The organism is Streptomyces sp. NPDC015171, assembly GCF_043079545.1.
Classification (GTDB): domain Bacteria; phylum Actinomycetota; class Actinomycetes; order Streptomycetales; family Streptomycetaceae; genus Streptomyces.
The window spans coordinates 501,197-616,146 of the sequence record NZ_JBIBUO010000003.1; the positions used below are offsets into that span (position 1 = coordinate 501,197).

Annotated in this window: 96 protein-coding genes and 6 pseudogenes (2 of these 102 running past the window's edge); 52 read left to right on the forward strand and 50 right to left on the reverse strand. The window is 73.5% G+C overall.

What is annotated here, in order from left to right; all coding sequences use genetic code 11:
* Positions 1–451 (reverse strand): annotated as a pseudogene (locus ACF073_RS10400) (SDR family NAD(P)-dependent oxidoreductase); it reaches 438 nt to the left of the window's first position.
* A 145-nt stretch (positions 452–596) separates the two neighbouring features.
* Between ACF073_RS10400 and ACF073_RS10405 the strand changes: the two are divergent.
* Entirely contained in the window at positions 597–1,724 is a 1,128-nt protein-coding gene (locus tag ACF073_RS10405) for a GNAT family N-acetyltransferase (protein WP_392068303.1), read from the forward strand.
* A gap of 52 nt (positions 1,725–1,776) precedes the next feature.
* On the opposite strand, the gene ACF073_RS10410 is transcribed toward ACF073_RS10405, so the two are convergent.
* Positions 1,777–3,093 (reverse strand): MFS transporter, encoded by a 1,317-nt coding sequence (locus ACF073_RS10410; RefSeq protein WP_392068305.1) that lies wholly within the window; start codon positions 3,091–3,093, stop codon positions 1,777–1,779.
* Complete coding sequence (locus ACF073_RS10415) at positions 3,090–3,683, reverse strand: helix-turn-helix domain-containing protein (protein ID WP_392068307.1); 594 nt, start codon at positions 3,681–3,683, stop codon at positions 3,090–3,092. Before ACF073_RS10415 ends, ACF073_RS10410 begins: the two co-directional genes overlap by 4 nt.
* Here ACF073_RS10415 and ACF073_RS10420 point away from each other — a divergent pair.
* Both ACF073_RS10420 and ACF073_RS10425 read left to right on the forward strand, forming a co-directional pair.
* Positions 3,682–4,209 carry a GNAT family N-acetyltransferase gene (locus tag ACF073_RS10420; protein ID WP_392068309.1) on the forward strand — a complete coding sequence of 176 codons (528 nt, stop codon included), beginning with the start codon at positions 3,682–3,684 and terminating at the stop codon, positions 4,207–4,209. The two genes, ACF073_RS10415 and ACF073_RS10420, sit on opposite strands and share 2 nt — an antisense overlap.
* Positions 4,210–4,730: 521 nt before the next feature.
* Complete coding sequence (locus ACF073_RS10425) at positions 4,731–5,510, forward strand: VOC family protein (protein WP_392068311.1); 780 nt, start codon at positions 4,731–4,733, stop codon at positions 5,508–5,510.
* Between the two features lie 162 nt (positions 5,511–5,672).
* Here the strand turns inward: ACF073_RS10425 and ACF073_RS10430 are convergent.
* Positions 5,673–6,104 (reverse strand): annotated as a pseudogene (locus tag ACF073_RS10430) (amidohydrolase family protein); the annotation flags it as partial.
* 121 nt (positions 6,105–6,225) lie between these two features.
* The gene (locus ACF073_RS10435; RefSeq protein ID WP_392068313.1) at positions 6,226–7,236 is read right to left on the reverse strand and encodes a Ppx/GppA family phosphatase; all 1,011 of its coding nucleotides are present in this window, start codon (positions 7,234–7,236) and stop codon (positions 6,226–6,228) included.
* Positions 7,237–7,566: 330 nt separating this feature from the next.
* Here ACF073_RS10435 and ACF073_RS10440 point away from each other — a divergent pair, with 330 nt between their 5' ends.
* From ACF073_RS10440 to ACF073_RS10465, 6 genes are all read left to right on the forward strand, one after another.
* Entirely contained in the window at positions 7,567–8,739 is a 1,173-nt protein-coding gene (locus ACF073_RS10440) for an FAD-dependent oxidoreductase (RefSeq protein ID WP_392068315.1), read from the forward strand.
* Between the two features lie 153 nt (positions 8,740–8,892).
* Positions 8,893–10,680 (forward strand): RICIN domain-containing protein, encoded by a 1,788-nt coding sequence (locus ACF073_RS10445; RefSeq protein ID WP_392068317.1) that lies wholly within the window; start codon positions 8,893–8,895, stop codon positions 10,678–10,680.
* Between the two features lie 95 nt (positions 10,681–10,775).
* Complete coding sequence (locus ACF073_RS10450; protein WP_392068319.1) at positions 10,776–11,639, forward strand: inositol monophosphatase family protein; 864 nt, start codon at positions 10,776–10,778, stop codon at positions 11,637–11,639.
* Positions 11,640–11,651: 12 nt separating this feature from the next.
* Positions 11,652–13,007, forward strand: coding sequence for an FAD-binding protein (locus ACF073_RS10455; RefSeq protein WP_392068321.1), 1,356 nt, complete (start codon positions 11,652–11,654; stop codon positions 13,005–13,007).
* A 156-nt stretch (positions 13,008–13,163) separates the two neighbouring features.
* Positions 13,164–15,704: a discoidin domain-containing protein gene (locus tag ACF073_RS10460; RefSeq protein ID WP_392068323.1), complete on the forward strand. Its 2,541-nt coding sequence runs from the start codon at positions 13,164–13,166 to the stop codon at positions 15,702–15,704.
* A 456-nt stretch (positions 15,705–16,160) separates the two neighbouring features.
* The gene (locus ACF073_RS10465; RefSeq protein WP_392068324.1) at positions 16,161–16,403 is read left to right on the forward strand and encodes a chaplin; all 243 of its coding nucleotides are present in this window, start codon (positions 16,161–16,163) and stop codon (positions 16,401–16,403) included.
* A 92-nt stretch (positions 16,404–16,495) separates the two neighbouring features.
* Here ACF073_RS10465 and ACF073_RS10470 read toward each other — a convergent pair whose 3' ends face one another.
* Both ACF073_RS10470 and ACF073_RS10475 read right to left on the reverse strand, forming a co-directional pair.
* Complete coding sequence (locus tag ACF073_RS10470; protein WP_392068326.1) at positions 16,496–17,635, reverse strand: acyltransferase family protein; 1,140 nt, start codon at positions 17,633–17,635, stop codon at positions 16,496–16,498.
* A 925-nt stretch (positions 17,636–18,560) separates the two neighbouring features.
* Positions 18,561–19,628, reverse strand: a complete 1,068-nt coding sequence (locus ACF073_RS10475) for a hypothetical protein (RefSeq protein ID WP_392068328.1) — start codon at positions 19,626–19,628, stop codon at positions 18,561–18,563.
* Positions 19,629–19,860: 232 nt separating this feature from the next.
* Here ACF073_RS10475 and ACF073_RS10480 point away from each other — a divergent pair, with 232 nt between their 5' ends.
* The 3 genes from ACF073_RS10480 to katG all read left to right on the forward strand — a co-directional run bounded on the left by ACF073_RS10480 (position 19,861) and on the right by katG (position 24,066).
* The gene (locus ACF073_RS10480; RefSeq protein WP_392068329.1) at positions 19,861–20,991 is read left to right on the forward strand and encodes an abortive phage infection protein; all 1,131 of its coding nucleotides are present in this window, start codon (positions 19,861–19,863) and stop codon (positions 20,989–20,991) included.
* A gap of 387 nt (positions 20,992–21,378) precedes the next feature.
* Positions 21,379–21,816: a Fur family transcriptional regulator gene (locus ACF073_RS10485; RefSeq protein ID WP_392068331.1), complete on the forward strand. Its 438-nt coding sequence runs from the start codon at positions 21,379–21,381 to the stop codon at positions 21,814–21,816.
* A gap of 33 nt (positions 21,817–21,849) precedes the next feature.
* Positions 21,850–24,066, forward strand: coding sequence for a catalase/peroxidase HPI (gene katG, locus ACF073_RS10490; RefSeq protein WP_392068332.1), 2,217 nt, complete (start codon positions 21,850–21,852; stop codon positions 24,064–24,066).
* 189 nt (positions 24,067–24,255) lie between these two features.
* On the opposite strand, the gene ACF073_RS10495 is transcribed toward katG, so the two are convergent.
* Complete coding sequence (locus tag ACF073_RS10495; protein WP_392068334.1) at positions 24,256–24,822, reverse strand: heme-binding protein; 567 nt, start codon at positions 24,820–24,822, stop codon at positions 24,256–24,258.
* A gap of 187 nt (positions 24,823–25,009) precedes the next feature.
* Here ACF073_RS10495 and ACF073_RS10500 point away from each other — a divergent pair, with 187 nt between their 5' ends.
* Positions 25,010–26,215, forward strand: a complete 1,206-nt coding sequence (locus ACF073_RS10500) for a sensor histidine kinase (RefSeq protein WP_392068926.1) — start codon at positions 25,010–25,012, stop codon at positions 26,213–26,215.
* Positions 26,212–26,865, forward strand: coding sequence for a response regulator (locus ACF073_RS10505; protein ID WP_392068336.1), 654 nt, complete (start codon positions 26,212–26,214; stop codon positions 26,863–26,865). Before ACF073_RS10500 ends, ACF073_RS10505 begins: the two co-directional genes overlap by 4 nt.
* A gap of 45 nt (positions 26,866–26,910) precedes the next feature.
* Here the strand turns inward: ACF073_RS10505 and ACF073_RS10510 are convergent, their stop codons facing one another.
* Together ACF073_RS10510 and ACF073_RS10515 are read right to left on the reverse strand one after the other, a co-directional pair.
* Complete coding sequence (locus ACF073_RS10510) at positions 26,911–27,849, reverse strand: serine hydrolase (RefSeq protein ID WP_392068337.1); 939 nt, start codon at positions 27,847–27,849, stop codon at positions 26,911–26,913.
* On the reverse strand, positions 27,846–28,823 hold the full coding sequence (locus tag ACF073_RS10515) for a LysR family transcriptional regulator (protein WP_392068339.1): 978 nt from the start codon (positions 28,821–28,823) through the stop codon (positions 27,846–27,848). The genes ACF073_RS10510 and ACF073_RS10515 overlap by 4 nt, the downstream gene beginning before the upstream one ends.
* 213 nt (positions 28,824–29,036) lie before the next feature.
* On the opposite strand from ACF073_RS10515, the gene ACF073_RS10520 reads away from it, so the two are divergent.
* From ACF073_RS10520 to ACF073_RS10530, 3 genes and pseudogenes are all read left to right on the forward strand, one after another.
* Entirely contained in the window at positions 29,037–29,759 is a 723-nt protein-coding gene (locus tag ACF073_RS10520) for a peptidylprolyl isomerase (protein WP_392068341.1), read from the forward strand.
* Positions 29,760–30,019: 260 nt separating this feature from the next.
* The gene (gene bla / locus ACF073_RS10525; protein WP_392068343.1) at positions 30,020–30,958 is read left to right on the forward strand and encodes a class A beta-lactamase; all 939 of its coding nucleotides are present in this window, start codon (positions 30,020–30,022) and stop codon (positions 30,956–30,958) included.
* Positions 30,959–31,033: 75 nt separating this feature from the next.
* A pseudogene (locus ACF073_RS10530) lies at positions 31,034–31,258 on the forward strand (MBL fold metallo-hydrolase); the annotation flags it as partial.
* 137 nt (positions 31,259–31,395) lie between these two features.
* Here ACF073_RS10530 and ACF073_RS10535 read toward each other — a convergent pair.
* From ACF073_RS10535 to ACF073_RS10550, 4 genes and pseudogenes are all read right to left on the reverse strand, one after another.
* The gene (locus tag ACF073_RS10535) at positions 31,396–32,124 is read right to left on the reverse strand and encodes a hypothetical protein (protein ID WP_392068344.1); all 729 of its coding nucleotides are present in this window, start codon (positions 32,122–32,124) and stop codon (positions 31,396–31,398) included.
* Positions 32,125–32,210: 86 nt separating this feature from the next.
* A complete protein-coding gene (locus tag ACF073_RS10540; RefSeq protein ID WP_392068346.1) occupies positions 32,211–32,606 on the reverse strand; it encodes a VOC family protein in 396 nt (131 codons plus the stop codon).
* Positions 32,607–32,721: 115 nt separating this feature from the next.
* On the reverse strand, positions 32,722–34,296 hold the full coding sequence (locus ACF073_RS10545; protein ID WP_392068347.1) for an amidohydrolase: 1,575 nt from the start codon (positions 34,294–34,296) through the stop codon (positions 32,722–32,724).
* A gap of 26 nt (positions 34,297–34,322) precedes the next feature.
* A pseudogene (locus ACF073_RS10550) lies at positions 34,323–35,782 on the reverse strand (APC family permease).
* 220 nt (positions 35,783–36,002) lie between these two features.
* On the opposite strand from ACF073_RS10550, the gene ACF073_RS10555 reads away from it, so the two are divergent.
* Positions 36,003–36,617 carry a TetR/AcrR family transcriptional regulator gene (locus ACF073_RS10555; protein WP_392068349.1) on the forward strand — a complete coding sequence of 205 codons (615 nt, stop codon included), beginning with the start codon at positions 36,003–36,005 and terminating at the stop codon, positions 36,615–36,617.
* A gap of 344 nt (positions 36,618–36,961) precedes the next feature.
* On the opposite strand, the gene ACF073_RS10560 is transcribed toward ACF073_RS10555, so the two are convergent.
* Positions 36,962–37,951 carry a DUF3566 domain-containing protein gene (locus tag ACF073_RS10560; protein WP_392068351.1) on the reverse strand — a complete coding sequence of 330 codons (990 nt, stop codon included), beginning with the start codon at positions 37,949–37,951 and terminating at the stop codon, positions 36,962–36,964.
* 292 nt (positions 37,952–38,243) lie between these two features.
* Here ACF073_RS10560 and ACF073_RS10565 point away from each other — a divergent pair, with 292 nt between their 5' ends.
* Positions 38,244–38,426, forward strand: coding sequence for a hypothetical protein (locus tag ACF073_RS10565; protein ID WP_392068352.1), 183 nt, complete (start codon positions 38,244–38,246; stop codon positions 38,424–38,426).
* 30 nt (positions 38,427–38,456) lie between these two features.
* Here the strand turns inward: ACF073_RS10565 and ACF073_RS10570 are convergent, their stop codons facing one another.
* The gene (locus ACF073_RS10570; protein WP_392068353.1) at positions 38,457–39,473 is read right to left on the reverse strand and encodes a phosphotransferase; all 1,017 of its coding nucleotides are present in this window, start codon (positions 39,471–39,473) and stop codon (positions 38,457–38,459) included.
* A gap of 209 nt (positions 39,474–39,682) precedes the next feature.
* On the opposite strand from ACF073_RS10570, the gene ACF073_RS10575 reads away from it, so the two are divergent.
* Positions 39,683–42,694, forward strand: a complete 3,012-nt coding sequence (locus ACF073_RS10575; protein ID WP_392068355.1) for an FG-GAP-like repeat-containing protein — start codon at positions 39,683–39,685, stop codon at positions 42,692–42,694.
* 105 nt (positions 42,695–42,799) lie between these two features.
* On the opposite strand, the gene ACF073_RS10580 is transcribed toward ACF073_RS10575, so the two are convergent.
* The 7 genes from ACF073_RS10580 to ACF073_RS10610 form a co-directional block, all read right to left on the reverse strand.
* Positions 42,800–43,669, reverse strand: coding sequence for a carbohydrate ABC transporter permease (locus ACF073_RS10580; protein ID WP_392068357.1), 870 nt, complete (start codon positions 43,667–43,669; stop codon positions 42,800–42,802).
* The gene (locus ACF073_RS10585) at positions 43,666–44,628 is read right to left on the reverse strand and encodes a carbohydrate ABC transporter permease (RefSeq protein WP_392068359.1); all 963 of its coding nucleotides are present in this window, start codon (positions 44,626–44,628) and stop codon (positions 43,666–43,668) included. The genes ACF073_RS10580 and ACF073_RS10585 overlap by 4 nt, the downstream gene beginning before the upstream one ends.
* Positions 44,622–45,992, reverse strand: a complete 1,371-nt coding sequence (locus ACF073_RS10590) for an ABC transporter substrate-binding protein (protein WP_392068361.1) — start codon at positions 45,990–45,992, stop codon at positions 44,622–44,624. Before ACF073_RS10590 ends, ACF073_RS10585 begins: the two co-directional genes overlap by 7 nt.
* Positions 45,989–46,969, reverse strand: a complete 981-nt coding sequence (locus ACF073_RS10595) for a GNAT family N-acetyltransferase (protein WP_392068363.1) — start codon at positions 46,967–46,969, stop codon at positions 45,989–45,991. Before ACF073_RS10595 ends, ACF073_RS10590 begins: the two co-directional genes overlap by 4 nt.
* 79 nt (positions 46,970–47,048) lie before the next feature.
* The gene (locus ACF073_RS10600) at positions 47,049–48,245 is read right to left on the reverse strand and encodes an exo-beta-N-acetylmuramidase NamZ domain-containing protein (RefSeq protein ID WP_392068364.1); all 1,197 of its coding nucleotides are present in this window, start codon (positions 48,243–48,245) and stop codon (positions 47,049–47,051) included.
* Positions 48,246–48,376: 131 nt separating this feature from the next.
* Positions 48,377–48,976 (reverse strand): 2'-5' RNA ligase family protein, encoded by a 600-nt coding sequence (locus ACF073_RS10605; RefSeq protein ID WP_392068366.1) that lies wholly within the window; start codon positions 48,974–48,976, stop codon positions 48,377–48,379.
* A gap of 46 nt (positions 48,977–49,022) precedes the next feature.
* A complete protein-coding gene (locus ACF073_RS10610; protein ID WP_392068368.1) occupies positions 49,023–49,430 on the reverse strand; it encodes a RidA family protein in 408 nt (135 codons plus the stop codon).
* Positions 49,431–49,527: 97 nt separating this feature from the next.
* Between ACF073_RS10610 and ACF073_RS10615 the strand changes: the two genes are divergently transcribed.
* Entirely contained in the window at positions 49,528–49,911 is a 384-nt protein-coding gene (locus ACF073_RS10615; RefSeq protein ID WP_392068370.1) for a winged helix-turn-helix transcriptional regulator, read from the forward strand.
* Between the two features lie 67 nt (positions 49,912–49,978).
* Here ACF073_RS10615 and ACF073_RS10620 read toward each other — a convergent pair whose 3' ends face one another.
* The 4 genes from ACF073_RS10620 to ACF073_RS10635 form a co-directional block, all read right to left on the reverse strand.
* A complete protein-coding gene (locus tag ACF073_RS10620) occupies positions 49,979–50,824 on the reverse strand; it encodes a carbohydrate ABC transporter permease (RefSeq protein ID WP_392068371.1) in 846 nt (281 codons plus the stop codon).
* Positions 50,821–51,849, reverse strand: a complete 1,029-nt coding sequence (locus ACF073_RS10625; RefSeq protein WP_392068373.1) for a carbohydrate ABC transporter permease — start codon at positions 51,847–51,849, stop codon at positions 50,821–50,823. The genes ACF073_RS10620 and ACF073_RS10625 overlap by 4 nt, the downstream gene beginning before the upstream one ends.
* A 5-nt stretch (positions 51,850–51,854) precedes the next feature.
* Positions 51,855–53,153, reverse strand: a complete 1,299-nt coding sequence (locus ACF073_RS10630; protein WP_392068375.1) for an extracellular solute-binding protein — start codon at positions 53,151–53,153, stop codon at positions 51,855–51,857.
* Between the two features lie 210 nt (positions 53,154–53,363).
* Complete coding sequence (locus tag ACF073_RS10635) at positions 53,364–54,134, reverse strand: polysaccharide deacetylase family protein (protein WP_392068377.1); 771 nt, start codon at positions 54,132–54,134, stop codon at positions 53,364–53,366.
* A gap of 345 nt (positions 54,135–54,479) precedes the next feature.
* Between ACF073_RS10635 and ACF073_RS10640 the strand changes: the two genes are divergently transcribed.
* Entirely contained in the window at positions 54,480–57,212 is a 2,733-nt protein-coding gene (locus tag ACF073_RS10640) for a M4 family metallopeptidase (protein ID WP_392068378.1), read from the forward strand.
* A gap of 189 nt (positions 57,213–57,401) precedes the next feature.
* Here ACF073_RS10640 and ACF073_RS10645 read toward each other — a convergent pair whose 3' ends face one another.
* On the reverse strand, positions 57,402–57,557 hold the full coding sequence (locus tag ACF073_RS10645; RefSeq protein ID WP_173456762.1) for a DUF6131 family protein: 156 nt from the start codon (positions 57,555–57,557) through the stop codon (positions 57,402–57,404).
* Between the two features lie 616 nt (positions 57,558–58,173).
* On the opposite strand from ACF073_RS10645, the gene ACF073_RS10650 reads away from it, so the two are divergent.
* Positions 58,174–59,046: an SGNH/GDSL hydrolase family protein gene (locus ACF073_RS10650; RefSeq protein ID WP_392068380.1), complete on the forward strand. Its 873-nt coding sequence runs from the start codon at positions 58,174–58,176 to the stop codon at positions 59,044–59,046.
* A gap of 22 nt (positions 59,047–59,068) precedes the next feature.
* Here ACF073_RS10650 and ACF073_RS10655 read toward each other — a convergent pair whose 3' ends face one another.
* On the reverse strand, positions 59,069–60,580 hold the full coding sequence (locus ACF073_RS10655; RefSeq protein WP_392068382.1) for an oxygenase MpaB family protein: 1,512 nt from the start codon (positions 60,578–60,580) through the stop codon (positions 59,069–59,071).
* Positions 60,577–61,266 (reverse strand): polyprenyl diphosphate synthase, encoded by a 690-nt coding sequence (uppS, locus tag ACF073_RS10660; RefSeq protein WP_392068928.1) that lies wholly within the window; start codon positions 61,264–61,266, stop codon positions 60,577–60,579. Before uppS ends, ACF073_RS10655 begins: the two co-directional genes overlap by 4 nt.
* Before the next feature lie 416 nt (positions 61,267–61,682).
* On the opposite strand from uppS, the gene ACF073_RS10665 reads away from it, so the two are divergent.
* Genes ACF073_RS10665 through ACF073_RS10675 form a run of 3 tightly spaced genes read left to right on the forward strand, consistent with a single transcriptional unit; the run spans position 61,683 to position 64,997 of the window.
* Positions 61,683–62,888, forward strand: a complete 1,206-nt coding sequence (locus ACF073_RS10665) for a serine hydrolase domain-containing protein (protein WP_392068383.1) — start codon at positions 61,683–61,685, stop codon at positions 62,886–62,888.
* On the forward strand, positions 62,885–64,471 hold the full coding sequence (locus ACF073_RS10670) for an alpha/beta hydrolase (protein ID WP_392068385.1): 1,587 nt from the start codon (positions 62,885–62,887) through the stop codon (positions 64,469–64,471). Before ACF073_RS10665 ends, ACF073_RS10670 begins: the two co-directional genes overlap by 4 nt.
* A gap of 7 nt (positions 64,472–64,478) precedes the next feature.
* The gene (locus ACF073_RS10675) at positions 64,479–64,997 is read left to right on the forward strand and encodes a carboxymuconolactone decarboxylase family protein (protein ID WP_392068387.1); all 519 of its coding nucleotides are present in this window, start codon (positions 64,479–64,481) and stop codon (positions 64,995–64,997) included.
* A gap of 751 nt (positions 64,998–65,748) precedes the next feature.
* Here the strand turns inward: ACF073_RS10675 and ACF073_RS10680 are convergent.
* The 3 genes from ACF073_RS10680 to ACF073_RS10690 form a co-directional block, all read right to left on the reverse strand.
* Positions 65,749–66,621 (reverse strand): DMT family transporter, encoded by an 873-nt coding sequence (locus tag ACF073_RS10680; protein ID WP_392068388.1) that lies wholly within the window; start codon positions 66,619–66,621, stop codon positions 65,749–65,751.
* 111 nt (positions 66,622–66,732) lie between these two features.
* Positions 66,733–67,014 (reverse strand): hypothetical protein, encoded by a 282-nt coding sequence (locus ACF073_RS10685; protein ID WP_392068390.1) that lies wholly within the window; start codon positions 67,012–67,014, stop codon positions 66,733–66,735.
* A gap of 226 nt (positions 67,015–67,240) precedes the next feature.
* Entirely contained in the window at positions 67,241–67,891 is a 651-nt protein-coding gene (locus ACF073_RS10690; protein WP_392068392.1) for an FMN-dependent NADH-azoreductase, read from the reverse strand.
* A gap of 129 nt (positions 67,892–68,020) precedes the next feature.
* On the opposite strand from ACF073_RS10690, the gene ACF073_RS10695 reads away from it, so the two are divergent.
* Entirely contained in the window at positions 68,021–68,413 is a 393-nt protein-coding gene (locus ACF073_RS10695) for a winged helix-turn-helix transcriptional regulator (RefSeq protein ID WP_392068394.1), read from the forward strand.
* 97 nt (positions 68,414–68,510) lie between these two features.
* Positions 68,511–69,884 carry a S41 family peptidase gene (locus ACF073_RS10700; RefSeq protein ID WP_392068396.1) on the forward strand — a complete coding sequence of 458 codons (1,374 nt, stop codon included), beginning with the start codon at positions 68,511–68,513 and terminating at the stop codon, positions 69,882–69,884.
* A gap of 57 nt (positions 69,885–69,941) precedes the next feature.
* On the opposite strand, the gene ACF073_RS10705 is transcribed toward ACF073_RS10700, so the two are convergent.
* Complete coding sequence (locus ACF073_RS10705) at positions 69,942–71,420, reverse strand: glutamate--cysteine ligase (RefSeq protein WP_392068397.1); 1,479 nt, start codon at positions 71,418–71,420, stop codon at positions 69,942–69,944.
* 143 nt (positions 71,421–71,563) lie between these two features.
* Between ACF073_RS10705 and ACF073_RS10710 the strand changes: the two genes are divergently transcribed.
* Positions 71,564–72,631, forward strand: a complete 1,068-nt coding sequence (locus tag ACF073_RS10710) for a LacI family DNA-binding transcriptional regulator (protein WP_392068399.1) — start codon at positions 71,564–71,566, stop codon at positions 72,629–72,631.
* Between the two features lie 238 nt (positions 72,632–72,869).
* Here ACF073_RS10710 and ACF073_RS10715 read toward each other — a convergent pair whose 3' ends face one another.
* From ACF073_RS10715 to ACF073_RS10730, 4 genes are all read right to left on the reverse strand, one after another.
* Positions 72,870–73,580: a sulfite exporter TauE/SafE family protein gene (locus tag ACF073_RS10715; RefSeq protein ID WP_392068401.1), complete on the reverse strand. Its 711-nt coding sequence runs from the start codon at positions 73,578–73,580 to the stop codon at positions 72,870–72,872.
* Positions 73,577–75,067 carry an amidohydrolase family protein gene (locus ACF073_RS10720; RefSeq protein ID WP_392068402.1) on the reverse strand — a complete coding sequence of 497 codons (1,491 nt, stop codon included), beginning with the start codon at positions 75,065–75,067 and terminating at the stop codon, positions 73,577–73,579. The genes ACF073_RS10715 and ACF073_RS10720 overlap by 4 nt, the downstream gene beginning before the upstream one ends.
* 41 nt (positions 75,068–75,108) lie before the next feature.
* Positions 75,109–76,596 carry a uracil-xanthine permease family protein gene (locus tag ACF073_RS10725; protein WP_392068404.1) on the reverse strand — a complete coding sequence of 496 codons (1,488 nt, stop codon included), beginning with the start codon at positions 76,594–76,596 and terminating at the stop codon, positions 75,109–75,111.
* Between the two features lie 228 nt (positions 76,597–76,824).
* The gene (locus tag ACF073_RS10730) at positions 76,825–77,622 is read right to left on the reverse strand and encodes an SAM-dependent methyltransferase (protein WP_392068406.1); all 798 of its coding nucleotides are present in this window, start codon (positions 77,620–77,622) and stop codon (positions 76,825–76,827) included.
* A 707-nt stretch (positions 77,623–78,329) separates the two neighbouring features.
* Here ACF073_RS10730 and ACF073_RS10735 point away from each other — a divergent pair.
* The gene (locus tag ACF073_RS10735; RefSeq protein ID WP_392068408.1) at positions 78,330–79,034 is read left to right on the forward strand and encodes an SDR family oxidoreductase; all 705 of its coding nucleotides are present in this window, start codon (positions 78,330–78,332) and stop codon (positions 79,032–79,034) included.
* 97 nt (positions 79,035–79,131) lie between these two features.
* Here ACF073_RS10735 and ACF073_RS10740 read toward each other — a convergent pair whose 3' ends face one another.
* Positions 79,132–79,917 (reverse strand): SDR family NAD(P)-dependent oxidoreductase, encoded by a 786-nt coding sequence (locus ACF073_RS10740; protein WP_392068410.1) that lies wholly within the window; start codon positions 79,915–79,917, stop codon positions 79,132–79,134.
* Positions 79,918–80,077: 160 nt separating this feature from the next.
* Here ACF073_RS10740 and ACF073_RS10745 point away from each other — a divergent pair, with 160 nt between their 5' ends.
* Positions 80,078–80,728 carry a TetR family transcriptional regulator gene (locus ACF073_RS10745; protein ID WP_392068411.1) on the forward strand — a complete coding sequence of 217 codons (651 nt, stop codon included), beginning with the start codon at positions 80,078–80,080 and terminating at the stop codon, positions 80,726–80,728.
* 166 nt (positions 80,729–80,894) lie between these two features.
* On the forward strand, positions 80,895–82,346 hold the full coding sequence (locus ACF073_RS10750; RefSeq protein WP_392068412.1) for a WGR domain-containing protein: 1,452 nt from the start codon (positions 80,895–80,897) through the stop codon (positions 82,344–82,346).
* 43 nt (positions 82,347–82,389) lie between these two features.
* Here ACF073_RS10750 and ACF073_RS10755 read toward each other — a convergent pair.
* The 3 genes and pseudogenes from ACF073_RS10755 to ACF073_RS10765 all read right to left on the reverse strand — a co-directional run.
* A pseudogene (locus ACF073_RS10755) lies at positions 82,390–82,734 on the reverse strand (Type 1 glutamine amidotransferase-like domain-containing protein); the annotation flags it as partial.
* A 21-nt stretch (positions 82,735–82,755) separates the two neighbouring features.
* A complete protein-coding gene (locus tag ACF073_RS10760; protein ID WP_392068414.1) occupies positions 82,756–84,339 on the reverse strand; it encodes a glycerol-3-phosphate dehydrogenase/oxidase in 1,584 nt (527 codons plus the stop codon).
* The gene (locus ACF073_RS10765) at positions 84,336–84,935 is read right to left on the reverse strand and encodes a TetR/AcrR family transcriptional regulator (protein WP_392068417.1); all 600 of its coding nucleotides are present in this window, start codon (positions 84,933–84,935) and stop codon (positions 84,336–84,338) included. The genes ACF073_RS10760 and ACF073_RS10765 overlap by 4 nt, the downstream gene beginning before the upstream one ends.
* A gap of 106 nt (positions 84,936–85,041) precedes the next feature.
* On the opposite strand from ACF073_RS10765, the gene ACF073_RS10770 reads away from it, so the two are divergent.
* The 4 genes from ACF073_RS10770 (at position 85,042) to ACF073_RS10785 (ending at position 88,665) form a co-directional block, all read left to right on the forward strand.
* Positions 85,042–86,634 carry an FAD-binding oxidoreductase gene (locus tag ACF073_RS10770; protein ID WP_392068419.1) on the forward strand — a complete coding sequence of 531 codons (1,593 nt, stop codon included), beginning with the start codon at positions 85,042–85,044 and terminating at the stop codon, positions 86,632–86,634.
* Between the two features lie 65 nt (positions 86,635–86,699).
* On the forward strand, positions 86,700–87,581 hold the full coding sequence (locus tag ACF073_RS10775; RefSeq protein WP_392068421.1) for a diacylglycerol kinase family protein: 882 nt from the start codon (positions 86,700–86,702) through the stop codon (positions 87,579–87,581).
* Positions 87,582–87,633: 52 nt separating this feature from the next.
* Entirely contained in the window at positions 87,634–88,218 is a 585-nt protein-coding gene (locus tag ACF073_RS10780; protein WP_392068424.1) for a thioredoxin domain-containing protein, read from the forward strand.
* Between the two features lie 69 nt (positions 88,219–88,287).
* Entirely contained in the window at positions 88,288–88,665 is a 378-nt protein-coding gene (locus tag ACF073_RS10785; RefSeq protein ID WP_392068426.1) for an NUDIX domain-containing protein, read from the forward strand.
* A 23-nt stretch (positions 88,666–88,688) separates the two neighbouring features.
* Here ACF073_RS10785 and ACF073_RS10790 read toward each other — a convergent pair whose 3' ends face one another.
* Positions 88,689–89,060: a thioesterase family protein gene (locus ACF073_RS10790; protein WP_392068428.1), complete on the reverse strand. Its 372-nt coding sequence runs from the start codon at positions 89,058–89,060 to the stop codon at positions 88,689–88,691.
* 655 nt (positions 89,061–89,715) lie between these two features.
* Between ACF073_RS10790 and ACF073_RS10795 the strand changes: the two genes are divergently transcribed.
* The 3 genes from ACF073_RS10795 to ACF073_RS10805 all read left to right on the forward strand — a co-directional run bounded on the left by ACF073_RS10795 (position 89,716) and on the right by ACF073_RS10805 (position 93,754).
* Positions 89,716–90,678 carry a Dyp-type peroxidase gene (locus ACF073_RS10795; protein WP_392068429.1) on the forward strand — a complete coding sequence of 321 codons (963 nt, stop codon included), beginning with the start codon at positions 89,716–89,718 and terminating at the stop codon, positions 90,676–90,678.
* A 205-nt stretch (positions 90,679–90,883) separates the two neighbouring features.
* Positions 90,884–93,448, forward strand: a complete 2,565-nt coding sequence (locus ACF073_RS10800; protein WP_392068431.1) for an ATP-dependent Clp protease ATP-binding subunit — start codon at positions 90,884–90,886, stop codon at positions 93,446–93,448.
* An 18-nt stretch (positions 93,449–93,466) separates the two neighbouring features.
* Positions 93,467–93,754 carry a hypothetical protein gene (locus ACF073_RS10805; RefSeq protein ID WP_392068946.1) on the forward strand — a complete coding sequence of 96 codons (288 nt, stop codon included), beginning with the start codon at positions 93,467–93,469 and terminating at the stop codon, positions 93,752–93,754.
* Between the two features lie 62 nt (positions 93,755–93,816).
* On the opposite strand, the gene ACF073_RS10810 is transcribed toward ACF073_RS10805, so the two are convergent.
* Positions 93,817–94,293, reverse strand: a complete 477-nt coding sequence (locus tag ACF073_RS10810) for a GreA/GreB family elongation factor (RefSeq protein ID WP_392068433.1) — start codon at positions 94,291–94,293, stop codon at positions 93,817–93,819.
* A 295-nt stretch (positions 94,294–94,588) separates the two neighbouring features.
* Between ACF073_RS10810 and ACF073_RS10815 the strand changes: the two genes are divergently transcribed.
* From ACF073_RS10815 to ACF073_RS10840, 6 genes are all read left to right on the forward strand, one after another.
* A complete protein-coding gene (locus ACF073_RS10815; protein WP_373287922.1) occupies positions 94,589–94,666 on the forward strand; it encodes a 50S ribosomal protein bL37 in 78 nt (25 codons plus the stop codon).
* Between the two features lie 213 nt (positions 94,667–94,879).
* The gene (locus ACF073_RS10820; RefSeq protein ID WP_392068929.1) at positions 94,880–97,162 is read left to right on the forward strand and encodes an FdhF/YdeP family oxidoreductase; all 2,283 of its coding nucleotides are present in this window, start codon (positions 94,880–94,882) and stop codon (positions 97,160–97,162) included.
* A 154-nt stretch (positions 97,163–97,316) separates the two neighbouring features.
* Positions 97,317–98,633 (forward strand): hypothetical protein, encoded by a 1,317-nt coding sequence (locus tag ACF073_RS10825; protein ID WP_392068434.1) that lies wholly within the window; start codon positions 97,317–97,319, stop codon positions 98,631–98,633.
* Positions 98,634–98,811: 178 nt separating this feature from the next.
* The gene (locus tag ACF073_RS10830; RefSeq protein WP_392068436.1) at positions 98,812–99,831 is read left to right on the forward strand and encodes an urea transporter; all 1,020 of its coding nucleotides are present in this window, start codon (positions 98,812–98,814) and stop codon (positions 99,829–99,831) included.
* Positions 99,832–99,971: 140 nt separating this feature from the next.
* Positions 99,972–100,325: an ArsR/SmtB family transcription factor gene (locus ACF073_RS10835; RefSeq protein WP_392068438.1), complete on the forward strand. Its 354-nt coding sequence runs from the start codon at positions 99,972–99,974 to the stop codon at positions 100,323–100,325.
* A 214-nt stretch (positions 100,326–100,539) separates the two neighbouring features.
* Positions 100,540–102,255 carry an LCP family protein gene (locus ACF073_RS10840; protein ID WP_392068440.1) on the forward strand — a complete coding sequence of 572 codons (1,716 nt, stop codon included), beginning with the start codon at positions 100,540–100,542 and terminating at the stop codon, positions 102,253–102,255.
* Positions 102,256–102,332: 77 nt separating this feature from the next.
* Here the strand turns inward: ACF073_RS10840 and ACF073_RS10845 are convergent, their stop codons facing one another.
* Together ACF073_RS10845 and ACF073_RS10850 are read right to left on the reverse strand one after the other, a co-directional pair.
* The gene (locus tag ACF073_RS10845) at positions 102,333–102,740 is read right to left on the reverse strand and encodes an SgcJ/EcaC family oxidoreductase (protein ID WP_392068442.1); all 408 of its coding nucleotides are present in this window, start codon (positions 102,738–102,740) and stop codon (positions 102,333–102,335) included.
* A gap of 84 nt (positions 102,741–102,824) precedes the next feature.
* Positions 102,825–104,060: an MFS transporter gene (locus tag ACF073_RS10850; RefSeq protein ID WP_392068444.1), complete on the reverse strand. Its 1,236-nt coding sequence runs from the start codon at positions 104,058–104,060 to the stop codon at positions 102,825–102,827.
* 939 nt (positions 104,061–104,999) lie between these two features.
* Between ACF073_RS10850 and ACF073_RS10855 the strand changes: the two genes are divergently transcribed.
* From ACF073_RS10855 to ACF073_RS10870, 4 genes are all read left to right on the forward strand, one after another.
* Positions 105,000–105,743: an SRPBCC domain-containing protein gene (locus ACF073_RS10855; RefSeq protein ID WP_392068446.1), complete on the forward strand. Its 744-nt coding sequence runs from the start codon at positions 105,000–105,002 to the stop codon at positions 105,741–105,743.
* A 19-nt stretch (positions 105,744–105,762) separates the two neighbouring features.
* Positions 105,763–105,945 carry a hypothetical protein gene (locus ACF073_RS10860; RefSeq protein WP_392068448.1) on the forward strand — a complete coding sequence of 61 codons (183 nt, stop codon included), beginning with the start codon at positions 105,763–105,765 and terminating at the stop codon, positions 105,943–105,945.
* Between the two features lie 18 nt (positions 105,946–105,963).
* Positions 105,964–106,767, forward strand: coding sequence for a thioesterase II family protein (locus ACF073_RS10865; RefSeq protein ID WP_392068449.1), 804 nt, complete (start codon positions 105,964–105,966; stop codon positions 106,765–106,767).
* 163 nt (positions 106,768–106,930) lie between these two features.
* A complete protein-coding gene (locus tag ACF073_RS10870) occupies positions 106,931–107,593 on the forward strand; it encodes a ScbR family autoregulator-binding transcription factor (protein WP_392068451.1) in 663 nt (220 codons plus the stop codon).
* A gap of 186 nt (positions 107,594–107,779) precedes the next feature.
* On the opposite strand, the gene ACF073_RS10875 is transcribed toward ACF073_RS10870, so the two are convergent.
* A complete protein-coding gene (locus ACF073_RS10875; protein WP_392068453.1) occupies positions 107,780–108,628 on the reverse strand; it encodes an alpha/beta fold hydrolase in 849 nt (282 codons plus the stop codon).
* A 104-nt stretch (positions 108,629–108,732) separates the two neighbouring features.
* Positions 108,733–109,554, reverse strand: a complete 822-nt coding sequence (locus tag ACF073_RS10880) for a DUF1684 domain-containing protein (protein ID WP_392068455.1) — start codon at positions 109,552–109,554, stop codon at positions 108,733–108,735.
* Between the two features lie 388 nt (positions 109,555–109,942).
* Here ACF073_RS10880 and ACF073_RS10885 point away from each other — a divergent pair, with 388 nt between their 5' ends.
* Positions 109,943–112,138, forward strand: a complete 2,196-nt coding sequence (locus ACF073_RS10885) for an MMPL family transporter (RefSeq protein ID WP_392068457.1) — start codon at positions 109,943–109,945, stop codon at positions 112,136–112,138.
* Positions 112,139–112,258: 120 nt separating this feature from the next.
* Here the strand turns inward: ACF073_RS10885 and ACF073_RS10890 are convergent, their stop codons facing one another.
* Entirely contained in the window at positions 112,259–113,182 is a 924-nt protein-coding gene (locus tag ACF073_RS10890; protein ID WP_392068459.1) for an SDR family oxidoreductase, read from the reverse strand.
* A gap of 122 nt (positions 113,183–113,304) precedes the next feature.
* Between ACF073_RS10890 and ACF073_RS10895 the strand changes: the two genes are divergently transcribed.
* Complete coding sequence (locus tag ACF073_RS10895) at positions 113,305–113,871, forward strand: TetR/AcrR family transcriptional regulator (RefSeq protein WP_392068462.1); 567 nt, start codon at positions 113,305–113,307, stop codon at positions 113,869–113,871.
* A gap of 228 nt (positions 113,872–114,099) precedes the next feature.
* Here ACF073_RS10895 and ACF073_RS10900 read toward each other — a convergent pair.
* A pseudogene (locus ACF073_RS10900) lies at positions 114,100–114,477 on the reverse strand (arsenite S-adenosylmethyltransferase); the annotation flags it as partial.
* Between the two features lie 104 nt (positions 114,478–114,581).
* Between ACF073_RS10900 and ACF073_RS10905 the strand changes: the two are divergent.
* Positions 114,582–114,950: the 5' portion of an ArsR/SmtB family transcription factor gene (locus ACF073_RS10905; protein ID WP_392068464.1), read on the forward strand. Its footprint extends 21 nt past the window's final position; 369 of the gene's 390 nt are visible here — the first part of the coding sequence; it begins with the start codon at positions 114,582–114,584; the stop codon falls past the right edge of the window.

The following is a 114,950-nucleotide window of genomic DNA, read 5'->3' on the forward strand; positions in this document are numbered from 1 at the left end:
GAACGGGCGGGCAGCCGCCCCGGGTGCTGGAGCTGCCGATCCACACCGGCGGGCCCTTGCCCCGTTCCCGCAGGTGGGGCAGCGCGGCCCGGTTCACCCGCTGGGCCCCGAGCACATTGACGTCGTACAGGTCCGCCAGCTGTGCGGGGGCGAAGGCCCCGGCGGGTCCCGTGACCGTGTGGCCCGCGTTGCGGACCACCACGTCCAGGCGGCCCTCGGCGGCCAGCACCCGGGCGACGGCCGCGCCGGCGGAGTCCTGGCCGAGCACGTCGAGTTCGACCGCGTGCGGCGACACGCGGTGCACGGCCGCGTACCGGTCCAGGTCGGCCACGGCGGGCGCGTTGCGCGTCGCGGGCTGCCGGATGCCCGCGTAGACGGTGTGGCCGGCGTCGGCGAGGGCGCGCACGGTCAGCGCGCCGAAGCGATGTCCTCGGGATCTGTCGTGCGGTATCTGTCCGCACGCGTCACGGGAATCCGCATACCCGTGGCGAACGCAAGTCGCCTGAGGCACCCTTGACAGTGTGCGGGCTGATTCGCCAGGTTTGGCCCTTGTCCTACGGTTCGGGACGCGCCCGGCGCGTCGTGGGGGGAGCTGAATGGAGATCACCGTCCACAGACCCGGTGAGCTGACGGACGAGGTGCGCGGGGCCTGGCACCGCGCGATGGACGAGTCGCCCGAGTACGCCAACCCCTTCCTGGCACCGGAGTTCGCCATCGGGGTGGACCGGTTCCGCGGCGGGGTGCGCGTGGCGGTCCTCAGGGAGGGCGGGCAGCCGGTCGGCTTCCTCCCGTACGAGCGGGGCGCGTTCGGCACCGGCCGGGCCGTCGGGCTCGGTCTCTCCGACTGCCAGGCCCTCGTGCACCGGCCCGGGGTCGGCTGGAACGCGCGGGAACTGCTGCGGGCCTGCGGGCTCAGCAGCTACGAGTTCGACCATCTCGTCCGGGAACAGCGGCCGTTCGAGCCCCATGTCACCGGCACCTTCGCCTCACCGGTGATCGATGTGAAACCGGGCGACGGCACGTACGCGGAGTGGCTGCGCGGCGCCTATCCGGGGCTGGCCAAGACGACCCTGAAGAAGGAGCGCCGGCTCGGCCGGGACGTCGGCGAGGTGCGGTTCGAGTTCGACGAGCGGGACCCCCGGGTGCTGCGCACGCTCATGCGGTGGAAGTCCGCCCAGTACCGCAGGACCGGCCGCATGGACCGGTTCGCCCGGCCGTGGATCGTCGGCCTGGTCGACCACCTGTCCGGTGTGCGCGAGGAGCACTTCACCGGAGTGCTGTCCGTGCTCTACGCGGGGGACCGTCCGGTCGCCGCCCACTTCGGCCCCCGGTCGAGCACCGTCCTCGCGGCCTGGTTCACCGCCTACGATCCCGAACTGCCCGCCTATTCACCCGGGTTGATGATGCATCTGCGGACGGCCGAGGCGGCGGCCCGGCACGGGGTGACCCTGGTGGACCTCGGCCGCGGCGACAAGGAGTACAAGAACTGGCTGAAGACCCGGGAGCTGCGGGTCGGCGAGGGATTCGCCGTCCGCCCGCACCCGGTGGCCCTGGCCCGCCGCCTCTGGCGCCGTCCGGTCCGCGGCCTGCGGAACACGGTGCTGGCCCACCCCGGGCTGCGCGAGCCGGCCGACCGGCTGCTGAGGTCGGTGGGCGCCCTGCGGACCCGGGGCCGCGAGTCCGCCGCGGCCACCGACACCCGGCCGCCGCCGCGCTCGGGTTGAGGAGCGGCGGGCCGGGTTGGGGTGAGCGGGCGGCGCTCCGATCCGGGTGCGGTCACGGTTTGCCAGTCGTCTGCTGTCTGCTGGCCGCCGCCTGTTGCCGGTTGTCCGTTGTCCGCTGCCGGGTGGCGGCGCTCAGCGCGGTGCGGGCGGTACGGGAGAGCGGTCGGCCACCTGGAGAGCGGTCGGCCACCTGGGGCGGCTCGCCGGGCGTCGGCCGCCGTCCGGTCGGTGCCAGGAAGGCGGCGAGGAGAAGCGCGGCCAGGGCGGTGAGAGTGGTGCCGCGCCAGCCCAGGGCGCCGAGCAGTGGTGCGGCGAGGGCGGTGCCGATGGCACCGATCGTGAAGTACAGGACGAGATAGACACTGGTGAGGCTGCCGGAGCGAGCCGGGTCGAGGGCGATGACGCGGCTCATGTTGGCCGCCTGGGCCGCGAAGCAGCCGGCGTCGAAGAGGGCGAGGCCGAGGACGACGGCGGGCGGGGTGTCCGGACCTGCGGCCAGCAGGGCCGTGCCCGCCGCGGCGGCCAGCACGCAGCCGGTGATCACGGCGGCCGGGGTGTGCCGGTCGGTGAGGCGGCCGGTGAACGGCAGGACCGCCAGACCGAGGGCTCCGGCCAGGCTGTACAGGCCGATCGCGGTGGGATCGAGGGAGTACGGCGGTCCGGCCAGGGCGAGCGCGAGCGCGACCCATATGAGGTTGAAGGCGAAGTACCACAGCCCGCCGACGACCACCGCGCGTCGCAGGAGCGGGAACGCGCGCAGCAGCGGGGGCAGCGAGGCGAGAGCGGCACGGTAGCCGTGGTCGGGGCGTGGGCGCCGCCGGGGCAGGAGCGCGCCGGCGGCGATCGCGCCGAGCAGGGCGAGGGCGGCGAAGACGAGGAGCATCCGCCGCCAGCCGAGGAGATCGGTGAGGGCGCCGCCCGCCAGCCGGCTGAGCAGGATGCCGGCCGACATGCCGGCGGCCACCGTGGCGACGGCGGCCCCGCGCCGCTCCGGGCGGGCGTGCCGGCCCGCGATGCCGCTGGCCTGTGCCGCGACGCTGGTGGCCGCGCCGATGAGCAGATAGGCGATCAGGAGCGTCGCCGGACCCGTGGCGGTCGCGGCGAGGGCGAGGGCGGCGGCCAGCGCGGTGAGCTGGGCGGCGACCAGGCGGTGCGGCGCGAGATGGTCGGTGAGCGGCAGCAGCAGGGCGAATCCGCCCAGCGAACCGGCGAGCGCGGCGGTGGGCACGAGGCCGCTCACCGGGACCGGGACGCCGAGGTCGGCGGCGACCCTGGTGAGCGCGGGCTGGATGGCGTAGTTGTTGGCGATGGCCGTCCCGGCGACACAGGCCGGCAGCAGCGCACCCGTGCGGTGCCGCGGGCGGGTCACGGCTGTGTGCCGCGGGCGAGGATGACGGCGTAGCGGCACTCCGCGTCGGTGGTGTTGGCGAAGACGCGCTCGGTGGGCTCGCCCAGCTCGATGGTGTCGCCCGCGCCGAGTTCGTGCACCGTGTCGCCGTCATGGAAGGTCAGGCGGCCGTCGAGGACCCAGACCACCTGGCGTACGAAGGCGAAGGCGGCCGCCGGATACGGCACCCGGGCGCCGGCGGGCAGGCGGATCTCTGCGACCTCGGCGGGGAAGCGCGGGCCCGTGATCTGGCGGCGCCGGTAGCCGGTGCCGGGATCCCGCCACCACTCGGCCGTACCGGCCGGGCGATGCCCGGCGGCCACCGGCTCCGCGCTGTCCTGTGCCCCTTCGGCGCGGCTGAGCAGCGAGGCGATGCTGAGCTGGAACGCGGCCGACAGCTTGCCGAGGACGACGGCGGTCGGGCTGCTCTCCCCCCGCTCGATCCTGCTGATCATGGCCTGGGACACCCCGGAGGCCTCCGCGAGCCGGGCCAGCGTCCAGCGACGGCGCTCCCGTTCGGCGCGGACGCGCTCGGCGATCTGCTCCACCAGGGGATCTACTATGTTGGACATGAATCCAATATACGAGAGGCACTCGGCTGCCGTGACCGTGACCGTGCGGCGCGCACGGCCGGGCGACAGCGAGGCCGTCCGTGCGATCCGCAACCGGGCGATCGAGGAGTCGACGGCACTGTGGACGCGGACGACGCTGTCCCCGGCGGAGGGGGCCGCCTGGCTGGCTGCCCACCTGGAGCGCGGGTCGGCCCTCGTGGCCGAGGCGGACGGCGAGGTGGCCGGGTTCGCTGTCTACGGCCCGTGGCGGGAGCTGGACGGATACCGTCACACGGTGGAGGACTCGGTCTACGTCGACGAGGGCCGGCACGGGCTGGGCATCGGCTCCGCGCTGCTCGGTGCCCTGATCGGCGCGGCGCGCGAGGCAGGCCACCACGTCATGATCGCCGGCATCGAGGCCGAGAACACCGCCTCGATCCGGCTGCACGAGCGGTTCGGGTTCGACCGGGCGGGCACGGTGCGCGAGGTCGGAACCAAGTTCGGCCGCTGGCTGGACCTGACGATCATGCGGCTGCCGCTCGCCTGAGCCAGCGGGACCTGCGGCCGACGGCGGCGCCCCCGCACGGGCGGACAGGCAGGACGGTGCGGACGGGCACCGCGACGGCGGGTTCAGCGCGCTTCCGGCACCGGGCCCGGCTTCGACGCCCTCCCCTCGGCCGTCGACGCGGCCGGCACGGTGATGACCGGAGCGCCGGGCACGCCCAGGGCGAGCGGACCCTGCCGGGGCCCCGGACCGTGACGGTGCCTCGGACCGTGGCGGCGACCCGGACCGCGCCGCGAACCCCGGCCCGGGGGCGGCGCGTTCGCGTCGCCAGCGCCCGGTGCGGCGGGCAGCCAGGCCCCGAGGGCGCCGCGAGCGGTGTCCATTCCCCTGGATCCGGGCAGGGTGGCGGCCCGTGTGACGCCGCCCGACATGGGATCCCCGCCCGCGCCGGGCGGCATCGGGGGCGGCGTGTCGGGCGGCGTCGGCGGGCGGCGTGTCGGGTGGCGGATTCCGGTCGGTGACGGGAGGGTGACTGACGGGGGCCTCACCAGAAAGAGCCAGAGATGCCCGAAGTCACCACTCCCTATGCGACCGGCACTCCCTGCTGGGTCGATCTCATGGCGAAGGACCAGCAGGCCGCACTGGACTTCTACCGCGACCTGTTCGGCTGGCAGGGCCGGCCGGGCCCGGCCGAGTTCGGCGGGTACGCGGTCTGCGACCTCCACGGCAAGGCCGTGGCCGGCATCGGCCCGGCGATGACCGCCGAGGGCGCTCCGGAGCCCCCGAGCCTCTGGACCACCTACCTGGCCAGCACCGATGCCGAGGCCACCCAGGAGGCGATCGTCGGCGCCGGCGGAACGCTGCTCGCCCCGGTGATGGACGTCGGCGTGCTCGGCCGGATGCTGATCGCCGCCGACCCGCAGGGCGCGGTGTTCGGGGTCTGGCAGCCCGGCGAGTTCTCCGGCGCGCGGGTGGTCAACGAGGCCGGCGCGCTGATCTGGAACGAGCTGCACACCAGCGACGTGGGCGCCGCCACCGCCTTCTACGGCGAGGCGCTCGGCATCGGGATCCAGCCACTGGAGGGCGCTGACTCCTACTGGGAGCTGCAGGTCGGCGGGCGGACCGTCGGCGGTGCCACGCGGCTCGCCGAGGATCCGCCGGGCACCCCGCCGCACTGGCTGACCTACTTCGCGGTCGACGACGTGGACTCCACCGCGGACGCCCTGATCAGGGGCGGTGGCAATGTGCTGGTCCCGCCGTTCGACATGATGGCCGGGCGGATGACCGTGGTCACCGACCCGCAGGGCGCCCCGTTCGCGATGATCACGCCGAGCCCCCTGTAGGGCGCGGGCCGTGCGCGGGCGACGAGACTCCCGGCCGCACGGAACGGCGGGGCGGCCCCGCGGACCTGAAGGCGCCGCTCAGGCAGCCGAGGCGCCGAGCACATGGGCGCGCGAGGCATGGACCTGCTCGCGCAGGGCGGACAGGTCGACGTCGAGCACCCCCCGGGCCAGGTAGCCGGGCCACTGCCGGTCCCCGTCGCCGAAGTGCGGGCCCATGGAGGCGTGCACGCCGCGGATCCCGGTGTCGCGGAGGGCCTCCACCGCGGCGTCGGTGTGCTCGCGGGTGCGGGAGTTGCGGGAGAAGTCGAGCAGGGTGGTGATGCCGCTGTCCAGCGCGGTCAGGGCGGCAAGTCTGGTGCCGACGTACATGTCCTCGGGCCGGTAGACCGGGGCGTACCGGCCCGGGGTGGCGCTGATGTAGCCGCCGAGGTCGTCCACGTCCGGCATGATCCGGCGCAGCTGGGCCTGCCAGGCGTGCCGGTGGGTGTCCACGAAGCCGGGGGTGAGGATCGTGCCGGCGGCGACCACGACCACGGCGTCGCCGGCGTCGAGGCGAGGCCCGACGGCGGCGATCGTGTCGCCCGCGACGAGGATGCCCGCCGTCGGACTGCGCATCCCGCGCACCCGGGCCTGGACCGAGCCCGCCGTCACGGTGCGAAGCCCGCAGAGCGGCCCGCCGCGGCCTGTGCGCCCCGGCCCCGGACCGCGCCCTCCGTCACGCCGGCGGGCCGGCGATGCGCAGGGCCGCCGCGGGGGCCGGTGTCACGGCGGTCGCCGTTTCGCCGGTGGCGTCCGTCCACCAGTCCGCGCCGTCCTCGACATAGCGCAGCAGCACACCCTCGCGGATCGCCCAGGGGCACACGACGGCCCGGCGCAGGCCCATGAGTTTCAGCGCCGTGTGCGCGACGACCGCCCCGGCCAGGCTCTGCTCGGCGCGCGGGGCGGAGATCCCGGGCAACTGGGCGCGGTGGGCCGCGGGCAGCGCGGAGAGCGCCCGCACCGCCTCGCGCAGATCCCGGCAGGCCAGCTCCCGGTCCGCGAACGGCCCGTACCTGCCGGGCGCGGACCCGCACAGCCGGGCCAGCTGCTGGAACGTACGGGAGGTGACGGCCGCGGTGCGCGGACTCTCCCAGCGGATCCGCGAGGCCACGTCCCGCAGTTCGTGCCGGACACGGCGGCGCAGCTCCTTCAACTCGCCCGGCCCTGGCGGGTCCTGGACACCCAGGTACTCCCGGGTCAGCCGTCTCGCACCGAGCGGCAGGGACGCGGCGAAGGCGGGCAGCCGGCCCCGGCCGAAGGCCACCTCCAGCGAGCCGCCGCCGATGTCGAGCAGGGCGAGGGGGCCCGCCTTCCACCCCAGCCAGCGGCGGGCCGCCAGGAAGGTCAGCTCGGCCTCCGTCTCGCCGGGCAGGGTGCACATACGGATGCCGGTGCCGGAGGCGACCCGCTGTAACACCTCATGGCGATTGGGGGCGTTGCGCACCACGGTGGTGGCGAAGGCGAGCGGCCCCGCCGCATGCCACCGCCGTGCCGTGGCGCCCGCCGCGGCCACCGCCTCGATCAGCCACTGCACCGCCTCGTCGGCGATCGTCCCGTCCGGACCGACCTGTTCGGACAGGCGCAGCTTCCACTTGACGGTGTGCACCGGCAGCGGAACGCCTCCCTCCACGTCTGCGATCACCAGTCGGACCGTGTGCGACCCCGCATCCACCACACTCACCCGCATGGCCGGGACGTACCCAATTCAACGGAGTCGACCCGTCACACGAGGGGCGTGCCGGTGCACAGCGCCGTCGGCACGCGACCCGGCAGCGGTTCACGCGGCACCGCGCCGCCGGCCGGTCGCCCGCGGCGCACGGGCCCGGGACCTGCGGCCGCACGCCCCCGCGAGCGTTCGCACGCACCCCCGCACACCCCATGAGCCCCCGCCGGGCGGCGGTGACCGGGTGCCCTGTCCGGAACTCGGCCCCGAGGGGGCCGTCGTGGCCGCCGCTGCCGTTAGATGGGCACGGCCCCCGCGGGCACGCGGAGGCGGGACGGGACCGGAGCGGGTGCGATGAAGGTACTGGTGATCGGCGGGGGCATCGCGGGGACCGCGACCGCCCTGGGGCTGCACAAGGCGGGCTTCGACGTCAGCGTGTTCGAGGCACACCCCGACACGGCCGAGGACATCGGCGCCTTCCTGACCCTGGCGAGCGACGGCATGCGCGCGCTGGCCCAGCTGGGCGCCATCGACGCGGTCACGCCCGTCGGTTTTCCGCTGACTTCGCTGCGGCTGCTCGACAGCGAGGGCACCGAGGTGGCCCGCAGACCGCTCGGCGAGGCGGACGACCCTGCCCTGCGCTACCGCTGCCTGCTCCGCGGCGCCCTCAACGCGGCCCTGCAGGGCGAGACGCTCCGGCGCGGCATCCCGCTGCGCCACGGCGTCCGGCTGGAGTCCGTGACGGACGGCCCGGACGGCATCACCGCCCGCTTCGCCGACGGCACCACGGCCACCGGCGACCTGCTCATCGGCGCCGACGGCCTGCACTCCACCGTGCGCCGGCTGCTCCAGCCGGGGATCCGGCCCCAGTACGCGGGCCAGCGGGTCTACTACGGCTACACCGGCGCCGCAGCAGGACCGGGACCCGGGCCTGCCGGGGCCATCACCATGGTGCGGGGCAGCGCGACCGCGTTCGGGTACGCGGTGTCCCCGGCCGGGGAGACGTACTGGTTCGCCCGCGTCGGCGGCGACCCGCTGCCCGCCGGAGCGCCCGCCGCGCCGCCCGCCGTGCTGCGCGAGCAACTGCTGCCGCTGCTGCGCAAGGACAGCACGCCCGCCGCGGGACTGGTCGAGGCCTGCGACGAGGCGATCATGGTCACCAACGCCACGGAAGTGCCGCTCGGCATCCCCTGGCACACCGGACGCGCCCTGCTCATCGGCGACGCGGCCCACGCCGCCTCCCCGGCGACCGGCCAGGGCGCCTCGATGGCCCTGGAGGACGCCGTCGTCCTGGCGAAGGCCCTGCGCGACCTGCCCGAACCGGAGACCGCGTCGGCCGCGTACGAACGGCACCGCCGGCCGCGCGTGGAGCACAACACCACCGTCAGCGGCGGCCTCTCCCGCGGCACCGGTACCCCGTCTCGCCCGGCACCCGGCAAGGACCGCGCCGCCGGGCCCGACGAGCGGCTGATCCGCCAACTGGCCTGGGACACCCCGCTGTCCGCCGTCCCGCCCGAGCCGTACTGACCCGCGAGCCGTGCGCGAAGCCGGTGGCTCCAGTCGGTATTCGCGCACGAAAGTGCAAGTGGCCACGCACGGGAGTCCATTGCCGGAGCGGCGCCGGGGCCGGATCGTTCCGGGCAACCGGTCCTTCGGCAACAAGGAGCACCCGTGCGACTGTTGAGCAGAACTGGCGGCGCCGTGGCCGCGGCCGTCGCCCTCGTCCTGGGCGGCGGCACCGCGTCCCCCGCCCAGGCCACGTCCCCCGGCGCCGCCGGCTACACGGTGACCGTGGGCACCCCGGTACCGTTCGGCCACCCCACGGACACCCCCGCCACCCCGTACGTCGACCGGGACGGCACCTTCCACTACCAGCAGTCCGCCGCGCTCTACGGCGCCGACGACCCGCGGGTCTGGGACTTCTACACCGGCAAGGACTTCGACACCGCCGCCTTCGACCGGACGCTCAGCACGGCGGTGAACCCGGCCAACCCGGCCGACCGCAACGACGACACCACCTGGCGGTGCAACAACAGCCCCACCGGCCGGGAGTCGACGTACGCGCCGAGCGGCTCGGGGTACGCGCAGAAGAACTACTGCGACCTTTCCGGGGTGTGGATCGACCCCGACACCGGTGACTGGTACGGCCTGGTGCACAACGAGTTCACCCCGCAGCCCTTCGGCGACGGGCTCCACTACGACGCCATCGACTACGCCGTCTCCGCCGACCGGGGCCGCACCTGGACCGTCAAGGACCATGTGATCACCTCGCCGTACAGCACGAAGCGCGGGGACACCACGGCCTTCCCGCACCAGACGTACTCCTACGGCGACGGCGACCAGCGCCTGTTCGTCGACACCGCCTCCGGCTACTTCTACGTCTATTACGGCTCCCGGATCGTCGACAAGAGCGGTGGCTGGAAGGCGTTCTACGAGCATGTGGCCCGCGCCCCGATCGCCGCGAAGATGGCGCCCGGCTCCTGGCGCAAGTGGTACGACGGCTCCTGGTCCCAGCCCGGCACCGGCGGCCGGGAGAGCAACATGGTCCCGGTCGACGCCGGCCACCCCACCGGCTACACCCCGGCCGCCGCCGAGTACGACCCGGGCAGCACCGGTACCGCCGCCGAGCAGATCGCGGCCGGTAAAATGCCCCCGACCTCCCCGCTGTTCGTGCTGAACATCGCCTACGACGCCTATCTAGGCCGCTACATCGGCACACCGCAGGGCGTCGACCAGAGCGGTGACGCACCCCAGTACCTGTACGCCACCGACGATCTGGCCACCCAGAAATGGGAACTCATCGGTGACACCGGCGACTACACCACCGCCTCCTGGTACCGCTGGTTCCTGGACAGTGCCAGCCGCACCGGCTCCGCCGTGGTCGGCAGGAGCTTCCGCGCCTACTGCTCCTTCGGCTGCTCCCACGACGCCTCCGGCGAGTACGTCGACCTCACCGTCGACTCCGCCGCCCCGGCCGCCCCGCCGGTGCACACCGGCCGCGGCTACCGCGTCGCCGGCGGCACCGGCCGGGTCCTCGCCCAGGCGTCCGGCGGCTCCGCCGTCACCTCGCTGTCCCGCTCCACCGGCTCCGCCCGCGCGGTGTGGACCTTCGCACCGACCGGCGACGGCGCCTACACCCTCACCAACAAGGCGACCGGCCGGCTGCTGGGCGTCGACTCGACGCGGACGGCCGGCCGCGCCTGGGGCGCCAAGCCCACGGCCACCGCGGCCCGGACCGGCGGACCGGCCGTCGGACAGCAGTGGTTCGTGATTCCCGGCGCCTCGGGCGCGGGCGCCTACCGCCTGGTCAACCGCTACAGCGGGCTGGTGCTCGGCCTCTCCGCGACGTCCGGCCGGCTCGCCGAGACCACTCCGCCGCGCACCTGGACGGACACCGCCCGCACCTCCGTGGGCGGCGGCCGCACCGCGGCCGAACAGACCCTCTCCTTCACCCCGGCCGGAACCTGACCACCCGGCCCGGGCCCCGCGCCGGCACCCCCGCCGGCACGGCGCCCGGGCCGACTCCCGTGCCATCTCGCCGACTTCCCTCCTATGCTGCGACCATGCAGATGATCAACGGGGAGTCCGACGCCCTGCTGGCCGTGACCGCGGCCGAGGCGGGCGCGGCGGTGGTGCGCGAGCTGTACGGCCGGCGGCTGGCCCGCCACGAGAAGTCCGCCGGCGACTTCGCCACGGAGGCGGACCTCGCGGCGGAACGGGCCGTCCTCGACGTCCTGCGCGCCGCCCGGCCCGAGGACGCGGTCACGGCCGAGGAGAGCGGCCACACCGGCACGGCGGCGGCGCACCGCCGCTGGCTGGTCGACCCGCTGTGCGGCACCCTCAACTACGCCGTCCGCACCCCGCTCGCCTGCGTGAACGTCGCGCTGCGAGCGGGCTCGGAGGTGACCGCGGCGGCGACGGCCGACCCGTTCGGCGGCGAGGTGTTCTGGACCGACGGCGAGCGGGCCCTGGTCCGCCGGGACGGCGCCGACACGGAACTGGCGCCCGCGGCCGGGTCCGCGCTGGTGGACGTCAACCTCGACCCGCCGTTCCCGAACGCGCCCGGCTTCCACCCGGCCCGCCTGCTCGCCGAGCCGGGCTTCGCCGCCCGCTTCCGGCCCCGGGTGATCTCCAGCACCCTCGCGGTGGCCTGGGTGGCCGCCGGGCGCCGGGCCGCCTACGTCACCGACGGCCACCTGGCCGACAGCGTGCACTTCGCCGCGGGCATCGCGCTGTGCCGGGCCGCGGGCTGCACGGTGACCGGACTGCACGGCGAGCCGGTGCACACCGGCGCGGGCGGGCTGATCGCCGCGGCCGACGCCGAGACGCACGCCGCCCTGCTGGAACTCGTCGAGCGACAGCGGGCGCACCCGGCGGACGCCCCCGCCCGGGCCGAGGCGGTCTCGACGGAACGCGCCCCCGTCTGATGTGATGCCCGCATGCCCCTGGCCGACGACCTCGCCGCCCGCTTCGACCAGGCCCTCGACACCCGCCCAAAGACCCTGCGGGCAGCCGCCGAGGACTTCGGGCACCTCGTGCGCGCGACACCGCTGGCCGTGCTGCGCCCCCGGTCCGCCGACCAGGTCCGGGAACTGCTGGAGTTCGCCGGGCCGCGGCACATCCCGGTCGGGGTGCGGGCCGGCGGCCACGCCCTGTTCGGCCAGAGCCAGGCGGCCGACGGGATCGTCCTCGACCTGCGCGCCATGAACCGCGTCGGCCCGGTCATGGACGATCAGGTCACCGTGCAGGCGGGCGCGTTGTGGCGGGAGGTGCTCGCCGCGACCCTGCCGCACGGCCGTACGCCCCCGGTCCTCACCGACTACCTGGGCTCGGGCGTCGGCGGTGTCCTGTCCGCCGGCGGCCTCGGCGGCGCCACCCACCGGCACGGCCTGGTCGCGGACCAGGTGCTGGAGCTGGAGGTGGTGACCGGGGCGGGGGAGCACCGCGTCTGCTCGCCCGGCCGGGACCCGGCGCTGTTCCACGCCGTCCTCGCCGGACTCGGCCAGTGCGCCGTCGTCCTCGCGGCCACCCTCCGCCTCGTCCCCGCCCCCGAACGCGTCCGCCGCTACTGCCTCTTCCACGACGACCTCCCCCGCTACCTCGCCGACCAGCGACGGCTCGCCGAGGAAGGACGCTTCCTCCATCTGGAGGGCCAGGCAAGGCCGGTGGGCGAGCACGGCTGGCAGTACATGATCGAGGCGGTGGCCCCGTACGACGGCGCCCGCCCGCCCGACGACGGCCCGCTGCTCGACGGGCTCTGCCACGACCCCGGCACCGTGGAGGCGGCCGACCTCGGGTACGCCGAGTTCGCCCACCGCGTCGACACCGACGAGGAGGCCCTGCGGGCGACGGGGGAGTGGCTGCATCCGCACCCGTGGCTCAACCTGCTGCTTGCGCACGACAGCGCCGAGTCCGTCGTCCGCTCCGTGCTCGCCGACCCCGCCTTCGCCGATCTGCGCGCCACCGGCCTCGTCCTGCTGTACCCGCTGCTCGCCGGCCGGTTGCGCGCGCCGCTCCTGCGCCGCCCGTCCGGTGACATCCTGTGGCTGTTCGCCCTGCTGCGCACGGCACCGGCCGGCCGTCCCGAGACGGCGGCGCGGATGGTCGCGGCCAACCGCACCGCCTATGACCTGGCCCGGGCAGCGGGCGCCGTCGCCTACCCCGTCAACGCCCTCCCGCTCTCCGCCGACGACTGGCGGGACCATTACGGCGGTGGATGGCAGTCCTTCGCGGACGCCAAACGGCGCCACGATCCGCATCGCGTCCTGGGCCGCGGGCAGCGGCTGCGGTTCTGAGCCTGCCGTCACCGGCGGGCACGGCCGCTCCCGTTTCCCGTTCCAGCTCATTGCTTCCCAAGGCTTGTGGACGGCTTGGTTCATCACTTAAATCAAAACATGAACTAAGCCTTGGGGCCGGTTCGTCGACCCCTGATCCCCTTCTGGAGCCGCTGCATGAGACTGAGAGCCCTGGGCATCGCGCTGGCCGCCACGGCCGCGTTGATCGCCCTGCCCACCGCGCACCCCTCGGCCACCGCGGCCGAAACCCCCCTGTCCCAGGGGAAGACGGCCACCGCGTCGTCGGAGGAGAACTACGGCACCGCGGCCGCCCGGGCCGTCGACGGCGACACCGGCACCCGCTGGTCCTCCGCCGCCACCGACGACCAGTGGGTCCAGGTCGACCTGGGCGCCAGTTCCTCGGTCACCCAGGTGGTCCTCGACTGGGAGACCGCCTACGGCAAGGACTACAAGGTCCAGATCTCCCCGGACGGGACCGCCTGGACCGACCTGAAGTCGGTCACCGGCTCCGACGGCGGCGTCGACACCCTCGACGTGTCCGGCACCGGCCGCTACGTCCGCGTGCAGGGCGTGCACCGCGCCACCGCATGGGGCTACTCCCTCTGGGAGTTCCAGGTGTTCGGGACCGCGAGCGGCACCCAGCCCCGCTGCGACACCGCGAACGCCGCCCAGGGCAGGCCCGCGACCGCCTCCTCCACCGAGAACGCCGGCACCCCCGCCTCCGCCGCCTTCGACGGCAGCACCGCGACCCGCTGGTCGAGCCAGGCCGCCGACCCCCAGTGGCTCCAGGTGGACCTCGGCGCCGTCAAGGACCTGTGCGGGGTCGACCTGAACTGGGAGGCCGCCTACGGCAAGGACTTCCAGCTCCAGGCCTCCTCGGACGGCCAGAACTGGAGCACGCTGAAGAGCGTCACCGGAGCGGGCGGCGGTACCGCCTCCTACGACGTCAGCGGCAAGGGCCGCTACGTCCGCGTCCACGGCACCGCACGCGGCACGGGCTACGGCTACTCGCTGTGGGAGTTCGCCGTGCACACCGGCTCCACCGGCGTCCCGCCGGTCCAGGGCGGCGGCGACCTCGGCCCGAACGTCATCGTCGTGGACCCCTCGACCCCGAACCTCCAGCAGAAGTTCGACGACGTCTTCGCCCGGCAGGAATCAGCCCAGTTCGGCACCGGCCGCTACCAGTTCCTGCTCAAGCCCGGCACCTACAACGGCATCAACGCCCAGATCGGCTTCTACACCTCGATCTCCGGGCTCGGCCTGAACCCCGACGACACCCAGATCAACGGTGACGTCACGGTCGACGCGGGCTGGTTCAACGGCAACGCCACCCAGAACTTCTGGCGCTCGGCGGAGAACCTCGCCATCAAGCCGTCCAACGGCACCGACCGCTGGGCCGTCGCCCAGGCCGCCCCGTTCCGCCGCATCCACCTGCAGGGCGGCCTCAACCTCGCCCCCAACGGCTACGGCTGGGCCTCCGGCGGCTACATCGCGGACTCCAAGATCGACGGCACCGTCGGCCCGTACTCCCAGCAGCAGTGGTACACCCGCGACAGCTCGGTCGGCGGCTGGACCAACGGCGTCTGGAACATGACGTTCTCCGGCGTCCAGGGCGCACCGGCGACCGACTTCGACAGCGGCCCGTACACCACCCTGGACACCACCCCGGTCTCCCGCGAGAAGCCGTTCCTCTACCTGGACGGCGGCGACTACAAGGTCTTCGTCCCCGCCAGGCGCACCGCCGCCCGGGGCGTCTCCTGGCCGGCCGACGCGGGCACGTCCCTCCCGCTCGACCAGTTCTACGTCGTCAAGCCAGGCGCCACGGCAGCCACCATCAACGCCGCCCTCGACCAGGGCCTCAACCTCCTGTTCACGCCCGGCGTCTACCACCTCGACCAGACCATCGACGTCACCCGCGCCAACACCGTCGTCCTCGGTCTCGGCCTCGCCACCCTCGTCCCCGACAACGGCGTCGACGCCCTGCACGTCGCCGACGTCGACGGGGTGAAGCTCGCCGGATTCCTGATCGACGCGGGCGCGGTCGCCTCCGACACCCTGCTGCGCATCGGCACCCCCGGCGCAGGCGCCGACCACGCGGCCAACCCCACCACCATGCAGGACGTGTTCGTCCGCATCGGCGGCGCGGGAGCGGGCCTCGCCACCAATTCCGTGGTCGTCGACAGCGACGACGTCATCATCGACCACACCTGGATCTGGCGGGCCGACCACGGCAGCGGAGTCGGCTGGGACACCAACCGCGCCGACTACGGCCTGCGGGTGAACGGCGACGACGTCCTCGCCACCGGCCTGTTCGTCGAGCACTTCAACAAGTACGACGTCTACTGGAACGGCGAACGCGGCCGGACGATCTTCTTCCAGAACGAGAAGGCGTACGACGCCCCGAACGCCGCCGCCGTCACCCACGACGGCATCGTCGGCTACGCGGCCTACAAGGTCGCCGACTCCGTCACCACCCATGAGGCCTGGGGCCTGGGCAGCTACTGCAACTACACGGCCGATCCGTCGATCGTGCAGGCACACGGCTTCCAGGTACCGCAGACCGGCGGCATCAAGATGCACGACCTCCTGGTGATCTCCCTCGGCGGCAACGGCCAGTACGCGCACGTCGTGAACAGCACCGGCGCGGCCACCTCGGGCACCAGCACCGTCCCGTCCAAGGTGACCTCCTTCCCGTAGCACCCGCCCTGTTCCACGGGCCGGCGGTCACCCGAACGGACTTGCCGCGGCACGCTTCGCCCTGGCCGCCCCGACCTGCGCCGAGCGGTTTCCGTGCCTAGGGTGGCCGCTGCGGGCGGCCGAGTGTCCGCCCGCTCCGGGCCGGGAGACCGGCCCCGCCGACGAACACGTTCCCGGCGGGGCCGCCCGGCCCGGCCGGCGGTTCCCCGGGTCCGGACAGCGCGTCCGACGGGCCTGTCGTCCGAGCAACCCGACGGTTGACGACCCGACTTCACCCCTGCCGGGCATCCCCGTGACGCCCGGTCCCGGCCGCGCCCGGCCCGGGGGCCGCCGGTACCGCACCCCGCAGCGAGGGTGCCGGTACGGCGCCCGTCCCGAACGGCGTACCCGGAGAGGCGGACCGCGCACGCCCCCGGTGTGATGGAAGCGTCCCAACGCCAACCAGTGAGGCAGAACATGCGTCTTCGCAGCTACGCCACCACCGCCGTACTCACCGGGGTCCTTGCGCTGGCCGGCGCGGGCGGTGCCGCCGCCGCCGACCCTGGCCCGACGACCGGAACCGCGGCCAACAGCCCCGGCGTCCTCTCGGGCAACGTCATCCAGATCCCCCTGAACATCCCGATCAACCTGTGCGGCAACACCATCGACATCGTCGCCCTGCTCAACGCGGCCGCCGGCAACGTCTGCGTCCAGCAGTGACGCCCACCGTGCGCCGGCCCCCCCCGTGCCCAGGGGCCGGCGCACGGCCGTCCCGGCGACACCCCGACCCGGACGGCGGTGCGCCGCACCGCTCAGTCAGGTGCCGCAGCCGGGGCAGGCCGGCGGCGGCGCAGGAGAAGGCGGCGCGCAGGGCGCTCCACCGCCTCGTACAGCACCCAGGACAGAGCGAGCGACACGGCGAACGCGACCGCGGTGACCGCGGTCCCGGCCAGGACACCGAAGTGCGGCCGGGTGCCCAGCACGGTTGTCCCGGCGCGCAGCACCAGCAGATGGATCATGTAGAAGGCGAACGACAGCTCGCCCAGGCGCACCATCCGCCGGCGCCGCCACAGGGACGGCAGCCCGTGCAGGTCGGCGACCGCCGCCGCGGGGATGAGCAGGGCGAACCCGACGATGGTGCACACGGTCGCGGAGAAGCCGGTCGTGACCTGCGGGACCAGGAAGTAGCCGATGACGGCCAGCGCGAGCGACGCCTCCAGGCCCGGTCCGCGCCAGCGGCCGAGCAGCACGAGCCGCGCGGCGACCGCGCCGAGCACGAACTCGGGCAGCCGTGCCGCCGGGAACGAATAGATCGACTGGGTCCACCAGTGGTGGGCCTCCGCCCGGCCGAGCACCAGGACCGCCGCCACCACGAGAGCGCCCAGCGCGGTGCAGCCGCGCGCGCCGAGCCGGCGCAGCAGCAGGATCAGCAGCGGGAAGGCGGCGTAGAAGAACGCCTCGCAGGCCAGGGACCAGCTCACCGGGTTCAGCGTCTGCCACCACGGGTGCCACCACGAGTGGAGCAGCAGCGCGTTCGCCACGGCCTGCTTCGGCGTCGGCGGCGCCTGGTGGGTCAGCGTGCGCGCCAGGACGAACGCGACCGCGAGGGTGACCAGGTGCACGGGGTACACCCGGGCGACGCGCCGCCGCCAGAAGGCGAGCGCGCGGTCCCGGGGCCGCGCCGACCAGGTCAGTACGAATCCGGACAGCACGAAGAAGAACGACACTCCGGTGGCGCCGGCACCGAAGCCCCAGCCCATCAGGCGGCCCCCTCTGCCGCCGAAGTAGCCGAAGTTGTGCACGTGCAGTCCGAACACCAGCAGCGCCGCCATCCAGCGCAGGCCAGTGAGGGACGGCAGGGCGGGCAGGGCGGACGGCGGGGAGCCCCCGGCGGTCGCCGCCCCGGTTCGGGCGGGCGGCGTCCGGAGCGCCCGGGTCGTCGCCGTGGTCATCACATCACCTGCCGCAGAAGGTTCGCGTGGGGCATGACGGGGAAAGTTGCCCGTCCACCCACGGTCCATCACGTCGCGCAGCAAACATCACACTGCTGCCGAACGACGGACCGCTGTCCATGCCACGGACGGCGGGACTGGGTGCACCCGCACGAGTGATCACGCGGAGCGCGACGGCGACGGGACGCTCGCCCTGCGGCAGCGGGGCCTCGCGCGGGGTGCGACGCACGCGCGCCCGTCCCCGGCGAGCCGGCCGCAGGACGGCCCGCCGGCTGCCCGAACGACCTCCCCGACACCCGCCCACCGGTCCGCTCCCTCGGCGGTCCGTGCCGCGGCTGCCTGCTGGCCCTGCCGTTTGAGGGTCCGGGCCGTGGCCGTCCGCTGGCCCTGCCCCTTGGCGGGCCGGACCGCAGCCGTTCGCCGAACCTATCCCTGGGCGTTCCCGCCAGCCGCCAGCCGCCAGCCGCCAGCCGCCAGCCGCCAGCTCCGCCTGCCCGGAGCCTGTCCCGGCGCGGCGCCGGGCGTCCCGGACGGCCCCGTCGGGCTCGTCCCCGGCGAGCCGGCCGCAGGACCACCCGCCGGCTGCCCCAGCGGCCTCCCCGACACCCGCCCGTCGGTCCGCCCCTCGGCGGTCCGGGCCTCAGCCGCCTGCTGGCCCTGCCCTATGGGGGGCCGGCCGGCAGCCGTCTGCCGGTCCTCTCCCTTGGTGGTCCGGCCGGCAGCCGTCTGCCGGTCCTCTCCCTTGGTGGTCCGGCCGTGGCCGTCTCTTGGCCCTGTGCCTTGGTGGTCCGGCCGTGGCCGTCTCTTGGCCCTGTGCCTTGGTGGGCCGGCCGCAGCCGTCTGCCGGTCCGCTCCCTTGGCAGGCCCGCCCTCAGCCGTCCGCCGACCTACCCCTCGGCTGTCCAGCTCGCAGCAGTCCGCGGACCTACCCCTCGGCGTTTCCGCCCGCCGCCCGCTCCGCCTGCCCGGCGGCTGTCCCGGCGCGGCGCCGGGCGTCCCGGACGGCCCGGTCGGCCTGCCGTACCCCTTCCCGCGCCTCCCGCTCGCCGGCCCGCGCCCGGCGCTGTGCCTCCTCGGCTTCCCGCAACCGCTCCCGCAGGCCATGGACCCGCGCTTCCGCCTCCGTCACCCGGGCGCCTGCCCGCTCCGCCGCCCGCCCGGCCGCCTCGGCCTCCGCCTCCCGCGACCGAAGCTCCCGCTCAGCCGCGCGCGCCTGCTCCCGGGCCGCGGTGCGGCGCCGGCGCTCCCCGGTCTCCCGTGCCTGTCGCTCGCGCTCGGCGGCCCGGGCCTTCTCCCGGTCCTCGGCGGGGCCCCGGTGCCCCTCCGTCCTCCGCGCCCGAGACCCCCGCTCAGTCCCGCGCGCCGTCTCCGGTGCCCCGGCGGAGCGCCGACGCCGTTCCTGCCCCCGGCTCTGCCCCTGATCCGGACCCTGACCCTCCTCGCGGTCCTCGTCCCGCGCGGGCTCCGCCGACTCGGACGGCGGTGGCGTCGGTCGACGGCCGAGGAGGGCCTCGTCGGCCGCAGGGAACCCGACAGCGGAGCCGAGCGGTTTCACCAGTCGGCCCGCCGCCCACTCGCGCGCCGCGTCCGGATCGGCGAGTACGGCGTGCAGGGTCTCCGTGACCTCCCGCCGGACGTCCTCGCCCACCGGACGCCCGGCCTCGGCGGCCAGCTCCGCTGCCTGCCGGCCGAGCGCGCCGATCACTTCGTTCCGCCGCCGGGCCAGGGCGCGCAGCCGTGCCCCGTCCAGTTCCCGGTGCGCGCGGCGCAGCTCCTCGCCGAGCACGAGCAGCGGCCGGACCTCCTCCGGCCGGCGGCGCACCAGCAGATTGCCGACCCAGGCGGCCAGACTCGGCCGGCGCAACGCACCGATCCCTTTGGCCAGGGCCTGGTCACCGGCCTCGCGGGCGGCCAGGGCACGGCGGTCGCGGGCGGCCACGAACTCGTCCGGCCGCAGCCCGTACAGCTCGTCGGCGACGGCGTCCAGGTCCACCGGCGTCCCTCTCCACGTCGTCCAAGGCCACCTCGATGACAGAGTCCGAGTCTCTCACCCTAAGGGCGTTATGTTCCTTTTCAGGTGATCTGAATTCCTGCCAGGGTGGGTGCACACCGCGACTTTCGGCGGCCGGGCAGCGCCTTTCGGCGGCCAAGTCCCGCCCATCGGCCGCGCTCCCTAGACCGTCGGCGGGCGGCGCCGCCGCGGCCGGGCCCGGCAGGGTGACCGTATGCAGAGGAACCAGGGGATCAAGCGTGCGCAGTTCCTGGCCGGTATGGCGTCCGCGGGCCTTGCCGCGGCCGTGCTGCCGGCGGGCCGGGCCGGGGCGGCGCCGCCCGGACCGCGTCACCACGGAGTCGTGTACACCGTCGGCGCCGGAGAGACACCGGGTACGGCCTTCAGTACGGCCCGGATGCGGGAGGACATCCGGGTCATCCGCGACGAGTTGTACGCCGACACCGTCGACGTGACGGGCGACGGCGTGGAACGCCTCACGGCCACCGCCGGCGAGGCGGCCGAGCGCGGACTGCGGGTCTGGCTCCAGCCGACCCTCGGCGACGCCCCGGAGCGGGACATCCTGGAACACCTTGCCGAGACCGGCCGGTTCGCGGAACGGCTGCGCCGGCACGGCGCGGCCGTGGACCTCAGCGTGGGCTGCGAGTTCTGGCTCTTTGTGCCCGGGATCGTCCCGGGCGACGACGTCTTCGAGCGCATCCGGAACCTGCTCGACGGCACGGTGGACCCCGTCGCCATGCAGCGCCGCCTCGACCGCTTCACCGCGAAGGCCGCCGCGGTGGGCCGGTCCGTCTTCCGGGGCAGGCTGAGCTACGCCGCCGCACAGGACGACGAGGTCGACTGGGGCCTGTTCGACATCGTGGGCATCGACTACTACTCGTACTTCCCGCACAAGGCCGACTACGTACGGGAGTTGAGCCGCTATCTGCGCTGGGGCAAGCCGCTGGCCGTCACCGAGTTCGGTACCTGCGCCTATGTCGGGGCGCCCCGGACGGCCGGCATGGGCTGGGACATCGTCGACAACACGAAGGAGCCCCCGGAGATCAAGGGCGACCTGGTCCGCAGCGAGCGCACCCAGGCGGCGTACCTCCTGCAACTCCTCGACGCCTTCGCCGCGGTGGACGTGTACGCGGCGATGGCGTTCGAGTTCGTGACCCCCGACGCCCCGCACCGCCCGGGGGACCCGCGCCACGACCTCGACATGGCGAGCTACTCCCTCACGAAGACCCTCAAGGACCGCCCGGACGACCCCGCCTCCGGCTGGCACTGGGAGCCCAAGCAGGCATTCCACGCCCTGGCCCGCCGCTACCGGTCCGCACGGACCGGCCGCCCGCGCACCCGCTGAACCCGGCGTGCCCGCTGAACCCGGCGTGCCCGCTGAACCCGGCGTGCCCGCCGAATCCCCGTGCCGTCCGCGCGCCGGGGTCGGCGGGCACGCGTCCGTGCGCCCCGTCACCCCTTCGGAGGACCGTCCGGCTCGCCGCGCGACCGTCGCCGGGACCGGGGCACATGATGCGAGCATGCCCCGCCCCGCCCTAAGGGCCGCCCCTCGCCCCGCCGTGCCACACCGAGCGCGAGTGTGCGATGGCAAATTCACGCGCAAACAATCGGTCCGGCGTGCCGACGGGGCCGGGCGGCCGGGCGGAGGCGGTCGGCGGGCGACGCCGCGCGACCAAAATTGGATGGTTAGTTTTCTTGAACCCTTCGTGTTTCTGAGGGTAGGTTCGGCCCTATGACCGCCTCCCCGACACCGACCACCGCCGAGGAGCTCCGCGGTGCCGGTCTGCGCGTGACGGCGGCCCGCGTCGCGCTGCTGGAGACCGTCCGGGACGGCGACCACCTCGGCGTCGAGGCGATCGCCTCCGGAGTCCGCGATCGCGTAGGCCACATCTCCGTACAAGCTGTCTACGAGGCCCTTCACGCGCTGACCGCCGCAGGGCTCGTCCGCCGGATCGAGCCGGCCGGTCACCCGGCCCGGTTCGAGGGGCGCGTGGGCGACAACCACCATCACATCGTGTGCCGGTCATGCGGTGCCGTAGCCGACGTCGACTGCGCCGTCGGCGACGCGCCGTGCCTGACCGCCTCCGACGACCGCGGCTTCGTCATCGAGGAAGCCGAGGTCGTCTACTGGGGTCTTTGCCCCCACTGTTCCAACGGCCGCAGTTCCTGAGCACCGAGTTCCGCACAGTTCGGAAGGATTGCCATGACTGAGAACCACGACGCGATCATCGCAGACGCGAAGACGGAGGGAGCGGGCGGCTGCCCCGTCGCCCATGGCCGTGCCGCGCACCCCACCCAGGGCGGTGGCAACCGCCAGTGGTGGCCGGAGCGGCTCAACCTGAAGATCCTTGCCAAGAACCCGGTGGTGGCCAATCCGCTCGGCGAGGACTTCGACTATCGCGAGGCCTTCAATTCCCTGGACCTCGCCGCGGTGAAGCGTGACATCGCCGAGGTACTGACCACATCGAAGGACTGGTGGCCCGCCGACTTCGGCAACTACGGCCCGCTCATGATCCGGATGGCCTGGCACAGCGCCGGTACGTACCGCATCAGCGACGGCCGCGGCGGCGCCGGCAGCGGCCAGCAGCGCTTCGCGCCGCTCAACAGCTGGCCGGACAACGTGAGCCTGGACAAGGCCCGCCGGCTGCTCTGGCCGGTGAAGAAGAAGTACGGCAAGAACATCTCCTGGGCCGACCTGATGGTGCTCACGGGCAACGTCGCGCTGGAGACGATGGGCTTCGAGACCTTCGGCTTCGCCGGCGGCCGGGTCGACGAGTGGGAGCCCGACGAGGACGTCTACTGGGGCCCCGAGACCGAGTGGCTCGGCGACGCGCGCTACACCGGCGACCGCGAGCTGGAGAACCCGCTGGCCGCGGTCCAGATGGGCCTCATCTACGTCAACCCCGAGGGCCCCAACGGCAACCCGGACCCGATCGCCGCGGCCCGCGACATCCGCGAGACCTTCCGCCGGATGGCGATGAACGACGAGGAGACCGTCGCCCTCATCGCCGGCGGCCACACCTTCGGCAAGACCCACGGCGCGGGCCCGGCGGACAGCGTCGGCGTCGACCCCGAGGACGCCCCGCTGGAGCAGATGGGCCTTGGCTGGCGCAGCAGCTACGGCACGGGCGTCGGCAAGGACGCCATCACCAGTGGTCTCGAGGTCATCTGGACCTCGACGCCGACCCAGTGGGGCAACGGCTTCTTCAAGAACCTCTTCGAGTACGAGTACGAGCTGACCCAGAGCCCGGCCGGCGCGAACCAGTGGGTGGCCAAGGACGCCCCGGAGAGCATCCCGGACGCGTTCGACCCGGAGAAGAAGCACCGCCCGCGGATGCTCACCACCGACCTCTCCCTGCGCTACGACCCGATCTACGAGCCGATCGCCCGGCGCTTCTACGAGAACCCCGCGGAGTTCGCGGACGCCTTCGCCCGCGCCTGGTACAAGCTGACGCACCGCGACATGGGCCCGGTCGTCCGCTACCTCGGCCCGGAGGTCCCCGCCGAGGAGCTGCTCTGGCAGGACCCGCTGCCGCAGCCCACCGGTGAGCCGGTCGACGCCGCGGACATCGCCGCCCTCAAGACGGAGATCCTCGGCTCGGGCCTCACCGTCCCGCAGCTCGTCTCCGCCGCATGGGCCGCCGCCTCCTCCTTCCGCGGCAGCGACAAGCGGGGCGGCGCCAACGGCGGCCGGATCCGCCTGGAGCCGCAGCGGAACTGGGAGGTCAACAACCCGGACGAGCTGGCCCACGTGCTGCGCACCCTGGAGGGCGTCCAGCAGTCCTTCAACGCCAAGGGCGCCAAGCAGGTCTCGCTGGCCGACCTGATCGTGCTCGCGGGCTCCGCGGCCGTCGAGAAGGCGGCCAAGGACGGCGGCGTCGAGGTCGAGGTGCCGTTCGCGCCGGGCCGGGTCGACGCCTCGCAGGAGCAGACCGACGTCGAGTCGTTCGCCGCGATCGAGCCGGTCGCCGACGGCTTCCGCAACTACGTCGGCAAGGGCAACCGGCTGCCGGCCGAGTTCCTGCTGGTCGACAAGGCGAATCTGCTCACGCTGAGCGCCCCCGAGATGACCGTCCTCGTCGGTGGTCTGCGCGTCCTCGGCGCCAACCACAACGGCTCCAAGCACGGCGTCCTCACCGAGCGGCCGGGCACGCTGACGAACGACTTCTTCGTCAACCTGCTCGACCTGGACACGGAGTGGAAGTCGACGTCCTCCGCGCAGGACGAGTTCGAGGCCCGCGACGCCTCCGGCGCGGTCAAGTGGACCGGCACCCGTGCGGACCTGGTCTTCGGCTCGAACTCCGAACTGCGTGCCGTCGCCGAGGTGTACGCCTCTGACGACGCGAAGGAGAAGTTCGTGAAGGACTTCGTCGCCGCCTGGGTGAAGGTCATGAACGCGGACCGGTTCGACCTCGTCTGATCCGGCCCGCCACGGCCACCGCTGAGGACGTCCGGACCCGCCCGGTGGGGCGGGTCCGGACGTCCCGTTTCGGGGCCGGCCGACCGTTTCGGGGCCGGCCGGCCGACCGTCTCGGGGCCGGCCGACCGTTTCGGGGTCAGCCGGCCGACCGTTTCCGGGCCGGCCGGGGTCACCGGCCCGGACGGACGGTCAGTGGCCGAGCGCCGCGGCGCCCGCCTTCGCGTACTGCTCGTCCAGGTCGCCCGACGGGGCGCCCGCGACACCGATGCCCGCGACCGGGGCGCCCTTGGCGGTCACCGGCGTGCCGCCCGCGAGGAACAGCGTGCCCGGGATGTCCTTCAGGTTCGGCGCCTGCGCCAGCCGCTTGGCCAGCTCCGAGGTCGGCGCGTTCCAGGACACCGCGGTGAACGCCTTGCGCTCGGCGGACTCGTACGACTGCGGACCGGCACCGTCCCCGCGCAGGGTGACCACGGTGTTGCCGTTGCGGTCGACGACGGCCACGGACACCTGCCGGCCGTCCTTCTCGGCGGCCTCCACCGCGGCCCGCGCCGCCTTCGTGGCGGCATCCAGGGTCAGATGCGTGCTCTGGGTCAGTTCGCCGCCTCGGGCCGCCACCGGTGCGGCGGCCGGGGCCGCGGCCGTGGAGTCGGCGGCGTTGGCGGCGACCGTGCCGATCACACCGGCGCCGACGACGGCCAGGGCGGCACCGCCCGCGAGGACACGGGTACGGCCGGACGACTTCTTGCGGCTGGGCATGCTGAGAACCTCCAGGAGAGCCGGTGCGGGGGCGGAATCGCTCCCTGCACCGATCCTCGGCCCGGAAAGGGCAGCACCCCGTCGGCGGACCGGTCGTCCCCGGGGTCATCCGATCGGATGACCCAGCACACCCCGGACCTGGGCACAATGGAGGGTGTTTGCCCAGTTCAGCGCGGAACCGAGGGAGGTGAAGGCCGTGGCCGTACCCGAGCGCGACGACGCCCGTGCCCTCACCGTCGTCATGCACACCGCCTTCTTCGTGCTGCTGTCCGCGTCCCTCGCCCGCTACCTGGCCCGGCACGCCGACGGACCGCACACCCCCTGGGTGATCGCCCTGTCCGTGCTGCTGGCCGTGCTCTACGTCCTCGGCCCCGCCCTCGGCACCCGGCCCACCCCGCGCCGCCTGACCTGGCTCGGCCTGGTCGTGGACGGCTGGGCGCTGCTCGTCGTCCTCGCCCCGAGCTTCGCCTGGTGCGCGGTCCCGCTCTTCTACACCGGCCTGCGCACCCTCCCGGCGCGCGCCGCGATCCCGCTGGTCGCCCTGCTGACCGCGCTCGCCGTGGCCGCCCAGCTCAGCCTGGCCGGCTGGCCGGACCCGAACCTGCTGCTGGCGCCGCCCGCGGTGGCCGCCGTGGCCACCACCGTCTTCGTCGTCATGCAGCGCCAGGCCGGCCGCCAGGACGCCCTGATCGACGACCTGGTCCGCACCCGGCGCACCCTCGCCGCCACCGAGCGCCGCGAAGGCACCCTCGCCGAACGCGAACGGCTCGCCCGGGAGATCCACGACACCCTCGCCCAGGGCCTGTCCAGCCAGCGGATGCTGCTCCAGGCGGCCGACCGGCTGTGGGAGACCGCGCCCGGCACGGCCCGGGACCACGTCCGCACCGCCGCGGCGATCGCCGAGCGCAGCCTCGCCGAGGCCCGCCGCTTCGTCCACGACCTGACCCCGGCCGACCTGGCCGAGGGCGGCGGCCTGCTCCAGGCCCTGCACGCCGTCGCCGAGCGCGAGACGACAGCGGCGCTCACCGTCCGGGTGCACGCCGAGGGCAGCCTGCCGCGGCCGCTGCCCGCCCCCGTGGAGTCGGCCCTGCTGCGCATCGCCCAGGGCGCCCTCGCCAACGTGCGCGAACACGCGGCGGCCGGCACCGCCACCCTCACCCTGACCTGCCTGGACGACCAGATCGTCCTCGACGTCACGGACGACGGCCGCGGCTTCGACCCGGGTACCGCGGCCGCCCGGACGGCCGCCTCCTGCGGCGCGGCCGAGCGGCGCGGCCACGGCCTGCCCGCCATCCGCGCCCGGCTGCGCCAGCTGGGCGGCACCCTCACCCTGGAGTCGGCGCCTGGCGAGGGCACGGCACTGTCGGCGGCGATCCCCTTGGAGCCGAGATGACCCGCACCCCCGAGACGGCCGCGCGGACACCGGTGCGCATCCTCGTCTGCGACGACCACGCCGTCGTACGCGCCGGCCTGCTGGCGCTGCTGGACAGCGCGCCGGACATCGAGGTCGTCGGCGAGGCGGGCAGCGGCGAGGAGGCGCTCGCCCTCGCCCGCAGGACCGGCCCGGACGTCGTGCTGATGGATCTGCAACTGGGCGAGGGCATCGACGGCGTCGAGACCACCCGCCGGCTGCGCGCCGCGCCCCCGGCCCCGCACGTCCTGGTGCTGACCACCTACGACACCGACGCCGATGTCACCCGCGCCATCGAGGCCGGCGCCACCGGCTATCTGCTGAAGGCCGAGCGCGCCGAGGACCTCTTCACGGCGATCCACGCCGCCGCCCAGGGCCGCCCGGCGCTCTCGCCGCCGGTCGCCGACCGCGTCATGTCCCGGCTCCGCAACCCGCGCCCCACCCTCACCCCGCGCGAACGCGACATCCTCGCCCACCTCTCCCAGGGCCTGCCCAACCACGCCATCGCCCGCGCGCTCTACATCAGCGAGGCCACGGTCAAGACCCATCTGCGCCGCATCTACGACAAACTCGGCGTGGACACCCGAGCGGGCGCGGTCGCGGTGGCGAAGGAACAGCGGCTGCTGCCCTGACGGCGGACACCGGGCACCGGGCCGAGCCGGCTAGTACGGAAACCCTCAGCCGCAGCGCAACGCCTCGAACGCCTCCCGTGCCGCCACCCCGATCGCCAGGTCGATGTCCGCGGCGAGCCCCGCGCGGCGGCCCGCGCGCGTCAGCGCCGCCATCGCCACCCGGTCCCCGGACTCGGCCTCGACCACGCCGATCTCGTGCCGCAGATGCAGAAAGGTGCCGGTCTTGCCGCTCCACCGCAGGGTGTCCGCGCGCAGGTCGCTCGCCAGCCGCTGGGTGAACACCTGGAGCCCCATCAGCCGGCGCAGCTCCGCCGTCGCCCGGGGAGCGGCGATCTCGTCGCACCACACCCGGTGCAGCAGGCCGACGAGCGCCGCAGCCGAGCCGGCGTTGGCACGGGCCGGGTCCAGGGTCTCGATGGTGTGCCGGCCCGCCCCTTCGTCCCGGACGGCCAGTTCGAGCGCGAGGGAGAAGTCGTTGCCCGCGGCGCCGGCGGCGCACTCGTAGAGGTGGTTCATCCGGTGCCGCACCCGGATCCCGGCGCAGCCCCAGGCGCGCAGCCGCGCATCGACCTGTGCCGGGGGCACCAGGTCCAGCAGCGCGTCGGCCGCGGCGTTGTCGCTCACCGACAGCATCAGCAGGAGAAGATCGCCGACGGCCACGGTGGCCGGGTGCCGGAAGGCGGCGAGCCCGGTGGGGCCCACGCTGCTGGTGCCCGGATCCACCGTCACCGGCAGCGCCGGATCGAGTTCCCCGGCCGCGATCCGGTCCAGCACCACCAGGGCGAGCGGGACCTTCGCCACCGAGGCCAGCGGTGTCGACTCCTCGATGTCGAAGCCCAGTTCCTCGCCCGTGCCGAGGTTCCGGGCGAGGAAGGAGCCGCGGACGCCCAGCGCCGCCCAGTCGGCGGCGATCGCCTCGGCGACGCCCAGGAGGGCGGCGTCGTCCCCCGCGTACACCGGGTGGTGCACCGCTGCCGCGCTCATCCGCGCGCCGCCAGCCGCGCGGGGGCGTCCGCGTCCCCGGACCCGGGCTCCGGGCCGCCGCGCCCGGCGGGTGCGGCGCCCACGGCCGACGCGAGCAGCGCGGTCAGCCAGCCCGGCACCCCTCCCGCGCCGTCGCGGCCCGGGGTGGCGCCCACGTCGTACCCCCGGTGCAGCGCACGGTCGGCCAGGGGCTCCCAGTGCGCCCCGTGCTGCCGGGCGAACGGTTCGGTGCACAGCAGCAGCGCGCGCCCGGCCAGCGTCTCGGCCAGCGCGGTGGCCGCCGGGCCGGCCGGCCGGACCCGGCCGTCGGGCAGCCCGGCACGCGCGGCGGCCCGCGCCAACCGGTCCTCGAAATACGGCACGTGATCCTCCGTCAGCAGCAGGAGCGGTGGCGGGGTGCCAGGCCCGGCGGCCCGACCGCGGCGCGGCCGCAGCGTTTCGAGGTGGACCGTACGCGGCCGCGCCCCGTCCCCCGAGCCGTCCGGTCCCGGCGCGGACGCGAGGCCCAGCGGCACCCGGAACGCGGCCTGCTCCGGACCGACCCGCAGCAGCGCGTACCCGAGCGAACCGTCGGCCAGCCCGGAGACCCGCTCCAGGGGCGGCAGTTCCCGCATGCCGAGGGTGATCCCGCGCTCGGTCCCGGCGCGGATGGCCCGGGCCAGCGCGGCCGGGGCGCAGTCCGCCGGCACTCCGACCGCGCGCACCCGGGAGTGCCGGGCCGAGCGGGCGACCTGCCGCAGCCGCTGGGTCCGGTCCAGCACGTCCCGCGCGTAGGGCAGCAGCAGCGTGCCCAGCTCGGTGACCGCGATCTGCCGCCGCGACCGGTCGAACAGCGCGCCGCCGAAGTGCTCCTCCAGTGTCTTGATCCGACGGCTGAGCAGCGGCTGGGCGATAGCGAGCCGGTCGGCAGCCCGGGAGAAGCTCGCCTCCTCCGCCGTCGCCACGTACGCCTCTAGATGTGCCAGGAGATCCACCCTGCACTCATATCAATAAGGTATCTGCGGTGTCGACCCAGCAGTGAGCATTGTTGAGGGCAAACATGCAGGTCACGGCAGTGGAGACGCAGAGCGCTCCGGGGCCCCGGCGCACGGATCCCGCTCCGCCTTGCGGGCGGCTTCTCGCCCGCCGGGCCGCGCTCTAGACTGCGACCGCTCCGAAATCTGGCGATCTTCTGGAGGGTGTGCAGCATGAGCCGAACTCTCATGACCGCAGTGGCGGCAGCAGCGCTGGTCATGTCCGGGGGCAGCATCGCTTCCGCTTCCGATGCCCCGCCGCGAACCACGCACGGCCCTTGCCAGTACACCGAGACCCCGGACGAGCCCGCTGCGCGGCCGGTTCCCCTGCCGCCCGATCCGCGCCGCACCCCCAGTCACGGCACGGTCGCCATGGCTGTCCCGACCAGTCAGGGCCCGCTCCCGCTGCGTCTGGACCGGGCGAAGGCGCCGTGCACGGTGCAGAGTTTCGTGCACCTGGCGCAGCACCGGTTCTACGGCCATACGGTGTGCCATCGGCTGACGGCGTATCCGACGCTGAAGGTTTTGCAGTGCGGCGACCCGACCGGCACAGGCGAGGGCGGCCCCGGGTACAAGTACAAGGACGAGCTGCCGGTGGACCTGCCGCCGGCACCGAGCGACCCGACCGGCGCCCGCCGCCTTTACGGGCGCGGCTTGCTGGCGATGGCCAACGCCGGCCCGAACACGAACGGTTCGCAATTCTTCGTCGTCTACGGCGACTCCGCGCTGCGACCGAACTACACGGTGTTCGGCACGGTCGGTGCCGCTGGCCTGGAGACGCTGGACAAGGTCGCTGCTGGTGGCATCGAACCCACCGCGCAGGACCCGGCGCCCGTCGACGGCACGCCCGTGCTGCGGACCGAGCTGCTCAGCGTGCGGCCGATCTGCCGGCCCTGACGAGCCGCCCCTGACGCATTGTGGCGCGGCCGGTCACGCGGCCGGTCGCGCCACGGTGGTGCAGAAGAAGCGCTTCGCGCGGCGGGCCTCGGGATCCGGAGGGGCGAGACGCCCGGTCGGCAGGTCGGAGAGGTGACCGCATATATCAATAAGGTATGAGAACTTCAAAGTTTCCTCTTGGACATGAGTGGGCCCCTGCTGTTTCGCTGGTCCCGTCGAAGATCGACACCTACGACGGACGACCTCGGAGGACTTCGCTCATGACCAGCCCCGACCGCCTCGCCCCGCTGCCGCGCCGCCGCCTGATCAAGGCCGGCCTCGCCTTCAGCGGTGCCGCCGTGACCGCCACGGCACTCTCCGCGCCCTCCGCCGCCGCGGCCCCGGACACCCGGTCCCGCGGTGTGCGGGGCGAACTGGCCGAGCTGGCCGAGCTGGAGCGGCACCACGGCGCCCGGCTCGGCGTGTACGCGCGCAATGTCCGCACCGGCGCGACCGTCGCCCACCGGGCGGGGGAGCGGTTCGCGATGTGCTCGACGTTCAAGGCGTTCGCCGCGGCGGCGGTCCTGCGCGAGAAGGCCGGCCGCGCGTCGCTTGACCGGGTGGTGCACTACCCGCCGCACGACATCCTGCCCAACTCGCCGCGCACGGAGGAGAACCAGGCGACCGGCATGACCGTGGCCGACCTGTGCGCCGCGGCGATCCAGTACAGCGACAACGCGGCCGGAAACCTGCTGCTCCGGGAGATCGGCGGCCCGGCCGGCCTCACCCGTCTCTACCGGTCCCTCGGCGACCGGGTCAGCCGGCTCGACCGGTGGGAGCCGGAGCTGAACACCGCGATCCCCGGGGACCCGCGCGACACCACGACCCCGGAGGCCGTCGCCGGGAGCCTGGAGCGGCTGACCCTGGGCGGGGCCCTTGCCGACGCCGACCGCGAGCGGCTCGTCGCCTGGCTGAAGGGCAACACCACCAGCGCGGCGCGCTTCCGGGCCGGGCTGCCGCGGGAATGGGGCGTCGCGGACAAGACCGGCACCGGTTCCTACGCGACCGCCAACGACATCGGCGTGGCCTGGACGACCCGCCGGACCCCTCTCGTGCTGGCGGTCCTGACGGACAAGAGCACGGCGGACGCCCCGGTGGACGAGTCGCTGATCGCGGACGCGGCACGGATCGTGGCCCGCACACTCGCCCCCGGCGAGTAGCCGCCCCCCCGGGCATCCCCGGGCACCCTCGCCCACCCTCGCGCACCCCCCGGTACCGACGGCTCCCGCCGTTCCGTGGGCCCGGCCGAGCGCCTGCGCGTGGCCCACGGCACCCCGGGCCATCCGCATCCGGCCGAAGTTCCGCACGCGCGCCGGGAGTTCCTCCGGCAGGCGACCGTCGCCGACGTGGTCCGCGACGCCTGGCGGCCCGGTGTGCTGCCCTGGACGGTGCACGTGATCCGCGTGGGCGGCCTGGAGCAGCACCCCGTCACGTCGCCCGAACCGCCACGGCCCGGCGCCCGGGTCGTGACGCCGGGCCCCCGCGGCAGGCCGCCGTGGTCACCGCACCCGCTCATGCCGGGAACCGCTGTGGTCACCGCACCCGCTCATGCCGGGAACCGTCGTGCCCACCGCGGGCGCGTATGCCGCCAGGGGGCTCAGGCGACCCCGTCGTCGGGGCCCACCGGATGCGTCTCCAGGTCCGCCGTGGCCAGCAGGTCGGCGATCAGCTCCGGCGAACCGCCGACATAGGTGCTGACCAGGTCCACGTCACCACCCACGATCCAGGCGCGGTCCTGCGGCCACCAGAGGTCGGGCAGCTCGGCGAACTCGTCCAGGGACACCGGCGAGACGGCGTCCGTCAGCCGGCCGGCGAGCAGGACCTCCGTACGGCCCGGGGCCGTGAAGGCCGGGAACCGGCCGAAGTCCCAGCGGCCGTACCCCTCCCACAGCCCGAACCAGCACCGCTCCGGGTTCCGGGTGTGCCGGGCGAGGACGGGCAGCAGGAACCGGGCGACGTCCGGCGGGGTCGGGCCCTCGTCCGGGTGCTCGTCCCACACGCCGGGCAGGCCGAGGCCGGAGCGGTTGGTGTAGTCCCGGTCCACGCCGATGACCTCGTGCCAGCGGGTGTAAGGCGTCACCCGGGTCCCGTGCCCGGCGGCCGCGTCCGACCAGCGCACCGGCCGCTCCTCGAGCCGGGCCGGGTGCAGGATCCGTACGTAGGCGGGGAACCCGGGGGCGGCGACGCCCGCCACCGTGCCCAGCGGGGCCTGGCCCACCCCGTGCGGCCCCAGCCAGTCGGCGGGGGAGAGGTCGTCGGCCTGCACCCGCAGGCGTCCGTACCATTCCGGGGCGGGGATCTGGTCGGTCGGGCGGAAGTCGTCCATGACCGACAGTGTGCCGTGCGCCCCGCCAGGAACGGCGGTGCGGGGGGGGGCAGGTCGCGGCCGGGACCGCCGCCTGCCCCCTGTTCTCACACCTGCACCGGCTGGTCGCCGTAGGGGCGGGTGATGATCTCCATCGCGTGTCCGGCGGGATCCATGAAGTACAGGCCCCGGCCGCCGTAGTGACGGTTGATCTCGCCCGGCTGCTTCCTGTGCGGATCGGCGTAGTACGTGATCCCCGCCTCGCGTATGCGGGCGAAGGCCGCGTCGAACTCCTCCTCGGAGATGAGGAACGCGTAGTGCTGCATGACGATCGACTCCGCCGGGATCGTGGCGAAGTCCAGCGTCACCCCGTTGCTCGTGCCGACAGGGACGAACGGGCCCCATTCGGGTCCGGCCTCCAGGCCCAGGATGCGGGCCAGGAACTCCGCGGACTCCCGATTGTCCCGGGCGTGGACGATGGTGTGGTTCAGCTCGACTGACATGAGTGGAATGCCTCCGAGGGCAATCTCACGGGCACCTCCATGCCTCACCCGGCCGGTGACCGGCACGCGATGCCGTACGACCATCCTACCTTCCCGCCCCCGTCGGACGAGGTCGTCAGACGGTTCCCCGATGCGTGACATGGCCGCCGGAGACCGTCAACACCACAGGTGAATCGGCCAGTTCGTCGCCGGGTGCGAGCACGGGGTCCACGGACAGCGCGGTGAGATCGGCTCGGCGGCCCGGTGCGATCCGGCCCGCCACGGCGGCCTCGCCCGCTGCCGCCGCCGCATGGCTGGTGCAGCCCTCCAGCGCCTGCAACGGTGTGAGTCCCGGCCGGTGCGCCGCCGCACCCTTGGGCCGGCGGGCCGTCGCCAGCACGGCCCGCACGTCGTAGTGCGCGATGGGCCAGTCCGAGCCGAGCGCGACCGTGGCCCCGGCCTCCCGCAGATCCCGCAGCCGCCAGGCGCGGGCGGACCGGTCGCCGCCGAGGCGCCGCGACCACTCGTCGGAGCCGTCGTCGCGGGTGTAGCCGGTGTGCGGCGGCTGCAGGGAGGCCGCCACACCCAACTCGGCGAAGCGGGGCAGGAGTTCGTCGGGCGCCGTCTCGATGTGCTCGATCCGGTGCGCGCCGTGCCCGCCGGGTCCCAGGGACGCCACCGTGTCCAGGACATGCCGGACGGCGGCGTCCCCGATGGCGTGCGTGGCGGTGCGCACACCGGCCGCGTGCAGGGTGCGGACGGCCTCGGCGTAAGCGTGCGGGTCCGGCCAGAACGCGTCGGTGCCCTGACCGTGGCAGTCGGGATGATCCAGCCAGGCGGTGCCGCCCTCCACGGTGCCGTCCATGAAGAACTTGACCCCGCCGACCAGCCAGTTCCGGCCGTTCGCGGACTGCGCTCGGATCAGCTCCCGCAGCGCGTCGGCGTCGGCGCCCGGCATGCACCAGGGCGCGAACCGCAGCCGCACCGGCAGCACCGTCTCCCGCGCCACCGCCGCCACCAGGTCCAGGTCCCCGCCGTCCATCACATGGGCGCCGGTCAGGCCGGTCGCGGCCATGGCGGACAGCAACTCCAGCAGCCGCGCTCGCCGTTCGGCGTACGAGGGCCGGGGCACGACGTGGGCCACCAGGTCCATCGCCGCGTGCTCCACCAGATGCCCGGTGGGCCGGCCCGAGGCGTCGCACACCACCCGCGCGCGCTGGTCGAAGGCGCGCGGCCCGGTCACCCCGGCGGCGGCCAGCGCCGGGCCGTTGGCCAGCGCGGAGTGACCGTCGTACAGGCGCAGGAAGGCCGGTGTGCCCGCCAGGACGTCCGCCACCAGCTCGTGGTGGACGGGACGGCCCTGGAACGCGTTGTGGTCCAGGCCGTAGCCCACCACCCAGCCGTCCACCCGCTCGGCACCGGCGAGCGCGGCGCGCAGCCCGGCCAGGTCCGCCACCCCCGACAGATCGGTGCCGGTCGTCATGTCCAGGCCCCAGACCGGATGGCTGTGGGCGTCGACGAGGCCGGGCACCAGGTGCGCGCCGCGCAGCTCGACGACCTCGGTGCCGGGGCCGCGCCAGGCCCGCACGTCGTCGTCCGTCCCGACCGCGCGGATCACCCCGTCGCGCAGGGCGACGGCGGTGGCGGCGGGGCGCCGGGGGTCGAGCGTGCGGACCTGGGCGCCGGCGAGGATCAGATCGGCAGCGGGCATGCCATGAACTCCTTTACGGGAGGGGGTCATCGGGTGGGTTCGGCGCCGAACGCGGCGTACACGTCCGGGCGGCTGCGGCGCAGCCACCGGGCCAGCGGAAGGCCGAGGGCGAACACGGCGGGCGCCACGACGACGAGCAGGACGTTGACGGCCGGGGGGCGGCCGTGAACAGGTCGATATGGGTCACCACCAGCACGATCGCGATCGTCAGCAGGACCGCGGCGAGAACCGGCGCCCACAGGGTGCGCACCCTGCCCTCGGTGTGCCGCACCCGCCGGAAGTAGCAGGGGACGGCGATCGCGGCGAGCAGCTGGAGCAGCAGCAGGCCGATCATCCCGGGGGTGTTCACCCACAGCAGCAGCTGCTGGTAGGGGTCGGCGCCGGCCGCCCGGAACGCGAGGACGACCAGGGCGCCGAGCGCGGTCTGGGCGAGGCCGGCGAGGTACGGGGAGCGGTGGCGGGGGTGGACGCGGCCCAGCCGCCGGGGCAGCACGCCCTCCTCGGCCAGGGCGAGGGCGTAGCGGTTGATGGCGTTGTGGAAGGCGAGCAGGGAGGCGAGGACGCTGGTGACGATGAAGACGTGCATCAGGTCGGCGGCCCAGCCGCCCACGTACGTGGTGATCGCGGTGAAGAAGAGCCCGGCCGGGTCGTCGCCCGCGGCCTGTACGACCCGGTCGTCGCCGAACGCCTGGACGGCGATCCAGACGATGAACGCGTAGAACAGACCGAGGAATCCGACCGCGGCGTAGGTGGCGCGCGGGACCGTGCGCTCGGGGTCGCGGGCCTCGCGGCGGTAGATGACGGTCGACTCGAAACCGGTGAACGCGGCGAACGCGAAGGCGAGGACGGCGGCCGTGCCGGGCACGAACACATGGGCCGGGGCGAGCGAGGCCAGGGACAGGCCGTGCGCGCCGCCGCGCACCAGCACGCCGCCGGCGAGCAGGACGAGTATCCCGGTCTCCGCCAGCAGCAGCACCCCGAGGACCTTGGCGCCGAAGTCGATCGAGCGGTAGCCGCCGTAGCCGATGAGTACCAGGCCGGCCAGCGACACCGGCAGCCACGGTACGGCGGAGCCGAACAGGGAGTGCAGGGTGTCGCGGGTGGTGGTCGCGAGGAGGCCGTAGACGCCGATCTCCATGCCGTTGTAGCCGACCAGGGCGAGCAGCGCCGCGCCGATGCCGACCGGGCGGCCCAGGCCGCGGGTGATGTAGGCGTAGAAGGCGCCGCCGCTGGTGACATGGCGGCTCATGGTGGTGAAACCGACGGCGAAGACGGCGAGCGTGAGACCGGCCAGCAGATAGCCGGCCGGGGCGCCGATGCCGCCCAGCAGGATGGCGAGCGGGGCGACCCCGGCCATGACGGTCAGGGGCGCGGCGGCGGAGACGACGAAGAAGGCGATGTCGGCGGTGCCGAGGGAACCGGACCGGAGGCCGGCCGCGCCGGACGGCGCTTCCTCCTCCGGGAGTTCGGCGGTGGTCACGGACATACGGGGAGCCCTTCTGGCGGCGGAGGGGAGGGGGTCCCGGTGGTGGGGCAGCCGGGTGCGCGGGCGTCGGCGGGCGAGCCGGGGTGGGGCGCCCGGGGCGGCGTCCGGCGGGAGCACGAGGGGATGACGGGCGCCCGGAGCCGTAAACCTAAAGGCTTTCGGTTTCCGCAATGTAACCTGCCGTTTGGGCATCCGGGAAGACCTCAGGGGGACGCTGACCATGGGACGGCCGCGCACACCGCTCCTCGACCGCGAGCGCATCACCACCACCGCGCTCCAGCTGATCGACGAGACGGGTGACTTCAGCGTCCCGCGGATCGCGCGCAGGCTCGGTGTGCAGACCGGATCCGTGTACCACCACGTGGACGGCCGGGACGGCATCGTGGAACTGCTGCGCGAACGCGTCTGCGCGGCGATCGACTCGGCCACCCTGGAACTGACCCCGTGGGACGCGGCCGTCGAGGGCTGGGCGCGGTCCTACCGGGCCGCGTTCGCCGCCCACCCCCGGGTCATCCCGCTGCTGATGACCTCACCGGTCCGCGCGCCCCGCGTCCTGGCGCAGTACGAACGGGCGGTGGGCGTGCTGCTCACGGCAGGCTTCGGGCCGGCCGAGATCATGCCGCTGGTCATCGCCCTGGAGAACCTGGTGCTGGGCTCGGCCCTCGACCTCGCCGCCCCCGAGGCCATGTGGGAACTGACCGACAGCACCCCGACGCCCCGGCTCGCCGAAGCACTCGCGGCGGTCGGCGAGGGCCGCGCCGACCGCGCGTTCGAGGTGGGCCTGACCGCCTTCCTGGCCCACGCCCGAGCGCTCCGCGAGGGGCACGGCGCTTAGGGGCCGAGGCTGCGGGTGCCGGGGCCTGCCGTATCCGCTGAGGCTGGCGGGCAGGTGTCCGGCGGTGTTCGGCCCGGCGGCGGGCGGGCCCGGGCGTGAGTCCCGACGCCCTCATTTCGCCGAGGTGGTCACGCCGACGGTGTCTTCGGGGCCGGACTGGGCCGCCTTCCGGGTGAGGGGTGAACGTGCTTTGCGAGGGCTGGGGCCGCCGGCTGGTTCGGGGTGTCGTGCGGGCGGCCGGGTCGTACCTGCGGATGCGGCGGCCCGGTGTCTGACGGCGTGCGGCCGACTGGCTGACGGTGCGGGGCCGGGCCGAGCGCCCGCCGCGGGCCCGGGGGTGCCGCTCAGGTGTCGGTCGTGGTGCCGTCGGGAGAGTGGGCCGTTCGGGTCGTCGGGGGCGGTCCGGCCGGGAGGGAGGGCGGATCGGCGGCCGTCTTCGGTGGGTCGAGGTGCGCGGGCGCGTTCGCCGGCCGGCCGCTCCGGGGCCGGGCCCCGGCGCCGCCGCGGTCGGCGGGCAGCCGGCGCCGGACCGCGGGGAGGCCCTGTGCCGCGGCGGGGAGGCGGTGCAGGGCGCCGGAGATCCAGGCGGGGGCGTGGCCGCGCAGGTAGCGGCGGGCGCGGACCCGGTACCGGGCCATCAGCAGCACGAGCCGCGGCGTGGCCGGGGGCGGTCCCGTTCCGGCGTCGGTCACGGCCACTTCGACACCGCCGTTGAACTGCGCCGACAGGTTGTAGATGAAGCTGCTCAGCGTCGCCAGACAGGTGCCCAGGATGACTTCCAGGGTGACGATGCCGATCGCGATGAGCAGGACGGTGGTCAGGGCCGGCAGCGCGTCCGGGGACATGGCTTCCAGCATGATCCAGAGCATGCCCGCCGTGCCGATCACGGTCACGCCGAGCCCGGTCAGGAACAGGAAGCTCGTCACCATCACCGACCAGGGATCCGCCTCGGCTATGCGCAGGCGTATCGTCCGCGGGCCGATCCGGGGGCCGCCGCCGGGCGGTGCCGGACCGGTGCCGGCGTCGCCCGCCGGCCCGGACCGGGGGACGGCGGCGTACCTGGGCTGGTGCACGGGGTGCACGGGGTGCACGGAGTGCGCGGAGTGCGCGGCCGGGGCGACGAGCGGGGCTGCGGGTGTCGGCGCTGGGCGCGTCCGATCGCCGGCGCCGGACCCCGCCGGCGGCACGGGCCCTTCCGCACGGCGGTCCGCCGCGGACACGGTGGGCCGGTCCGCGGCGGGCCCCTGGTGACTCGTGGGGCTCGCGCCGGCGTCCTGGTCCGGGGTCAGCTTTCCGCGGGCGGTGTAGCGGGGCCTGCGCTTGGCTCGGCTCATGCCTGTCTCCCTGACTGGCCCGGCGGCCGTGCCCACTCCACCGACGAACGGGCCTTCGACGACCGCCTGACGGCCGCTGGGTCCTGCTGGTCCGTGATTCCGACGGTATAAACCATTTCGCGGTCATGCACTCCGAGTGCTGCCGGCGAGGCGCTGCGTGACCGCACCGGAGGCGATGGCGGGCGGACCGTACGAGTTTCCCAGTACCGCCAGTAACATGATCACCTTGTTCTGGGTGTACCAGTCAGTCAACTAGACGCCGTCCCGAACGGCGCTCTGCCCGGAGTAGTCCATGTCATCTGTCAACGACGCGCTGGAAAACGCGCGCTTCACCTACGAGCAGCACATGCGGACATGCCGCCAGTGCCATGCCGATGCCGCGCCCTGTGCCGTGGCCAAGCATCTCCTGCGGCTCTACAACCTCGCCCGCCGGGACCGGATGCGCGGCACCGGGCCGGACGCGCCCCTGGCCTGACGAGAACCGGGGGACCCGCGCGGCAGGGTGTCAGCCGGCCCCGAACGGCGGTTCGGCCAGGAGTTCCAGCAGCGACGCGGCGCTCTCCTCGGCTGCGGACCCGGCCCCGGACGCGTCGTCCGGGAAGGTCCGTCCCCAGGAGGCCGCCCGGCTCAGGGCGCTCAGCCGCCAGGCGAGCGCCGCTGCCTGCCGCAGCTCCGCCGCCGTGCGGCCGGTCCCCGTCCAGGGCTCCAGGTACGCGTCGAGCAGCCGGGGCAGCACCTGCGGTCCGTAGCGCTCACGGGCCCGTTCGGCCGGTATGCGCAGGCTGCAGAACGGGTGGGAGACGGCCGCGTCCCCCCAGTCGAAGAAGGTGAACCGGCCCGGAGCCGGCCGGAACAGCTGGCCGTCGTGCAGGTCCGCGTGGTCGAGCGTGTCCGGCACGCCGGCGGCCGCGAGTTCGGCGCACCAGTCGGCGAGCCGGGGCCGCAGGGCCGTCAGCCGGGCCCGTGGACCGGGGTCGAGCGCGCGGGCGCGGGCGAGCAGTCCGTCGAAGACCCGGGGCAGGTCGGGGGTCCGGGCGGAGGGCACGCCGAGCCGCTCGATCCCGGCCGCGTGCTCCGTCAGCTCGGACTGCATGCGCGCGTACTGGCGCAGCAGGTCCTCCCACTCCCGGGGCTCGACCGCCTCCCGGGCGAGCGCGGTGCGGAACAGGTCGCCTCCGTCGGGAAGCAGCGACCAGCCGCGTGCGGCGTCGACGGCCAGCGGCCGCAGCACATGCTCCGGGACCCAGCGGGCCAGTGCGGCGGTCAGCGGTCCCTCGAACGCGCTGGCCGGCGGATTCGCCTTGAACCAGACGGCCGCCCGCCCCGCGACGGGCACCCGGACCAGCACCGACCACGGCCGCAGCCGCACCTCGAGAGCGCCCTTCGCGCACAGGCCGTGCGCGGCGAGCCGGCCGCCCACCCAGTCGAGGGCCGCGGCCCGCCAGGACTCCCGCTCCCACGGCGTCACCGCGTCCGGGTAGCGTCCCCGGTCCACTGCCACCGCGACATCATCACCTCGCATCCACCCATCCCAGCATTCCGGCCGACGGGCCGGCCAGCGGTTATCCCCGGCGCCCGGGTGACCGGGAGCCGCGCGGGACTCAACTCCCCTGCTGGGACGCCGGTATGCTCGCGAACACATGTGCGGGGCGTCATGGGGTGACGCCCACCGCACCGCCACAATCACATACAGGGGGAACCGTGCCCGAACGGCACCATCGGCCGGCGCGCTTGGGGAGAGCCGCCGCCGTCACCACCGCGCTCGTCGTCACGGCGGGCCTCGCGCTGCCCGCGCTCGCGCCCGCGTACGCCGTCACCGGCGGAGTCACCATCACCGCGCCCGACGCGGACGCCGACCGCCGGCTCACGGTCGTCACCAGCACCCGCCTCGGCGCGGTGTACCAGGAGGAGGGCACCGACGGCTACGTCTGGGCCGGCTCGGGCAAGGCGGTCCCGGGGCTGGCCGGCGTACCCGCGGCGTCCATCTTCTTCACGAGCGACTACGACAACTGGGTCTTCTACTCCGCCACCGCCGACGACGGCCGCACCCGCGTCGTGCGGCTCAAGCTCGACACCGGCGCCACGTCGGCCCTGACACTGCCCGAGGGCTACCAGCACCCGCAGGTCAGCGACGGCTTCGTGCTCGCCGTGCAGCAACTCTCCGACGGCACCCGCGCCTACCGGGTCGTCCGGGGCACGGACTCGGGAACCGTCTACGACGTCCCGGTGCGGCTTCCCGAGGGAGCCACGGCCGAGGCCGAACCCGAGATCCTCACGGGCGAGGGCACCGACCTCGTCGTCCGCTACCAGCAGGACGGCCGCGCCGCCTACGGCATCGTCGACGCGATCTCCGGCAAGGTCACGCCCCTCCAGGTGACCGGGCCGGCGAGCAGCTTCCGGCTCGACCGCTCCTGGGTCTCCTGGTACACCCGCGAAGGCGGGGCCGGCGTCCGGATCAGGGCACGCGCCAGCGCGGGCGGCGCCCCCGGCGTCCGGACCGTGCCGACGTCGGCACCGGACAGCGAGGTCACCTCCTTCCTGGTCGGCGACTACCTGCTGTGGTACGAGGGCTCGGGCGGCCCGCTGCGCAATCTGTCGCTCGGCCCGGACACGCCCCCGGTGCTGGCCGACGTCGAGCGGGCCTGGCAGTTCGGCAACGAGCTGACCGTGCTCGGCCGGGCCACCCCCGACGGCCCGCGCACCCTGTTCTCCGTCGCGGTCGACGGCAACGGCGACGTCGCGGCCACACCCCGGCACACCCTGCCCCCCGTCCACTACGACGGCTCGGTCGGCGCGCTCGGCCTCGACCGCGGCACCGTCCGCTTCCTCAACACCCTGCGCGGCACCGGCACGTTGCACAGCCAGGACATCGGCACCGCCCTGGCCCCGGCCGCCGGGGCACCGCTCACCCCGGCCGCCACCTCCGACAGCACCGGCCCGGGCCGCTTCGCCGACGGCGGCGACGAGGGCCTCGCCCAGCTGACCGCCGACCCGGCCACCGGCAAGGACGTCCTCGGCACCGCCGACGACCCCGCCGGGAACATCCCGCTGCCCGCCGCGGACGGCCGGATCCTGGACGTCTCCCCGCAGTACGTGCTCTACCAGGGCGGCGGCAGGCAGTACGTCGTGGACATCACCGCCGGCAAGGTCGTCCGCGAGCAGCGGGCGCAGGCCGCCGCGCTCGACTACAGCACCCTGTGGACACCGGGTGCCGCGGCGGGCCAGATCACCGGCACCAGCCTGCGCACCGGCAAGACCGTCCGCACGCTCACCGCCGACGGCAACTGCGTTCCCGGCGACCTGCGGACCAACGGCACCCTCCTGTACTGGAGCTGCCCCGCGCAGAAGAAGGCCGGCATCCTCCGGCCCGCCCAGCCGGGCTACAGCTACCAGGCCCCCGTCGGCGACGTCCTCCTCGGCGACGGCTTCTTCGGCGCCTACGACCCCGCCGCGAAACTGATCCGGCTCACGCGGCTCTACAACGACGTCGCCGACCCCCTCGACCCGATCCGCGGCGTCGCAGGCCTCACGGCGGCCGACAGCCGCGGCGTCGTGTGGACCGTCGACCCCCGCTCCAACAAGGTCGCCTACGTGGACGCGGACGGCTCCGTCCACGTCGTCGCCGCCTACGACCAGACGTGGACGCCGGCCCGGATCGGCGTGCCCGACTCCGTCGCCCCCGCCGCCTTCGCGGCGGCCGGCGGCAGTGCGCGCTGGCAGGGCCGCTGGTGGCTGTCCAAGCCGGCGTCCTCCTGGAAGCTGAGCGTCAAGAGCGCCGCCACCGGCGCCGTCCAGCGCACCTGGCAGGGCGGTGCCGCCCGCGGTTCGGTGCGGGTCGCCTGGGACGGCAGGAACGCCTCCGGCGCCCTCGTGCCCAACGGCGCCCACACCTGGACGCTCACCGCCACGCCCGCCGACGGGGCGGGCGCCGCGCTGTCCGTCTCCGGCACCGTCCAGGTCTCCGGTGCCGCGGCCGTGGCCCGCGACTACACCGGCTCCGACGGCATCGGCGACCTGATCACCCTCAGCTCGTCCGGCTCGCTCAGCATCCAGAAGGGCAACGGCAAGGGCGCCTTCGCCGGCCAGGTCTCGGGCTCCGGCTGGCCGGCCTCCGCCAAGGCCGTCCCGGTCGGCGACCTCGACGGGGACCGCTGCAACGACGTCCTGGTCCGCCTTCCGGGCGGCACCCTGCGCGGATACCGGCCCGGCTGCGGCAAGGCCCTCACGCCGTCCACCCGGTACACCGCCCTCGGCACCGGCTTCGACCAGTACGACGTCCTGACCTCCCCGGGCGATGTCACCGGCGACGGACGTGCCGACCTGATCGCACGGAACGCCCGCACCGGCACGGTGTACCTGTACAAGGCGACCAGCGCGGGCAAACTGTCCGCGCGGGTCAAGCTGTACGCGGACTGGCGGGGCTACAAGAAGGTGGCCGGCGCAGGGGACCTCAACGGCGACGGCCGGGGCGACCTGCTGGTCCAGGACCGGTCGAACACCCTGTGGCGCTACAACGGCACCGCCTCGGGCACCTTCGGCGCACGCGCCAAGGTCGCCGCGAACTGGGGCTCCTCCTACAACGCCGTGGTCGGCGCGGGCGACCTCACCGGCGACGGCAAGGCGGACCTGATCGCGCGCGACAGCTCCGGCGCGCTGTGGCGCAGCGACGGCGACGGCAAGGGCTCCTTCGGCACCCGCACGAGGATCGCCACCGGCTGGGGCGGCTACAAGGGCCTGTTCTGACCGGTACAGCGGCGAACGGCGTCCCCGGGCCGGGGGCGCCGTTTCTCGTGCCGGTGCGTCGGCGAACTGCGTAGGCGAACGGGCGGCCGGCCGCGAGTGCGACCCTCACTTGAGACCGCTGAGCATCACGCCGCGGATGTAGTACTTCTGCAGCAGCAGGAAGACGACCAGGACCGGCAGGACGCTCAGCACGAGACCGGCCATGACGATGGGCATCGTACGGCTCGGGTCGACGTGGTCCTGCAGGAGCTGGATGCCGACGGGCAGCGTCATCACGTCGGGGTCGGCGGTCGAGACGAGCAGCGCCCAGATGTACTCGTTCCAGGCGTCGACGAAGGTCAGCAGCCCGAGCGTCACCATGACCGGAGTGGTCTGCGGCAGGACGATCCGCCACCACACGGTGAACTCCCCGGCCCCGTCGATGCGCGCGGCCTCCAGGACCTCGTCCGGGATCGAGACCATGAACTGGCGCATCAGGAAGATTCCGAAGCTGCTGACGAGGAACGGCACGGCCAGCGCCACGATGCTGACGGTCAGTCCCGCGCCGCCGCGCCCGAACAGGTCGTTGCCGCCCGCCAGCGGCCAGTGCACCAGGATCAGGAAGTGCGGGATGAGGTAGAGGAACGGCGGGAACATCATCGTCGACAGCACCAGGCGGAAGACGAGGTCCCGGCCGGGGAAGCGGAGTTTGGCCAGCGCGTAGCCGGCGAGCGACGAGGTGAGCAGCACCGATCCGGTGATCAGGGCGGTGGCGACGACGCTGTTGCGGAAGAGCACCGGCAGATCGAGCTGATCGACGGCCGCCCGGTAGTTGGAGAGGTCGAAGGCCTCGGGCAGGAACCGGTACGGCAGCGTGCCGGCCTCGCCGGGCCCCTTGAAGGACGTCATCACCATGTCGAGGAACGGCACCACGGTGAGCACGGCGCCGGTCACCACCACCAGATACGACAGCCACGGGAACCTTCGGCGGCTCACGCGTCCTCCCCTCTGCGCCGGAAGATCCACAACTGCGCCAGGGTGACCACGAGGACCACCGCGAACAGCACGAAGGCGGCGGCGCTCGCGGCGCCCCAGTCGCCGTAGCTGAAGGCCTGCCGGTACATCTCCAACGCGGCAACGTTGGTCGCGTCGCCCGGGCCGCCCTTGGTCATCACGATGATCAGCGCGAACGACTGGAGACCGGAGAGGAACTGGGTGACGCACACGAACAGCAGGGACGGCCGCAGCAACGGCAGTGTGATGCGCCAGAAGACGGTGACGGGCCCGGCGCCGTCGAGCGCGGCGGCCTCGTAGTAAGACTCGGGGACGGACTTCAGTCCGGCGGTCAGGACGAGGATCGCCGAGCCGACCGACGCCCACGCCTGGACGACCACGACCGAGGGCAGCGCGGTGTCCGGATCCTGGAGGAACGCCACCGAGCCGAGCCCCAGGGCGTTGAGGACGCCGTTGACGAGCCCGCCCGGCTCGTACATGAACTTCCACACATTGCCGACGGCGACGACGGTCGTGACGATCGGCAGGAAGTACAGGGTGCGCCACAGCCCCTGGAAGCGCAGCTTGTCGATGCAGGTGGCGACCGTCACGGAACCCGCGAGCGCGAGGGCCACGGTGCCCAGCGCGAACAGCAGCGTGTTGGTGAGGACCGGTGCCAGGAACGTCGAGCCGTCGGCGAAGAGAGCGGTGAAGTTGTCCGGGCCGACCGGATCGATGTCGCCGAGGTCGAACCCGGCCCACCGGGACATCGACAGCAGCAGCGCGAAGCCGAGCGGAAGGGCCAGGAAGACGGCGTAGAACAGGAGGGTCGGCGCCAGGAAGAGATAGGCGACGACGGCCTGGCGACGCCGGGCCCGGCCGCGCCCGTCCGCCTCCGGCGCGGCGGGCCGGCGCCGGGCCGCCGCCCGCTCGGTCGTCTCCGGCGCCAGGGTGTTCACCATGAGCGCGCCACCTCCAGGTCGACCTGGCGGCGGATGGTGCGCAGTGCCTGGTCGACCGAGCGCTGCCCGGTCCACAACTCCTCGATGTTCTTGCGCAGCAGCGTCTTGGCCTGCTGAGCGCCCGGCACGTTCGGCTCGGGCACCGCGTAGGCCAGTGCGTCGAGGAACGGCCGCTGGTTCGGATCACCGCCCGTGCCCAGGAGCGTGCGCATGTCGTCGGCGCGGCCGGTCAGGGAGCCGACCGACACCTGAAGACGGCTCATCCGGGTCGCCGTCCCACCCCGCACCCGCACCTTCTCGGCGTTGAGCCAGCGCAGGAACTCCCACGCCTCGCGCGGATGTCCGCTGGCCGTGTTCACCCCCATCATGAAGCCGGTGGCGAGCGTGGCGCGCTGGTCGTCGGCCGCGGGGACCGGGACGGGCGCGACCCCGACATCGCGGTAGTCGCCGCCCATCAGGGCCTTCAGACTCTCGGTCCACCAGCCGGCACTGACGACCATGGCCACCTGCCCGGAGGCGAACGCCTGGTAGACGTTGACGCCGGGGGCGCTCGCGCCGCGCTCGACGAGGCGGTGCTCCAGATCGAGAACGGCCCGTCCGGCCGGCGAGTCCAGGGCGGTGCTCCTGCCGTCGGCGGAGACGAACCGTCCGCCGGCGGCGCTGAGCAGGGCGAGCGTCTGGCCGACGGTGGTGGAGTCGTCGAACGTCGACAGGCCGAAGCCCTGGACCAGCGTATTGCCGTACCGGTCCCGCTCACTGGTGCGGTAGGCCGCGTCCTCCAGCTCGCGCCAGGTGCGCGGCGGGCCGCTGATGCCGGCCGCGCGCAGCAGGCGCTTGTTGTAGTAGAGGGCGTAGGTCTGCACCTCGGTGGGGTAGCCGTAGACCGTGCCCGCCACCGACACGGTGCCGACCGCGGCCGTGCCGTAGCCCCGCCGGATCTCCTCGGCGTGCCCGGACGGCGCGGGCCGCAGCACACCGGCCCGGACGAGCTGGCCGTTCCACAGGCAGTACGGGTGCAGGATGTCGGCGCCCTGGCCCGCGGCCTGCCGGACCATGAACGTGGTCAGCAGATCCGTGAACTCGACCGCCTTCGTCCGCACCTTGACCCGGTCGTGCGTGGCGTTCCACTCGTCGACCGGTCCCCGCAGAGCCTCCTTGAGCGCCCCGCTCGCGTAGTGGGAGAGCAGGGTGAGCACGACCGGATCGCCGGGCCGTCCGGTGCCCTGGTGCGGTGCGGCGCATCCCGGCACGAGCAGGGCCGAGGGGAGCGCGAGCGCGAAGTGACGGCGGCTCAGGCCGCCTCCGCGCGCCGGTGGCCGACAGTGGCCCGGACCGTCGGCGCGGGCACGGCCGGCCCAGGTCATCGGGCCGCCTCCCGGCGCAGCACACGGAACACCCGGGTCGTGGTGAAGCCGGCCTTGCGGTACAGGTGGCCCGCGGGGGACTGCTCGCCGGTCCACAGGAACCACGCGCTGTGCGCACGGCGGGCCCGCATCCGCTCCAGGACCAGGTGGAGGAGGACCTCGCCGAGTCCGGTGCCGCGCATCTCCTCCAGCACACCGATCGGGCCGAACCGCTCGTCCACGCCGTCGAAGGCGCCGTGCATCGCCCAGCCGGTCATGCGGCCCGACGGGTCGCGGACGACGACGATCCGGTCGAGCGGCGTGCCCGCGGCCAGACAGGCCCGGATCGTGCAGGCCCAGTCCGGGCCGAAGCGGCTGCCGGCGAGCGCGAGGAGATCCACCAGGTCGTCGTCGGACGGCGTGGCGAACCGGTGGCCCCGCGCGGTCAGTTCGTCCAGGCGGCGCGCGACGGCGTCGGGGAGTCGGTAGCCGACCAGGCCGCGGTCCATCGCCGCCGCCTCGCACAGCGTGCGGAAGCCGAGGGACTCCAGGAGCCCGGCCGCCTCCGGGTACGCCTCGGCGTCCAGACCGGGGAAGACGTAGTTCGGCGTGTACGAGGAGAAGTCCACCCGGGTGCGGCCGTGGCCGTGCAGCCAGTCGAGGGCCTCGGTCAGCAGCCGGCGGCCGAGACCGCGCCCGCGGGCGGCCGGGTCGACGAAGAAGAACGGGATCCAGCCCTGCTCAGGCTCCAGATCGGTGCCGGCCAGCGGCGTCAGCCGGCGCACCGCGTAGGCGGCGCCGACGACACGCTCGCCGTCGACGGCGACCCGGAGCCCCGCCGGATCGAAGTTGGCGTCGAGCAGCACCAGGGAGCGGAAGCGGTCCGGGGTGATGGGGTCGGCCGGCACGCCGCGGCGCCACGCCTCCAGCAACCGCGGGCCGTCGCCCGTGCGAAAGCCGCGGATCGAGGTACGGGTCGGCGTCGTGAGATCGGTCATCGACGGGTCGTCCTTCCAGTTGTCCTGCCTGCGCGCGGGTGGTCCTGCCCCGTACGGGCCCGCCGCGGGGCAGGACGCCTCAGGGGTAGCGCAGCACGTCCTCGCCGGCCCACCGGCCGGGCGGCGCCGGGGGATCGCACAGCGGCAGCGGGTCGCCGCCCGCGTCGAGGGTGTGCCGCAACCGGTCCGAACCCCACAGCAGATCGATGAAGTGCCGGTGACCGGTGCCCTCCGCGCCGCCGTCGGCGGTACGCCAGGCGAAGTCGCCCGGGTACAGCCGCCGCAGTACGGCGAGTATCGCGACGGCCGTCCGTACCGGGGCGAACGCCGCGCGGTCGGTGACATGGAGCTGCACCCCGCGCAGCGGCCGTCCGGCGTGTTTGTGGAAGGCCGGGACGAACCGCAGATCACGGAAGCGCACTCCGGGCAGGGCCAGTTCGGCGAGCGAGGGTGCGAACCGCGCGTCGATGTAGGGTGCCCCGACGATCTCGAAGGGCTGTGTGGTCCCCCGGCCCTCCGACACGTTCGTGCCCTCGAACAGACAGGTGCCCGGGTAGACGGCCGCGGTGGCGGGCGTCGGCATGTTCGGCGAGGGCGCGACCCACGGCAGACCGGTGGTCTCCGCGTCCATGGCGCGCTGCCAGCCGGCGGCCTCGATCACCGTCAGGTCCGCCTCGCCGCCCGCCGCTCGGGGTACGGCCTCGATATTGAGGTACCGGGCGAGTTCGCCGCAGGTGAGCCCGTGCCGCACGGGCACCGGGGCCCGCCCCGTGAAGCTGCCCCACGCCGGTTCCAGCAGCGGGCCCTCGCTGACGAGTCCCCCGAGGGGATTGGGCCGGTCGGCGACCACGAACCGCACGCCCGTACGGGCCGCCGCGACCATCAGGTCGAACATGGTCCACACATAGGTGTAGAAGCGGGCCCCGATGTCCTGCAGATCGAAGACCAGGGCGTCGACACCGCTGTCGGCCAGCAGCTTGTCCAGGCGCTCGCCGTCGCACCGGTAGGTGTCGTGCACCGGCAGGCCGGTGGCGGGGTCCGTGCGCGCGTCCTCGCTCTCGCCGGCCTGCCCCGTCCCGTGCAGCCCGTGCTCGGGACCGAACAGGGCGACCAGCCGCGCGCCGGCCTCCAGCAGCGCGGGCGCGGCCGGGCGCAGGTCGGGGAGGACGCCGGTGTGGTTGGTCACCAGACCGAGCCGGCCGGGCCCGGCGAGTCCGGGCGACGCGTGCAGCCGCGCGATCCCGGGCGTCACGGCGACGCGGTCGTCCGTGCTCATCCTTTGCCCCCGTCTGCCGGTGACATCTCGAAACGGTGCTCGGAAATGTACTGGCATGTCCGCTCATTTCGAGCCGGACGCGCCCGGACGGGGACGGGAGACGGTCCGGCGCCCCGCCGGCGGGGCCCGCGTCAGTCCTCCCGCGGCCGGCGGACCTCGCCCGTGCCCAGGGCGATCACGGCCCGGGGCCGCATGGGCTCCGTGCCGCGGCGGGAGAGCAGGACCACTTCCTCCACCACCGCCGACAGCGTGCCGAGCCGGACGGCGCACTCGGCGGCCAGGCGCTTCGGGTCCTGGGTGCGGCCGAGCGAGAGATGCGGGATGAAGCGCCCGCCGGGACCGTGGCAGAGCGGAAACCACTGCTCCAGGTCCCGGTGGAGGCGGGCCCACGGCGCCGGCCCCGCCGCGGCCGGGTCGAGCCACACCGTCGCGTGGTGCCGGTGCCGGAAGGAGCGCACACCGGCCATGCGGGCGGTGAACGCCGTGCTCTGCGACGCCCCGGCGGACAGCAGCGGCACGGCCCGCGCGAACTCCTCCTCCGGTACGAACCCGAAGAGCAGGTTCACATGCGGCGGCCAGCGCCGTACCTGCGGATCGTGCTCCCAGCGGATGTCCTGGATCGGCGGCCAGAGGTCCCGCGGCGGCAGCCACGCCACCGCCGTCCGGGCGGTCGGCGCCACCATGAGCGGGCCGGCCGGTCCGGCTCCGCCACGGGCCGCGTCGCCGTTCACATGACCATCGTGCCCGGTCCGTCCCGCAGGGGGGGACGCCGTCCGGTCAGTCGAGGACCGCGACCGCCTCGACCTCGACCAGGTGCTCCGGGACGTCAAGCGCCGCCACGCCCAGCAGTGTGGCCGGCGGGACAGGGGTCACGCCCAGCCGCGTGGCCGCCCGGGAGATCCCCTCCAGGAGCAGCGGCATCTTGTCGGGGGTCCAGTCGACGACATGGACGGTCAGCTTCGCCACGTCGTCGAACGAGCCGCCGGCCCCGGACAGGGCGGTCGCGATGTTGAGATAGCACCGCTCGACCTGCGCGGCCAGATCGCCCTCGCCGACCGTGGCCCCCTCGGCGTCCCAGGAGACCTGTCCGGCGATGAAGACCAGCTTCGAGCCGGCCGCGACCGACACCTGCCGGTAGACGTCGATCTTCGGCAATCCGTCGGGGTCCACCAGGGTGACGGCCATGATGCCTGCCTCTCGTGCTCTCTTGTGGTTACTGGGAAACCGTAGGAGAGTGGCCGCTGACATGGAAGAACGCACTCCTCGGTGACTGGGGAACCTCATGGTGACCAAGCCGTTCACGGGCTCGCCCAAGGACGAGGCGGATCTGACCCGCGCGGACTCGCTGGCGCGGGAGATCTTCTCGGACCTCGCCAACAAATGGGCGCTGCTGATCATCGACGCCATCGGGAACGACACCCGGCGCTTCAGCGAGCTGCGCGACGAGATCGAGGGCATCAGCCACAAGATGCTCACCCAGAACCTGCGCACGCTGGAGCGCAACGGCCTGGTGGACCGGTGTGTCCACCCCACCGTGCCGCCGCGCGTCGAGTACACCCTCACCGAACCGGGCCGGGCCCTGCGCGTGACGGTCGCGGGGATGTGCGACTGGACCCACCGGTACCTCGGCCACATCGAGACCGCCCGCCGCGGATTCGGCGCCTGACGGCCCGTGCCGCGTCCCGGTCAAAGGCCCGGACCGGCGCCGCCGTACGCGGCGGCGCCCGGCCGCGTCAGTCCTTCACCGCTCCGCCGAGACCGGAGACCAGCCGGCGCTGCACGAGGACGAAGAACACCAGGACGGGGATCGTCATCACCGTGGACGCCGCCATGACTCCGCCCCAGTCCGGATCGTCGGGCTTGTAGAACACCAGCAGCGCCATCGGCAGCGTCGACTGCGAGGTGTCGCTGATGATGAACGACTTGGCGAACAGGAAGTCGTTCCAGGCGGAGATGAAGGAGAACACGCTCGTGGCCGTCAGGCCGGGCAGCGCGAGCGGGAGCAGGATCTGCCACAGGAACCGGGTGCGGCTCGCCCCGTCGAGATACGCGGCTTCCTCCAGGGAGTCCGGAACGGCCTTGACGAACCCGCGCAGCATCCAGATCGCGAACGGCAGCGAGAAGGCGATGTGCGGAAGGATCAGCGAGCCCAGCGTGTTCAGCTGGCCGAAGTCCCGCATGAGGAAGAACAGCGGGATGGTGAGCGCCTCCACCGGCACCATCTGGGCCACCAGGAACATGATCAGCAGGGTGGTCCGGAAGCGGAACCGGAAGCGGGTCACGGCGGTCGCGGCGAGAAAGGCGATCAGCGCGGAGGCCACGACGACACTCACCGCGACGACGAGGCTGTTGAGGAAGTACCGGCCGAACTCGTGCTGTTCGAACACGCGCCGGAAGGAATCCAGCGAAGGGGAGGACGTCCAGGGCCTCGGCTCGGCGGACTCGATCTCCCCGGCCGGCTTGAAGGCGCTGAGCAGCATCCAGTAGAGGGGAAAGGCTACGACGGCGGCGATCAGCAGTGCGCTCGCCTCGGCGGCCAGCCGCCAGGGGCGCCGCACCGCACCGCGTACGAGACTCACAGCTCCTCCCCTTGGCGGCGCAGCAGCCGCAGATACCCGAGTGTGACGGCGAGCAGGATCAGCAGCGTCACGACACCGATCGCGGAGCCGAGGCTGTACTGCGAGGACGCGAAGGCCTTCTGGTAGGCGTAGACGTTGAGGACCAGGTTCTGCCCCGCGATGCCGCCGCCGTTGGTGATGACGTAGATCTGGGTGAAGACCTTGAAGTCCCAGATCACCGACTGGACGGTGACGATGACCAGGATCGGCCGGAGCATGGGGGCCAGCACCGAGCGCCAGATCCGCCACTGCGAGGCGCCGTCCAGGGCGGCGGCCTCCAGCACCTCGCCCGGCACCGCCCGGATGCCGGCGTAGACGGTGATCATCACGAACGGGAAGGAGCACCACACCACTTCGAGCAGGACCAGGAGGAACGCGGTGTACCGGCCGTAGGTCCACGAGAAGTCGCCGAGGCCCAGGAGGCGGTCGACCGGCCCGAAGTCGGGGTCGAAGAGGAACAGCCAGACCGTCGAGCCGGTGATCGTCGGTGTCGCCCATGCGCCCAGCGCGGCCAGCATCAGGACCAGCCGCGGCACCGCGCGGACGCGGGTGAGCAGGACGGCGAGGGCGCAGCCCACCGCGAGCGTGCAGACCACACACGCCGCGGCGAAGCCGACCGTCGCCAGCAGCACCTGCCAGAACTGGTCGTCGGCGAACAGTTCGGTGTAGTTGGCCAAGCCCCGGAAGCGGGCCGGCTCGCCACCGCTGACCTGGGCCTGGGTGTACTCGAGGAACGAGATCAGGCCGAGCTGGTAGACGGGGTAGACCAGCAGCCCGCCGAGGACGACGAGGGCGGGCGCGAGATAGAGCCAGGGGGTCCAGCCCCCGCGGGGGGCCGGCCGGCGGCGGGGCTTCGAGGGTGCCGGTGCGGTCCGGCGGCCCGTCCCGCTCCGGTCCGGTCCTGCCCCCTCCGGCCGGCCGGGACCCGGCTGTCCGGCCGTGGTCACCGTGCCGCCCCGGTCCGGCGGAAGTGCCGCGTCGGTCATCCGTGTCACCCCACGGACCCGAAGGCGTCGTTCATCTTCCGTGCCGCGTCCCCGGCGGCGGCCGGCACGTCCTTCTTGCCGCTGGCGATCTCCTGGAACATCGTCGGCAGCACCAGCGAGGAGTCGATCTGCGCCCAGGCGGGCGAGGCCGGCACGAACTCGGTGCCCGCGGTGAGCGTCTCGACGAACGGCTTCACGAACGGCTCCTTGGCCGCCGCCTGTTCCCGTACGTCCGTGAAGGTCGGCAGGAAGCCCATCGCGTCGAAGAGCGCGCCCTGCGTCTTCTTCGAGGCGAGCCGCTTCATCAGGTCCACGGCGAGCGTGCGGTGCGAGGTGCTCTTGAGGACGCCGATGTTGTTGCCGCCCGCGAAGGCCGGCGCGATCGAGCCCGGCTTCACCCCCGGCAGCGGAACCACCGCGTACTTCCCCTTGACCTTGCCGGCCTCCACGGCGGCATGGCTGAAGTCGCCGCCGATCGCCATGGCCGCCTTGCCGGAGGCGAACGCGGTCACCGTGTCGTTGCCGCCCATGCCCGCGCACTTGGCGGCGGGACAGTTGTCGTCGCCGAAGAGGGAGGTGTACGCCGTGATGCCCTTCCGGGCGTCCGCGCTGTCGATGGCGGAGGCGTACGAACCCTCCTTGCCGGTGGCCAGCTGACCGCCGTTGGCCCAGATGAACGGCATCGCGCCGTAGGTGTAGGCGCCGCCGACGGCGAGGCCGTACAGATCGGGCTCGGCCGCCCGGATCCGCTTCGCCGTGGAGATCAGCTCGGCCTGCGACTTCGGTACGCTCAGGCCGAGTTCACGGAAGACGTCGGTGCGGTAGTACAGGGCCCGGACGCCGACGAAGTACGGCGCCCCGTAGACCTTCCCCGCCACGGTGACCGACTGCCGGGCGGTCGGGTCGGCGTCCTTGGACTCGCTCCAGGAGTTGAAGTCCCCGGTGACGTCCGCGAGTCCGCCGTCCTTCACATAGCCGGCGGTGTCGGTGTTGCCGTACTCGATGACGTCGGGCGCGGACTTCGGATCGTTGAAGGCGGCCTTGATGCGCTGGGCGCGGGTTTCCACCGGGATGTACTCCACGGTGACCCCGGCACCCTTGTGCGCCTTCTTGAAATCGGCGAGGACCGTGTCGACGACACGCTCCTTGGGCTTGTTGCTGACCTCCTGGAAGAGCCAGACGCGCAGCGTTCCGGTCTTCTCGTCCTTGCCGGAGGAGGAGTTGCCTGAGGTCTGGGGCGCGCAGGCGGTGGCCAGGGCGGCGGCGAGCGCGGTGAACCCAACAAAACGGACGGACAGCTTCATGGAGAGCTCCTCCGATGATGCGTTGCAGCCTGTGCAACGGCTGTTTCGCTGTGCACAACACATCGGAGGCTAGAGACTTCATGAACACGCCCACAAGAGGTCTCAACCACCTTGTGACCGGCGGACGCACGCTGTGCAACGCCCCGGCGGCACAAAGCCCCCAGGGCGTCCAAAATCCTCCGGCGGACCCGTCCGCGCCCGGCCCGGGGCTCAGCGCACGGGGAAACCGAACGAGTAGCCCTGCTGCTTCAGCCAGGGCAGCAGGGTGCGCAGCGCCACCACCGTCTGGGAACGGTCGCCGCCCGCGTCGTGGAACAGGATCGTCGGGCCGTTGGACAGCTCGGTCTTGACGGTCGTGATGATCGCGTCGCTGCCCGGACGCTCGAAGTCCTTGGAGTCGACGTTCCAGCCGAGCGGCCGCATCCCGTGCGAGGCCGCCAGATGCCGGCTGTACGGGGTGAAGGCCCCGCCCGGCGCCCGGTAGTACATCGGCCGTACGCCCCCCGACGCCTTGGTGATCTGCCGTTCCGCGTCGACTATCTGCTGCGACTGGTACGACTCGGACTTCTTGTCCATCGTGGTGTCGTGCGACACGGTGTGGTCGCACAGCCGGTGGCCGGCCGCCACCACCTGCTTGACCAGATCCGGATGCGCCTCGGCCTGGCCGCCGACCATGCAGAACGTCGCCTTCACGCCGTTGTCGCGCAGCAGTCGGAGCACCTGCGGGGTCCAGACCGGGTCCGGGCCGTCGTCGATGGTGATGTTGACCGCGTGCGCGCCCCCGTCGGAGGAGTGGGCGATGGTCTCCGACACGTGCGCCGGCTTCTGCGCGGGCCGGGCGCCGGCGCCCGCTGCGCCGGATCCGCCGTCGGTCTGACCGGCCTGCGCGGTCCACACCGAGGTGGCCGCCGCGACCGCCGTGACCCCTACGGCCGCCGCGACCACCCGGCCGTACCATCCCCGTCCGCCATGCCGCGCCATGTCCGTCCCGCCCCCTGCTGTGTCGATGGGTTCCGTGCACCTGGCAGGACGAGCGGATCCGGGCACGGGATCCGGCTGTTACGGATCACGGACAATTCCGGGTCGCTTCCGCGACAGACGCCTCCCGCCGGGGGTCCGGAAATCGCCCGTTGTCGCGTCCTGCCTGTTGAAGCACCGGCGCACCACCCCTTCCAATGGGCCTGCCCGGCGGCGGCCTGCCGCCCGGCAACGGCCTTATCCGTGTGGGGGGTTGGGAACACAGTGCGTCATTCCAGAACGCGCGCCGAGCATCCGGCGGCAGGACCGAGATCTCGGCGGAACGCTTTATCCGGTGCGGCGGCGCTCTTGGGCGCCGCCGCACTCGTCGTCTCGGCGGCACCCGCCCACGCCGCGCCCGCGGCACCCCGGACGACCGCCGTGGGCGGGGACACGGCGACACCCGCCCTGGTCGACGGCATCCGGGAGCAGGCACCGGCCGCCCGGACCGCGGCCGACGCGGCCCGCGGATACCTCGCCGCACGCGAGGACCGCTACCGGATCACCGATCCGGGCCGGGACCTGGCGCCCGCGGGCACCCTCACCTCGGGCGGCCGGCAGACCGTACGGCTCCGGCAGACGTACCACGGGGTACCGGTCCTGGGCGGCCAGTACATCGTCCGCATGGAGCGGCGCGACGGCCGCCGGATCGTCACCGGCACCTCCGGCAAGTACTTCACCGGGCTGCGCACCGGCACGACCGCCGAGGTCGACGACGCCCTCGCCGTCGAGCGCGCGGTCGACGCCGTACGCCAGGACCTCACGGCCCGCTCGTTCGACGCCGGCACGGACGGCGAAGCGGACACACCGCTCACCGGCACCTCGCACGGCCTGGTCGTCGTCCCCAACGGCACCGGCGTCCTCACCCGCCACATCACCGTGCGCGGCACCGACCCGGCGCACGGCGAACCGGTGCTGCGCGAGGTGTACATCGACGCCCGGGCGGGCTACCCGGTCCTGCAGTACAGCGGGATCCGCACCTTCGGCGCCCCGGCCGGCACGGCCGCCCGGGGCAGCGCGGCACACACCACGGCGGACGACCCCGCACCCGGCCCCGCCGGCTCCGGCGTCCGCCTCGACGGCACCACCGTCCCGCTGGGCATCACCCGCGACGACACCCGCGACACCTTTGTGCTGCGCGACCGCACCCGCATCCGCGCCAACCCCGACAACGCCCTGGCCACCTGGGACGCGCGGGGCCGCTGGGTGAGCGACCTGTCCGGCGCCTGGCCCGAGGACCTCAAGGAATTCGCCTCGCCCACACCCGAGTTCACCGGCGAGGCCACCGACTCCGGCGCGGTCGACGCCCACTGGGCCGCCGCCCAGGTCTACGACTACTACCAGGGCACATTCGGCCGGGACAGCCTGGACGGGCACGGGATGACCGTCAACTCCCTGGTGGGCGTCACCGAGTACGGGCAGCCGTACGTCAACGCCTTCTGGGACGGCGGGAAGATGGTCTACGGCTCCGGCGACGCCGAGTACCGGCCGCTGTCGGCCGCCCTGGACGTGGTCGGCCACGAGATGACCCACGGCGTGATCCAGCACTCCGCCGACCTGGTGTACGCGGGCCAGTCCGGCGCGATGAACGAGGCCATCGCCGACTACTTCGGCAACGCCATCGAGGCCGGCGTCCGCCGCCTCCCCATGGACGACCCCGACTCCGGGCTCCTGGGCGAGACCCTGTGCCGTACGAAGGACCCGCGCGCCTGCGCGTTCCGCGACCTCAACGACGGGCGCACCACGGCCGGTTCCTTCCTCGGCATCGGGTTCGGCACCGACAACGGCGGCGTGCACCTGAACTCGACCATCTTCGCCGGCGCGCTCTGGGACATCCGCGAGGACCTCGGTCCCGACCTCGCCGACGCGGTGGTCTACAAGGCGCTCACCGAGTACCTCACCCCGCTCGACGGCTTCACCCAGGGCCGCGACGCCGTCGTCGCCGCGGCCAAGCAGCTCAAGGTCGGCGGGAAGAAGCTCACGGCCGTCCAGCGCGCCTTCACCGCGCACGGCATCGTCCCGCACTGGGAGAAGGCCCTCGGCATCGACTCCGACGTGCTGCTCTCCCGCGTCAACACCCTCGACAGCCACCTCGGCGCCGGCGGCGGCTGGTGGGCCGCCTCGAACTCCAACGAGTCAGGCTCCGAGCCGTACTCGGTGTGGGCCGGCCGCACCGACGGCAAGGGGCAGCTGAAGCTGATGAGCCCCAACGACGGCCGCTACCACGTCAATCCGGCCACCGACGGCAAGACGGTGGTGTGGCAGGCGCACGGGGCCGACGGCGTGGACATCCTGGCCCGCCCCCTGGCGGGCGGACCGGTGCGCACCCTGTGGCACGGCCGCAGCGTCGGGACGGCGCTGGGCGTCGACGGCGACACCGTGGCCTTCGCCTACTACAACTACGGCGGCCGGCCCGGCGTGGCCTATCTGAGTCTGAAGGACCCGTCGAACGTGGTCACCATCGGCGGCGGCACCTACCACCGCTCGACCTTCCCGTCCGTGCACGACGGCAAGGTCGTCTACCAGGACCGGCAGCGCGTCCGCGCGGTGTACGAGTCCACCACCCGGCTGATCGACGTGGCCACCGGCGAGCAGAAGGTGATCCAGCGGTCCGACCCGCAGAGCAGCCTGGGTCCGACGGCCCTCACCGGCGACCACGTCTACTGGCTGCTCGACAGCGTCGACGAGAACGGCACCACCACGCTGCGCCGGGCCGGACTCGACGGCTCCGGCGTCACCGACCTCAGCCCCGAGAGCGGCCCCGGCGCCCTCGACATCGCCGACCTGACGGTGTCGGCGGACGCGGTGACGGTGGTCGCCCGGACGCCGTCGTCCGAGATCAGCAACGCCGCGCTGGCCAAGCTCTGGCAGTTCACGCCGGACCGCACCGGCGACGGCACGCGCCGGAGCCGGGTCTCCTGCAACCGGGGCGAGCAGCTCTCCGCAGCGGCGGACGGCGCAACCCGCGTCCTCTGGCTCGACGCCACCACCGGTGTCAGCGAGGTGGTGACCCGGGCCCGGCCCAGCGGCACCTGCGCCTGACCCGCACACCGAGCGGCCCGCCGGAGTCCGCTCCGGCGGGCCGCACCCACGCGCAGCGGCGCCCCCCGGCCGGGGGCGCCGCTGATGGCCACGAACACGTACGCGGCCGGATGGCGTCGGGCAGGAGGACCGACGTGGTCCAACGGCCCGGGGCCCGAAGTGCGGCGACAGCCGCTGCTCACCAATAGCTCACCAATAGTGGCGTCGGCCGGCGACCGCGTGCCCCATGGATCCCATGATCCAGAGGATGGCTCCGACGACCAGCAGGATCACGCCTATGGTCCACAGGATCGAGATGCCTGTCAGGAAGCCGATGATGAGCAGGATGACACCGAGGGCGATCATGATGTGCCTCCAGCCGGTTGTAGTGTTCCTGGACACCGGGTGCCCCGAATACGGCACTCTTCGCACCCGAGGCGGCAAAATCTTCGCGTGAGGGCATGATCGCCGCTCCCCGTGCTGGTGGAGGCCGGTGCGGAGGCTGAGGTCCGAGTTTCAAGAAGTTCGGTCCACCGTGTTGACTCGCCGGTGCGGCGGCCGCACATTACCTATCGGTAGAACCGCGCGGTAATCCCGCGGCCGGTGTCCCGGGGCCGTCGAGCGCACCCCTGCGCGCCCGCTCGGCCCGTCCATGCTCCAGGCACGCCCCCGCACACCTTCGCACACCGTCGCACGCCTTCGCTCGATCGAGCCGCACCCCGATCGAGTCCGCATCACGCAGTACGTCGAGCCGCAGTACGTCGAGCCGCACTACGTTCGAGCCGCTTCACGCATCCCGAGCGAGCCCATCCCGGGCGAGCCGTACCCCGATCGAGCCGCATCCCGGTCGAGCCGCATCCCGGTCGAGCCGCATCCCGATCAGGCCGTCTCGTTCGCGCGATCCACCATGCCCGCGGCACCCCCGTGCCCACGGCACCCCATGCCCGTCCGTCCCGTGTCCCGTCCCGAGATGGGAGAGCACATGCCCCTGCCTGCCCTGCGCCGTGTCCTCACCGCGGCCTCCGCGGCCGTCGGCGCGCTGGCCCTCGGCCTCACCGCAGCCCCCGCCCAGGCCACCGCACCCCTGAACTACGCTGCCCTGGGCGACAGTTACAGCGCCGCGTCGGGTGTCCTCCCCGTCGACCTCAGCAGCCCGCTGTGCCTGCGCTCCACGGCCGACTACCCCCATGTCATCGCCTCCCGGACGGCGGCGCGGCTGACGGACGTCACCTGCGGCGCCGCCCAGACCAAGGACTTCGCCGAGGCCCAGTACCCCGGCATCGCTCCGCAGCTCGACGCCGTGACCGCGGACACCGACCTGGTGACCCTGACGATCGGCGGCAACGACAACGGCACCTTCATCAACGCCATCCTCGCGTGCGGCACCGCGGGCATCCTCAGCGGCGGCCAGGGCAGCCCGTGCAAGGACAAGTACGGGACGTCCTTCGACGACGCGATCGACGCCCGCACCTACCCGGCGCTGAAGGCCGCGCTCGGCGGTGTCCGCGCCAAGGCCCCCCGGGCCCGCGTGGCGGTGCTCGGATACCCGTGGATCACACCCGCCAAGGCCGACCCGTCCTGCTTCGCCAGACTGCCGGTCGCCACCGGCGACATCCCGTATCTGCACGCCCTGCAGGCGCACCTGAACGCGGTGGTCGAGCGCGCCGCCGAGGAGACGGGCGCCCGTTACGTGGACTTCGCCCAGGTCTCCACCGGGCACGACGCGTGCCAGGCCGTCGGCACCCGGTGGATCGAGCCGCTCCTGTTCGGGCAGAGCGTCGTGCCGGTCCATCCCAACGCGCTGGGCGAGCGCCGCATGGCCGAACGCACCCTGAGCGTCCTCGGGCTCGGCTGACCGGCCGCCGTCCCGCCGCGGGTCAGGCGCCGGCGAGCAGCGGGTCGTAGGGGGTCGAGCGCGCGCGGCCCGACATGAAGGAGAGGAAGTCCCGCACGAAGGCGGCGCGCGCGTAGGTGCCGTCGGCGTCGGTCATGTCCCGCCGGAATCCCGTGCGGAACAGCGCCCGGTACTCGTCCGCGTCGATGCGCTGGTCGCCGTCCGCGTCGGTGGCGTCGAAGAGCACCTCGGCGACCCTGATCAGGGCGGGGCCGGCGAGCGACGGCACGGCGGCGGCGTACTCCCCGGGACTGACGCGGCCGTCGCCGTCGGTGTCGAGAGCCGCCTGCAGCTCTCGCCACCAGTCGGCGAAGGCGTCGTAGAGCCGGGTCTCGGCCGGCTCGGCCAGGTCGAGACGGCCGGCGATTTCCCGGGCCATGGCGGCGAGGTCGGGCCAGTCCAGGAAGCCGTCGCCGGTCTGGTCGAGGACCGTCGTGAAGAACTCGGCCGCGTCGCGCCGCGCATCGGTTCCGTCGCCGGGCTCCGGCTCCGGCGGCAGCGGTGTGAGCAGCCGGACCAGGGCGGCGGCCCGTTTCATCCGGTCCCGGAGCGCGCTGACCGTCCGGGCCCGGGGGTCGTCGCTGTCGGGGGAGAGGCTGAGCAGCTTGGTCACGTGCTCGGTCTGCAGCCAGCCGTCCGGGAGGAAGCGGGCGAGGCCGGCCGCCAGATAGGCGCTCTGCATCAGGGTCCGGGCGCCGGGCATCTCGGGCAGCCCGGCCCGCCTGCGGAAGGACTCCGGAAGGGACGCCACGGTGATCACGCCGACGAGGGGGCCGACGACCGAGCGGCCCGCCGCCCACATGGTGGGCAGGCCCTGCAGCAACGGCGGCGCGGGAAGGTGGTCGAAGAGCTTGTAAAGGATGATCCGCATCGACTCCGTGTTCTCCAGCTCCTCCTCCACCACGCGGTCGTAGTACGGCCAGAACTCCTGGAGCGTGGGCGGCAGATGGCGCGCGTCGCCGTCCAGGACCGCGAGATAGGCCCGGTATTCGGCGTACAGCCGCTCCATGGCGGTCTGTTCCAGCGGCTGCCCGCTCAGCCGGCACATGGTGACGCTGCTCTCGAAGAGCGTCGCGACCACCCAGGCGCGCACCCGGGGATCCATCGCGTCGTACGGCCGGTCGCGCGCGTCGCTGCCCTTCAGCCGGGCGTGCAGCCGGTTGAGCCGGTCCGCCTCCCGTTGCCGCACCTCCTCGTCGGGGCCGAACATGCGCTGCAGGCTCACCAGGGTGTTGCGCAGCCGTCGCCAGGGATGGGCCACGAAGGTCGAGTTCTCGATCAGTGCCGCGCCGACCTGCGGATGCGCGGCTTCCAGTACGGTCGCCCGGAGGACGGCCAGTGCCCAGCGCGGGTCGCTGAAGAACGCGTGGAACTGGCTGCCCGGGCCGAACAGCGACCCGGGGACCCCGTCGTCCGCGGTGGATCCGGCTTCTGTGCCGTGCTGATCGGGTCCGGTGCCGGGGTTCCCGGGCTCGGCGCTGCCTGTGTCGGTCACGGTCGTGGTTCTCCGTCCGTGTCGGGCGTCACGCCGCCGAAGCGGCGCCGGCGCTGCTGATAGGTGTGCAGGCACTCCAGGAAGTGCGGTGCGCGGAAATCGGGCCAGAGGACCGACGGGAAGATCCATTCCGCGTAGGCGACCTGCCAGAGCATGAAGTTGGAGATGCGCTGCTCCCCGGAGGTGCGGATGACGAGGTCCACATCGGGTGTGTCGGGAAAGGGCAGATGCGCGGCGAAGCTCCGCTCGTCCACGGCCTCGGCGGGCACCCCGCTGCGGATCAGCGAGCGGGCCGCCGCCACGATGTCGCCGCGCCCGCCGTGATCGAACGCGACGGTCAGCGTCATGCCCCGGTTCTCGCCGGTCAGCGTCATCAGATCGGCGAAGTCCTGGGCCAGCGCCGGGGGGATACGCGGATCCGTCACCCCGAGGAATCGGCAGCGGATGCCGCGCGCGTGCAGCAGCGGGGCGTGTTTGCGCACCACCCGGCGGACCAGCCGCATCAGGAAGTCGACCTCGGCACCCGGGCGCCGCCAGTTCTCGGTGGAGAACGCGTACAGGCTCAGCCACCGCACGCCGGCCGTCCGCGCCGCCTCGATGACGTCGATCACCGTCGTCTCCGCCGCGCGGTGACCCGACGTACGGGGCAGCGAACGCCGGGCCGCCCAGCGGCCGTTGCCGTCCATCACACAGGCCACGTGCCGCGGCACCTTCTCGTGCGCCCCGTCCCGCCCAGGCCCTGGGGCCGGGCCGGGTGGCGAGGCGGAACCGCCGCCGACTTCCTCGAACCCCAACGCCTGCCCCCCAGCGGCAACGAGCCAACTTTCCCCATGTGCCGACCCGGCCCCCGCAACGGCGGCGGGATCGATCACGCCCACCAGCGTCGCAGCCCCCCGATCCGCAGGCGGCGCAACGCCGGTCCTTCACCCTTGGCACGGCTGTCCGACGCCGTGGCCGGGGTCCGGATCACGCGGCAAACCCGGCCGGTCGCGCGGGCGGGCGCGGGGGCCTGCCGCAGCATCCGCGCTGGTGCTGCCCCCCGCTCCTGCTCGGCAGCCAGCCGGAGTGAGCGGGCGCCGGACGGTGCCTAACGTGATGTCACATGGTGATCTTCTTACCGAGTTCCCCCGTTCGCCGGCGCACCGGCCTCACGGCCGTGGCCCTGGCCTGCCTGCTGCCCGGCACGCCCGCCGCCGCCGCGCAGCCGCCACCGGACGCGCCCCGCGCGAGCGCCCCGCACACGGCACTGAGCCGGTCCGTGCGCCGCCTGGTGAAGCACGACCGGATCACCGGCGCCGCGGTCCTGGTCACCGGCCCCGGCCAGGACGCCCCGTGCGCCCGCCGGGCGGTCACGGACGGCGTCGCCGACCTGGGCACCGGCCGCCCCATGAACGCCACCGACCGGTTGCGCGCCGGCAGCGTCACCAAGACGTTCACCGCGACCGTCGTCCTCCAACTGGCCGCCGAGCGGCGGTTGTCCCTTGACGCGCCCGTCGAGCGCTATCTGCCGGGCCTGATCCGCTCCGGCGGCCACGACGGCCGCCTGATCACCGTACGGCAGCTCCTCCAGCACACCAGCGGGCTGCCCGACTACCTCGAAGCGCCCGAGTGGGAGCGTCCCGAACGGTTGCGGTACCGCCACTTCGAGCCGCGCCGGCTCATCGCCCGCGCCCTGGAGCTGCCGCGTCCCGAGCAGAGCTGGCACTACGCGACCACGAACTACCTCGTCGCCGGACTGATCATCCACCAGGTCACCGGCCGCGGCCCGGAGGCGGAGATCACCCGCCGTCTCATCGCGCCGCTGGGGCTCCATGACACGTACTGGCCGGGTGACGAGGCCCGGATCCGGGGCCCGCACTCGCACAGCTACTTCACCGCCGAGGACGGCCGTCTCGCGGACGGCACCGGCTGGAACACGACCTTCGGCGGCGTCGGCGGCGCCCTGGTGTCCACGCCGGCCGACCTGACCCGCTTCGTCACCGCGCTGTTCACCGGCCGGCTCCTGCCCGCACCGCAACTCGCCGAGATGCGCCGGACGGTGCCCGCCGACCCCGACCGGCTCTGGCCCGGCGCCCGCTACGGCCTCGGACTGATCTCCACACCCCTGTCGTGCGGCGGCACCTGGTGGGGGCATGCCGGGACCGTGCCCGGCGGCCACCGCGCACTGGCCGCCGTCGGCCCCGACGGCCGCGCCGTCGCGATCGCCCTCAATCAGGTGCCCGCCACGCTCCAGGCCGAACTCGACTTCCTCGACGTCGTCGACAAGGCCCTCTGCGAGGGCGGCCCCGCCGAAAGGACCTCCGCATGACCGGCAGCACCTCCCCGGGCGGCGCCCGCAGCCCCCGTCCCGGCCGTTCGCGGCGCCCCGTCCCACGGGCGGCCGCCGTCGCCCTCGGGCTGGCGGGCGCACTGGCCCTGGGGACCTCCCCCGCACCGGCCGCCGGCCGCCCGGCCACCGACCCGCTCGCCCGCTTCCACGACCAGCACCTCACCTGGAAGAGCTGTCTGCTCGGACCCGACGACACCCTCGGCAAGGACCTCGAACAGGCCGGTGCGCGATGCGCCGACGTCACCGTGCCCTTGGACTACGCCCACCCCGACGGCCGCACGATCAAGATCGCGATATCCCGGATCCGGGGCACCGACACCGCCCACCGCGTCGGCGCGCTGCTGCTGAACAGCGGCGGCCCCGGCGGACAGACGCTGGGCGACCCGCCGTGGGTGAGCGCCGCCATGAAGGACGTCGCGGCACGTTACGACGTGGTGGGAGTGGACCCCCGCTTCGTCGGCCGGAGCACCTCGCTGGACTGCGCCTGGCCCACCGGCAGCATGATCCGGGGAGCCGGCAGCGGCCGGGCCGGCTTCGACCGCTCGGTCGCCTTCGCCGCCGATCTCGCCCGCGGCTGCCGTACCCACGCCGGTGCCCTGCTGCCCCACGCGACCACCAGGAACACGGCGCGCGACATGGACGTGGTCCGCGCCGCGCTCGGCGAGCGCAGAATCTCCTACCTGGGCTACTCCTACGGCAGTTACCTGGGCCAGGTGTACACGACGATGTTCCCCGGCCGCACCGACCGGGTCGTCCTCGACGGAGTGGTGAACCCCGCCGGATACGGCCCCCGGCTGCTGCGGGGCACCGAGGAGGCCAATCGGCACGCCCTCGGCGACTGGGCCGCGTGGACCGCCGCGCACCACGGGACGTACGGACTCGGGCGCACCCGCGGCGCCGTACTGAAGACGGTGGACGCGATCCAGTCCGCCGCGACCCGCGAGCCCCTGCGCGTCGGCGCCTACCGGGTGGACGAACACACGCTGCCCGTCGTCGTCTTCAACGGCCTCTCGCAGGACAACCCCACGGCCTACGGCGAGTTCGCCCAGGGCGTGCGCGACCTGCGGCAGGCCGCCGAGGGCCGGAAGGTCACCCCGTCCCCGGGCCTGGCGGCCGTGCTGGAGTTCCTGCTGACCGGGCACGAGTCCGGCTACGGCAGCGCGCAGACGGCCATCCTGTGCGGGGACGTGCCCGCCTCCCACGATCCGGAGACGTACTGGCGTGATCTGCGGCGGGCCGGGACGGGCGACCGCTTGTTCGCCCCCGTCACCCAGAACATCGGCCCGTGCGCGTTCTGGGACCCGCCGCGCGAGCGCCCCACCGTGATCCGCGACGACCTGCCGGCCCTGCTGGTGAACGCCACCGGCGACCCGCGCACCGTCTACCGAGGCGCCCGGGCGGTGCACGACGGCTGGCCGAGCTCCCGGCTGGTGACCCTGCGAGGAGCGGACCAGCACGGGGTCTACGGTGCTTTCGGCAGCTCGTGCGTGGACGGCGAGGTCAACGCCTATCTGGCGACCGGCCGGCTGCCCACCGGTGACGTGAGCTGCCCCCGGCCATGATAGTTTTATGTTCAACAAAGTCGAGGTGTGGGGGAGTACCAGGTTGACCAGTCCCGTCCCGGCCGGCGCCGCCCGGCGGATCTACATCGACAAGCAGAGCCCGAAGGCGTACCACGCGCTGGTGCAGACGGCCGATGCGGTGCACACGGCCGCCGCCGAGGCGGGCCTCGACCGCGTCCTGGTGGAACTGGTCAACCTCCGGGTGTCCCAGCTGAACGGCTGCGCCTACTGCCTGCACGTGCACACCCGTGCCGCGCTGCGGGCGGGCGACACCCCGCAGCGCCTCGGCGTGCTCGCCGCCTGGCGGGACACCGATCTGTTCACCCCCGTCGAACGGGCCGCCCTCGCGCTGGCCGAGGCGACCACGGACGCCGCCGGCACCGCCGCCCAGGACACCGCCTACGCGGCGGCGCGGGAGGTGCTCACCGACGACCAGATATCGGCCGTGATCTGGGTGGCCGTGACGATCAACGCGTTCAACCGTGTCTCGATCATGAGCAGGCATCCGGTGCGGGCCCAGCAGTGAGGCGGTGACGGCGACGGGTGCGCGCCGGCGGAGGCGGCGGGCGTGGGGGTGCCGGCCCGGTCGTGCGCTGTCACGTCGTACGCCGGGGCGATCCGCGCCCCGGGCGGGCAGCGGCCGGGCCGGCGCGCGGATCGCCTTCGCCGCCTCGCTAGCGCCGGCCGTCCTGCCGCACCCGCTGTCGCACCACGCCATGAGCCGGCCCGGCCGGGTCACCGCTCCGCCGGCGCCCGGTCCACGGGCGCCGGCGGAGCGGTGACCCAGGGCCCGTGCCTCGCGCGGCGCCAGCCGGGGGCCGGCCACCGCCAACACCTCGCACGCGGCCCGCGCGGCACGCACTCGTGCACCGGCCCGCCGGCTGGCCGGGTGAACGGGCCCCGGCGCCGGGCCATGCCGATGACCGGCAGATCGTCCGGGTGGAAGGCGATCGAGCACAGCACTGGACCCGCGCGGCCCCTGACCACCCGCCGTACGATCCGCGGGTTCCCAGGTCGGCGGCTCCCCGGGGCCCCATTTCCGCCGGGAGGCCGCCCGCCGCCGGATCGAAGGCCCGCTCCAGCCGCTGCCGTGCGTCGGCGGCCCGGAAACGGGCCCCTGGCGGCTCCGGTCGGCGCAGGGAGCGGCCTCGCCCTGCGGGGGCTGCCGGGCGTGGACGGCCATCGGTGTCCGGCCGAGCAGCGGACCGCCCGGACAGCGCGGCGCAACGCGGCCGGGGCTGCGGGCGGTGTCGCGCGCGGGGCGCGGAACGTACCGCCTACGCGGTCTCCTCGGCCGGGGCCGGCAGCACGATGATGCGCTGCACCGCCCGGCTGAGGACCAGCACCCCCGCGACGATCAGCAGCGCCCCGCACGCCTCCGGCACGAGCCACCAGCCGGTGCGGATCCGCTCCCCGAAGAGGGTGACGCCCAGGACCAGGCTGACCACCGCGTCGCCGATGGTCAGCGCGGGCTGGGCGGCGGCCAGCGGACCCGCCTGGAGCGCGTTCTCCAGCAGGAGCACGGCGGCCACCCCGGCGAGCGCGAAGCCGTACGTCTGCCACGACCGCAGGAAGGCCGCGAAGCCGTGGTCGGCGAACGTCCCGCTGGCCGACTTCAGCAGGGCGGCGGTCAGCGCGTTGCCGATCGCGGAGGCGGCTGCCAGCAGCGCGGCACGCCCGGCCGGCGGGCGCCCCCGGCCGGCCAGCAGCACGGCCACCGCCATCGCGCCGACACACAGGCACAGGGCAGGGATCCAGCGGGCCAGCGGTGCCTGGTCGGCGGCGCCGTGCGGGGCGGCGGCGATGAGCAGAACGGCGAGGCCCGCCACGCAGCCGCCGACCCCCCACCAGCCCCAGTGGGGCAGCCGCCGGTGCATGAGCGGGGCGACGACGAGCAGGGCGAAGGGCAGCTCCAGGATGAAGAGCGGCTGGACCAGTGCGAGCGGGCCGTTGATCAGGGCCAGGCTCTGGAACAGCGCGGCGCAGACCACCCCGGCCATGCCGATCAGCCAGATCGGCCGGTGGACCAGCTCCGCCAGCAGCCTGATGCCGCCGCTCCGGGAGACGGACGCGGCCTTGCGCTGGCAGGCGGTGCCCACGGCGTTGCTCGCCGCTCCCGCGACGGCGAACGCCGCGGCCAGTTCGATCACGACCGCCTCCCGCTGAGGTCCGGTCTCCCGGAGGAGCTTCGCGCCCTCTCAGCCTACGGAAGGGCGCCGCGCGGCGCGGCCGGGGCGGGTCCGTGCCGTGCACCGGCCGGGTCAGCTGGCGCGGGTGCCGCCCCCGCGGCGGATCCGGCCCAGCAGGTCCCGGTGGTAGGCCGCGAGTTGCCCGGCGGGCACGGGGGCGGGGCTGCCGGCGAGCGTGTACCAGGTGTCGCCGCCGAAGTGCTGGACGGCGACGCGCGCGCTGCGGCCGTCGGACCGCAGGATGGTCGCGACCGTGAGATCGCCGGTGACGACGCCGACCTCGTCGGTCAAGGCGCCCCCGGGGCCCGCGGTGACCCGGTCGACGTAACTGGTGACGCTGGGAGGGGTCCTCATGGGCGCAGGGTTCCACCAACCCGCGCGCCGGGCCGCGCAGCGCGCAGGAGTCGTCCCGAGGTGTCCCCGTGTTGGCGGTGTGGCCCGGTGCGGATCCAGGGGTGCGGTGGGCGGGTGGGACGCGTACGGGGCGTGACCCGGGTACGCGGACGACCCCGGTCCGGCCGGAGCCGGACCGGGGTCGGTCGTGCGCGGGCCCGGCCGGTGCCGCCGGCCGGGTGCGTGCTCAGGCCGCGAGGCGCTCGGCCAGCGCGCGCGCCTTGGCGGCGGCGGCCTCGAAGGCGCGGTCGCGGGAGGCCTCGTACAGCGGGACCAGCTCGGACATCGCCGGGTTCTTCGACGCCATGGTCAGCTCCGGGACGATGAACTCCAGGTCCAGGCCCAGGGCGTCGGCGAGGACGGCCTTGAGGTAGTTCTGCACGTACTCGTAGCCCTCGCGCGGGGTGCCCGGCGCGTAGGAGCCGCCGCGGCTGGCGATGACGGTGACCGGGGTGCCCTTGGCGGACGGCGTCTCGCCGGCGGTGCGGCCCATCAGGATCACGTTGTCGAGCCACGCCTTGAGGGTCGACGGGATCGTGTAGTTGTACATCGGAGCGCCGATCAGGATCGCGTCGGCCTGCTCCAGCTCCTCGATCAGCTTGACGCGCTCGGCGAACGCCGCCGCCTGCTCGGGCGTGTGCATGGCGGCGGGGACGAAGCCGGCGAGGTGCGCGTCGGCCGTGATGTGCGGAACGGGCTCCGAGGCCAGGTCGCGGTAGATGACCGTGCCCTGCGGGTGCTGCTCCTCCCAGTGCTTGCGGAAGGCCTCCGTCACGGCGCGGGAAGCCGACGCCTCGGTGGGGAACACGGACGAGTCGATGTGCAGCAGGGTGGCCATGGGTGTCTCCGTAACAGGGGCTATGCGTCGCACGCCGCGGCGCGCAGACTGACGTTTCGTACTGGACTACTTTTAACACATGGACTTACTTTTTTTCAGCCCCCTACGATGAAGAGGTACTCTTGAGCCATGGCGGCGGAGCAGAATCACGACAGCGCGGCGTGCAAGCGGGTGGACGACGGCATCACGCGCGTCTTCCAGCTGCTCGGTAAGCGCTGGAGCGGTCCGATCGTCGCCGTGCTGGTCGAGCAGCCCGCGTACTTCGCCGACCTGCGGCGGGCCGTCCCCGGCATCAGCGAGCGCATGCTGTCCGAGCGGCTCGCCGAACTCGGCGCCGCCGGTCTCCTCCTGCGCGAGGTCGACGAGGGCCCCCCGCTGCGCGTCCGCTACCGGCTGACCGACGCGGGCGCTGCACTGGAACCCGCGCTGCGCGAACTGGCGGAGTGGGCGAAGGCCCATCTGCCGGACGCGGCGGGGTTCCCCGAGACATGCCTGGAGCGGCCGGCCCCGACAGGGTCCTGACCGCCGCCGGTGCCCCGCGCCCGCTGGCGCCGGATGGCGGGGAGGTCAGGGGTCGGAGACGGTGGTGGGGTGCGGACCCGTTCCGGGAGGCCCTCTCGTGCGTATCGTCACGGCCGCCGTCGCCGCCTTGGCCCTCACCGTCACGGCCGTACCGACCGCGTCCGCCGTGCCACCCCGTCGACCGTCCATCGACGGAGTGTGGCGGACGGACGGCTACGGCACCGTGTTCGTCGTCGGCGGGGGAGTGCTGCGGGAGTACCAGACCACCTCCGTGAGCTGTGTCGAGGGCGACTCCGCCAAGCAGACGGGACCCGCCGACTTCACCACGCAGGACGGCACCGTCCTCACCGTACGGACCGGCGAGGACCCCGACCACGTCCGGCTCGCCGCTGACAGCACGGTCGGGCACCGCGGGCTCACCCGGATCCGGGCCCTGCCCGCCGGCTGCACCCGCCCGCCGGCCACCGACCCGCGCACCACCTTCGACGTGCTCTGGCAGACCTTCGAGGAGAACTACCCCTTCTTCGCGCTGAAGGGCGTCGACTGGCACGCCGTCCGCGACCGGTACCGGCCGCAGGTGCACCCGGACACCACCGACGCCGAACTCCTCGGCATCTTCGGCCGTATGCTGCGGCCGCTGTACGACGTCCATGTCGAGGTCGACGACGGCGACGACGACTTCTCCGAGCTGCGGCCCGGCACCGAGGCACCGAGCGACGAACTGGACGCCGAGGTCAAGGGGTTCGTCGAGGACCGCGACCTCAAGGACGCCACCGGCCGGCAGGACTTCGCCGACGGGCACATCACCTACGCCGACCTGCCCGGCGACCTCGGCTACCTGCGGATCTCCGCCTTTAGCGGCTTCGCGGGCGACGACGCGTCGTACACCGCCGACCGGGCGGAGCTGGACCGGGCGCTCGACACCGTCCTGACCCCGAGCCGGACCCGCCGTCTGGCCGGACTCGTCATCGACCTGCGGGTGAACGACGGCGGTTCCGACGCCCTCGGCGTCCGGATCGCCGAACGGCTGACCGACTCCGCGTACACCGCCTACGCCAAGCGGGCCCGCAACGACCCCGCCGACCCCACCCGGCACACCCGGCCCGAACCCGTGCCCGTCGTCCCGGCCGACGCGCCCCGGTTCACGGGACCGGTGGCCGTGCTCACCGGCGGCTCCACCGTCAGCGCGGGGGAGACCTTCACCCAGGCCCTGATCGACCGGCCCGGCCGCACCGTACGGATCGGGCAGCCGACCCAGGGCGTCTTCTCGGACCCGCTGGAGCGCGACCTGCCCAACGGCATGGCGCTCTCACTGCCGAACGAGGAGTACCTGACCCGGTCCGGACGCACCTTCGACGGCGCCGGCATTCCGCCGCACCTCGTCGAACCCGTCCTCACCGAGCAGGAGTTCGCCGAGAACCGGGACTCGGCGTTCGACCGCGCGGTGGCCGTCCTGCGCGCCCGCGGCTGACCGTCCGCACTCCCGCGCTCCCGTGACCGTCCCGCGGCCCCGGCGGCCGGCCGCCGGTCAGTCGACCGGCCAGGTGTGCACCGGAGCGTTGAGGTGCATGTAGTCGATGTACACCTGGGTCATCCGGCGCAGCGCCTCGTGCCGGCCGGTGTGCGTGCGGGCACCGATGTGATGGAACATCTCCTTCTGCCACACCGCTCCGTTGCGCGCCGTCACACAGCGCTGCTCGATGACGCCGAGCAGCGGCTCCCGCCAGGCCGCGTCCATGCCGGAGAGTTCGAGACCGCGGTGGGCGAGCGGCAGCAGCCGGCGCAGCACCAGCTCGGGCGCCGGGACCTCGCCCATCCCCGGCCAGTACAGCGGCGCGTCGATGCCGTGCCGGGCGGCGGCGTGCAGATTGTCCTCGGCGGCCGAGAAGGACATCCGTGACCACACCGGCCGCTCCTCCTCCACCAGGGCCCGGGTGAGCCCGTAGTAGAAGGCGCCGTTGGCGAGGGTGTCGGCCACGGTCGGTCCGGCGGGCAGCACCCGGTTCTCCACCCGGATGTGCGGACGGTCGCCGGCGACGGCGTAGACCGGCCGGTTCCAGCGGTAGATCGTGCCGTTGTGCAGGGTGAGTTCGGCCAGTTCGGGGGTGTCGCCGCTGTCCAGCGTCCCGGCCGGGTCCTGCTCGTCGCAGAGCGGCAGCAGGGCCGGGAAATAGCGGAGGTTCTCCTCGAACAGATCGAAGACGCTGTTGATCCACCGCTCCCCGAACCACACCCGCGGCCGTACCCCCTGCACCTTGATCTCCTCCGGGCGGGTGTCGGTGGCCTGCTCGAACAGCGGGATCCGGGTCTCGTGCCACAGCTCCTTGCCGAACAGGAAAGGGGAGTTGGCCGCCAGCGCGACCTGGACCCCGGCGATGGCCTGCGCCGCGTTCCAGTAACCGGCGAACTCCTCGGGCGAGACCTGCAGATGGAACTGCGTACTGGTGCACGCGGCCTCCGGGGTGATCGTGTCCGCGTAGGTCCGCAGCCGGTCGGCTCCGTCGATCTCGATGCGCAGGTCCTCGCCGCGGGCCGCGAACACCTGGTCGTTGAGCAGCCGGTAGCGGGGGTTCTCCGACAGCGCTCCCTCGCCGATGTCGTCCTGCCGCAGCGTCGGCAGGATCCCGACGATGATCAGCCGGGTGCCCACCGATCCGGCCCGCTCCTCGGCGTGGTTCAGCGCGGCCCGGATCTCCGACTCCCAGGCGTCCGGGCCGCCCGCCGTCAGCCGCCGGGGCGGGACGTTGATCTCCAGGTTGAAGCGGCCCAGCTCGGTGGACCAGGCGGGGTCGGAGATCGCCTCCAGCACATCGCTGTTGCGCATCGCCGGTTCGGCGTCGTCGTCCACCAGATTCAGCTCGATCTCCAGACCGACCTGGGGCCGCTCCGACTCGAACCGCTCCTCGCGCAGCATCTGCGCGAACGTGTCCAGGCACTCCTGCATCTTGATCCGGTACCGGCGGCGGTCCTCGCGGGTGAAGACGAGCGCCGGGACGTCTCGCCCCATCGGCCCTCCAAGGTCCCCCCGTCGGACATCTCCCTCCAGCGTCGCACCAGCGCGCGGCCCGCACCACGCCGACCGGCCCCCGGCACCCCTCGGGTCCCGGACGCCCATGCCCGCCCGGCACCCCATGGGGGAGGATGGGCGCCATGACCACGTCCCGCGGCGCCCGCCGGCCCACCATCGCCGATGTCGCCGAGGCCGCCTCGGTCTCCCGGACGACGGTGTCCCACGCCCTCAACGGCATCGGCAAGGTGGACCCGCGCACCCGCGAGCGCGTCAAGAAGATCGCCGCCGAACTGGGCTACCGGCCCAACCTGCGCGCCCAGCGGCTGCGCCGCGGCGAGGCCAGGGCCATCGCGCTGGCCTCCTCGATGCCGTTCGCGGTCGCCGGCGGCCCGTCCCGGCTCGGCTTCTACATGGAGGTGGCCGCCGCGGCGGCCGAACGCGCGCTCGTCCACGAGTACGCCCTGGTGCTGGTCCCGCCCGTGCGGTCCGGATCCGCCCTCTACACGGTCGACGTCGACGGTGCCATCGTGGTCGAGCCCGAGGCGGACGACGCGGCCGTGGCCCAACTCCGCGAGCGCGGGCTGCCGTACGTCACCCTGGGCCGGCCCACCGCGCCCGACGACGCCCCCTACGTCGACCTGCACGGCGGCCGGGTCGTCGACCTGCTCCTCGATCATCTGCGCGCCCAGGGCGCCCGCCGCCCCGCGCTCGTCATCGGCGCGGGCACCCGCCACTCCTCGGTCGACGCCCGCGCCGCCTACGAACGCGCGGCGGCCGCCCACGGCTGGACCCCGGTCGTCGCCACCGCGCCGGAGGACGGCGGCGAGCAGGCCGGATACGACAGGTGCGCCGCCCTCCTCGCCGAGCATCCCGGCATCGACGCGCTGTGCGTCCTGGTCGACGCGTTCGCCGTCGGAGCGGTCCGGGCGCTGCGCGACGCGGGCCGCCGGATCCCCGACGACGTCATGGTCGTCACCCGCTACGACGGGCTGCGCGCCCGGACCTGCGAACCACCGCTCACCGCCGTCGACCTGCGCCTGGACCGGGCCGCGGCGGACGCGGTGGAACTCCTGCTGGGCCGGCTGGGCGGCGGGGAGGGACAGCCGGCGGCGGGTTCGGACGGCGCCGGGCGCGGGGTGCCCGCACCCGATCCCCGGCTCGTCGTGCGCGCCTCCTCCCTGCGGCGCCGCCGGAACGCGTCCGCGTGAGCGGTCCGGCTCGGTGTCCGGCGGCGGTCGCGGCCACCGCACCCGCCCCTGGGAAACACGCCGCGGTCCCGCTCGTGTCGGGCTCGGCGCCGGGCGGGCGGACCGGCCGGCGCCGCCCTTCGGGACCGGCCCGGCGGCCTTCACCGCGGCAGCCGTGGACGCCACCGCGAGGCCGGCGCACCGACCACCGCACCGGCACCCGGGGAGGACCCCCTTGAGCCGGGACCCCGTCCCCGGCTCAGCCCCCCGCCATCAGGGCCACCCCGGACACCAGGGCGAAGACGAGGACGAAGGCGCGCATCCGCTTCGCGTCGACGCGCCGGTGCACCAGCCGGCTCAGCGCGGCCCCCGCCGCCAGCGCGGGCAGCAGCAGCACCGCCACGGCCATGTCCGCCGTACGGCCCCGGCCGGTCGCGAACAGCAGGGCGAGCGAGGCGACTTCACCGACGAGGAAGCACAGGGCGACCGTGGCGCGCAGTTCGGCGGGCGGCCGGTGCTGATAGACGAGGGCGAGCGGCGGCCCGCCGACGCCGGTCGCCGTCTCGGTCAGCCCGGTGACGACGCCCGCGCCCACATAGGCACCGGGACCCGGCACGAACGCGGGCACGGCCAGGCTCACCACCGCCGCCAGTACCGTCGCGGCGCCGACGACCGCCCCCAGGTCGCCTTCCGGTACGACCCACAGCAGCGCGAGACCCGCCGGTGTCGCCGTCAGCCGCGCCGCCGTGATCCATCCGGCGCCGCGCAGATCGAGGCTGTGCCGCTCCCGCCACGCGACGTACAGGTTCAGCGGGATCATCGCGGTCAGCACGAACACCGGCAGCAGCCCGGGGTCGAGCAGACCCGCGACCGGAGCCACGATCAGCGCGAAGCCCAGCCCGCTCGTCCCCTGCACGAACGCGGCCGCCGCCACGGTCAGCGCCAGCACGGCCAGCGTGCCCCCGCTCATGACCCGCCCCCACAGGACTCGACCGGCGCCGGGGACGGGACGTGACGCGCCGCCGGGACCGTTGCGGCCCCGTTCTCCGGCGCTCCCGCGCTCGCCGCTGCCCGCCACGCCCGGACCGAGGTGCGGTGGGTCCGGGTCACCCCGGCCCGCCGCACCACCCGCGGGCCCAGTTCCGCCGCCTGCCGGACCAGGGCGGGCCCGTCCCAGTCCGGCGGCCAGCCGCGCCACAGCCGCAGCCGGCCGGCGACGAACACCGCCGTCAGCTGGTCCCGGTTGCCGCGCCGGACCAGCTCCCAGGGCAGGTCCCAGGACGGCTGCATCTCCGGTCCGCCGATGTCTACCAGCAGGAAGTCGGCGGCATGCCCCACCGCGATCCGCCCCGTCACCCGGCCGAGCCCGACCGCGTCCGCGCCGCCCGCCCCGGCCCGCTCGAGCCACGTCCAGCCGCCCCCGCAGGAGGCGTCACCCCCGGCCAGGCCGTAGGTGAGCCGCTGGGCGGTCTCGGCCGCGTCCGCGAGCCGGAAGCCGTCGCCGCGGGTGCCGTCGGTGCCCAGACCGAATCGGACGCCCCGCTCGGCGAAGGCCGTGGCCGGCGCGACCGCGTTGCCCTTCCAGGCGCTGGCCACCGGGTTGTAGCTCACCGCCGCGCCGGTGTCGCGGAGCAGGGTGACCTCGGCCGGCGTGAGCAGCGTGGCATGCGCGGCCAGCAGCTGCGGACCCAGCGCACCCACGTGACGCAGATACTCCAGGGGCCGCATCCCGTACCGGACGAGGGAGCGTTCGACCGCGACGAGGTGCTCGTTCACATGGATCTGTACGACGGCCCCCGCATCGGCGGCAAGCCGTGCCGTGGCGGCCAGCGTCGGCGCGGTCGCCGCCTCCGGGACGGACACGGCGAGCGAGGGGTGGACCAGGCCGTCACCGGCATAGCGGGCCAGGTGCCGTTCCGCCGCCGCGAGCACGGCGCGCGGATCGGCGTCCTCTCCGGTGCCGTCCGCCGCGTCGTTGCAGACCAGCCCCAGCACACAGCGGATGCCGGCGTCCCGCGCCGCCGAGGCGACCACATCCACGTCCACCGGGGCGCGGGTGCCGGCCTCGGCGACCGTGGTGAAACCGCCCCGCAGCGACTCCAGGGCGGCCAGTTTCGCGGCGACGTACGCCGACTCCTCGTCCAGCGCCCGCTCCAGCGGCACCCACACCCGGCGGAAGATCTCCGAGGGCTCCCCGAAGGCGAGGGCGCCGCCGAAGCTCTGCGTCAGATGGTGGTGGGCGTCGACGAAGCCGGGCATCAGCACATGCCCGGGCAGCCGCACGGGTGTCAGCGACGGATGCGCCCGCACGATCCGCTCGGCCGGGCCGAGGGCGCGGAACACCCCGCCCCGCACCATCGCCGCCTGTCCCTCCAGCGGTCCGTCGGGGGTCAGTGTCACCTCGGGGACCAGCAGCAGCGTGTCCTCGCGCAACCGGTCGGCGGTCAGGTCGGTCATGGCTCTCCGTGGGGTGGGATGTGCGCGACCGCGGCGGCGGTTCACGCGCGGACGGCCGGACGGGACGCCTCGGCCGGTACGGCGGCGGAGGCGGGCCGGCGCCCCAGGTGGTGGAAGACGACATTGAGGACGGCGGCCGTCAGCGCCCCGACGGCGACCCCGCTCTCCAGCAGGATCCGTACGCCCGACGGGAATCCGGCGTACACACCGGGCACCAGGACCGGCAGCAGGCCGAGCGCCAGTGCGACCGCGCAGGTCACCATGGCCGTGTGGTCCTCCAGCCGGGCCCGGCCCAGCATCTGCACGCCCAGCACGGTGATCACCGCGAAGACGGCCATCGCGGCGCCGCCGACCACCGCGGACGGCATCACACTGATGGCCCGGGCGACAGGCGTGAGGAAGCCGAGGACGACCAGGACGAGCCCCGCGGCGGCGGTGACGTACCGGCTGCGCACCCCGGTGACCCGCACGATGCCGATGTTCTCTCCGCTGGTGACCATCAGAGGCAGCCCGAAGAAGCCGCCGAACAGCGAGGTGAGGGCATCCCCGCGCACGGTGCGCGGTACGTCCGAGCGGATGTCGATGTCCTTGCCCACCGCCTCGGCGTTGATGACGGTCTGCCCGGTCGCCTCGGCCATGGACGCCAGGCTGTACAGCATCAGCGGCAGAGCGGCCACGAGATCGAAGACGGGGGTGCCGAACGGCAACGGGCGGGGCACGCCCACCAGCGGCCCGGCGAACACATCGCCGGGATGGACCTGGCCGACGGCGCAGGCGAGGGCGGTCCCCGCGGCCAGGCCCAGCAGCACGGCCAGTTGGCGCAGCACCCCGCGCAGCAGCCGGGTGAAGAGCACGATCAGGCCGATCGTGGCGAACGCGAGACCGAGCCGGGCGGGATCGGCGAAGCCCGGTGTGCCGGGCCGGCCGGTGACCAGCAGCGCGCCGACCCGCACCAGATTGACCCCGACGATCACGATCATCGTGCCGATGACCAGCGGCGGGAAGAACCTCAGCAGCCGTGCGAACAGCGGCAGCACGAGGAAGGTGAAGACGGCGGTGAGCAGCACGGCGCCGGTGGCCGTGCGCAGTCCGTGCTGCTCGGCGATCGACATGAAAAGGATCAGCGGAGCGCCGCCGGGCAGCATCACGAACGGCAGCCGGGGGCCGAACTTCCACGGCCCGAGGGACTGGATCAGCGATCCGACGCCGGACAGCAGGAGGGCCGCCGAGAGCAGGTCGACGGTGACGCCCGGGGTCAGCCGGAGGGTGGCGCTCATCAGGAAGATCGCGGAGATGGGCGTCGCCGCCATGACCAGGACGTGCTGGACGCCGAAGAGGAGGATCCGGCCGAGGGGGCGGGATTCGTCCACGGGGTGCACGGCGTCGGCGGCGGGCGGGGCATCGGGGGCGGCGGCCCGTGGGGCGTCGGGGGCCGCGGGGTGCGACGGATCGGGGGTGACGCGGTGCGACGGATCGGAGGTGAGGGGGTGCGGGGGATCGGGGACGGCGGGATGTACGGGACCGGACACGTGCGGGCTCCGTTCGGCTCGCTCGGCTCAGGCCTGGACGATCCGGCCGTGGACGGGCGGCCAAATCGATTTGGCCAATCGATTCGGCGGTCAGTATGGAGGGGTCGCGGGGGTGTTGGTCAAGAGGGCGGACGCAATGGCCCGCCGCACCGGGGCGATGCGACGGGCCGGACGGTCTACGGGTCGGACGGACCGGATGGGTCGGATAGGTGGGGATGGGTCGGACGGTCAGGCGGGCTTGCGGGCCACGCCGCCGTAGAAGCCGATCTCCTCGGATCCGGCGGGCGGGGCGGTGTCCGGGTGCCAGAACGGGACCTGGGCCAGGCCCGGTCCGACCAGCTCGAACCCCTCGAAGAACCGTTCCACCTCGGCGCGGGTGCGCAGGGTCAGGGAGGCGGTCGCCTTGGAGTAGACGGCCTGGGCGGCGCTGCGGTCGGCGAAGTCGCCGGTGGCGTGCGAGAGCACCAGGAAGCTGCCGGGCGGCAGCGCGTCGCGCAGGGCGCCGACGATCTCGGCGGGCCGGTCCGCCTCGGTGAGGAAGTGCAGGACGGCGACGAGGAGCAGGGCGACGGGCCGGTCGAAGTCGATGACCTCGCGGACGTCGGGGTGGTCCAGGACGGACCGCGGGTCGCGCAGGTCGCCGAGGACGATACGGGTCGTACCGGACCGGCTGAGCAGGGCGTTGCCGTGCGCGGCGACGATCGGGTCGTTGTCGACGTAGGCCACGCGGACGTCCGGCGCGGCCGACTGGGCGACCTCGTGCACGTTCGGCGACGTGGGCAGCCCGGTGCCGATGTCCAGGATCTGGCGGATCCCGTGGGCGACGACGTACCGGACGGCGCGCTGCAGGAAAGCGCGGTTCGCCCGGACGCCGATCCGGGCCTCGGGCGCCGCGGCGGCGAGTTCGTCACCCGCGAGCTGGTCCACCGCGTAGTGGTCCTTGCCGCCCAGCAGGTAGTCGTAGATCCGCGCCGGATGCGGTCTGCTGGTGTCGATGTTCACGGCTTCGGCGCCGTCCGCTGTCACGCTGAACTCCTCTCCCGGCCGCACGGCCTCGGTCCGTGCCCGGCCGGGCCCAGCCTCCCACACCAAATCCTCTGGCGGGCCTCGGAGTTCCCGCGGACGGTACCCCGCGGGTGAGCCGCCGCCCGCGTACGCCCCTGGTGCCGCCCCGCGCGCCCGCTCACCCGGCCGGACCGCTTCGGATGGCCCCCGCCCGCCCGGCGTCGGAGGGTCGGAACAGGACCGGTGGCGCGCGGGTACGTCCGCCGCCGCGGTCCGGCACGCCGCCTCGGCCGCCCGAGCGGCGGCGGGCCTTCAAGCTGGGGCGGGGAACGGTCAATCCATGCGCTCGGGCCGTTCCCCGCCCCGTCGGCGGTCCGGGTCATGACAGGGGCGCTGGGCCCGCACCGACCTGCCGGCGACCAGCCGTCGAGTCACGGCTACGGCCCGGCCCGAAGCCGTCCTCGGCCGCGCGGTGGCAGGGCGCGAGCGCGCGACAGCCGGCCCCCCTGGCACGAGAGTCCCCCCCGCGGCCGTCTTGCCCGCGCCGACCCTCCCGGGCGGGGCGCGCAGCCGCCGCAGCCTGCCGGGCCGCAATCGCAGACGCACCGTGGACGGTCCCGACCAGGGTCGGCCCCTGTGCGGGTTTGCGGGCCGCATCCGCTTGCCGTTGGAAACCGATCGGTTTACGGTGGTGGGAAACCGATCGGTTTCCCACTTTGGAGATGGTCATGACGTCGATCAAGAACTCTGTCGCGCTGGTCACCGGCGGCAGCCGCGGCCTGGGCAAGGCGCTGGTGGAGGAGCTGTACGCGCGGGGCGCGGCCAAGGTGTACGCCACCGCCCGCGACCCGCGCACCATCACGCATCCCGACGCCGTGCCCCTCGCGCTGGAGGTCACCGACGCCCGGTCCGTCGAGGCCGCGGCGGCGCAGGCCCAGGACGTCACCGTGCTGGTCAACAACGCGGGCATCTCGCTCGGCGCCCGCTCCTTCCTCGACGCCCCGCTGGAAGACGTACGGCGGGAGTTCGAGACGAACTTCTACGGCCCGCTGCTGACAGCCCGCGCCTTCGTGCCCGTCATCGAGCGCAACGGCGGCGGACATCTGCTCAACGTCCACTCCGTGCTCTCCTGGATCGGCCTCGCCGGTTCCTACAGCGCCACCAAGGCGGCCCTGTGGTCGCAGACCAACACCCTGCGCCTCGAACTGGCCCCGCGGGGCATCGGGGTCACCGGCCTGCACGTCGGCTACATCGACACCGACATGGCCGCTGACGTGGACGCCCCCAAGTCCAGCCCGCAGGACGTCGCCGCGCTCGCGCTCGAAGGTGTCGAGGCCGGGGCGTACGAGGTGCTGGCGGACGACATCAGCCGACAGGTCAAGGCCGGGCTCTCCGGAGACCTGGCGGCGCTGTATCCCCAGCTGAGCGCCTAGTCCCGAGCGGTCCCGTGACGGGCCGGCCGACGCCATGGACCCGGCTCGGCGGTGCGGGTCCATGGCCGTGCGTGCCCGCCGGCGCCGCTGTCGTCGGTCAGAAGTGCGTACCGCCGTCGACCCGGATCTCGGTCCCGGTGATGAACGCGCCGTCCCGTGAGCCCAGCATCGCGACCACGGACGCCACCGTGTCGGGCCCGGCGAATCCCTGGCCGAGGGCGGGGGAGAGCTTCGCGAACAGGCTCATGTCGGCGTCCGCGGGCAGCCCCGGCCCACGGCTCTGCCCGCTGGCGCCGCTGCCGTCGGTCATCCCGCTGGAGATGGAACCGGGCTGGACGGCGGTGAAGCGGATGCCCCGGCCGGCGTACTCGGCGGCGAGTGCGTGCGTCATCGACTGGATGCCGCCCTTGCTCGCCGCGTACGCCGCCATGTAGGGGTGCGCGAAGGCGGCCGAGGTCGAGCTGAAGTTGACGACCGCCGCGTCCTTGCCGGCCAGCAGGGCCGGTATCGCCTCGCGGATCACGAGGAAGGTGCCGACGAGGTTCACCTGCAGGAGCCGCGTGAACTCCGCGACGCCCGTCTCGTGGGTGTGCGAGGAGCGCAGGATCCCGGCCGCGTTGACCAGCACGTCAAGGCCGCCGAGCGCGGCGGTCGCGGCGGCGACCCCGGCGCGTACGGAGGTCTCGTCGGCGATGTCCACCACGAGGGTGGTGAGGCGGTCCGCGGACGCGGCGGCCTTCTCCGCGGTGTCCCGCAGGCCCTGTTCGCTGACGTCCGCCGCCACCACGCTGCCGCCCTCGGCGAGGAGGCGCAGGACGGTGGCCTGGCCGATCCCGGAGCCGCCTCCGGTGATCAGTACGCGGCGGCCTTCGTAGCGGTTCATGTGTTCTCCTGCCCGGCCCGCCGGGCTGCGGCGAGACCTGTGCGACACCGGTTCTCTTGCCGTCCGGCGTCCTCATGCTCTTCACGTTACGCCGAAGTGGCACGATTTGCCATCACGCCCATACGTGCCACAGAGGGCCCCGGGGCCGTACCCTTCTGGGGTGAGCACCAAGCCGCCGTCCTCCCTGACCGAACGCCGCAAGGCCGCGACCCAGCTCGACATCGCCCACGCGGCGGCCGAGCTGTTCGCCAGGCAGGGGCCGCACGCGACCACCGCCGAGGAGATCGCCCGGCACGCGGGCGTGGCGCTGCGCACCTTCTACCGCTACTTCCGTTCCAAGCAGGACGCGGCCAGCCCCCTGCTCGCGGACGGCGCCGACCGGTGGCGGGCGCTGCTGGAGGCCGCCGAGCCGGGCGTCGATCTGCTCCGCGCGCTGGAGGCGGCGGTGGAGCGGTCGCTGGCCGCGCCGGACGACGAGGCCGCCGGGGCCCTGCTGCGGACGCGGGGGCTGTTGCGGGCGGCCGGGGACGATCCCGCGCTGCGCGCGGTCTGGTACCGCGTGAACCAGGAGTCCGAGGAGCGGCTCGTCCCGGTGGTCGCCCGGCTCGCCGCCGGCCGGCTCGAACCCTTGCAGGTGCGGCTGGTCGCGGCGGCGGCCACGGACGCGATCCGTATCGCGCTGGAGACCTGGGCCGGCACGGAGGCCGGCGTCGCGGGCGAGGGTTCCCCGGCCGTGCTCGCGCTCCGGTGCCTGCGTCAACTGCTGGGCGGCATGGACGCGTTGCCGGCCATGGGGGACGGCACGGGCTGACGTCCGCCGCTCGCCGCCGTACCGGTCGCTCTCCCGTGCAGCGGGCCCGCTGTCCATGGGCCCAGGCCGCGTACGGACGGCCCGTTGTCAGTGGGTGCCCTTACGGTGAAGAGCACTTGAGGACCTGCGGGAACGGCCGCGGGTCCGCCTGGGGGAGGGGTCTGCCATGTCCACGGCGTCCGCGGTGTCGACGACGTATCTGGAGCTGTCGCAGGAGGGCGGTGGCGCCCACAAGTTCTATGAAGTGACGGTCGACGGCCTGGTGGTCACGGTGCGGTACGGCAGGATCGGCGCCCCGGGGCAGACGCAGACGACGACGTTCGCGACGGCGGAGAAGGCGCGGGCCGCCGCGGCGAAGAAGGTGGGGGAGAAGGTCCGCAAGGGATACGCGCCGGCCGTCCGGGGACAGCGTGCGCCCCGCGCGGTGACCCGGCGTCAGGTCAGCTCGGCCCCGTCCACGGCCCGTGCCGTGGCACCGGTGCTGTGGCGGTTCCGCACCGGCTCCGCCGCGTTCGGCATCCATGTCGACGACGACCGCTGCTGGGTGGGCAATCAGGCGGGCGACGTCTACACCCCGGACCACGAGGGCGCCGTGCTGGCCCGCTTCAGCCTGCCGGACGGGGTGAAGTGCCTAGTCGCCGACGACTTCTGGATCTACGCCGGCTGCGACGACGGCAAGGTCTACGACCTCTCCTCCAAACTGCCCTTCGCCGCCTACGACATCGCCGCCGACGTGGACATCTTCTGGCTGGACATCCACGAGGGCGTCCTGGACGTCTCGGACCGGGACGGCCGGCTGACGGTCATCGACCACGAGGACGAGCACCAGTGGTCCCGGCGCAGCCAGGGCGAGCACGCCTGGATGGTCCGCGCCGACGACCGGGCCGTCTACCACGGCCACCACCGGGGCGTCACCGCCTACGCGCCCGACGGCGGCGGCGAGCTGTGGCACACGCCCACCAAGGGCGGCGTGCTGTTCGGCTGGCAGGAGCTGGACGCGGTGTACGCGGGCACCGCGCACCGCGTGGTCCAGCGGCTGTCGAAGGACACCGGCGCCATCGAGGCGACGTACGCGTGCGACAGCGCGGTGTACTCCTGTGCCACCTCGCCCGGCGGCCGGTTCGTCTTCGCCGGCGACGCGGCCTCCTCCGTCTACTGCTTCGACCAGGACGGCAGGCGGCTGTGGAAGCTCGGCACGGGCGAGGGCTCGGCCCTGTCGATGCAGTACCGCGACGAGCGGCTGTACCTGGTCACCACCGACGGCTCGCTGGTGTGCGTCGACGCGAGCGAGGCGGCCATCGCCGCGGCCCAGCAGGGCACCGTGCCGGAGGTCAGGGACGTCAAGCTGGCCGCCGCCCTGCCGACGTACGCTCCGGCGACGGCCGTGTCAGCGGTGGACACCGTGGTCCACGCGCCCGCCGGAGCGGTGGTGGTCGAATGCGTCCAGCAGGGCGGCCGGATGCGGGTGCACGTGCTCTCCGAGGGCTACGACTCCTCCTGGAACGTCCAGTTCCCGCGCGCGATACGCGAGCCCGGCGCCCGGTACGTCGTCGACGCCCTGCATCCGGCGGCGGGCGGCTTCTACCGGGTCCGCGGCGACATCCGCCGTCTGCTCTGACGCCGTGTCACGCCGTGTCAGTGGCATGTCGAGTCACGTCATGTCACGCCCTCGCACCGAGCGGGCGGCAGGGCATCGGCCGCTCGGGGGCGGCGCCCTGCCCGTCCGGCTCCACCCGGTACAGCAGGGCTCCCGGCCGCCGGGCCACCGCCTCCTGGAACCTCCCGTCGGCGAACAGCGCGCCGACGCCGTCCTCCAGCGCCCAACCGGCCGGCCGCGCACCGGAGGCCACGGCGTGCCGGCAGGAGGGGCGCCGGCCCGGTTCACCGTCGTAGTGCGGGCACACTGAGCCGGGCAGCAGGCTCAGCCCGTCCCGCAGAACCGCGAGCGGACCGAAGGAGTCGGTGTGCGAGGCGCCGGCCCAGCAGTTGTGCCCGTCCGCCCGTCCCCGCGGTGCCCCCGCCGCTCGTTAGGGACGCGCGGGTGCCGTCCGCTCCAGGATCTCCCGCGCCGCGGCGAGTACGTCGGTGCGGTCCTGCGGGACCAGCCCGATGCGGGTGCGGCGGTCCAGGAGGTCCGACTCGTCCAGGGCGCCCTCGTGCCGTACCGCCCACAGGAGTTCGGCCCGGGTCACGGGGTGTCCCGCCAGCACCGGCTCGGCCAGGGCCGGGTCCTGGGCCGCGAGGGCCTGCACCGCGGCGGCCTCGGTGCCGTACCGGCGGACCAGCCGGCGGGGTGCGGGCAGCGCGCGCAGCCGCTCGGGCGCGGCGGCGCCGACCAGCGGCAGCGCGGCGGTGGGGGAGGGGCCGGTGCGCAGGCCCCGGGCCTCGGCCGCGGCGTCCACGGCGTCCTGGGCCATCCGCCGGTAGGTGGTGAGCTTGCCGCCGACCACCGTGGTGACACCCTCGGGCGAGGTCAGGACGGCGTGCCGGCGCGAGATGTCGGAAGTACGGGCCTGCGCGCCGTCCCGGCCCTCGTGCCCGGAGGTGTCCAGCAGCGGGCGCAGCCCGGCGAAGGCGCCGACGACCTCGTCCCGGGCCACGGGAGTGTCGAGGACCGAGCCGAGCACGTCCAGCAGGAAGCCGATGTCGGTCTCCGGGACCTCCGGCACGTCCGGTATCCCGCCGTCGACCGGCTCGTCGGTGAGGCCGACGTAGACCCGGCCGTCGCCCTGGGGCAGCACCAGGACGAAGCGGTTCGTCTCCCCGGGGACGGGGATGTGCAGCCCGGCCGGCAGGGCGCCGAGCCGCTCCGAGCGCAGGACCAGGTGGGTGCCGCGCGACGGGCGGATCCGGAAGCCCTCGGCGAGCTCGCCCGCCCACACCCCGGTGGCGTTGATCACGGCACGGGCCCTGATCTCGCCCTCCTCACCGGTGAGTTCGTCGCGGATCCGGGCGCCGGAGCCGGTCAGCTCCAGGGCCCGTACCCGGGTCAGCACACGGGCGCCGCGGGCGGCGGCCGTCCGGGCCAGGGCGGTCACCAGACGGGCGTCGTCGGTGACCTTGCCGTCCCAGGACAGCAGTCCGCCGCGCATTCCGGCCGCGCGGACCGAGGGGGCCAGATGCCGGGCCTCCGTCGCCGAGAGCCGGCGCGGAGCGGGCAGGACCTGGCGGGGGGTGCGGGCGGCCAGCCGCAGCACGTCCCCGGCCCGGAACCCGGCCCACGCCAGCGAGGCCTGGCCCCGGGACACCAGCGGGGTCAGCGGCAGCACGAACGGCTGGGCGGCGACCAGATGCGGGGCCGTACGGGTCATCAGCACCCCGCGTTCGACGGCGCTCTCGTGGGCGACGTCGAACTGTGCGGAGGCCAGATAGCGCAGGCCGCCGTGGATGAGCTTCGAGCTCCAGCGGGAGGTGCCGAAGGCCAGGTCGTGGGCGTCCACCGCGACCACGTCAAGGCCGCGGGCCGCCGCGTCCAGCGCGGTCCCGGCGCCGGTGGCGCCGAGTCCGACGACCAGGACGTCGACCACCCGGCCGTCCGTGGCCTCGGCGAGTTCCCGGCCGCGCCGGTGTGCGCTGAGGGACGAGCCGGGCGCGGCCTCGGTGTGGCTCATGGCGTCAGGGTCCTCTCCAGAAGGGTGCGCAGCTCCCCGAGGAACGCGGCCGAGTCCAGCTCGGGATCGTCCTCGTCGGTCATCGTGCGCAGGGACAGGGTGAAGGACTGCACGGTCAACAGCACGGCGCGGGCCTGCCGTTCGGTGTGGCCGGGGCGTACGGACCCGTCCGCGTGGCCCTCCCGCAGCGCGTCGCCGACCAGCGCGAGCAGCGCCTCCTGGCTCGCGCCGCGCCGGTCGAGCACGTACGGCAGGAGGAGTTCAGGATCGACGTCGACGATCTTGAGGAAGAGGGGATGCGCCCGGAACGCCTCGACCCCCGCCACCAGCCCGGTCACGATACGGGTGCGGGTGTCGGTGCCGGGCGAGGACGGGGGGATGGCCCGGGTGGCCACCCCGATCCACTCCCGCGTCATCAGATCGCCCACCAGGGTCCGCAGGTCCGGCCAGCGCCGGTACAGCGTCATCCGGGAGACGCCGGCGCGGCGGGCCACGTCGGCGAGCGTGGTGCGCCGTACCCCGACGGCCAGCACACAGTCCCGTACCGCGTCGAGAACGTGATCGTTGTCCGAACCGTTGTGACGAATAGGCGTCATGTGTCACAGTGTAACGCCCCGGTGGCCGGACGGAACAAGTCCGGCCCCGGAGACGGCCGCCGGGCCGCGCGGACCGAGCACACCGACCTGTGAGGACGACCGTTCAATGGACATGCTGTGGAACGGCTGGGGCGACCCGGCGAAGGCGGCACCGCTGCCCGAGACGGTGACCGGACTGCTGCGCGACCTGCTCGGCGTCAAGCCGCGGACCACCCCCGCGCTGGACCTGGCGGACCTCGTCCTGCCCGCCACCGCGGCCGGCCCCGTCGCCCTGAAGGCGCTCGCCGAGGTCGTCGGCGGCGACGAGCACGTCCGTACGGACACCGAGAGCCGCGTGCGGCACACGCGCGGCAAGTCCACCCCCGACCTGCTGCGCATCCGCGCCGGCGACGTCAGCGACGTCCCCGCCGCCGTGGTGCTGCCCGCCACCCACGACGAGGTCCTCGCCGTACTTCGCGCCTGCGCCGCGCACGGCCTGGCCGTCGCCCCCTTCGGCGGCGGCACCTCGGTCGTCGGCGGACTCGCCCCGCAGCGCGGCGCGTTCATCGCCCTCGACCTGCGCCGCCTGAGCGGACTGCTGGACCTGGACCCGGTCTCCCGCACCGCCGTCCTCCAGCCGGGACTGCGCGCCCCGGAGGCCGAAGCCCTGCTCGCCGAGCACGGTTTCACCCTCGGCCACTTCCCGCAGTCCTTCGAGTGGGCCACCATCGGCGGCTTCGCCGCGGCCCGCTCCAGCGGGCAGGCGTCCGCCGGATACGGCCGCTTCGACGAGATGGTCCTCGGCCTCACCCTCGCCACCCCCGAGGGCACCGTCGAGACCGGCCGCGCCCCCCGCTCCGCCGCCGGCCCGGACCTGCGCCAGCTGATCCTCGGCTCGGAGGGCGCCTTCGGCGTCATCACCTCCGTCACCGTACGGATCCGCCCCCTGCCCGAGGTGCGCGTGTACGAGGGCTGGCGGTTCGACTCCTTCGAGCAGGGCGCCGCCGCGCTGCGCCGGCTCGCCCAGGACGGGCCCCGGCCGACCGTGCTGCGCCTGTCCGACGAGACCGAGACGCTCATCGGCCTCGCCCAGCCCGACGCGATCGGCGCCGACCTGACGCAGGGCGGCGCGGGCTGCCAGGCGATCGCCGGCTACGAGGGCACGGCCGAGGACACCGCGTACCGCCGCGAGCGGGCCGCGGCCGTCCTGACGGCCTGCGGCGGCACCCTGATCGGCACCGAACCCGGCGACCGCTGGGCGCACGGCCGCTACTCCGCGCCCTATCTGCGCGACGCCCTGCTCGACGTGGGCGCGTTCGCCGAGACACTGGAGACCGCGGCCTTCTGGTCCCGCGTCCCCGAGCTGTACACCGCCGTCCGCACCGCCCTCACCGACACCCTCACCCAGGCCGGCACCCCGCCCCTGGTGATGTGCCACATCTCCCATGTGTACGAGAACGGCGCCTCGCTGTACTTCACCGTCGTCAGCGCCCAGGGCGAGGACCCGGTGGCCCACTGGACGCCCGCCAAGCATGCCGCCAACGAGGCCGTGCTTGCCGCCGGGGGCACCATCTCCCATCATCACGGGGTCGGCACCGACCACCGCGACTGGTACGTCCGTGAGGCCGGCCCGCTCGCCGTCTCGGCCCTGCGCGCCGTCAAGGACCGCCTGGACCCCGAGGGCCTGCTCAACCCCGGTGTCCTGCTGCCCGCCGACTGACCCCGCCCGACCGCCGACATCCCGACCGACCGACCGACCCGACCGCCTGCCTCGGAGGCACACCGATGCGCCAGTTCACCGCCGTCGTCAACCCCACCGCGGGCGGCTCCACCGGGGCGGCGACCCTGCTCCAGCTGGCCCGGCTGCTCCGCGCGGCCGGCGCCGGGCTGGAGACCGAGTACAGCCACAGCCTCGCCCACGCCCAGGACATCGCCCGCAAGGCGGGCGAGCAGGGCCGGATCGTCCTGGCCGTGGGCGGCGACGGCATCGCCGGCGGCATCGGCGGAGCGCTCAGCGGCACCGGCACCGTCCTGGGTCTCGTCCCCGCGGGGCGCGGCAACGACTTCGCCCGCGCGCTCCATCTGCCGGCCGACCCCGAGCCGCTCGCGGACATCCTGCTGCACGCCGGGCCCCGGCCCGTCGACACCATCGAGGTGGAGTCGGCCGTCCACCCCCGCACGGTGGTCCTGGGCAGCGTGTACGCCGGTGTCGACGCGCTGGCCAACCGGCATGCCAACAACGCCCGGCTGCTGCGCGGCGCCGCCTCCTACTACGCGGGCGGCCTGCGCGCCGTCACCTCCTGGCGGGCGGCCGACTACCGCGTCACCGTCGACGGCGTGGAACACACCCACCGCGGCTACACCGTCGTCGCGGCCAACTCCCCCTACTACGGCTCCGGCCGGCTCATCGCCCCCGGGGCGCGCGTCGACGACGGGCTGCTGGACATCGTGATGATCCGCGAGGCCCCGCGCCGGCTGTTCTTCACCCTGATGAACGAGCTGAAGACCGGGGTCCACGTCCGCCGCCCCGAGGTGCGCGTCCTGCGCGGCCGGGAACTGCGCATCGAGGCCGACCGCCCGGTCCCGTACGGCGCCGACGGCGAGGTGGAGGCCACCCTGCCGGTCACGCTGCGGGTCCGCCCCGGGGACCTGCCGGTGCTGTACTGACCGTCCGCCCGCCCCGCTCGTGGAGCGCGGGCGGGTGTGCCAAGCTCGGAACATGATTCCCGCGAACACGACGGGCGCTGACGGCACCACCGTGTACTACGGCGACCCGGACGCACCGCACGTGCTCCAGGTCTTCCTCGAACTGCGCGACCGGGCGAGCGGACGCATGGCCGAGAGCCTGCTCGCGACCCTGCGCCAGGGTGCCGACGACGGCGCGTTCGTGCTCAGGTTCCACTTCGCGGCGACACTCGACGACACCGTCGGCGGCAGCGGTTCCCGGCAGGCGCTGAGCGCGCTCGGCGCGGCGAGCGACGCCGGGCAGCGGCAGTTCCTCGACTACCTCGGGGTGCTGTTCGAGGCGCAGCCCTTCCCGCCCGGCGAGGACCGCTTCGCCGACACCTCGGTGCTGCTGTCGCTGGCCGGCCGGGTCGACGGACTGCGCTCGGCGGACTTCGACCGCAAGGTCGCCGACGGCGCCTACCTGACCTGGGCCGGCGAAACGGCAGGGAACTTCGGCTCCTTCGGCGTCGTCGGCACGCCGGTCGTCTGGTACGACGACACCGTCGTCCCCGTGGTCAAGGCCGACGGCGGTCCCACCCTCACCCCGCAGGAGTTCCTGGCCCAGCTCCCCAAGTAGCGGCGCCCGCCGCCGTACGACGCATCACCCGCGTGTCCCTGGGTAGGGCTGAGGTGCCTGGGAGGGGTGATGGGCCGGATGACACTGGAGCAGGCCGAGGGCGTGGTGCGAGCGGTCGTCGTGTACGACGGGCGACTGCTGCTGATACCGGAGGCGGACGGCTGGGGGCTGCCCTCGGGCACCCCGGTACCGGCCGAGACGGCCCCGGCCACCGCGGCCCGGATCGTCTACGAGACCACCGGATACCTCGTCGACGGCACCGAACCGCTCGAGCCGGGCCGGGCGGCGCGGGAGACGGCCGTCGTGTGCCAGCTGCTGAGCGAGTCACCGTCGGACGGCGGCCGTCTGACGGCGGACCAACTGCGCTGGGCGCCCATAGCGGAGACCGTCGGACTGCCCTTGCCGGGGACCGTGCGCGCGTACCTTCAGGGGCACACCCCGGTGTGAACCGCCGCGCTCAGCCGCCCCGCTCAGACGTCCGCCCCGGCTTCGGGCGGCGGCGCGAGGAACCGCTCCCGGTCGACGACCGCGCGCTCGATCTCGCCCGACGCGACCGTCCGGCCGGCGCCGTCGACGGCCCGCACCGCGAAGGTGAGCCGCCCCAGCGTCGGAGCCGAGCGCGGTTCGGCGGTCACCTCGACCGCACCGCCCACCCGGGTGGCGCGCAGATGCTCGACGCGGACGGCGGTCCCCACACTGGTCTGCCCCGCACCGAGATACGGGACCGCGGCGCGTACGGTCGCCGCCTCCATCCATGCGATCAGCCGGGGCGTCGCGAGCATGGGCACATCACCGCTGCCCTCCCGCACCGCGGTGTCGGCGTCGGTCACCTCGTGGCGCATGACACCACGCTAAGCGGTCAGGGCGGGATCGCGCCGACGACGCTCAGCCGGACGTGGTGCCCTGTGTCCCCGACGTCTGGGGAAGTCGAAGAAACGGCATGTGCCGGGACGGGCCGGGTTTACCGACGCCCCGGGGCCAGGAGAGATGCCGGGCGCTCGGCGGTGCGGCGGCGAGACGGAATTCCTGGCTTTCCCGGGAGCGCCGGTGCCGCACCCCCCCCGCACATCGGCGGGCCGGGCTCCGCTCGGCGGTCGGATGGAAAGCACTGGCCCGGTTCCCCGCGGGCAACAACAGCCCCACGGGGACCACCGCTGCGGGCTCGACCAGCGCCGACACCCGTCGAACACGTGCGGCCAGGCGCGCGGGACGCACGCCCGCCCGGCGACCGGTGCGGACGTGCGCGAACAACGCCGCCACCGAGTCGGTCTCCAGCCGGGGCACCGGGCCGGCCCCGCCCGCGCGAACAGCTCTCCAGCACCTGCCGCCCCTGTACGGCGGTCGGCACCAGCAGCACGTACCGCTCCCGGTACAGCGGGACCGTGCGGAAGTTCTCCGTGCGGCGCCCGCATGGCGCTCACGAACTGCCGAGCGCGCTGAACCGGGACATGCTGGGCGCAGGACGCGCAGGACGGACTTCTCTGGAGGCAGACGCCCGTGTTCGAGCCGCAGCCCGTCGTGGTACCGCCCGCCAGGGCCGCCGTCTTCCTCGTCATGACGATCGACCCCGGCGGCGAGGACACGGTCCGCGATCTGCTGGAGGACGTCTCCGGGCTGCGCCGCTCGGTCGCCTTCCGGGAGCCCGCCGCGGAGCTGAGCTGTGTCGTCGGCATCGGCTCCGCCGCCTGGGACCGGCTGTTCAGCGGGCCGAGGCCACGGCAGCTGCACGCCTTCGCGGCACTGGCGGGCCCCCGCCACCAGGCCCCCGGCACCCCGGGCGACCTCCTCTTCCACGTCCGTTCCCACCGTATGGATCTCTGTTTCGAACTGGCCCGGCTGCTGAGCGAACGGCTCGACGGGGCGGTCACGGTGGTCGACGAGGTACACGGCTTCAAATTCTTCGACGAGCGCGATCTGCTCGGGTTCGTGGACGGCAGCGAGAACCCCGAGGGGCGCACGGCGACGGACGCGGTGTTCGTCGGGGACGAGGACCCGGAATTCACCGGCGGCAGCTATGTGATCGTGCAGAAGTACCTGCACGACATGACGGCCTGGGACGCCCTGTCGTCCGCCGAGCAGGAACGGGTCATCGGGCGCTCCAAGCTGGCCAATGTGGAATTCCCCGACGACATGAAGCCCGCGGATTCCCACGTCGCGCTCAACACCATCACCGACGCGCACGGGAACGAGCACAAGATCGTACGGGAGAACATGCCGTTCGGCAGCATCGCGCAGGGCGAGTTCGGTACCTATTTCATCGGCTACGCCCGCACTCCGGACGTCACGGAGGAGATGCTGAGGAACATGTTCCTCGGCCGGAAACCGGGACAGCACGACCGTATTCTCGACTACTCGGTCGCGGTCACGGGCTGTCTGTTCCATGTGCCGACCGTGACCTTCCTGGACGATCTCCCGCCCGCTCCTTCCGCTTGCGATGCCGTCCGCACCGGGGTTGAGTGATTACTGACCCCTCGCGGATCGTCGGCCTTCCGCGCCATGGATCCTCCGCGTCACCGACCTCTTTCCGGCCGACACTTTCCGTTACCGGCCTCTGATGCCGCTGCCCCTCGCGGTGGCCCGGCACGGTCGCCCGGCACGGAGACCCGCCACGGATGTCACGGCTTGCTGTCACGGATTGCCCTCCCCTCGCGCGCCTGGAGCTGTCATGTCGATGTCGTTCGGTGCACCGTTCGGTTCGTCGGACCCGTTCAGTGAGTTGCTGAATCGTTTCTTCGGAATGTCACCGGCGTCATCGCCACCCGCCGTGCAGCGCGTACCCATCGGACGGCTGCTGACGGAGTCGTCGCAGGAACTGCTCAATCTGGCCGCGCGGCGGGCCCTGGAGGACGGCACCTCCGACCTCGACACCGAGCATCTGCTCTGGGCGGCCACCCAGGTCGACCCCTCGCGCCGGCTGCTGTCCCAGGTGGGCGTGGACCCCGATTCGCTCGCGGCCGAACTGGCCAAGATCCTGCCCCGGGAGTCCGGCGAGCCCTCCGCGCAGCCGGGCCTCACCCCGGCGGCCAAGCGCACGCTCGGCACCGCCTACGCGCAGTCCCAGGCGTCCGGCGTGTCCTACATCGGCCCCGAGCACATTCTCAGCGCCCTGATCGGCGACAGCGACACGGGTGCTGCCCGGATGCTGCGGGCCGAGGGCATGGACACCAAGCGTCTGGCGAGCCTCACCGAACAGGCGGCGGCGCGCGCCGAAAGCTCCCCCGCCGAACGCAAGCAGCCGGCCACGACCCTGGACGAGTTCGGCCGTGACCTGACGGAGGAGGCGAAGGCCGGCAAGCTCGACCCGGTGGTCGGCCGGTCCGAGGAGATCGAGCAGACCGTCGAGATCCTCTCGCGGCGCTCCAAGAACAACCCCGTGCTGATCGGCGAGCCCGGGGTCGGCAAGACCGCCATCGTGGAGGGACTCGCCCAGCGCATCGTGGCCGGCGAGGTCCCCGACACCCTGAAGGACAAGCGGGTCTTCTCGCTGGACCTGTCGGGCATGGTGGCGGGCGCCCAGTACCGGGGACAGTTCGAGGAACGGCTGAAGAAGGTCATCGAGGACGTCCAGGCGGCCAGCGGCGACATCATCCTGTTCATCGACGAGCTGCACACGGTCGTCGGCGCCGGTGCCACCGGCGAGGGTTCCATGGACGCGGGCAACATGCTCAAGCCCGCCCTCGCGCGCGGGGAACTCCATGTCGTGGGCGCCACGACCATCGACGAGTACCGCAAGTACGTGGAGAAGGACGCCGCCCTGGAGCGCAGGTTCCAGCCGGTGCTGGTCCCGGAGCCCAGCGTCGAGGAGACGGTGCAGATCCTCGAAGGGCTGCGCGACGCCTACGAGGCTCACCACCAGGTCCGCTTCGACGATGCCGCGCTGGTCGCGGCGGCGGAGCTGTCCGACCGGTACATCAGTGACCGCTTCCTGCCCGACAAGGCGATCGACGTGCTGGACCAGGCCGGCGCCCGGGTACGGCTGCGCAGCGCGGGGCGCTCCACCGAGATCGTCAGCCGCGAGGACCGGATCGCCAAGCTGCGGCGGGAACTCGACCAGGCCGTGTCCGCCGAGGATTTCGAGAAGGCCTCGGAGGTGAAACGGGAGATCGCCGAGGCGGAGGGCGAACTCGCCGGCATCGAGGAGCGCCGCGAGGGCGTCGTCTCCGTCACGGCCGCCGACATCGCCGACGTCGTCTCCCGCCGCACCGGGATCCCGGTCTCCCAGCTCACCGCCAGCGAGAAGGAGAAACTCCTCAGGCTGGAGGAGGAGATGCACGCGCGGATCGTCGGCCAGGACGAGGCGGTCACCGCGGTCTCCCAGGCGGTACGCCGCAACCGCGCCGGCATGGGCGACCCGAACCGGCCCGTGGGCTCCTTCCTGTTCCTCGGCCCGACCGGTGTGGGCAAGACCGAACTCGCCAAGACCCTCGCCGCCCTGCTGTTCGGCGACGAGGACCGCATGATCCGCTTCGACATGAGCGAGTTCCAGGAGAAGCACACCGTGGCCCGCCTGGTCGGTGCGCCTCCCGGATACGTCGGCTACGAGGAAGCGGGCCAGCTCACCGAGAAGGTCCGCCGCCAGCCCTACAGCGTGGTGCTCTTCGACGAGGTGGAGAAAGCCCACCCCGACGTGTTCAACACGCTGCTGCAGATCCTGGACGACGGACGGCTGACCGACGCCCAGGGCCGCACCGTGGACTTCCGGCACTGCGTCATCATCATGACGTCCAACATCGGCGCGCACCGCATCCTGGACCACAAGGGCGATGTGTCCGAGCTGAAGGACGAGCTGATGGGGGACCTGCGCGCCCGGTTCCTGCCGGAGTTCCTCAACCGGATCGACGACATCATCATCTTCCACGGTCTGACCGAGGACGATCTGGGGCAGATCGTGGACCACCTGCTGGACCAGAGCAAGCGCCGGGTGCACGCCCAGGGCATGCGCCTGGAGGTCACGGAGGCGGCGAAGAAGCTGCTCATCGCCCACGGCCACCAGCCGGAGTTCGGTGCCCGCCCGCTGCGCCGCACCATCCAGGCGGAACTCGACAACCGCATCGCCGACCTCCTGCTCGGCGGCGAGGCCGGGCCCGGCGACACCATCGTCGCCGACGTGCAGCACGACTCGCTGCACTGTTCGGTGCTGAAGAAGGACGCCGAGACGGCGTCGGACACCGGAGCCACGCCGGACTCCGGAACCCCCTCCGGCGCGGGAGCCCCGGAACCGTCGAAGTAGCGGCCACGGGAGGACACCATGGCGCACCACCACCACAAGTCCAACAAGCAGGTCGAGGGAGACCCCGACACCGGTCACGGGCGGGGCATGCCGCGCCGGCCCGACGACGCGGAGCTGGACGCGCGGACGCGCGAGGATCAGCGCGAGGCCGGCCTGTCCACCGGACGGCGGGAGGACCCCGACGCCGTGTACGAGGAGGAGCGCGCCGACATCGACCGCGAGGCGGCCCGCGGCGACCTGCGCACCGGGAACGCGCCGCGCAAGGACAGGGACCCCTACCCACCGACCCGCTACGACGAGGACTGAGCCCCGCCGACCCGCTACGACGAGGACTGAGCCCCGCCGACCCGTTACGACGAGGACTGACGTTACGACAAGGACTGAGCCGACCCGATCGCCACCACGACCGCCGTCGCCGGGCCGTCCGGGGTGACGTAGTGGACCGTGTCCCCGGACCGGTGGCCGAGCAGCGCGTGGCCGAGCGGGCTGTCGGCGGTGACCAGCGTCTCGTCCAGCGCCTCGGCGACCTCGCCGACCTGGAGGGTCTCCGTCGTGCCGTCCGGGAAGCGGACGGTGACCGAACTGCCCACACCGACCACATCGGTGGGTGCGGGGCCCGCCACGCCCGCCTGGCGGAGCCGCACGGTGATGTCCTCGATGCGCCGGTCCAGGCGTTCCAGCTGGTCGGCGCGGAGCAACTCGTCCGCCTGATCGGCCTGGTCACCCACCGACGTGCTGTCGTGGAGGGTGCCGGCGACCAGCCGGCGCTCGTCCCCGAGGTCGGACAGCTCCTTTTCCAGCGCACGACGGGCCTGGGCGCTGATGGGCTCCGGATCACCGGTCATGTCGTCTCCTCCTCTGCGACTGCGACTGCGACTGCGACTGTGACGGACGGGCGCCGGACCGGGTCTGAGGATCCGGCAATTCGTATCATAAGCGGGCTTATGGCTCCCCTCGCGCAGGCTGATCGGTCCCCTTGTGCGGGCTGATGGCCCTCCTGGCGCAGGTCGACCTCCGCCCCGGAGCGGGCGGCTTGCCCTCATGGTCTGCGGTGGAGCGGAGCGAAGTGCGGGGATAGTGTGCTTATGTCCCTGTCTGTGAGGTCGGTGGTGTGCCATCGACGGCTGTGCGGAGGTGTGCATGTCCTCGAAGCGACGCCGGAAGAAGAAGTCGCGGCGCAAGCACGCGGCCAACCACGGGAAGCGCCCGCAGTCCTGACCCGGACGGCGGCCTCGCGGCCCCCCACAAGGATCCCGGAGGATCCCGTTCCCGCGACGGTCCCGCATACGGGCCCCCTCCGGGGACGGACGGCGAAAGGGCGGCGAGAGAGCCGTGAGCACCTCCCACGACGAGCCGGAACCGGTGGAGCCGGAACCGGTGGAGCCGGAACCGGTGGAGCCGGAACCGGTGGAGCCGGAACTGGTGGAACAGGTGGAGCCCCGGGTGGGGCCCGTCCCCGCCGGGGGTCCCAGCTTCCACCCGTACCGTCACCCCGCCGCCGGCTGGGGCGCCGCCAAGAGCGTGACCAGGTTCGTGGTGCGCGAGGGCGTCCTGGTCGACGGGCCCCGGGCCATCGTGAAGATGAACCACGAGAACGGCGGCTTCGACTGCCCCGGATGCGCCTGGCCCGACGACACCAAGGGCCTGCACCTGGACATCTGCGAGAACGGGATCAAACACGTCACCTGGGAGATGACCCGCAAACGGGTCGGCCGCGAGTTCTTCGCCGCCCACTCGGTGAGCGAACTGTCCGAGTGGACCGACTTCGCCCTCGAGGACCAGGGCAGGCTCACCGAGCCCATGGTGTACGACCCGGACACCGACCACTACGTCCCGGTCAGCTGGCGGGACGCGTTCGAACTGGTCGGCCGGACACTGCGGGAACTGGACGACCCGAACCGGGCCGCCTACTACACCTCCGGGCGGCTCGGCAACGAAGCCACCTTCCTGTACCAGCTGATGGCCCGGGAACTGGGCACGAACAACCTGCCCGACTGCTCCAACATGTGCCACGAGGCCAGCGGACGCGCCCTTCAGGCATCCCTCGGCACCGGCAAGGGCACGGTCGACCTCAAGGACTGGGAGGCCACCGACGCCCTGTTCATCATGGGCGTCAACGCCGCCTCCAACGCGCCCCGGATGCTCACCGCCCTGGCCGAGGCGTACAAGCGCGGAGCCCAGGTCGTCCACATCAACCCGCTGGTGGAGGCGGCGGCCCGGCGTGCCATCATCCCGCACGACTTCCGGGACATGGCCGTCTGCCACTCCACCCCCACCAGCACCCTGAACCTCCAGGTGCGCGTCGGCGGGGACATGGCGCTGCTGCGGGGCATGGCCAAGGCCGTGCTGGAGCAGTCCGTGACCGACCCCAAGGCACTGGACCAGGAGTTCATCGACCGCCACACCGCCGGCTTCGAGGACTACCGCAAGCTGTGCGAGGCGACACCCTGGGAGGAGATCGAGCGCCAGTGCGGCCTCGGCCGCGCCGACATCCTCAAGGCGGCCCGCGTCTACCGGGACGCCGACCGCAGCATCGTCAGCTGGTGTCTCGGCGTCAGCCAGCACGAGCACGGCGTCGACACCGTACGGGAGATCGTCAACCTCCTGCTGCTGCGCGGCAATCTGGGCCGGGAGGGCGCGGGGCCCTCGCCGGTGCGCGGACACAGCAACGTGCAGGGCAACCGCACCTGCGGAATCGACCACCGCCCGGCCGAGGAGTTCCTGGAGCGGCTCGCCCGGGTCTGCGAGATCGATCCGCCGCGCGAGCACGGCCTCGACACCGTCGGCGCCATCGCGGCGATGCGGCGCGGCGAGGTGAAGGTCTTCATCGGCATGGGCGGCAACTTCGCCCTCGCCGCCCCCGACACCCCGCTCACCTACGAGGCGCTGCGCTCCTGCGACCTGACCGTCCAGGTCAGCACCAAGCTGAACCGCAGCCACCTGGTCCACGGCCGCCGGGCGCTCATCCTGCCCTGCCTCGGCCGTACCGAGAAGGACCACCAGCGCGCCGGCATCCAGAGCACCTCGGTCGAGGACTCGATGAGCATGGTGCACCTGTCCGTCGGCATGAAGCGCCCCGCCTCCCGGCACCTGCTGTCCGAGCCCGCCATCATCGCCGGCATGGCACGCGCGGCCCTCCCGGACAGCGCCACCCCGTGGGAGTGGTACATCGAGGACTACGACCGCATCCGCGACACCATGGCCCAGGTCCTGGACGGTTTCGAGGACTTCAACCGCCGGGTCCGGCTGCCGCTGGGCTTCCGCATCAAACAGCCCGCACGCGAACTGGTCTTCCTCACCCCGTCGGGACGCGCGGAGTTCTCCGACGCCCCGCTGCCCGACGTCGTCCCCGCGCCCGGCACCCTGGCGCTCGGCACGATGCGCTCCCACGACCAGTGGAACACCACGATCTACTCGGACAACGACCGCTACCGGGGGATCAGGAACCTGCGCACGCTCGTCTTCATGAACGAGGACGACATGCGCGAGCGCGGCATCGCCGAGTTCGATCCGGTGGACATCACCAGCACGGCCAGGGACGGCAGCACCCGCTCCCTCAACGGCTACCTGGCCGTCCCGTACGACATGCCCCGCGGCTGCGCGGCCGGCTACATGCCGGAGATGAACGTGCTGATCGCGCTCTGCGACTACAGCACCCAGAGCGACCAGCCGCTGATGAAGCACGTGCGGGTCACCATCGGCGCCGCCGCCTGAGCGTGCACGGCCGGCGGGTTGCCGCCGGACCCACTACAACCTCTGGTGCCTCTCATATGTCCAGCACATGACGACCGGGCTCACGCGGCCCGGTCGCCGCCCTTTACCCGGACCGATGTGCATGCACATGTGCAGGACGACGAGGAGACCCCCCGTGCGCTCACCCCTCCGTTCCACGGCGGCAGCCGTGGCCGCCGCGGCGATCGGCATCGGCGTTCCCGCCTTCGCCGCCCCCGTGGCACACGCCGAGGATGCCGCTCCCGACCTGGTGGTCTCCACCCTGCCGGGCGCCTCCCCCGAGCCGGGCGAGGTCTACGACCACTCGGTCACCGTCACCAACAAGGGCACGGCGCCCGCGGACGGCGTCACCTTCCGGATCCGGCTCACCCGCGGGCTGGACTTCACCGAGCGGGCTGCCGGCTGCACCTACACGACCGGCGCCGACCACGTCCGCCAGGCGCTGTGCGAGCTGGACACGGTGATCGAGCCCGACGCCTCGATCACCACGCCCGTACGGTTCAAGGCCCTGCCCCAGGCCCTGATGGAGTCCGTCGAGTACGGCACGAGCCCCACCGGCGAGGCGCCGGGGGAGGGGTTCGACGACAGCTACCGCAAGCTCAACCTCACCGCGGACAGCACGGCCGACCTCGCGGCCGAGGGCGACCTGGCGGAGGGCGTGCCCGGCAGCCGGGTGACCGTCACCGCGACGCTGCGCAACGACGGCCCCGGCTGGATCCAGAACCAGGACAGCGACGACCAGCCGGCCCTCATGGTGCGCATCCCCGCGGGGACCGTCGCCGAGGAGGTGCCCGCGGACTGCGCGCCGTTCGGGACCGACGGGCCGACCGGGCCGTCCGAGCCGGGCCACGCGCGGTACGTGTGCTCGCCCGGCAGCCACACCATCGACGTCGACCAGCGCCTCGACTACACCTTCGTCCTGGAGATCGGGAAGACGGCGAAGGACACCAAGGGCGAGGTGACGGCCAGCTCCGTCTACGGCATCCACCCCGAGTTCGACAAGAACCGGGCGAACGACACCGCCTACCTGTTCGTCGACGTGGCGGACGGCGGCGACCCGGGCACGAGCACCGCCGGCGGGACCACGACCGGCGGCACCGCGACGGGAGGCACCACGACCGGCGGCACCGCGTCCGGCGGGGACACCGGCAGCGGTGGCTCCGGCACGGAGGGCCAGGGCAACGACCCGCACGGCCAGTCGACCGGCGGTACCGGCGGTACCGGCGGCACCGGCACGACGGGGACGACGGGGACTTCCGGCGCCACGGGCACATCGGGTTCGGCGGCCACCGGGTCCGCGGCGTCCACCGCGTCCGGTTCCGCGTCCGGCGGCATCCTCGCGAGCACCGGCACCAGCGACGGCATGCCGCTGCTGGCCGCCGGAGCGGTGGGCGCGACGGTGCTCGGCGGCCTGGTGCTGGTGGCGGTGCGCCGCAGGAGCAGCGTCAGGTAACCGGACCTCGCGCCGCCTACGGCTGGTCCGCCTCCCCGGCCCTCGACCGCTGTCCGACCCGGAGCCTGCCGCGCCGCGCCGTGCACCGGCATGCGATCTCGACAAGAAGTATCGTATGCCGGAAGATGCATGTCGCAGTGCGGAAAATGGTGGGGTCGCGTCGGTTGAGGGGGCGGGCGTGCGACGGTCGGACATGGTCCGGTGGTGGCGTCGGGTGCGGGGTGCGGGCTTCGGGGCGCGCGTGCTGCGCGGCCCGGCGCAGGTGATGTTCCAGGCCGACGCGCGCACGGGCGCCGTCTTCTGCCTGACCCTGGCCGCGGCCGACTGGCGCTACGGCGGCTACGCGCTGGGCGGCGCCGCCCTGGGCACCGGCACCGCGCGGCTGCTGCACGTGGCCCGCGACCGGGTGGAGCGCGGCCTCGAAGGCTTCAACTCCTGCCTCCTCGCCCTGTGCTGCGCGGTGTTCCTGGACGCGGACCGGCTGTCCACGATGCTGCTCGCCGCCGTGGGCTGCGTCGTGACCGCGGTCGCCACCGCGGCCGTGGTCCGGCTGCTGCGCGTATGGCACCTGCCGCCGCTGACCCTGCCGTACTGCCTGCTGGCGAGCGCGATCACGGTCGCGGCACCCGCCTTCGGGCGGATCTGGCCGCACGGCGGCAGCCTCGCCGCGCTGCCCGGCGCCGTCCCGGCGCCGACCGCCCTCGGCGCGGGCGACCTGGGCCGGGCCTTCTTCCGCAATGTGTCCCAGGTCTTCTTCCTCGACGAGTGGTACGTGGGGGCGCTGCTGCTAGCGGGCCTCTTCCTGGCGAGCCTGACCGCGGGGCTGACGGCCTGCGCGGGCAGTGCGACCGGTGTCCTGACCGCGTGGGCGCTCGGTGCGCCGGCGGCCCGGATCGCCGACGGCACGATGGGCTGCAACGCGGTGCTCGTCGCCCTCGCGCTGTGCGGGGTGTTCCTGACGGCCGCGCCGGTCACGCTGCTGTACGCGCTGCTCGGCGCGGCGACGGCGACCGCCGTGACACCGGCCGTCGCCCATCTGCTGGCCCCGTCCGGCGGCCACGCGTTCACCTGGCCGTTCGTGCTGACGACGCTCGGCTACCTGGCCGCGGCCCGGTCCTTCCCCCGGCTGACCGGCCGCACCCCCGCCGCCGACGAGGCACCCCCGCACCCGTCCGGCACCCCGGCCCCGGCCGCGTGAGGGGCCCCGGCCGGAGCCAGGACCACCGCGCTCGGCCGCCCGGCTCCCCCCTCGTCCTCGCCTTGGCCGCCAGGCCCGAATGCCTACACTCGGTGGGCGGACGAGCATCGCCTGTGACGAGGGCAGGAGGGAAGCGGGCCGTGACGGACCATGCCGGGAGCGCCGAGGACCCGTCCGCCGAGGTCCTCGCGGCGGGTGCCGCCGCGTCCGCCCTGCTCGCCGCCCCGCTCCGGCTCCATCTGATGTGGGCCCTCTCACACGGCGAGAGCGACGTCACGCGGCTGGCCGACCGGGTGGGCGGGGCGCTGCCCGCCGTCAGCCAGCACCTGGCGAAGCTGAAGCTCGCCGGGCTGGTCCGCTCCCGCCGCGAGGGCCGACAGCAGGTCTACCGCGTCGCCGCCCCGGACGTCGTGACCCTGGTCCACGCCATGGTGGGCACGGCGGGGGCCGACCGGCACCGCGCCCCGGTCCCCGGCCGGCGCCCGCGCGGCTGACCACCTCGTACGACCGGGAACGCGCGCCGAAGCCGGGCACCCGGCAAGGGCACGTAGACTCCCGCTTCCGCGGTGCCCCGGGGCGAACGGGGCGCCGCGCTGAACGTCACCTGTGAATCGCGTATGGATGCGTGCCGTGCGGGCAGGGCATTTGTTAGATTGCGCAACTACGCAACCGATGTGCCGCAGGCCCGACCGTTCAGGGGAGTGGGAGATGAGCGACCCGTGGGACGGGCCCGCCGGGCAGGCCACCCGCGGCCGAGGTGCGCGGATTCCCGGACAGCGCGCGGCGGAGCCGGACGGGACGCGCCGCCAGGGAGGCCGGGCCGCGGACCGTGCGGCAGCGCGGGCGCGTGGCGGCAACCCCTCCCGCCGGGCCCGCCCGGTCAGGCGCGGCATGCGGGTGCTGAAGATCACCGCGAGCTGCCTGTCCGCCCTGATCGTGGTCACCGCCGGTGCCGGCTGGTGGTTCTACGAGCACCTCGACGGCAACATCCGCAGCGTCTCGCTGGACGGCAAGGGCGGCACGGAGAAGGCCGACGCCTTCGGCCGCACCCCCATCAACATCCTCGTGATGGGCTCGGACGGACGCACCAGCAAAGCGGACTGCAAGCTCGGCGGCGGCTGCTCGGCGACCGGCGTGCAGACCGGCAGCAACGCGGACGTGCAGATGGTGCTGCACATATCCGCCGACCGCTCCAACGCCACCGTGATGAGCATCCCCCGCGACACCATGACCAAGGTCCCCTCCTGCCGGGACCGTGAGTCCGGCCAGTCCACGCCCGGCTACTACGGCCAGATCAACGGAGCGCTCCAGTACGGGCCGGCCTGCCAGGTGGCCACCGTCCACCAGCTCACCGGCATACCCATCGACCACTTCGTGAGGCTCGACTTCTCCGGCGTGGTGAAGATGTCGGACGCGGTCGGCGGCGTCCCCGTGTGCGTCAGCGACGACGTCTACGACACCTACTCGCACCTGAAGCTGTCCAAGGGCACCCACACCCTCAAGGGCGAGGCGGCGCTGCAGTTCGTCCGCTCCCGGCACGGCTTCGGCGACGGCAGCGACCTCGGCCGTACGATCTCGCAGCACATCTTCCTCAGCGCGATGATCCGCGAGTTCAAGAGCGCGGGCACGCTCACCGACCCCTCCGCGGTCTACAAGCTCGCCGACGCCGCCACCAAAGCGCTGACCGTGGACGACGGGCTCGGCAGCGTCAGCAGACTGATGTCGCTCGCGACCGACGTGAACAAGGTGCCCACCAAGCGGATCACCTTCGCGACGATGCAGACGGCGCCCGACCCGGCCGACGAGAACCGTGTGGTCGCCGGTCCCGGCGCGAAGTCCCTGTTCGCCACCATCGCGGGCGACCAGTCCCTGACCACCGGCTCCGGCAAGAAGTCCGCCGCCGCGTCCGCGACCGCCAAGGCAAAGTCCACCGCCTCCGCCGTGCCCGCGTCCGAGATCGCCGTGACGGTGGAGAACGGCACCGGCATCACCGGCCGTGCCTCCGCCGTGGCGACCGCCCTCACCGGACACGGCTTCAGCCCCGCCACCACAACGGGCAACGCCCCGAGCCCCGCGGACAGCACCACGCTGGCCTACGGCGCCGGACAGGAGGCCGCTGCCCGGACGGTCGCCAAGGCACTCGGCCTGCCCTCCTCCCGACTGAAGCAGGGCACGCACAGCGGCCTGACCCTTGTGGTCGGCGGCGACTGGCCCAGCGGCGGCCACTACCCGGCGAAGTCCGCCGCCTCGCATGCGCCCGCCGACACCAGGGCGGCCGTCTCCAACGCCCACGCCTCCACCGCCGACGAGGCCAAGACCTGCGCCAAGGTGAGCCCCTACAAGACGGTCACGCTCGACGGGGTCCCCATGACACCGTCCGAGGCGTACGCGGAGGCACGCGGCAAGCCCGACTCCGACTCCTGACCGCCCCGGCGCACGAGGCCACCCGGCGTGCTCCGCCGAACTCGCCGAGCAGGCCGCCTCCGCCTCCGCCTGACCGGCTACTCGGACCGGTCCTGTCCGGTCCGTACCTCCGTGTTCTGGCAGGCGTGCAGCAGCCATCTCCCGTCACTGTGCCTGGTCATGACATAGAGCGGTGCGCCCGCCGAGTCGCCCTGTGCCGAGTGGTAGATCTGGCGGACCTTGACGGCCGCCACGTCGGGCCGCAGGAACTGTGTGTGCACCACCTCGTAGGTGACGTCGCCGTCCCAGCTCGCCGCAGGCAGTACGGCGCGTGTGAACGCGGCGATCGCGTCGAAGCCGAGGAGGACCTTGCCATGGGCCGTGGTCCAGACGGCGTCCGGGTGGAAGAGTGCGAGGAATCCCTCGGCGTCCTTGGCGCGCTGGGCGCGTTCGACGCGGGCCACGACGTCCGCGATGGCCTCGATGTCTGCGGTCTCGGTGTTCACGCGGCTCACTCTGATCCCTCAAGTGGACTTGAGGTCAAGGGCCGTGGCGACCGCGGGACCGCCCGCACCCGCTGAACGGCCGCGCTACCCGGTGGACACCGCCGCGGCCCGCGACAGCGGATGCGCGCCGAGCAGCAGCGCCGCACAGGACCCGACGGTCAGCAGCCCGCCGGCGAGGAAGACGTCCCGCACACCGCCGAGCGGCAGGATCAGCCCGCCGAGCGCGGCGCCGGCCGCGATACCGGCGTTGTAGGAACCGGAGTTGGCAGCCAGCGCGATGTCCGTGCGGCCCGGGGCGCAGTGCAGCATCGCGTTCTGGGCCGCCATGAACACCGGTCCGAGCGCGCCGCCCGTCAGCACCAGGAACAGCACCGCCGGTACCGGGCGGGCGCCGGCCGCGTACAGGCCGAGCATGCCCACGGCCTGGACGGTCACGGCGGCGGTCAGCGCGGAGTACGGGAAGCGGTCCAGCAACGCCGCGGTGACACTCACCCCGGCCAGACACGCGGTGCCGAACACCGCGAGGAGCGTGCCGACCGCGCCGGGGGAGAACCCGCTCACGTCGCCCAGGAACGTCACGACGTAGGTGTAACCCGCGAACGCTCCGGTGGCGGAGAGGAATCCGGCCGCCAGCACGGTGCCGAACCGGCGCACATCGGGACGCGCCCCGTACGCCGCGGGCTCTTCCTCCGGACGCGTCGTCGGCAGCAGCCCCGCGATCGTCACGAGCGAGACGAGACCCAGCGCGGCCGTGAGGGCGACCGGCACCGGCCAGCCGCAGTGCCGGCCGAGCCAGGCTCCGGCGGGCACCCCGAGCACGAGGGCGAGCGAACCGGCGACCGACAGCGCCCCGACCACCCGCCCCCGGGCCCCGGGCGCGAACAGGCCCACCGCGACAGGTCCCGTCACGGCCCAGAACAGCGCCTGGGCGAGGGCGGCGAGCAGCCGCGCCGCCAGGAGCGGCCAGTAGGACGCGGCCGACGCCGCGACCGCACCGGACACGACCAGCGCGGCGAGGAGCCCGGTGAGCACATGACGGCGGGGCACCGCCCGCAGGACGTGGGCGAGCGGCAGCGAGGCGACGGCAACCGTGGCGCCGTAGCCCGTCACCAGCAGGCCCACCGCGGACAGTGACACCCCGAGGCTCTTGGAGATCATTTCCAGCAGGCCGACCGGCAGGCTCTCCACGGTGTTGAAGGTGAAGGCGGCCAGCATCAGCGCCGCGAGCACGGCAGGCCCGCGCCGGGAAGCCGGTCGCGGTGCGCCCCCGCGCTCCCGCTCCGGCCCGGCCCAGCGCGCCTGCTCCGTGACACCGCCCATGCACTCAGCTCACCGGTCTCACCGGCATCACCGCAACCGAATTCATCCGCCGGTGGTGGACTCGGCGGAGCGATCGGGCGGAGGGCCGGCGAGACGCCCCGGGCGAATGGCTGAAAAGCGAGGCTCGCTCGATGAATATATGCAGCGAGGAATGAGGGCGGAGTCTTATGGCGCGCGGGTGCCGGAGTGCTTGGCATAACGCGATGACCGGGACGCCTGGCTGGAATGCGGCGGTCGCCGCGGCGGCAATAACCCGTTCGGGTGAAGGTTACCGGAACCGCCTTGGGTCTAGCCGAAGTTGCTCGGATAATGGTGGTGATGCCGCACGTTTCGATCGCTATTCGTGCCCCCTTGGAAAAGCATCAAGAAAGCAGAGGAAAGCGACTCGGCTGGCTATTTCATCAGCTCAGGACCTCCGCCGACCGTACGCGGCATGCGTGCCCACCGACCGAACACCGCTTGCCACAAGATTGTGCCGAGAGGCATGGGAATCCACCGCGACATGGGACTGCTGATGGACTCGGGGGCCGTTGAACGGCCTGCCCGCAGTGGCGTCAGAGGTCACCCGAATACGCCTGGGCGGCAACGCGCGACCGTTTCGGACTCGGTCGGGAAAACCGACTTCGCCGCCGAGGTGATCCCCGGAGCGCCGCGGGAAATCCAGAGCAGCGATTCGGTCCGCGTGCCTACCGTTGCCGGCAATGCCGACCGCACGAGGACGGCATCGCCCCCGAACACCCCGCCGCGCCGTCGCGGACGGCCGCAGAACCCGCCGGGAGGGCGCTCCGCCCCGCCCTCGCGGTCGCCGGCGGCGCGGCGGGGGCCATCGTCGCGCGCCGCTCGTCCGCAGGGCGCCGAGTCCGACCGGCCCCCCGCTCGACGGCCGGGACGCCCGCGCCCTGCCCGCCGCGATCCGCCCACCGAGAGGAAGTGAACGCCGTGCCGCGCGAGTTCAAGGTGAACCGCACCCAGGTGCTGCCCCGGCCGCCCGAACGGGTCTGGCACGCGGTGGCCACCGGCGAGGGCAACCTCGGCTGGCTCTACCCGATGGAGATCGAACCCCGCGTCGGCGGAACCGTCTCCCGGGGCTCCTCCACCGTGCTCACCTGGCAACCCCCGCACCGCTTCGCCTGTCGCACCCCCGACCTGGACGGCTTCAGCAACACCCTCAGCTACACCGTGCAGGCCCTGGAGGACGGCACTTCCCGCCTCTCCATGAGCATCCACTGGGTGCACACCGGCACCCCGGACGACAGCTGGGACGTCCGGGCCGCGGCGGCCGAGAAGCACGTCGACTTCTACCAGCACAGCCTCGCCCAGTACCTGGAGCACTTCGACGGGCGGCCCGCCGCCTACATCAAGGCGGCCCGGCCCGCACCCGCGCGCTCCCCGGACGCGTTCGCCGCCGTACGGGAACGGCTCGGCGTACCGGCCTCGGCCGCGGCCGGCGACCCGGTCGAGGTCACCCTCCCGGACGCCCCCGGCGGACCCGTCGAGGCCGTGGTCGACCACACCGACGGCGACTTCCTCGGCCTGCGCACGGCCCACGCCCTCTACCGCTTCTACAACGGCAGCGCCTGGAACTGGCCGATCTGGGCCGGCCACCACCTCTTCTCACCCGGCCCGCACACCGACGAAGCCGAACAGGCGTGGACCGCGTGGCTGGCCCTGACGGCACCCTGACCCCTCGAAGGACCCCCTCATGCCGAACGAGACCCACCTGTACTCCGCGGAACTCGTCGAGGAGGACGGCGTGTACACGCTCGTGGTGACCGACCGGATCCACGACGCCGTGCAGACCGCCCAGGTACCGAAGCGGGCGGTGGACAAGCTGCCCTACTTCCTGTCGTTGCTCAACTCCCGCTCGTTCAACGTGTTCCGCTGAGTCCGGAGGGCACCGACCATGACACCGCCGCACCCCGCGAGCTGCCCGCTCGTCCCGCAGGCCCAGGCGCAGGCGCAGGCCCGGTCCACCGCCGACCGCTGGTTCCACGTCCACGGCAGCGCCGCGACCCGGACGGCCCGCCGCCTGGTGTGCTTCCCGCACGCCGGCGGCACGGCCCACCTCTTCCACCGCTGGCCCGCCCATCTGCCCCTCGGCGTCGACCTGCTGGCCGTGCGCTACCCCGGCCGCCAGGACCGCCTGGCCGAGCGGTGCATCGAGGACATGGCGGAGATGGCCGACGCCGTCACCGAGGCCCTCGCCCCCTACACCGATCTGCCCGTCGCCCTCTTCGGGCACGGCATGGGCTCCGCCATCGCCTACGAGGTGGCGCTGCGGCTGGAGGCCCGCGGGCTGGGCCCCGAGCGGCTGTACGTCTCCGGTCGCGCCGCCCCGCACCGGGCCGCGACCGCCGAGGCGCACACCGGAGACGACGCCGGACTGCTCGCCGTCGCACGGGAGCTGGGGGACTATCAGGCCGAGGTCCACGACATCCCGGAACTACGGGACCTGCTGCTGCCGGGGCTGCGCGCCGACCACCGGCTGACCGAGACCCACCGCCCGGCGCGGCCGGTCCCGCTGCGCACGCCCATCACGGCCTACACCGGCCTGGCGGACACCCATGTGCCGGTCGCGGACGTACGGGCCTGGTCGGAGCTGACCACACCGGACGGGTTCACCCTGCGGACCTTCCCCGGCGACCACTTCTACCTCGTCCCGCACGAGGCCGAACTGGTCCGGGACATCAGCGCCCGCCTTCTCTGACCCGTCCGGCGGGCTCCTCTGGCGCGGGGCCGGAGGGCGGCAGGCACGGCCGCACCGGACCGGGACCGGGTCCGCGCCAACCACCTTTGCCCACCCGACTGTTGACCATCCGTGCGGTATGGTATGAGCTGGATGGTTTAATTTTCAGCTTGAGGGAGGGTCCGTGGCTCAGCAGGAGCGAGCTGTCCGGACCCGACGCGCTGTTCTGGAAGCCGCCGCGGCAGTCTTCGCCGAACGCGGATACGCGGCGGCCACCATCGCCGAGATCCTCAGACGGGCCGGCGTCACCAAGGGCGCCCTCTACTTCCACTTCGACTCCAAAGAGGCCCTCGCGCGGGGCGTGCTGCAGGAGCAGATGCGCACCGAGTACCACTTACCCCGGGAGCTGAAGCTGCAGGAGTGGGTGGACGCGGGCATGACCCTGGCCAACCGGCTCCCCCAGGAACCCGTACTGCTCGCCGGTGTCCGGCTCTCGGCCGACCTCCAGGGCCAGGACGCCCTGGGCAGCGCCTGGCCGGCCTGGGCCCGGCTGACCTCGTGCGTTCTGACGGCGGCCAAGAGACGCGGCGAGGTACTCCCGCACGTCGTGCCCGAGGAGACCGCCCAGACCTTCCTCGGCGCCTGGATCGGCGTGCAGTTCGTCTCCCAGGCCGTGGCCGGCTGGGCCGACCTCGACGACCGTATGTCCGCGTTGTACGGCCACTTCCTTCCCGCGATCGCGGCCCCGGCCGTGCTCGTCCGGCTGGACACCGCGCCGGACCGGGGCGCCCGCGTGATCGCCGAGGCCCACGAGAGGTCGCACACCCTCGTCGGCGCCCCCGCCTGAAACCGACCACCGCGTCCGATTCCCCTCGCGGCCTTCTCCTCCGATCCGAAGCACGGCGGGCCCGGCCGTCGAGCCGTATCAAACCGCTGGGACGGTTTGCCGGAGGACCGCCGAGACCGCGCGTGCCGCCGCCGGCCGACGGTCTGGCGTACCCGGCGGGGCCCTACGTCCGGCTCGCCGCCCTCGTCACCGGGTACCTGGCCCCCGTAGCCGGACCGGGGACGTCCCGCAGCCTGGGGCCAGGTCCGCGAGGAACGTCTCGCAGAGGCCGGCGAGGACGTGCGGCCGTTCGAGATGAAGGTCGTGCCCGGTGCCGGGGAGGCTCATCGCGAGCGTCTCGGGTCGCAGGCCGAGCATCGCGTCGACGTCCGCGCCGGGGATGAAGCTCGACTGGGCGAGCACCACCATCGTGGGGCAGGTGACCTGCCGCCACGCGGACCGGAACGAGCGCCGGGCGTTCTCCGCCAACGAGGCGACCATCACGTCACGGTCGAAGCGGGGGCGCCAGCCGCCCTCGTACCCTTCCAGGCCGGTCGCCCAGCCCTCGCCCGCCGGGCCGCCGCCGAAGAAGGACACCGCCGCCTCGCGGGAGGGGAACGGGACCGGCCAGGAGTCCAGCCACGCGCCGATGGTCCCGGGGCTCCCGGGATCGGGATCGCCGGGCGCGGCCTCCACGAGGACGAGCGCGCGGACCAGTTCGGGACGGGCGGCGGCGGTGAGCATCGCCGTGTGCCCGCCCAGCGACTGACCGATCAGGACGGGCCGCTCCAGCTCCAGCTGCTCGGCGACGGCCGCCACGTCGGCCACGAAAGCCGCGCGCGAGACATCGGCCGGACGGCGCTCGCTCGCGCCGTGCCCGCGCTGGTCGACCGCGACCACCCGGAACCGTTCGCTCAGCCGCCGCGCCGGCACGTCCCATTCGCCCGCGTGGCCGGCCAGACCGTGCAACAGCACGACGGCCGGTCCCGGACCGCCCCAGTCACGGCAGACCAGCCGGACGCCGTCCCGGACGACCACGCGCTCGGTCCACGCCATCTCCACCCCCGTACCGCCGTTCTCCGATCTTGATCATGCCTCGTGGGTCTCGGCGCCGGCCACGGGATATTCCGGCGCCGGAGGGTGCCGAGGCCGGCCCCGGGTCAGAGCTGCCCGCCGCGCTCCAGCGGGATCCGCTCGCCCGCCTCGACCGCGACCGGGAGCCGGTTCTCGGCGGGCGGCAGCGGGCAGGTCGCCAGGTCGGTGTAGGCGCACGGGAGGTTGGCCGCACGGTTGAAGTCGACGGTGACCGTGCCGTCGGGTCCGGGTGCGGCGATCTGCACGGAGCGGTTCGCCGCGTACGTCGTCACGCCCGAGGTGCTGTCGGTGAAGAGCGCCATGAGGCCGCCGGGAGCCTTGCCGTTGAACACGGTGAGGCGGTGCCGGGCGCCGGCCAGCTCGAACTCGACCTGGCCGGGGGAGTCGTAGACGTGCTCGAGGCCCTCCACGGCGGCGCCGACCGTCACCGGGCGGGGCTCGGCGAAGGGCAGGAAGCGGCCGGTGACGACCCAGCGCGGATCCGGGGCGTAGACGGGGGTGGAGCGGAAGGAGGTGCGCAGCGGGTTGCCGGGGTGGCGGGGCCGCAGGATGTCGTGACCGCCGCGCCGGGCCACTTCGAGCCGGGCGTCGCCCCAGCCGGCGTACCGGCTCTCCCGCTCGGGGACGATCCCGAACACGTACCGGCCGCGTACCACCGTGCCGTCCACGGTCAGCTCCTCGTTCTCGGCCAGCTCGACCACGACACCGTCGGCGGTGGCGGACCAGGCGCCGGGGGCGTCGTCGAAGCGAGCCGGCTCGGGGGCCAGCCAGTGCAGGCCGGTGATCGCGAGGAAGCCGTGCGGTCCGGCCAGCGTCTCCTCCTTGGCCCGGTGCCACTCCTCCCACTCCTCGACGAAACGCATCCGATCGATGTCCTGGACGGTCATTGGCCGCTCCCTCTTCACGCCGCTGCGGATCGAGTCCCGTGTACTGTTCAACGGCGTGGCAGCGCCCGTTCATCCCGTCCGCCAGGGTGTTCCGGACTTCAGGGCCGGGGGCCGGTTCTCCGGCGCCGCGGCGACCGATCTCCCGCTGAACAGCTGTTGTTTACGGGCCGTTCACTCTTCAACAGCGGAATTGTCCTGAAAAATGGCTGGATTTAACCGGCCGGGTTGAGGTGGGCGCGTCTGCTGAGCGGATGTGTGTCCACGGTCATTAGGATGTGGGTTCAAGACAACCATGCGACCGGTCCGTTCACCGTGCCGGTCGGGGTCGCCGATGCCAGGGTCCGCTCCCCGGGCTGCGGTGATCTTCCTTCTCAGGAGGACCCTCCGCATGTTCCGAAAGATAGGCAACGTCGTCGTCCGTCATCCCATTTGGACGATTGTGGCGTGGCTGATCGCGGCGGTGGCGATTGTCGCCACCGCTCCGGGGCTGCCCTCGAACAGTGACGAGAGCAGCTTCCTGCCCAAGAGTTATGAGTCCATCAAGGCGGCGGACCTTCAGGAGAAGGCGTTCCCCAGCGCCTTCACTCCGTCCGCGATCGCCCTTTACCAGCGTTCCGACGGCGGCAAGCTCAGCGCCGCGGACCAGAAAGACGTTGCCCGGATCACCTCTGAACTGGGCAAGAAGCACATCGATCAGGTACAGAAGGTCGTCCCCGGCCAGCCGTCCAAGGACGGCAGGTACGCCCTGACCCTGGTGCAGATGGACAGCAAGAACGCCGGTCAGCCCAAACAGGCCGACGCGGCGAAGGAGTTGCGTGACGAGGCCAAAAAGCTGGCCAAGGGCACGGATCTCGACGTCAAGCTCGGCGGTTCCGCCGCGCAAGCGCTGGACCAGCAGGATTCGTCCAAGCGCGGCCAGGCGTTGATCGGTATCGGTACCTTTGTCATCATTTTGGTAACGCTGCTGATCATCTTCCGGGCGCCCATCCTCGCCGTACTGCCTCTGGTGCTGATCGGACTGGTGTCCGCCATCGCCAACGGCCTGATCGCCTACGCCACCAAGCTGTTCGACCTCCAGGCCAACAGCTCGATCTCGTCGATCCTGATCGTCGTGCTCTTCGGTGTGGGTACCGACTACTTCCTGTTCCTGATATTCCGATACCGCGAGAGTCTGCGGGCCGGGGACGAACCCAAGGAGGCCATGGTCAACGCGGTCGCCCGGGTCGGCGAGGCCATCGCCTCGGCGGCCGGCGCGGTCATCATCGCGTTCCTCGCCCTGGTGCTGTCCACGCTGGGCTTCCTCAAGCAGATGGGCCCGGCGCTCGCCATCGCGGTGGGCGCCACCCTGGTCGCGGGCCTGACCCTGATCCCGGCCGTGGTCTCGCTCATCGGACCGAAGGTCTTCTGGCCCTCGAAGTCCTGGCGCAAGGAGCCGGAGAACGCCCGGTTCGCGGCCCTCGGCCGTGGTGTCCAGCGCCGCCCGGCGGTGACCGCCATCGCCTCCGGTCTCGTCCTGCTCGCCCTGTCGGCCGGCACCCTCGGCTACAAGGCGACCTTCGACCTGGCATCGGGCTCCATGCCCAAGACCAAGGAGTCCATGGTCGTCCAGGACGAGATGCAGAAGGCGTACTCGGCGGGCGCGGCGGCGCCCACCGACGTCTACCTGTCCTCCGTCGGCGGCAAGCCGCTCGACAAGTCCGGGTTCGACGCGTACGCGAAGAAGCTGGGCGAGGTGGACGGCGTCGCCGGCGTCCGTATGTCCCAGCTCAACAAGGACGGCACCACCGCCGACTTCACCGTCACGCTGAAGTACGAGGCGTCGACGGACAAGGCGATCGACGCCGTGGGCGACGTCCGTGACGTCGCGCACTCCGCGGCGCCCGGCGGTACCGAAGCGCTCGTCGGCGGCATGTCCTCGATCTACAAGGACATCAACGCGGCGGTCAACCACGACTACCGCACGGTGTTCCCCGTCGCGGCGCTTCTGATCATGGTCATCCTGGGGCTGCTGCTGCGCAGTGTGGTCGCACCCTGGTACCTGATCGCGTCCGTGGGCCTCGGCTTCGGTGCCACCCTGGGTGCCACCGTCTGGATCTTCCAGGGCGCCCAGGGCCACTCGGGCCTGATGTTCATGCTGCCGGTGATCATGTACCTCTTCGTGGTCGCCATCGGCACTGACTACAACATCCTCATGATCGCCCGGCTGCGCGAGGAGGCCCGCGCGGGCAGGTCGCCGCGCGAGGCGGCCGGTATGGCGCTCCGGCACGCCGGGCCGACCGTGGCCGCGGCGGGCTTCATCCTGGCGGCGACCTTCGCCACGATGATGCTGGCGGGCAACTCGCTGCTCTCGGAGATGGGCTTCGCGGTCTCCTTCGGCATCACGGTGGCCGCGTTCGTCATGGCGATGTTCTTCACGCCGAGCCTCACGGCCCTGATAGGCCATGCCGCCTGGTGGCCGGGCCACGGTGACCGGGCAGCGGCGCCGGCCGCCGGCACGGGCACCGGGACCGCAGCCTCCGGGCCGGTCCTGGGCGACGAGGACCAGGGCAGCACGGCCGTCGATCCTGCCGGGCGTCGCGGCTAGCGGCGGTCGGTGTGATCGGAGAGTCCTGCCGGGCCTTGTGGTCCGGCAGGACTTTTCTCATGCCGGGGCCGGAGGGCGGTCGCCGCCGCTCCGCCCCCGGCCGCCGGGTGGTTCAGCCGGTCACCCGGTGGCGGCCGGCCGGTGGAAGTAGTGGCCCTTGTCGAGGTCCGCGAGGAGGCCGGGGTGGACCGGCTCCCAGCCCAGCAGCTCGCGGGTCAGGTCGCTCGACGCGGCGGCGTCCATACCCAGGAAGCCGCTCAGCCAGGTGAAGTGCTCGGCAGCGGCCTCGGGCGCCACCGACACGACCGGCACACCGAGATGACGGCCGATCACCTCCGCGACGTCCCGGATCGTCACACCCTCCTCCGCCACACCGTGCAGCACGGACCCGGCGGGCGCCTTCTCGACCGCGAGCCGGAACAGCCGCGCGGAGTCGAGCCGGTGCACGGCGGCCCACCGGTTGCCGCCGTCGCCGATGTACCCGGAGACGCCCTTGGCGCGGGCGATGCCGACCAGGGTCGCCATGAAGCCGTTGTCCCCGTCGCCGTGGCAGGTCGGGGAGAGCCGCACCACGGACGAGCGGACGCCGCGCGCGGAGAGCGCGAGTACGGCCTCGGCGGTGGCGCCGCGCGCAGCGACGGGTGAGCCGTGGGTCACGGGCATGTCCCGCTCGGTCGCGACCCGTCCCGGCGTGAGGCCGGCAAGGCCGGAGGCCAGGACGAAGGGCCGGTCGCTGCCGGCGAGCGCGTCGCCGAGGGCGTCGACGGCACGGCGGTCGGCCTCGACGGCCTCCTGGAAGCCGCCGCTGAAGGCCACCTCGTGCTTGAAGGCGAGGTGGATCACCGCGTCCGAGGCATCGGCGGCGTCCCGCAGGACGCCGAGGTCGTCGAGGGTGCCGCGGACGGTCTCGGCCCCTGCGGTGGTGAGGGCGGCGGCGGAGGCGTCGGAGCGGGCGAGGCCGATGACCTGATGCCCCGCCTCGATGAGGTCGGGGACGACGGCGGAGCCGATCCAGCCGGACGCCCCGGTCACGAAGACACGCATGGGAAGACCCCAGTTCTCAATCGATGTCAGTGGCTGTCATCGACACTAACACCCTATGTCAGTGACTGTCATGGGATGCGGGACGAATGATGTCGGTCACTGTCATCGCGTAGGATCCGCTCATGGGTAGATGGGAGCCGAACGCGCGCGGGCGCCTGGCGGAAGCGGCGTTGGAGCTCTACAGCGAGCGCGGGTACGAGCAGACCACCGTGGCGGAGATCGCCAGGCGGGCCGGGCTGACCGAGCGGACCTTCTTCCGGCACTACGCCGACAAGCGGGAGGTGCTGTTCGGCGGCGCCGGCGATCTGGAGGGGCTGTTCGTCGGGGCGGTCGCCGACGCGCCGGCGGCGGCGGCGCCGATCGACGCGCTGGCCGAGGGGCTCGACGCGGTCTCCGCAGCGTTCGTCGACCGGCGCGACTACGCACGCAGGCGGCACGCCGTGATCACGGCGAACGCGGAACTGCTGGAGCGTGAGCTGATCAAACTCTCGTCCCTGGCGGACGCGCTCGCCGACACCCTGCGCTCCCGCGGCGTCACGGAGCCGGCCGCGAGCCTGGCCGCCCAGGCCGGAGTGGCCATCTTCAAGGTCGGCTTCGAACGCTGGATCGCCATGGCCGACGAACGCACCATGGCGCAGCAGGTCCGGGAGGCGCTGACCGAGTTCAAGGCGGTGGCGGCGGGCGGGTAGCCGTCGGACGCGGGCACCACGGTGCGCGTGGGGCGGCCGGACGTATGCCGTTCGGCCCTGGCCCGCGCCCCTGCTCCGGCCTTTCGGCTCCAGCCTTCGGGGGCCGCGCGGGTTCGCAGAATCCTGGGGCTCGAACGGCTGGAACCCGTACACCCGGGCGTCTGATTGACGGGCTGGGGGTGCGGGTTCCTGGTATGGGGCTGGTCAGCCGCAGCAGGTGGACGCGGGGCCGGTTGCCCTCTCGTCGGTGCCGGCGCGCGTGACCGGCTCCGCGGTCATGTCGAGGCCGTAGGCCGTGCCGGTGGGGCCGACCCGGCGGGCGGAGAGAAGGACGTCAACGCCGCCGCCGGAGCCGAGGCCCAAGACCCGGTCGCCCTCGTGCGGGTCGGCAACCGCGGTCGGGTTGCCGCAGCCCGGCGAGGCGGCGACGGCCTCGGCGGGCAGCTCGGCGCGCTCGTCGGCGGCGTAGAAGGTGGAGCCGACGTTGTCGTCGATCTCGCTCGCGGCCGGTCCGCGGCAGGCGGTGCCGCCCTCGGTGACCTGGACCGCGGCCGCGGCGTACCGCCGGCGGACTGTCTCGCGCAGGTCGGTGGACTGCTCGGTCATGACCGGCTCCTTGGTGAAGGGGTCTGGCGGAGCCCGGACCGGCTTGCATTCACGTTCTTCGATTCAACCTTGCGCCCTGGATCGAGAAACGTCAACATAGAAGTATGTCAAAACAAGAGCTTGTCGTGCTGGGCCAGGACGGCCCCGACGGCTGCTGCCCGACCCTGCTGACCGCCCCCCTGGACGAGGAGTCGGCGGTCGATCTGGCGAAGGTGTTCAAGGCGCTGGGGGACCCCGTGCGGCTGCGGCTGCTGTCGATGATCGCCTCGCGCGCGGGCGGGGAAATCTGCGTCTGCGACCTCACTCCCGCCTTCGAGCTGTCCCAGCCGACGATCTCCCACCACCTGAAGCTGCTCAAGCAGGCCGGGCTCATCGACTCCGAGCGCCGGGGCACCTGGGTGTACTACCGGCTGCTCCCGGAGATGACCGACCGGCTCGCTGCCGTCCTGACCCGCCCCGCCCCTGTGGCCGGC

Coding starts and splice junctions, on each gene's coding strand:
- ACF073_RS10405 (WP_392068303.1), top strand. CDS start 597: ATGGAGATCACCGTCCACAGACCCGGTGAGCTGACGGACGAGGTGCGC.
- ACF073_RS10420 (WP_392068309.1), top strand. CDS start 3,682: ATGAATCCAATATACGAGAGGCACTCGGCTGCCGTGACCGTGACCGTG.
- ACF073_RS10415 (WP_392068307.1), bottom strand. CDS start 3,683: ATGTCCAACATAGTAGATCCCCTGGTGGAGCAGATCGCCGAGCGCGTC.
- ACF073_RS10425 (WP_392068311.1), top strand. CDS start 4,731: ATGCCCGAAGTCACCACTCCCTATGCGACCGGCACTCCCTGCTGGGTC.
- ACF073_RS10435 (WP_392068313.1), bottom strand. CDS start 7,236: ATGCGGGTGAGTGTGGTGGATGCGGGGTCGCACACGGTCCGACTGGTG.
- ACF073_RS10440 (WP_392068315.1), top strand. CDS start 7,567: ATGAAGGTACTGGTGATCGGCGGGGGCATCGCGGGGACCGCGACCGCC.
- ACF073_RS10450 (WP_392068319.1), top strand. CDS start 10,776: ATGCAGATGATCAACGGGGAGTCCGACGCCCTGCTGGCCGTGACCGCG.
- ACF073_RS10455 (WP_392068321.1), top strand. CDS start 11,652: ATGCCCCTGGCCGACGACCTCGCCGCCCGCTTCGACCAGGCCCTCGAC.
- ACF073_RS10460 (WP_392068323.1), top strand. CDS start 13,164: ATGAGACTGAGAGCCCTGGGCATCGCGCTGGCCGCCACGGCCGCGTTG.
- ACF073_RS10465 (WP_392068324.1), top strand. CDS start 16,161: ATGCGTCTTCGCAGCTACGCCACCACCGCCGTACTCACCGGGGTCCTT.
- ACF073_RS10470 (WP_392068326.1), bottom strand. CDS start 17,635: ATGACCACGGCGACGACCCGGGCGCTCCGGACGCCGCCCGCCCGAACC.
- ACF073_RS10480 (WP_392068329.1), top strand. CDS start 19,861: ATGCAGAGGAACCAGGGGATCAAGCGTGCGCAGTTCCTGGCCGGTATG.
- ACF073_RS10485 (WP_392068331.1), top strand. CDS start 21,379: ATGACCGCCTCCCCGACACCGACCACCGCCGAGGAGCTCCGCGGTGCC.
- katG (WP_392068332.1), top strand. CDS start 21,850: ATGACTGAGAACCACGACGCGATCATCGCAGACGCGAAGACGGAGGGA.
- ACF073_RS10495 (WP_392068334.1), bottom strand. CDS start 24,822: ATGCCCAGCCGCAAGAAGTCGTCCGGCCGTACCCGTGTCCTCGCGGGC.
- ACF073_RS10505 (WP_392068336.1), top strand. CDS start 26,212: ATGACCCGCACCCCCGAGACGGCCGCGCGGACACCGGTGCGCATCCTC.
- ACF073_RS10510 (WP_392068337.1), bottom strand. CDS start 27,849: ATGAGCGCGGCAGCGGTGCACCACCCGGTGTACGCGGGGGACGACGCC.
- ACF073_RS10520 (WP_392068341.1), top strand. CDS start 29,037: ATGAGCCGAACTCTCATGACCGCAGTGGCGGCAGCAGCGCTGGTCATG.
- bla (WP_392068343.1), top strand. CDS start 30,020: ATGACCAGCCCCGACCGCCTCGCCCCGCTGCCGCGCCGCCGCCTGATC.
- ACF073_RS10535 (WP_392068344.1), bottom strand. CDS start 32,124: ATGGACGACTTCCGCCCGACCGACCAGATCCCCGCCCCGGAATGGTAC.
- ACF073_RS10540 (WP_392068346.1), bottom strand. CDS start 32,606: ATGTCAGTCGAGCTGAACCACACCATCGTCCACGCCCGGGACAATCGG.
- ACF073_RS10545 (WP_392068347.1), bottom strand. CDS start 34,296: ATGCCCGCTGCCGATCTGATCCTCGCCGGCGCCCAGGTCCGCACGCTC.
- ACF073_RS10555 (WP_392068349.1), top strand. CDS start 36,003: ATGGGACGGCCGCGCACACCGCTCCTCGACCGCGAGCGCATCACCACC.
- ACF073_RS10560 (WP_392068351.1), bottom strand. CDS start 37,951: ATGAGCCGAGCCAAGCGCAGGCCCCGCTACACCGCCCGCGGAAAGCTG.
- ACF073_RS10565 (WP_392068352.1), top strand. CDS start 38,244: ATGTCATCTGTCAACGACGCGCTGGAAAACGCGCGCTTCACCTACGAG.
- ACF073_RS10570 (WP_392068353.1), bottom strand. CDS start 39,473: ATGCGAGGTGATGATGTCGCGGTGGCAGTGGACCGGGGACGCTACCCG.
- ACF073_RS10585 (WP_392068359.1), bottom strand. CDS start 44,628: ATGGTGAACACCCTGGCGCCGGAGACGACCGAGCGGGCGGCGGCCCGG.
- ACF073_RS10590 (WP_392068361.1), bottom strand. CDS start 45,992: ATGACCTGGGCCGGCCGTGCCCGCGCCGACGGTCCGGGCCACTGTCGG.
- ACF073_RS10595 (WP_392068363.1), bottom strand. CDS start 46,969: ATGACCGATCTCACGACGCCGACCCGTACCTCGATCCGCGGCTTTCGC.
- ACF073_RS10600 (WP_392068364.1), bottom strand. CDS start 48,245: ATGAGCACGGACGACCGCGTCGCCGTGACGCCCGGGATCGCGCGGCTG.
- ACF073_RS10610 (WP_392068368.1), bottom strand. CDS start 49,430: ATGGCCGTCACCCTGGTGGACCCCGACGGATTGCCGAAGATCGACGTC.
- ACF073_RS10615 (WP_392068370.1), top strand. CDS start 49,528: ATGGTGACCAAGCCGTTCACGGGCTCGCCCAAGGACGAGGCGGATCTG.
- ACF073_RS10625 (WP_392068373.1), bottom strand. CDS start 51,849: ATGACCGACGCGGCACTTCCGCCGGACCGGGGCGGCACGGTGACCACG.
- ACF073_RS10630 (WP_392068375.1), bottom strand. CDS start 53,153: ATGAAGCTGTCCGTCCGTTTTGTTGGGTTCACCGCGCTCGCCGCCGCC.
- ACF073_RS10635 (WP_392068377.1), bottom strand. CDS start 54,134: ATGGCGCGGCATGGCGGACGGGGATGGTACGGCCGGGTGGTCGCGGCG.
- ACF073_RS10645 (WP_173456762.1), bottom strand. CDS start 57,557: ATGATCGCCCTCGGTGTCATCCTGCTCATCATCGGCTTCCTGACAGGC.
- ACF073_RS10650 (WP_392068380.1), top strand. CDS start 58,174: ATGCCCCTGCCTGCCCTGCGCCGTGTCCTCACCGCGGCCTCCGCGGCC.
- uppS (WP_392068928.1), bottom strand. CDS start 61,266: ATGGACGGCAACGGCCGCTGGGCGGCCCGGCGTTCGCTGCCCCGTACG.
- ACF073_RS10665 (WP_392068383.1), top strand. CDS start 61,683: ATGGTGATCTTCTTACCGAGTTCCCCCGTTCGCCGGCGCACCGGCCTC.
- ACF073_RS10670 (WP_392068385.1), top strand. CDS start 62,885: ATGACCGGCAGCACCTCCCCGGGCGGCGCCCGCAGCCCCCGTCCCGGC.
- ACF073_RS10675 (WP_392068387.1), top strand. CDS start 64,479: ATGTTCAACAAAGTCGAGGTGTGGGGGAGTACCAGGTTGACCAGTCCC.
- ACF073_RS10685 (WP_392068390.1), bottom strand. CDS start 67,014: ATGAGGACCCCTCCCAGCGTCACCAGTTACGTCGACCGGGTCACCGCG.
- ACF073_RS10690 (WP_392068392.1), bottom strand. CDS start 67,891: ATGGCCACCCTGCTGCACATCGACTCGTCCGTGTTCCCCACCGAGGCG.
- ACF073_RS10695 (WP_392068394.1), top strand. CDS start 68,021: ATGGCGGCGGAGCAGAATCACGACAGCGCGGCGTGCAAGCGGGTGGAC.
- ACF073_RS10705 (WP_392068397.1), bottom strand. CDS start 71,420: ATGGGGCGAGACGTCCCGGCGCTCGTCTTCACCCGCGAGGACCGCCGC.
- ACF073_RS10710 (WP_392068399.1), top strand. CDS start 71,564: ATGACCACGTCCCGCGGCGCCCGCCGGCCCACCATCGCCGATGTCGCC.
- ACF073_RS10715 (WP_392068401.1), bottom strand. CDS start 73,580: ATGAGCGGGGGCACGCTGGCCGTGCTGGCGCTGACCGTGGCGGCGGCC.
- ACF073_RS10720 (WP_392068402.1), bottom strand. CDS start 75,067: ATGACCGACCTGACCGCCGACCGGTTGCGCGAGGACACGCTGCTGCTG.
- ACF073_RS10735 (WP_392068408.1), top strand. CDS start 78,330: ATGACGTCGATCAAGAACTCTGTCGCGCTGGTCACCGGCGGCAGCCGC.
- ACF073_RS10740 (WP_392068410.1), bottom strand. CDS start 79,917: ATGAACCGCTACGAAGGCCGCCGCGTACTGATCACCGGAGGCGGCTCC.
- ACF073_RS10750 (WP_392068412.1), top strand. CDS start 80,895: ATGTCCACGGCGTCCGCGGTGTCGACGACGTATCTGGAGCTGTCGCAG.
- ACF073_RS10760 (WP_392068414.1), bottom strand. CDS start 84,339: ATGAGCCACACCGAGGCCGCGCCCGGCTCGTCCCTCAGCGCACACCGG.
- ACF073_RS10765 (WP_392068417.1), bottom strand. CDS start 84,935: ATGACGCCTATTCGTCACAACGGTTCGGACAACGATCACGTTCTCGAC.
- ACF073_RS10770 (WP_392068419.1), top strand. CDS start 85,042: ATGGACATGCTGTGGAACGGCTGGGGCGACCCGGCGAAGGCGGCACCG.
- ACF073_RS10775 (WP_392068421.1), top strand. CDS start 86,700: ATGCGCCAGTTCACCGCCGTCGTCAACCCCACCGCGGGCGGCTCCACC.
- ACF073_RS10780 (WP_392068424.1), top strand. CDS start 87,634: ATGATTCCCGCGAACACGACGGGCGCTGACGGCACCACCGTGTACTAC.
- ACF073_RS10785 (WP_392068426.1), top strand. CDS start 88,288: ATGGGCCGGATGACACTGGAGCAGGCCGAGGGCGTGGTGCGAGCGGTC.
- ACF073_RS10790 (WP_392068428.1), bottom strand. CDS start 89,060: ATGCGCCACGAGGTGACCGACGCCGACACCGCGGTGCGGGAGGGCAGC.
- ACF073_RS10800 (WP_392068431.1), top strand. CDS start 90,884: ATGTCGATGTCGTTCGGTGCACCGTTCGGTTCGTCGGACCCGTTCAGT.
- ACF073_RS10805 (WP_392068946.1), top strand. CDS start 93,467: ATGGCGCACCACCACCACAAGTCCAACAAGCAGGTCGAGGGAGACCCC.
- ACF073_RS10810 (WP_392068433.1), bottom strand. CDS start 94,293: ATGACCGGTGATCCGGAGCCCATCAGCGCCCAGGCCCGTCGTGCGCTG.
- ACF073_RS10815 (WP_373287922.1), top strand. CDS start 94,589: ATGTCCTCGAAGCGACGCCGGAAGAAGAAGTCGCGGCGCAAGCACGCG.
- ACF073_RS10840 (WP_392068440.1), top strand. CDS start 100,540: ATGAGCGACCCGTGGGACGGGCCCGCCGGGCAGGCCACCCGCGGCCGA.
- ACF073_RS10850 (WP_392068444.1), bottom strand. CDS start 104,060: ATGGGCGGTGTCACGGAGCAGGCGCGCTGGGCCGGGCCGGAGCGGGAG.
- ACF073_RS10860 (WP_392068448.1), top strand. CDS start 105,763: ATGCCGAACGAGACCCACCTGTACTCCGCGGAACTCGTCGAGGAGGAC.
- ACF073_RS10865 (WP_392068449.1), top strand. CDS start 105,964: ATGACACCGCCGCACCCCGCGAGCTGCCCGCTCGTCCCGCAGGCCCAG.
- ACF073_RS10875 (WP_392068453.1), bottom strand. CDS start 108,628: ATGGCGTGGACCGAGCGCGTGGTCGTCCGGGACGGCGTCCGGCTGGTC.
- ACF073_RS10880 (WP_392068455.1), bottom strand. CDS start 109,554: ATGACCGTCCAGGACATCGATCGGATGCGTTTCGTCGAGGAGTGGGAG.
- ACF073_RS10885 (WP_392068457.1), top strand. CDS start 109,943: ATGTTCCGAAAGATAGGCAACGTCGTCGTCCGTCATCCCATTTGGACG.
- ACF073_RS10890 (WP_392068459.1), bottom strand. CDS start 113,182: ATGCGTGTCTTCGTGACCGGGGCGTCCGGCTGGATCGGCTCCGCCGTC.
- ACF073_RS10895 (WP_392068462.1), top strand. CDS start 113,305: ATGGGTAGATGGGAGCCGAACGCGCGCGGGCGCCTGGCGGAAGCGGCG.